Here is a 115,343-nt window from a genome sequence, read left to right as displayed (position 1 = left end):
TCGGCCTGCTGCGCGAGGACGGGCTTCCCGAGGACCCGTGGCTGCGGGTGCACGTCAGGGCGGGCGGTGTCGTCGTGAGGGTCGCGCCGGCCTCGATGACGGTCAGCGGGACGCTGTCCCAGTGGCGGCGCTGGACGGGGCTCCCCTTCGACCGGGACGGCGCCGTCGAGGTACCCGGCGCGCTGGTTCCGGTGCACTGCGACACCGCGCACGACCACGCCGTGTACGTCGAGCCCAACGTCTGGGTCCGCCACGCCACGCGGCACCGTTAGCCGAGTGCCCGGTCCAGGTTGAAGGCGGCGCTGATCAGGGCCAGGTGCGTGAACGCCTGCGGGAAGTTGCCGCGCAGTTCGCCGGCGCGGTCGATCTCCTCGGCGTACAGGCCGAGGTGGTTGCCGTACGTGAGCATCTTCTCGAAGGCCAGGCGCGCCTCGTCCATGCGCCCGGCGCGGCTGAGGGCCTCGACGTACCAGAAGGAGCAGATGGAGAAGGTTCCCTCGTCGCCGGGCAGGCCGTCCGGGCTCGCCACAGGGTCGTAGCGGTAGACCAGGGAGTCGGAGACCAGGTCCTTGCCGAGGGCGTCGAGCGTCGAGAGCCACTTGGGATCGGTCGGCGAGATGAACTTGGACAGCGGCATCATCAGCACCGACGCGTCCAGCACGTCCTCGCCCTCGCTCTGGGTGAACGCGCCGCGCGCCTGCGACCAGCCGTTCCTCATGATCCGCCGGTAGATGGCGTCGCGGGCGCCGTACCAGCGCTCGCGGTTGGCGGGCAGGCCGCGGTGGTTCGCCATGCGGATGCCGCGCTCGATCGCCACCCAGCACATCACACGGGAGTAGAGGAAGTTCTTGCGGCCGCCGCGGGTCTCCCAGATGCCCTCGTCGGGCTGGTCCCAGTTGTCGCAGACCCAGTCCACGAGTTCGCAGACGGTGTCCCAGTGGCTGCTGGAGATCGGCTTGCCCCACTTGTCGTAGAGGTAGAGCGAGTCGATGAGCTCGCCGTAGATGTCCAGCTGCAGCTGGTGGACGGCGTTGTTGCCCACCCGGACCGGCGCGGAACCCGCGTACCCCTCCAGGTGGTCCAGCTCCCGTTCGGGCAGCTCGGAACGGCCGTCGATGCCGTACATGATCTGCAGCGGGCCGCCGGTGCAGCGCGGTCCCCCCATGCAGATGCGGTCCGACAGGAAGTTCATGAAGGCCTCGGCCTCGTCGGTGAAGCCCAGCCTGAGCAGCGCGTAGACGCAGAAGGCGGCGTCGCGGATCCAGACGTACCGGTAGTCCCAGTTGCGCTCGCCGCCGATGCGCTCGGGGAGGCTGGTGGTGGGCGCGGCGATGATGGCGCCGGTCGGCGCGTAGGTGAGGAGCTTCAGGGTCAGCGCGGACCGGTGCACCATCTCGCGCCAGCGGCCCCGGTACTTCGACTGGGAGAGCCAGTGCCGCCAGTAGCGCACGGTCTTCTCGAACTGGTCCTCCGCCTCGGTCAGCGGGCAGCCGCGCGGGCCGACACCGTCGCCGACCTGGTCCAGGGCGAAGACGGCGGCCTCGCCCTCGGAGAGCTTGAACTGGGCCCACACGTCCCGGCCGTCGTTCTCCAGCGGCACCGAACAGGTCAGGGCGATGGTCTGGGCCGGGGTGGCGAAGAGCGCCTGCATCCCGTTCATGTGCACGGTGTGCGGCACGGTGCCGTAGTCGAACCGCGGGGCCACCCGCATCCGGAACGGCAGCACGCCCCGTACGCAGACCACGCGGCGGATCAGCCGGTGCCGGTCGGCCTCGTGGGACTCGTCGACGACCGGCATGAAGTCCTGCACCTCGCCCATGCCGTCCTCGGCGAAGAACCGGGTGATCAGCACATTGGTGTCGGGGAAGTAAAACTGCTTGGTGCGCGCGGGCACGTCCGCGGCCAGCTCGAAGCTGCCGCCCCGGTCGGCGTCGAGGATCGAGGCGAAGATGCTGGGGGCGTCGAAGCGCCCGGAGCAGTACCAGTCGATGGTGCCGTTCGTGCCGACCAGCGCCGCGCTGCGCAGGTCGCCGATGAGCCCGTGGGCGGCGATCGGCAGGTACCGGCCGTCGGCCGGTGCGAAATCGGACCGGAGGGCTTCGGCTGTCACGGTGGCCTCCTCACGCGCCGGGAAACGGCAAAAGCCACCATTCAGACTAACCCTCCATGTCCTCCTTCTTCTCGGTCAGGACGGTGCCGCCCGCCGGGCCTACGCCTCCCCGGCCTCTGCCTTCTCCGGTCCGGCGGGCCGCTCGCCGACGTATTCGAGGACGGAACGGGCCTCGGCGAGCCGCTGCGCGGCGACCTCGGCGTCCCCTCCCTCGCCCCCTCCCTCGCCCCCGCTCTCGCCCTGTCCCGCGTACTGGGCGATCACGGCCCGGGCCCGCTCCGCGGCCGCGGCGTGCCGTCCCAGGTCGGCCTCGAGCCAGGCGGCCATGAGCTGGGCCGCGCTGCGCGCGGGACCCGGGTCGAAGAGCGTGATCGCGCGTTCGGCGCAGGCCAGACCCTCCTCGTACGCGGCGCGGGCCGAGCCGTCCGTGTCGTCCTCGCCGGGCTCGCCCGGGCAGGAGCGGACGATCAGTTCGCCGGTCTGCCGGTGGGTCCCCGCCAGTTCGGCGCGCAGGTGGGTCGCGGCCGCCCCGTCTCCGGCCGTCGTCGCCGCGGACAGTGCCTTTTCGGCGACCGCGGCGGCCTCGGCCATCGCGGCACGGCCCTCGGCGAGGCCGCCCCGGCCGTCGTGGAGGGAGAGCCAGGCCCGGGCGCGCAGGGTGCGCACGAGCGGGACGGGACGCTCCATGGCGCGCCAGAGCTCACCGGCGCGGCTGTACGCCTGTGCGGCCTCGCCGGCCAGGCCGGCCCGTTCCAGGGAGTCGGCGGCGAGGTTCGCCAGGACGGCGTGGTCCTGCTGCTCCTCCCAGTCCTGCGCGATCTCCGCGGCGAGCAGGAACTGCTCGGCCGCGGCGCGCGGCTCGTCCAGGTCGCGCAGTGCCTCGCCCAGCCACCAGCGCGCCTGGACGACCCGCCCGTCGTGGTGGGCGCGCACCAGGTCGGGCAGGGCGGTCTCCAGGACGGTGGCGGACTCCGCGGCCCTGCCCTCGCGCAGCAGCGCCCCGCCGAGGACGAGCCGCGCCCAGGCGCCGAGCTCCTCCGACATGTCGCCCTCGTCGGCCCAGTGGGCGCCCTCCAGGGCGTGGTCGGCGGCCTCGGCGTCGGCGCCGCGGGCAGCGAGTGCGGCGGCCAGCACGGTGTGCAGGTGGGCGCGGTGCACCGGGCCCAGGGCGGCGGCGCCGTGCTCCAGCGCGGCACGGGCGGACTCCTCCGCGGTGGTGTGGTCGTCCCGCTGGAGGGAGAGGTCGGCGAGCAGCGCCTCGGGTTCGGCGGCGTACCAGGGGGTCGCGGCCTCGTGGTGGAGGCGGGCGGCCCGCGCGAAGAGCCCGGCGGAGGCCGCGGAGTCGCCGCGTGCGGCGGTGTGACGGGCCTGCAGCGTGATCGCGTCGGCGAGCCGGCCCGCCATCCGTTCCTCGTCGCGGTGCTCCTCGGCGAAGGCGATGATCCGCAGCAGTTCCGCCTCGTCCCCGGTGCCGGGCGGCGTGAGGTCGAGCCTGGCCAGCCAGGCGCCGGTCAGCTGGCGGGCGGTGGCCCGGCCGGCGCCGTGCAGCTCCCCCAGCGCGTCGACGGCGGCGTCGAGCGCGGCGAGGGCCCGGCCGGTCCGCTCCGCGACGGCCGCCGCGTACGCGGCGCGGACGCGGCAGGCGGCGGCCTCGCCCGGCTTCCCGGCCGCCTCGAACAGTTCGGCGGCGGTCTCGAGGAGCGGTACGGCGGTGCCGGGGTCGGTGAAGGCGGCGATGCCGGCGTGGTCGGCGATCTCGGCGCGGTCCAGGTCGCCCAGGGCGGCGCCGGTGCGTTCCGCGGCGCGGCCCGCGGCGGCCCAGGCGGGGCCCGCGTCGGGGTGCTGGGCGTCGCTCAGCGCGCGGGCCTCGGCCAGCAGCGCGCCGACGTCCTCGGAGTCCGCGGGCACGGCGGCCGCCGCGGGCGCGGGCCGCGGAGGTGCGGCGGGCGCGGTCAGGCGCTGCCGGGCCCGGACGCCCAGCGGGAGCCGCTCCACGAGGGGCCCGGCGGCGAGGCGCTCGCGCAGGCGGCGGCTGACGGCGTCGTTGCCGTTGCGGGCGTCGAAGCGCGCGGAGACGGCCGCGGCCTCGCGCTCGGCGTGGACGAGCAGCGCGCGGGCGGTCCAGTCGGTGCCGGCGGGCCCGGGGACGCTCCGGTCGCCATGGCCGAGGGCGACGAGGCGGCGCATCAGCAGACCGCTGACGGCCAGGTGGTCCATGAGCGTGTCGGGGTCGCCGGTGTCGGTGAAGTACGCGGGGTGCTCGGCGAGGATCTCCAGGGCGCGTGCCTCGTTGCCGGTCAGGGCGCAGAACTCGACGTGGCAGGAGACCGCGCCGCGCATGCTCTCCATCGGCCGCACCAGGCGGTAGCCGCGCAGATGGTGGGCGCGTGCCTCGTCGAGCCGGCCGAGCCGGACCAGCGGCAGCAGCGAGGACGCCAGCACGTTGTGCGGTTCGTGGGCGCAGGTGTACTGCCCGGAGAGGACGGGCTCCCAGGCGCGCAGCGCCTCCTCGTCGCGGCCGCGGTCGACCTGCCAGCTGCCCTGGCCGTGGAGTTCGCAGGCGTGGCAGTCGGCCATGGCGTCGCGGTCGGCGGCCAGCCACGCGGCGTGGGCGGCCTCGGCGCGGGCGGTGTCGCCGAGGTGCCGGGCGATGCGGAACTCGCCCTGGCGGACGGCGCGTTCGGAGTGGCCCGCGAGGCGGTAGCGGTGCTCCATCTCGCGCTGCCACTTCTCGATGGAGGCGAGCGGCACGTCGGGCTGGTCGAGCATGCCGCTGGCCACCCACTTGAAGATCCAGTGCAGGTGGTGGGTGTTCGCGCCGTCGAACTCCCCGGGCCGCTCGTCCCACATGCGCAGCAGACGGGCGAAGGGCACGAAGAACTTGTCCTTCTCGCTGCTGTACGCGTAGGCGCCGGCGAGGTTGAACAGGGCGTCGACGAGGAGCGGGGTGTCCCCGGTGGCCTCGGCCTCGGCGACGAGCCGCTCGGCACCGGCGTTGCGGGCGCGGCCCTCGGGCTCGTCGCGGTTGTGGTGGAGGGCGCGGCGTATGGTCTCGGCCGCCGGATCCTGGGTGCTCATCGGCCGTCCTCCTGTTCGGCGTCGCCGGGCTTCCCCGCGGGGCCGTCCGCGGTCTGCGCCGCCCACTGCAGCAGACCGAGGAAGGCGCGGTTGAGGAGCGCGGAGTCGGCGGGGCGCAGCGGGCGCTGGGCCATCAGCAGGGCCTGGCCGTACAGCGCCTCGGCGGCGGTGCCGACGAGTTCGGGGTCGGTGAAGCCGCTGATCCGCCGGACCAACGGGTTGAGGTGGTTCAGCACGAGCCGGGCGCGCGGGGTGCCGCCGCGCAGCGAGCCGAGGATGCCCGCCCACAGCTCGTCGGCCTGCTCCTCCTCCTCGGCGCGGGCGCGTTCGTGGCGGGCGGCCCGGTCGTCCAGGTGGAGCGCGGGGACGGTGACCGGGTGGAAGGTGCGCAGCGACACGTCGCAGCCGAGCGGGTCGAGCCTGGCGCGGGCCGCGGCGAGGAAGCCGGACAGGGCGAGTTCCTCGGCGGGGTCGACGGCGTCGAGGTGCGCGGTGACGGTGTCCGCGTCGAGTTCGGCGACAGCGGTGCCGGGACGCACGGTCGGCAGCAGCTCGACCAGGTCGGCGTCGTAGGTGTAGCCGCCGTTGACGACCCCGATGCCCTGCGCGGAGGCGATGGCCGCGACCTGGCGGTACTCCTCGACGGTGCGGGTGAAGTGGACGACCCGGTGGCGGCGGGCGAACTCCTCGAGCGACAGCTGCCCGTCGGTGGTCTCGAACGGCAGCCAGGGCAGCATCGTGCGGAGCATCCCGGCGTCGTGCCGGGCGAGCGACTTGACGCCGAGGTGGTGGACGGCGAGGAACTGGGCGAGCCGTTCCCGGTCGCCCGCGGCGAGTTCGGTCAGCCAGCCGCGGATGCGTTCGCCGAGCGCCTCGCGGACGGCGGCGAGCGTCTCGTCGGCGTACAGGCTCTCCCGGGACGCGGTGGGGCGCAGGCTGTCGGTGTCGATCACGCAGCGGACGAAGAAGGCCCATTCCGGCAGGAGTTCGTCGGCCCGGTCGGTCAGCAGCATGCCCTTGAGGTGGACGCGGTGCCCGGCGCGCTGGGCGGGGCTGACCGCGGCGGGCAGGACGTAGCCGACGCCGCGCACGCCCGCGAGGGGGACGTCGAGGTCGATGACGTCGAGCGGGGTGAAGCCGAACTGCTCGTGGCAGTGCCGGGCGAGCGCGACCCGGCGGGCGGCCTGACCGGGGTGCGGGCGCTCCCAGACCGGCGGGCGCTCGGTGACGTGCGTGTCGCCGACCCGCACGTCGTACGGCAGCAGGGAGCCGAAGTCCTTGGCGAGGGCGAGCACGCGCTCCTCGGCGAGCCACTCCGCGGCGCCCGGCCGGGCGGTCAGGTACACGGTCGTACCGGGCTCCGGGTGGTCCTGCGCGGGCAGCGTGCGGACGGTGTACGAGCCGTCGTCCCGGGCGGTCCACTCGACGGGCGGGGCGTCCGGGGTGCGGGCGGAACGGCTGACGACGCGGATCTGCTCGGCGACGACGAAGCAGGCGAGCAGCCCGATGCCGAACTGGCCGAGGAACTCCGAGCGGGCGCTCTCCAGGCCGTCGCGCTTGGAGCTGCGGCCGATGGTGGCCAGCAGGTCGTGCACGTCGGACTCGGTGAGGCCGACGCCGGTGTCCTCGACGCGCAGCCGGCCGCCCTCGGCGTGCAGCCGCACCCGGGCGGGGGCGTCGGGCTGTTCGGCCCGGCGGGCGGTGATCGCGTCGACGCCGTTCTGCAGCAGCTCCCGCAGGTAGACCTTGGGGCTGGAGTAGAGGTGGTGGGAGAGGAGGTCCACCAGGCCACGCAGGTCGACCTGGAAGGCGTGCGGTGTCTGATCTGCAGTCATGGTGGGGGCGCCGGTGCGTTCCGGGGAGGGGGAACGGGGCGCGGGTAGGGCGATCGGGTGATCGCGGCCGCCGGATTGCGGAACATCGTATGGCGGCGGAGCCCGCGGTGACCAGGGGGTTTCGTCGTGCGGGGCGGCCGGTGGGGAGTGCGTGGGCGGGCGGGCGCCGCCGTACGGCGCGGTGCGGTTGTTCACTGGGCGTTCGGATCGACGGCACACGGCGCGAGTAGGAACGGGGGCGGACGCATTTTCGGCGTACGCGGTGCGGTACTTGGGAGGTCAGGATGGCGGACGGATCCGGGAGCACGGTCGGGCGGCGCTCGGTGCTGAGGGGCGGGCTCGCGGCCTCCGGGGCGCTGCTGGTGCCGGCGGTTGCCGCGCCCGCGCTCGCCCTGTCGGGGAGGCCGGCGGCGACGTCGGGTGTGCAGACCGGCGATGTGACGGCGTCGGGCGGTCTGGTGTGGGTGCGCGCGGACCGGCCGGCGCGGATGGTGGTGGAGACCTCGGCGACCGAGTCGTTCCGCCACACCCGGCGCTTCCACGGCCCGGTGGTCGGCCCCGGCACCGACTTCACCGGGGTGACCCGGCTGCACGGCCTGCCGGCGGGCGAACAGGTCCACTACCGGGTGCTGCTGGCCGACCCCGACGACCCGCGCCGCACCGGCGCACCGGTCACGGGCACCTTCCGTACGGCGCCCGACGGGCGGCGCGGCGGGGTGCGCTTCGTGTGGTCGGGCGACCTGGCCGGGCAGGGCTGGGGCATCAACCCCGACATCGGCGGCTACCGCATCTTCGACGCCATGGGCGCGGTGGACCCTGACTTCTTCCTGTGCAGCGGCGACAACATCTACGCCGACGGCCCGATCGCGGCGACCCAGGCGCTCCCCGACGGCAGCACCTACCGCAACATCACCACAGCGGAGAAGTCCAAGGTCGCCGAGACCCTGGCCGAGTTCCGCGGCAACTTCCGTTACAACCTGCTCGACGAGAACCTGGGGCGCTTCAACGCCCGGGTGCCGTCGGTCATCCAGTGGGACGACCACGAGGTCCGCAACAACTGGTACCCGGGCGAGGTGATCGCCGCCTCGGACCCGCGCTACACCGAGAAGAGCGTGGACGTCCTCGCGACCCGGGCGCGGCGGGCGTTCGCGGAGTACTTCCCCATCTCCTCGCTGCGCCCGGACGGCGCCGGCCGGGTGTACCGGGTGGTGCGCCAGGGCCCCCTGCTGGACGTCTTCGTCCTCGACATGCGCACGTACCGCAACGCCAACTCCCCCGACGACCAGGCCCACGACGCGCAGGGCATCCTCGGCCGGGAGCAGCTGGAGTGGCTGAAGCGTGAGCTGTCGCGCTCGCGCGCGGTGTGGAAGGTGATCGCCGCGGACATGCCGCTCGGGCTGGTGGTGCCCGACACCACGGAGGGGAAGCCGAACATCGAGGCCGTGGCGCAGGGCGACCCGGGCGCGCCCCTCGGCCGTGAGCTGCAGATCGCCGAGCTGCTGCGGTTCGTCAAGCACCGCAGGATCACGGGCACGGTGTGGCTGACCGCCGACGTCCACCACACCTCGGCGCAGCACTACCAGCCCTCGCGCGCGGCGTTCACGGACTTCGCGCCGTTCTGGGAGTTCGTGTCCGGCCCGCTGAACGCGGGTGCCTTCCCGGCGAGCGCGCTGGACGCCACCTTCGGGCCGGAGCGGGTCTTCGTGAAGGCGCCGACGGCCTCGAACGTCTCGCCCGCCGAGGGCTACCAGTTCTTCGGGCAGGTCGACATCGACGGCCACTCCGGCGACATGACGGTGCGGCTGCGCGAGCAGGACGGCACGGTGCTGTTCACGAAGGTGCTCCGGGCGGGGCTGGTCGGGCAGTAGCCACGGGCCCAGGCCTACTACTACGGCGCCCAACGTGACGGATCGGCATGGCTGGTGGCCGAGGGTGGCGATGTCGTGCGGCGCTACTGCGAGAAGGGCGCCGGCGAGGACGAACTGCTGACCCTCGGGGAGCCCCTGCCCTACGAGCGGGCCCGCCGAGTGGAGCTGGGGCTGTCGCCGGAGTGGGACGCGGCCGAGGAGAGTGAGGAGGACGAGCGGGAGTGGAGTTCGGCCGCCTTCGACATGGCACCCGAGATCGCCGACACGTTCGGCCCCAGCCCCTTGAGCATCACACCGGAAACCCCGGCGCGCGGTGCCGGGGTGCTCGCCCTGACGCCGCACGGAGTGGCATGTGGCGTCGCACCGGGCCCGGACGATGCGGGCGTACGCGGCGCGGAGGCGAGGGCGCACTCCGGCACCGACGGGCGGTCCCGGAGGGCTTAGCATGTGCAAATCGACCGGGCAATACGGCGATTTCGAGACCTCGTGGGGCGGCCGGGGCGGGTGCCCCGCGGCGTCCCGACGGACTGGGAGGACGGCGCCGTGACGGGTGGTTTCAGCTACGAGCCGGTCGGGGTGACCCGGACCGGCGGGCCCACCCCGCCGGGGTTCCACCACCTGCACGAGCGGATCCGGATCGGCGAGGGTCCCGAGGTGCTGGCCGCGGCCGGGCGGGCGTTGACGGGGTGGCGGATGCACCGGGCGGCCGGACTGCGGGTGCCGGCCGGCACCCCGGACGCGGCGCCGGGGGTGCGGGTGCCCCTGCGGATCGGCCCGCTGCGCGCGCCCTGCGAGGTGGTGTGGGCGGAACACGGACCGGATCGCGTGGGGTTCGCGTACGGGACCCTCCCCGGTCACCCGGAGCGCGGGGAGGAGGCGTTCGTGGTGAGCCTCGCGCCGGACGGGTCCGTGTGGCTTGATGTCACGGCCTTCAGTGGACCGGGGGCGTGGTACGTGGGTCTACTGGGCCCCCTGGGACGCGTCACTCAGCGTGGCATCGCGCGCCGCTACGGCCGGTGCCTGCGCCGGTTGTCGCAGGATGGAATTGTTGAAAGGGGGAGTTAAGCGACATGGAACACGCTTTACCCGTCGGTCACAACGCGTTCGTGATCACGCAACACCCGTTCGGCATGGTGTTCGCATGCGAGAACTGACTTCCGCCACGACCGCCTCCGCCGCCACCGCGCGGCGGCGGTTCCACCGGCGCCGCGACGTCGTCGAACTCGCCGCGCTCCTGGTGGCCGTCGCCTCCGCCGACCTCGTCGCCGACCGCGTCGGGCACACCCCCGGCCTCCCCGCCCTGCTGTGCCTGTCGGCCGCCGCGCTCGCCGCGACCGCCGGCTTCCGCACATGGCGGGCACGCCATCTCGGTCATGCGCCCCCTCCCCCCGGGGGCCACGAGGGGAACCGTGCGGCGGAGCCGGGGGAAGGCTCCGCCGCCCACGGACCCGACGCCGGGACCGCGTTGTGGCGGGTGCGCACCACCGTGCACGACACTCCGGGCAGCCTCGCCGCACTCTGCGCGGCGCTGGCCGGACGGGGCGTGGACATCCTCACCCTCCAGACGCACCCGCTGACCGAGGGCACCGTGGACGAGTTCCTGGTCCGCGCCCCGGCCGCACTCGCGCCGGGCGACCTGACGCGGACCGTGGCCGACGGGGGCGGCCGGGACACCTGGATCGAGCGGGCCGACGCCCACGATCTCGTCGACACCCCGACCCGGATGCTCGGCCTCGCCACCCGCACCGCCATGGACGCAGCCGAACTGCCTCTGGCCTTACGGCAGTTGTTCGGACGTTGCACGATAAGGTCCACTCCGCCCGGCACGGCCGGCCCCGATCCGGCCGAGGACTCCCTGGAGGACACGATCATGCGGCTGCGCGATCCGGCCGGAGGCACCATCACCGTGGAACGCGCCTGTCTCCCGTTCACCCCGACCGAGTTCGCCCGGGCCCGCGCGCTCGTCGAGCTCGACGCACAGCTGGGCGCCAGGGTCCCGGACGGCCGGGCCGTCCTCACCCTGCCCGAGGGCAACGAGATCACCGTCCGCCGGGCGGGCCCCGAGGACCTCGAGGCCGCCCGTGAACTCCACGACCGCTGCTCCAAAGCGACCCTGACCCGCCGTTACCACGGCCCCGTCGCGGACGTGGACCGCTATCTGACCCATCTGCTCAGCCCCCGCTTCGGCCGGACGCTCGCCGTGCAGACGGTCTCCGGCCGGCTCGTCGCCCTCGGCCACCTGCTGTGGGACGGCGACGAGACCGAGGTCGCCCTGCTGGTCGAGGACGCCTGGCAGCACCGCGGCATCGGCCTGGAGCTGCTGCGCCGTCTGGCCGCCCAGGCCGTCGACGCCGGGTGCGAGAGCGTGTACGCGGTGACCCGGGCGACCAACACCGCGATGGTGGCGACGATGCGCCGCCTGGGTCTGCCGCTGGACTACCAGGTCGAGGACGGCACGCTGGTCATCACCGCGACGCTGTCACCGGCCGACGCGAGCGCTCGGCTGCGCTGAGCGCGATGTCCAGGTCCTCCCACAGGTCCTCGACGTCCTCGAGTCCGACCGACAGCCGCAGCAGCCGGTCGCTGACGCCCGAGTTGTGGCGGTCGCCCTCGTCGACGATGCGGTGGCTGATCGAGGCCGGGTGCTGGATGAGGGTGTCGACGCTCCCGAGGCTGACCGCCGGGGTGATCAGCCGGACCCCGGCGATCACCTCGTGCGGATCGCCCTGGACCTCGAACGCGACCATGGCGCCGCCGATCCGCGGGTAGTGCACCTTCGCCACCCGCGGGTCGGCGGACAGCCGCTCGGCCAGCGCCGCCGCCGTCGCCGAGGCGGACGTCACCCGGACCGGCAGCGTGGACAGCCCGCGCAGCAGCAGGTAGCCCGCCAGCGGGTGCAGCACCCCGCCGGTGGCGAAGCGCACCTTGCGCAGCACTCGGGCGAACTCCTCGTCGCAGGCGATGACTCCGCCGAGGACGTCGCCGTGGCCGCCCAGGTACTTGGTGGCGCTGTGCAGCACGATTCGGGCGCCGCTCTCCAGGGGGCGCTGCAGGACGGGCGTGGCGAAGGTGTTGTCGACGACCAGCGGCACCTCGCCGCAGGAGTGCGCGACGGCCCGCAGGTCGACCTCGGCCAGCGTCGGGTTGGCGGGGGTCTCCACGATCACCAGGCCGGTGTCGGGGCGGATGGCGTCCGCGATTCCGGCCGGGTCGGTCCAGGTCACCTCGGTGCCGATCAGGCCACCGGTCAGGAGGTGGTCGCTGCAGCCGTACAGCGGGCGGACGGCCACCACGTGGCGCAGCCCCATGGAGGCGCGGGCCAGCAGGGTGGCGGTGAGGGCGGCCATGCCGCTGGCGAAGGCCACCGCGGACTCGGCGCCCTCCAGCCGGGCCAGCGCGGTCTCGAAGCGGGCGACGGTGGGGTTGTCCAGCCGGGAGTAGACCGGCGGGCCGGTCAGCGCGGCGCCCGTCACGGCGAAGTCGTCCAGGCGGGCGGCCTCGGCGCGGCTGTCCCGTGAGGGGTAGGTGGTGGACAGGTCCAGGGGAACGGCGTGCAGGCCGAGGTCCGCGAGGTCTTCGCGGCCGGCGTGCACGGCCTCGGTGGCGAGGGCGCGGGTGGGCGCCGATGCTGTCGTGTCCATGGCCCGATGCTGAACAGCTACCGGTCCGTAGTGGGAGAAGCCCGTGTTAACTTCGGCCGATGTCCGATTCTGTGCTTCTGGATCCGGTCGACCTCGAGATTCTGCGTCTCCTGCAGAACGACGCACGGACGACCTACAAGGACCTCGCCGCGGCAGTCGGCGTGGCCCCGTCCACCTGCCTGGACCGGGTCGGCCGGCTGCGCCGCACGGGGGTGATCCTCGGCCACGAGCTGCGGGTCGACCCGGCCCGGCTCGGGCGGCCGCTGGAGGCACTGCTGGCGGTGCAGGTGCGGCCGCACCGCCGCGAGCTGATCGGCCCCTTCGTGGAACGGGTGCGGGCGCTGCCGGAGTCGCGGGCGCTGTTCCACCTCACCGGGCCCGACGACTATCTCGTCCACGTGGCCGTCGCGAGCACCGGCGACCTCCAGCGGCTGGTCGTCGACGAGTTCACCTCCCAGCCCGAAGTCGCCCGCGTGGAGACCCGGTTGATCTTCCAGCACTGGGACTGCGGCCCGCTGCTCCCGCCCACGTCAGCAATATGATCGTCAATGGTGATGACGGAGCGGGCCGCTCCGTACCAGGATGTGACCATGCCCGACACCACCGGCAGCGCGCTGCCCCGCCGGATCGCCGACGCGTACGTCGACGCGGTCACCGAACTCGATCCCATCACCGCCACCTACCTGGGGGTGCGGACCGGCCAGGACCGGCTCCCCGACTTCAGCCCCGCCGGCCTGGAGGCCCAGGCCGAGCTCGCCCGCCGCACCCTGGCCGACATCGACGCGGCCGAGGTGCCGGACGACGACGAGCGCCGCTGCGCGCGCCTGCTGCGCGAGCGGCTCACCGCCGAGCTGGCCGTGCACGAGGCCGGTGAGGGTCTGCGGGCCGTGAGCAACCTGCACTCCCCCGTCCACTCGGTGCGCGGTGTGTTCATGCTGATGCCGACCGGGACCGACGAGGACTGGGCCGCCGTCGCCGCCCGGCTGCGCGCGGTCCCGCAGGCCCTGGCGGGCTACCGGGCCTCGCTGGAGGAGGGTGTCGCCCGCAAGCTGCCGGCCGGGCCGCGCCAGGTCGCCACGGTCGTCGAACAGCTCGGCGAGTGGCTGGGCGAGGGCGCGGACGCGAGCTGGTTCGCGCAGTTCGTGAAGGAGGGTCCCGAGGCCCTGCGGTCCGAGCTCGACGGCGGCGCCGCCGAGGCCACCGCGGCCGTCGCGGGCCTGCGGGACTGGCTGCGCGACACCTACGCCCCGGCCGTCGAGGGCACGTCCGACGCCGTCGGCCGCGAGCGGTACGCCCGCTGGGCCCGCTACTGGACGGGCTCCGACCTCGACCTGGACGAGGCGTACGCGTGGGGCTGGGAGGAGTTCCGGCGCATCGAGGCCGAGATGCGCGTCGAGGCGGAGAAGGTGCTGCCCGGAGCCACCCCGATGGAGGCCCTGGCGCACCTGGACGAGGCCGGCGAGGCCATCGAGGGCGTCGACGCGGTCCGCGAGTGGCTCCAGGGGGTGATGGACGAGGCCATGGCGGCACTCGACGGCACCCACTTCGACCTGGCCGAGCCCGTCAAGCGCGTCGAGTCCCGCATCGCCCCGCCCGGCAGCGCCGCCGCGCCGTACTACACCTCGCCCTCGCTGGACTTCTCCCGCCCGGGCCGCACCTGGCTGCCCACCCTGGGCCGTGAGCGGTTCCCCGTCTGGGACCTGGTCAGCACCTGGTACCACGAGGGCGTCCCCGGCCACCACCTGCAGCTCGCGCAGTGGGCGTACGTCGCGGACCGGCTCAGCCGCTACCAGGCCACGCTCGGCCAGGTCAGCGCCAACGCGGAGGGCTGGGCCCTGTACGCCGAGCGCCTCATGGACGAGCTCGGCTTCCTGACGGACGCGGGCCGCCGGCTCGGCTACCTCAACGCGCAGATGCTGCGGGCCACCCGCGTCATCCTGGACATCGGCATGCACCTGGAGCTGGAGATCCCGCAGGACAGCCCGTACCGCCCGGGCGAGACCTGGACGCCGGAGCTGGGACGCGAGTTCTTCGGGCGCTTCAACGGCCTCAGCGACGCCATGCTCGACAGCGAGATCATCCGCTACCTCGGCATGCCGGGCCAGGCCATCGGCTACAAGCTGGGCGAGCGCGCCTGGCTCGCCGGGCGCGAGGCCGCCCGCAAGGCGCACGGCGACTCCTTCGACCCGAAGGCCTGGCACATGGCCGCGCTGTCGCAGGGCTCTCTGGGCCTGGACGACCTCGTCGACGAGCTCTCGAAGCTCTAGCGGTCACCCGTCCTCCCGCGGGCCCCGCCCGGGGCCCGCTGGAGGACGCCGTGCGCGCCGCCTCCGGCCTCCTGCAGGAGCTGTTCCGGCACGGCGCCCGGCAATGCCGCCGCCATGGCTTCCAGGCGATCGCCACCGACGTCCGGAACGGTCCAGTCGTCGCCCTGCACGCGCGAGGAAAAGCGAGCTCCACGTGGTGGGCGAGGTCGGAGAACCATGTCCACCGCCCGTCGGTGAGCAGGTGCAACCCGCCGATCACGGCTCCCTGAGGGCCGAGCGCGTCGGGTGTGGCCGTGCGCGTCATGAGAACGGCCACGCCGCTGCGGAGGTGGCGGACCGGCTCGCGTCCGTGCGAAGCCTCATGGGCGCGCACGGCGTCCCGGAGGAAGGGGCATCCGGCGTCCCGTACTCCAGCTCTCTGAAGACGCCGACAGAAGGGAAGGGGAATCTCTCGTGCCTCACCTCACGGAACACAGGGCACCGGCTGCGCACGTCCCGGCGGCGGGGACCCGCGGGGGCGGCCCGGGCGGGGTGGATAGGGTGAGGTGCATGGGGGTGTTGCACGGATGATCCCGAACGCTTCACGGGAAGACGGACGGCTCGTGCTGGCGCACGGCCGGCTGACTCTGCGGGAGCAACTCCCGGAGGAGGCGGCGCAGCTGGCCGACGGCAAGCAGGCCGGGCTGGCGTGGGTCGACGGCGGGCCGGGCGAGGGCACGATCATCGCGGCCGGGATGATGACGATCGCGGCGGCCGCCGGGGTGTACGCCCCGGGATGGGGGCTGTTCGTGATCCAGCGGTCGGACGACGGCCTCGCGCTCGGCGGTATCGGCTTCCACGGGCCGCCCTCCGCCGTCGACGGCCAGGTGGAGATCGGCTACGACCTGTCGGAGTCCGCGCGCGGCGTGGGCTGGGCGACGGACGCGGTGCTGGTGCTGTCACGGTGGGCACTGAGCCGCGCCGAGGTGCGCACGGTGCTGGCGACCACCGACCCCGGCAACCGCGCCTCGCAACGGGTGCTGGAGCGGGCCGGCTTCGGGCGCATCGCGGACCGGGACGCCCAGTGGGCGTACGAGTTGGGGCCGGTCGGCCGGGGTGTGACGGTGTAATTCGCTGTCGCGGCACCCGCCGGTTCCGCCACCATCGGGGCAGTGAACACCGTGCCCCCGTCTTGGGCCCTCTTCCTCGCACCCCGCGTCACCACCACCGGCCACGCGCCGGCCGGGGCCCGGGGCTGCTGGCGGCCGACGAGGACCGGCTGCCCGGCTGCCCGGCTGCCGTTCGAACTCGTCGGGCGGGACGTCCGGTTCACGGCCATGGCGGAGGCCCGCGCGCTGCGCCGGCCCGCCTTCGTGAAGCCGCCGAACGACAAGAGCCTCCCGGCCGGGGTGTACCCCGACGGCAGCGGCCTGCCCGACCCGGACGCGGTGGACGACGACGCTCCCGTGCTGATCGGCGACATCGTGGCGTTCGCCGTCGAGTACCGGCTGTTCCTGCTGGACGGCGAGGTGGTGACGGCATCCGCTGCGCGACCGGCGGCGGCCTGGACGTGGCGCCGCTCGGCGGTGACCCGCCGGCGGCCGAGGTACGGGACTTCGCCGGACGGCTCTTCGCGCCCGGAGTGCCGGGGCTGCCCGGCGCGATCGTGGTCGACGTCGGCCGGACCGGGGACGGCTGGGCGGTGGTCGAGGCCAACGCGGCCTGGGCGAGCGGCGATTACGCCTGCGACGCCGAAGCCGCGCCGGACGTCGTCCTGCGGGCGGCGGCGCCGCTCGACGGATTCGGGCCGCGGGATCTCCGGTTCCCGCCGCCGGCCGTCTCCGTCGTCCGCCGAGGCCGCGGCGCGGCGGCCTCAGCAGCCGCAGTCGTGCGCGTCCACGGGCGCGGTCAGCGGGTCGGCGGGGCGCCGCTCGGTGCCGTCGGCCGTCTCGTGGGCGAAGCCCTCGCGGATCCAGTACTCCATGCCGCCGAGCATCTCCTTGACCTGGTAGCCGGCGCTCGCCAGGGCGTGTGCGGCACGGGTCGCGCCGTTGCAGCCGGGGCCCCAGCAGTACACGACGACGGGCACGCCGCGGTCGAGGAGGGCCGCGGCGAGCCGCGGGACGTCCGCGGTGGGCAGGTGGACGGCGCCGGGGACGTGGCCCTGCTCCCAGGCCTGGGTGGAGCGGGAGTCGACGAGGGCGAAGCCGGGCCCGGCGCCGGTCTCCGCCGCCGCGGCGAGGGCGGCCGCGACATCGGACACATCGGCGTGGAAGGCGAGGCTCGCGGCGAAGTACGCGGCGGCGTCGGCCGGCGCGGCGGGCGGCACACGCAGCACGGGGTTGTCGACCGGGGCGGAGGTGGTGGTGGCGGTCTGTGTCGTCATGGCGGCAAATCTATGAGCGCCGGCCGTCCGTCTGAAGGGCCGTTCCCCGGCGTCCGCCTTGCCCGGCCGGGGAAATCCCTGGTAGCCAGGGGGCATGACCGTGGAATCCCTCGACGCCACCGACTGGCGCATCCTGGACGCCCTGCAGCGCGACGGCCGGGCCAGCTACGCCGAGCTGGCGCGTGCCGTGTCGATGTCCCCGAGCGCCGTGACCGAGCGGGTCCGGCGGCTGGAGGAGGCGGGGGTGATCACGGCGTACACGGCCGTGGTGGACCTGGAGCGGACCGGCCGCCCGATCCTGGCGTTCGTCCGGCTGCGCTACCCGCACGGCAACTACAAGCCGTTCCACGATCTGCTGGAGTCGACCCCGGAGATCCTGGAGGCCCACCATGTGACGGGCGACGACTGCTTCGTGCTGAAGGTCACCGCCCGTTCGATGCGCCACCTGGAGGAGATCACCGGACGCGTCTCGGGCCTGGGTTCGGTGACGACGAGCGTCGTCTACTCCTCACCGCTCCCCCGCCGTGCGGTGGCGGAGGGCTGACCCGCGCTGCCCCTTGACGACCTGCAACTGGGCGGGGACGCGCTGCCGGAGCTCGGCGACGTGGCTGACGATGCCGACGGCGCGGTCGCGTTCGCGCAGCCCGTCGAGGACGTCCAGCACCTCGTCGAGGGTCTGCTCGTCGAGGCTGCCGAAGCCCTCGTCGACGAAGAGCGTGTCGAGGCGGGCGCCGCCCGCCTCGTCCGTGACGACGTCGGCGAGACCGAGGGCGAGGGCCAGGGAGGCGAAGAAGGTCTCGCCGCCGGAGAGCGTGGCGGTGTCGCGCTCGGTGCCCGTCCAGGAGTCCACGACCATCAGTCCCAGGCCCGACTTGACGTTGCGTGAGGCGCGGGCGTCGGTGTGGACGAGGGTGTAGCGCCCGGAGGACATGCGGTGCAGCCGGACGCTGGCCGCGGCCGCGACCTGTTCCAGCCGGGCGGCGAGCACATAGGTCTCCAGCTCCATGCGCAGCGTGTTCTCCCCGGCGCCGGTCGCGAGGTCGGCGAGCCGCCGCAGCCGCGCGTACTCCTCACGGGCCGGGGCGAGCGCCCTGGTGCCGCGCAGTGCCTCCGCCCGCAGCCGGTCGAGGGCCTCGCGGGCGGTGTGCGCGGCGGACTGCCGGGCGGTGACCCCGCGCAGCCGCACGGTCGCGGTCTCGACGGCCCGGCGGGCCGCGTCGGGGTCGGCCGGAGGCAGCGCGGCGGCCTCGGCCAGTTCCAGGGCGGTGAGTTCGGCGGTGACCGCGGCCTCCTCGCGGCGCCACTCCTCCGCGCGCTGCCGCAGCCGCCGCAGTTCCGTCTCGGGCAGTACGGCGTCGGCCGCCGCCTCGGGCGTGGGGAAGCCGGCCTTGTAGGCGGCGTCGGCCAGGTCGGAGTCCGCCTCCTTCAGCGCGCGGGCGGACTCCTGGGCCGCGCGGGCCGCCCCTGCCGCGGCCGCCGCGAGCCTGGCGTCCGCCGTGAGCCGGGCGCGGCGCTCGGCGACGGTGGCGTGGGCGCCGCGGGCGCGGGCCAGCCGGGCGGTGAGTTCGGCGGCCTCCCGGTCGAGGAGTTCCCGGCGGGTGGTGAGGGAGGCGAGCCGGCTCTCGGCCTCGCTGCGGTCGGCGGTGCGCCGGGCGTGCTCCGCGAGGGCCCGGTCGAGCGCCTGGCGCGCCTCGGGCGCTCCCGCGGCGCTGCGCACGGCGGCCTGGTACTCCTCCTCCAGCGCGGCGTGCGCGGCGACGAGTTCGGCCGCCGGCGCCGGTCCCGCGGCGGCGAGGGCCGCGTCGCGGGCGGCGGCAAGATGTGCGACCTGCTCCTGCGCGGCGTCCCGTGCGCCGGCGGCCCGCTGCTGGGCCTCCTGCGCGGCCTCCTCGTCGGCGCGGCCCACCTGGCGGGCGGCGGGGCGGGCCGGGTGGGGGTGCTCGGTGGCACCGCAGACCAGGCAGCCCTCGCCGGGGCTGAGCTGTGCGGCCAGTTCGGCGGCCATGCCGCTTATGCGGGCCTCGCGCACGTCCTGCCAGTGGTCGCGGGCGTCGGCGGCCGCGTCGCGTGCCGCGCGCAGCCGGTCCTGCGCGGCGAGCAGCGCGGTGGCGTGGGTGTCGCGTTCACGGGCGGCGTCGAGGCGGCGGCGGGCCCGGTCGAGGGCGCCGGAGAGCTCGGCGGCGCGGGTGGCGGCTGACTGGGCGGCGTCCACGGCGCGTTCACGGCCGAGGCGTTCGGTCTCCCAGCCGTCGAGCCAGGCGGCGGTGTCTGCGGTCAGCCGTTCGTCCTCGGCGGCCTCGCGCTCCACGCGCCCGCGGTCGTGGGCCAGTTCCGCGGCACGCTGCTCTTCCCGGTCGGCGTCGGCGAGGCCGCCCAGCTCCTCGCGGAGCCGGTTCTCGTACTCGGCGAGCTGTTCGGCGCCTGCCTCGTACTGCTCGGCGGGCAGGCCCGCGCGGGCGGCGCGCTCCTCGGCGGCCGCGCGTGCCTGCCGGCCGGCGGCGCGCTCGCGCAGCTCCAGGGCGGGCGCCACGGTGGCGCCCCGCTCCGCCGTCCCCAGCAGCTCCTGTTCGCGGGCGCGGGCTTCGCGCTCGCCCGCCATGTCGTGGGCTCGGCGTTCGGCCGCGGCGTGGCGGCGCTGCCGTACGGCGAGTTCGCGTACCGCCTCGGCCTCGCGCTGGGCCCGCTCGTGCGCGCCCTCCGCGGCGGCGACCGCCAGGTCGGCGATGTCGGCGCGTTCGCGGGCGGTGGTGGCCAGGACGGCCGCCCAGCGCAGGATGTGCGCGGCCAGTTCCGGGTCGCCGGCGGCGGCGCCCTCGGGCAACGGCCCGGCGAGGGCCTCGGGGTCGTCTCCGGCGGCCTGGCCCATGCGCTCGGCGAGCCGCAGCAGTTCGCCGTCCCCGGCGGCGACCCGCTGCTCGGCGGCCCGCCGCTCGGCCCGCAGCCACTCCTCGACGGCCTTGAAGCGGCGGGTGTCGAAGAGCTTGCCGAGCAGGGCGGCCCGCTCGGTGGCGGTGGCCCGCAGGAACGTCGCGAACTCGCCCTGCGGCAGCAGCACGACCTGGCAGAACTGCTCCCGGCTCATGCCGATGAGCTGCCTGAGCTCCTCGCCCGCCTCCTGGTGGGACTTGCTGAGCGCCCGCCACTGCCCCGCGGTGTGCTCGCGCAGCAGGGTGACGGCCTTCTCCATCGTCCAGCCGCTGCCGCGCTTCTTGGGGCGCGGCTGCTCGGGCCGGCGGGTGATCTCCAGCCGCCGGCCGCCCACGGTCAGGTCGAGCACGACCTCGGTGAGCGTGTCCTCCCCGGCGTGGTCGCTGCGCAGCCGGTTGCCCTGCCGGCTGCCGGGGACGCCGCCGTACAGGGCGAAGCACACCCCGTCGAGGACGGAGGTCTTGCCGGCGCCGGTCGCGCCGTGCAGCAGGAACAGCCCGGCCGCGGACAGCTCGTCGAAGTCCACGGTGTGGCTGCCGGCGAACGGCCCGAAGGCGGTCAGGGTCAGGCGGTGCAGGCGCATCAGTCGGTCTCCGCCCGTGCGGCATCACTGCGGACCGCGTCGAACGCGTCGCGCAGGACGCCCCGCTCCGCGGTGTCGGGGCCCGTGCCGCGCACGTGGGTCACGAAGTCCTCGGCGATCTGCCGGTCGGAGCGGCCGCGCAGGCGCTGTGCGTACGAGGCGTGGGGGCCGGCGTCGGTCCGCTCCGGCTCGAAGGCCAGCGCGAGCGCGTGCGGGAACCGCTTGCGCAGGCGGGCCATGGGCTCGTGCGGGCGGTGCGGGTCGGTGAGGGTGGCCTCGACCCAGGAACCCTCGTGCCGTGCGTGCGCCGGGTCCTCCAGCAGTTCCTCGAGGCGGCCGCGGATCCGGGCGAGCGGCCGGGGCACGGGGCAGTCGACCCGCTCGGCGGCCACGGAGCCGTCGGCGCCGAGGTCGACCAGCCACATGCTCTTGCGGTGGTCGGCCTCGGAGAAGGAGTACGCGAGAGGGGAGCCGGAGTAGCGCACGCGGTCGGAGATCGTCTGGCAGCCGTGGAGGTGGCCGAGGGCCACGTAGTCGACGCCGTCGAAGACGTCCGCTGGCACGGCCGCCACGCCGCCGACCGTGATGTCCCGCTCGCTGTCGCTGGGCGCGCCGCCCGCGACGAACGCGTGCGCCAGCACGACCGAGCGGGTGCCCGCGGGGCGGGCGGCCAGGTCGGCGCGGACCCGCGTCATGGCGGCGCTCAGCACCTCGGTGTGCCCGGCCCGGTCGAGGGTGAACTCCTCACGCACCAGGGTCGGTTCGAGGTAGGGCAGCCCGTAGAGGGCGACCGGCCCGTGCTCGTCGGCGAGGACGACCGGCGCCGCGCAGCCGGCCGGGTCGGTCCGCAGGTGGATCCCGGCGCGGTCGATGAGGCCGGAGGCCACCCCCAGCCGGCGGGCGGAGTCGTGGTTGCCGGAGATCATCACCGTGGGCACGCCGAGGGCGGCGAGCCGGTGCAGCGCGTCGTCGAAGAGCTCGACGGCGGGCAGCGAGGGCAGCGCGCGGTCGTAGACGTCACCGGCGACGAGGACGGCGTCGACGCGCTCCGCCCCTGCCGTCGCCACCAGGTGGTCGATGAACGCCGCCTGGGCGTCGAGGAGTCCGACCCGGTGGAAGGACCGCCCCAGATGCCAGTCGGAGGTGTGCAGCAACCTCACCGCGGCTCTCCCGCCCGCATGTTCTCTTCCTCCGCCTCACGTTCCGCATGCCCCGCGCGGGCCCCGGTGTCCCCACCGGTCCCGTGCGCTCCGAGAGCAGGCTATCGGCCACCACTGTCAGCGCGTCGCGGGAGTCCGAACTCGGGCAAGGTCGGTCAAGCCGTGTCCCCGCCCACCCGTACGATGACCGCCATGACGGCGAGCGACTCCGGCAGACGACTGATCGACGGCCGCTTCGAGCTGCTGGAACGGCTGGGCGGCGGCGGCATGGGCCTGGTGTGGCGGGCCCGGGACACCGCTCTGCACCGCGAGGTCGCCCTGAAGGAAGTACGCCCGCCCGACCCGGACTTGGCCGATTCCGACCCCGAGGTGGCGGCCAAACTGCGCGAGCGCGTGCTGCGCGAGGCCCGCGCGCTGGCCCGGGCGCACCACCCCAACGTCGCGATGATCCACCACATCGTGGACAGAACGGACCTCCCGCACCCCTGGCTCGTGATGGAGCTGGTGACCGGCGGCTCCCTCCAGGACCGGCTGGCCCGCGGGCCGCTGACCCCGCCGGAGGCGGCCGCGGTCGGCCGCGGCGTCCTGGCGGGGCTGCGCGCCGCGCACGCGGTCGGCGTCCACCACCGCGACGTGAAGCCCGCGAACGTGCTGCTGCGGCCCGACATGACTCCGGTGCTCACCGACTTCGGCATCGCCACGCTCCGCGACTCGACGCGGCTGACGACCACCGGCGGCCTGATCGGCTCGCCCGAGTACATCGCCCCCGAGCGCATCCGCGGCGAGGAGGGCAACCCCGCCTCCGACCTGTGGTCGCTCGGCATGCTGCTGTACGTCGCGGTGGAGGGCGTCCACCCGCTGCGCCGCGAGACCGGCATCGCCACGCTCGTCGCCGTCCTCGACGAGCCCCTGCCGCCCCCGGTGCGGTCGGGGCCGCTGGCCCCGGTGCTCACCGCCCTGCTCGTGCGGGACGCCGCCGCGCGGCCCGGCGCCGAAGAGCTCGACCGGATGCTCGCCGACGTGGAGCGCGCGGAGCCCGCGACTGTGCTCCCCCCACCTGTGCCGGCCGCGCCTGCGCTCCCCGCGCCCGGGCCCGTCGACGCGGCGCCCGCCGGATTCGGGCCCGCCCCGGCGTCGTACCGGCCCATGGCGCCCCACCCGTACCACCCGCCGCAGTCCGCGACCCGGTCGGCCCCGCTCCCCGCGACCCCCCGAGCGGGGCGGGCCGGCCGGGTCCTGGCCGCCGCCACGGCGGTCGCGGCGGTGGGTGTCGCGGGCGTCCTGCTGTGGACCCTTCTCCCGCGGCTCCACGGCGACGGGGACGCCGGCGCCGCGGGGAAGGGCGACACGGGCACACCGAAGGGCACGCGATCCTCCGGTGCCCCGAGCACGGCGGCGCCGAAGAACCTGCTCTCGGTGGCCGGGGGCCGCTCGATGGCGGACGTCGTCAAGTCGGTCTCGGGCGGCACCAAGGTGGTCGAGCTGACCCTCTACGAGGACTACGCGAGCTTCAGGGCGCCCAAGAAGACGAACAAGACCGTCTTCGACAGCTACGCGTACCGCGACGGCGGCAAGCCCGAGGAAGGGATCATCAAGGGCACCATCGACGCCGACGACACGGTCGTCGACCTCACGACCGTCGACTGGGACGCGCTGCCGGCCCTGATGAGCCGTGCCGACAAGGAGTGCAAGGTCAAGCATCCGCAGGCCGCGTACGCGATCGTGAAGCCCGACATCATCAGCAAGAAGCCGTCCATGTACTACTACCGGACCGACGAGTACCGCACCTGCTTCATCGAGGCCACCGTCAAGGGCAAGATCACCGACGTCATGGCCGGGGACTGACCTCCCGGACGGCGAACCGCGGCGTGTACGGTCGACCTGCCGCCGTCGGGCCCCGGCCCCGGTCAGACGTCCACGAAGGCGCTGCCCGACACCTCCACACCCGCGGTACCCGCGGACGCGTCGGCGAGCCAGGCCCGGAAGGCGGCCAGTTCCTCCTGCGGCACGCCCAGTTCGATGCGTACCTCCGCAGCGCCGTAGGCGACGCCGCGCACGGCGCGGCCGGCGGCGCGCAGGTCGTTCTCGATGCGCCCGGCCCGCTGGTGGTCCGCGACGACGGTGACCAGCGCGAGCTTCTGCCGCTGCACCGTGCCGACCTCGTCGAGGGCCGCCGAGACGGCGCCCCCGTAGGCGCGGACCAGGCCCCCCGCGCCGAGCTGGACGCCGCCGTAGTAGCGGGTGACGACGGCGATGACGTCCCGGACCTCGCGGCGCAGCAGCACCTGCAGCATGGGGGTGCCCGCGGTGCCGCCCGGTTCCCCGTCGTCGCTCGCCCTGTGGATCCGGCCCTCGGCGCCGAGCACGTACGCGTAGCAGTTGTGCGTCGCCCCGGCGTGCTCCTTGCGGACGCGGGCGAGGAACTCCTGCGCCGCCTCCTCGCCGGACACCGGCGCCAGCGCGCACAGGAACCGCGAGCGCTTGATCTCGCTCTCGTGGACGTGCTCACGCCCGATCGTCAGATACCGCTCCACCACCCCGCCACCTTACGGGAACAGTCAGGTGCGTCCTCTGGTTGACTGCTGCGGATCGGAATGAGGGAGGACGACGTGCACGCAGACGACACGGCGGTTCGGGAGATCCTGACCGGCCTCGGGGACACCTGGGCCGTGGTGGGGCTGTCCAACAACGCCTCACGGGCGGCGTACGGCGTCGCCGCGGTGCTGCAGCGCCACGGCAAGCGCGTGGTGCCGGTGCACCCCAAGGCCGAGACCGTGCACGGCGAGCAGGGCTACGCCTCGCTCGCCGACATCCCGTTCCCGGTCGACGTGGTGGACGTCTTCGTCAACTCCGACCTGGCCGGCCCCGTCGCGGACGAGGCCGTCGCGATCGGCGCGAAGGCGGTCTGGTACCAGCTCGGCGTGATCGACGAGCACGCGTACCAGCGCACCCGGGACGCGGGGCTGCTCATGGTCATGGACCGCTGCCCCGCGATCGAGATCCCCCGGCTCGGGTAGACCCCCGCCGGGTCGGACGGCGGTGCCGTGCTCCCGTCGCCGGGGAGGAACTCCGGGCCGGAGTGGCTCGCGGGCTCGTCGCGTCAGTACGCGAACGCGCCGGAAATCCGCTGCGAACGGCCCGATCCCCTGTTGTAGCGTGCGCGCATGCCCGGTCCCGTACGCCCTGCCCGACCCGATGACGCCGCCGAGTTGGTGCGGCTGCGGCGGCTGATGTTCCTGGCCATGAGCGGACGGGACGAGCCGGGCCCCTGGGAGGCGGCGGCCCGGGAGCGGGCGCGCGAGCAGCTCGCCGGGGGCGGTGCGCGGTGGCTGGGGGCGTTCGTGGTGGACGGCGATCCGGCGGTCGCGGACGGCCCGCACCTGGCGGCGTGCGCGGTGGGCCGGATCGAGGAGCGGCTGCCCGCTCCGGGGCACCCGGCGGGCCGGTTCGGCTTCGTCTTCAACGTCTGCACCGACACCCGCTACCGCGGCCTGGGGTACGCCCGGGCGACGACGAAGGCCCTGCTCGCGTGGTTCGCGGAGCAGGGCGTGACCCGCGTCGATCTGCACGCGACCCCGGAGGCCGAGCCGCTGTACCGCAGCCTGGGCTTCGTCGAGCACTCGATCCCGCTGTCGCTGGACCTGTCGCGGCGGCCGGGCGGCGGCCCCGTCAGTGGGCGGGCGGCTCCGCGATGAGGGCCGTGCCGACCCGGTGGAAGCCGAGCCGGGCGTAGATCCGGGCGACGTCCTCGTCGCCGGCCGAGAGGAACACCGTGGTCAGCCCGCGTTCGCGGGCGTCGGCGACGAGCACGCCGGTGACCGCGAGGGCCAGACCGCGCCGGCGGGCGACGGGCAGGGTGCCGACGCCGACGATCTCGCAGACCTCGCCCACGGGGTTGTACTGGCCCGCGCACAGCGCGGTGCCGCCCTCGACGGCGGCGGCGTGGACGGTGAGCCCGGCCCGCACGCGTGCCTCCGCCGTCGCGACGAGACCAGGGGCGGCGTGCAGCGGGAGCGCGGCGGCGAGTTCCGCCCGGCCGGCGGTGCCGATGGCGGTGCCGGGCTGCGCGAAGGCCAGGTGCGGCACGGTGAGCGCGGTGGGCAGCGCCGGGTCGCCGGGCCCGAGCAGCCGTACGCCGACGTCCGCGGGGAGTTCCGGCGGCAGAGGCAGCGGGGCGAGCGGATCGAGGACCATCAGGGGGTGCTCGTGCACGGCGAGGCCGGACGCCTGCGCCGCATCCCGGAGCCCGGGGCTGGTCTCCGCGATCCACTCGAAGCACTCGGGCACGCCCAGCTCCCGCTGGCGGGCCCGGACCCGGTCCACGTCGGCCCGGCCGACGGGGCCGCCGTCGCCGTCCAGCGCCGGGCGGGCGTAGAAGGGCCAGCCGACGCCCTCGCGCACGAAGAGGGTGAGCGGGCCGTGCTCCTCGGCGCGCGCGCCCGCCCGGGGCACGGCGTCGTAGTAGCGCTCCAGGCGGTCCAGCAGTTCCGTCACGCGGGGAGTCCCAGCCCTTCCAGCAGTTCCACACCGGGCAGCGACGCCAGCGCCTTGCCGGGCACGAGCAGCTTGCCGCGCCGCCGGCCGCTGCCGATGATCACGTAAGGGGTGTCCGCGACCGACGCGTCCACCAGCAGCGGCCAGGCGGCGGGCAGCCCGATCGGGGTGATGCCGCCGTACTCCATGCCGCTCTCGCCCACGGCGGTGTCCATCGGCGCGAACGAGGCCTTGCGGACGCCGAGATGACGCCGCACGAGGCCGTTCACGTCGGCCCGCGTGGTGGCGAGGACGACGCAGGCGGCGAGCGTCACCTCCCCGCCGCGCTTGCCCGCGACGACCACGCAGTTCGCGGACTGCTCCAGGGCGACCCCGTACGTCTCGGTGAAGACCGCGGTGTCGGCCTTCTCGGGGTCGGTGTCGACCAGCAGCAGTTCCTCGACCGGCAGCTGCCCGCTCCACGCCGTCAGTGCGGCGGCGACGGGGGCCGGCAGCAGGTCGAGCCGTTCCACGGCGGGGTGGACGTCGGTGAAGGTGCCGATGGGTGCGCGCATGACCGGCACGCTAACAAATCCCGGGAGCCCGCGGCGCGTCGTCTCGCACGGCGAGTGCGGGGGCGGAGGTGGTCGGCGTCGTCCCCTCGCGGCGACGCTGCGCTGCCGCGGCCTCGCAGCGCACGCCCCCGACCGCGGTCGGGGGCCCTTCCGGTGAGCTCGGGGTGGATTGCCGTGCGGGCACCGCGGCGGAGGTCGTGAACGGCCTCGTGCGCCGCGCCGCACGGAGCTTGTGGCGGGGCGGAAGGACGTCTCGATGCGCCGGCCCGTCCGCTCGGCGAAGGCCTCTGTCGGCGGCCTGTTGCCCGGGTTGCACTCCGCCGTGCCGTTTCGGCAACCTGGGCGTGTGGGAGCCACGAGGAAAGACGTGCTGGACGCTGTCGGGCCCCGGCTGCGCGAGCTGCGGCGCCGGCGCGGCATGACCCTGGCCGAGCTGGCCGAGCGCACGGGGATCAACGAGAGCACCCTGTCCCGTCTCGAGGGCGGCGGGCGCAAGCCGACCCTGGAGCTGCTGCTGACCCTGGCGGAGGTCCACGCGGTCCCGCTGGACGAGCTCGTCGGCGCGCCCCGCACCGGCGATCCCCGTATCCACCTGCGGCCGGTCACCCGCGACGGTCTGACGTACGTGCCGCTGAGCAGACCCGGCGGGATCCAGGCGCACAAGCTGCTGATCCCGCCGCACCCGGGCACGGAGCCCGAGTTGAAGACCCACGAGGGCTTCGAATGGGTCTACGTCCTCGCCGGCCGGCTGCTGCTCCTCCTCGGCGACCGGCGCGTGGTCCTGAAGCCGGGCGAGGCCGCGGAGTTCGACACCCACGTCCCGCACTGGCTCGGCCCCGACGGCGAGCATCCCGTCGAGCTGCTCGTCCTGTTCGGGCGGCAGGGCGAGCGGGCCCATCTGCGGACCCGCACCGCCTGAGACCGGCGCGACCGCAGGTCACGTCCCCGGCAGCGGGTCCACCCCGTGCGCCCGCGTACCGAGCACGCGCCGCGTCACCTCGGCCTCCATCCGCCCGCCGAACACCTCGGCGTCACCGGCCCGGCGGGACCGGGCCGCAGCGCGGGCGTCGTCCGCCAGCAGGTCCATGACGATGGCCGCCGCCGCGGTCGTCCCGGCCGCCGCGGCCGCCGGGACGCCCGCCATCAGGTCGCCGACGTTCCCCGCGGCCCACACGCCGTCGACGCCGGTGAAGCCGGAGGCGTCCACCGTGAGCTGTTCCCCGAAGCCCGCCGGATGCTCCCGCACGGCCAGGCCGAGGCCGCCGAGGAAGGACGCCCGGGCCGTGAAGCGCGGGGCGACCGCGAGCACGCGGACGGGCACCGTGTACCCGGAGGCGAGGCGCACCCCCGCAAGCCGACCGGCGTCGTCGGTCTCCAGGCCGCTCACGGCGCCCTCCACGACGCCGACGCCCAGTCCGGCGAGCTGTTCCCACTGATCGGACGTCAGATCCGTGCCGGGCTGCGGGAACAGCGTCACGTCCTCGGACAACTGCCGGAACAGCAGGGCCTGGTGGAAACTGCCCAGCACCCCGACCGCGGTGTCCCGAACCTCCCAGCCGTGGCAGAACACGCAGTGCACCACGTCCCTGCCCCATCGCTCCGCCAGGCCCGGCACGTCCGGCAGTTCGTCGACCAGGCCGGAGGCCACCAGGACCCGCCGGGCCGCCGTCCGGCGTCCGTCCGCGCACTCGACCACGAAACGGCCGCCGTCGCGGTGGATCGCCGTGACGCGTCCGGCGACGACGCGGCCGCCGTAGGAGGCGACCTCCTCCCGCCCCCTACGCAGCAGTTCCAGGGGGGCGATGCCGTCGCGTCCCAGCAGTCCGTGTGCCGCGGCGGCGGGGGCGTTGCGGGGCTCGCCCGCGTCGATCACCAGCACCGGCCGCCGTACCCGTGCCAGGGTCAGCGCGCCGGACAGTCCGGCGGCGCCTCCCCCGACGACCACCACGTCCCACACGCCGCCCGGTGCCTCGATGCTGTGCCCGCCGATGTCGCTGTCGTTCTCGTCCATGGCGGCACGATCACTCCGGCCGCCGGCGGGAGGCAACGTTCCATGCCGTTTCGGCAAGAGGCGCCGCGCACGCCGGTCAGGCCTCGGAGGCGAGCTTCTCCTCCAGCCCCGCGAGGAGTTCGGGCTCCAGCCCCGCGAGCGCGGCCAGCTGCTGATGGGTCGCCCCGGCGGGAACGGGACGCGGCGCGGGCGTCCGCAGCGGCGGCTCCCATCCCCGCTCGGGCGTCCAGCGCCGGACGACCCGGGCCGGCGCGCCCGCCACCACCGAGTGGTCGGGGACCTCGCCCCGCACGATGGCACCGGCCGCGACGACGACGTTCCGCCCGATCCGGGCCCCCGGCAGGATCACCGCGCCCGCGCCGAGCCAGCTCCCCGAGCCGATCTCGACGGGCGCCGAGCGCGGCCACTGGCGGCCGATGGGCTCGTGCGGGTCGTCGTAGGAGTGGTTGTCGCTGGTGACGTACACGTACGGCCCGCAGTAGACGTCGTCGCCGAAGACGACCGGCCGGGAGGCGATGACGTGGCTGCCGCGGCCGAGGACGACGCCGTTGCCGAGCCGGACGACGGGGTCGGGGCCGAGGTCGAGGCCGGGCATCATCCCGGCGGTCAGGGTGACCTGTTCGCCGATGATGCAGCACTCGCCGAGGTGGATCCACCGCTCGCCGAAGATCGTGCCCTGCGGGAACGCCAGCCGGGTGCCGGCGCCGATCCGGCCGAAGCGCAGCGGGCCGGGGCGGTCCGCGGAGACGGAACCCGCGTTCTGGACCCACCGCCAGCCGCGGTGCACCAGTCGCGAGACGGCGCGGCGGCGCCAGGCCGCCACGGAGGAGAACAGGTTCTCGTTTTTCGGCACGCGCCCACCGTACCGAGGGGGCGGGGGCGCGGCCGGGCGATCAGATGTGATGTGCGCCGCGTTCCGTCCACGCGACCGCGACCCGCGCGGCCAGGCGGACGTTGCCGCGGACGGCGGCGAGGTTCGCCTCCAGGCTGGCGCCGCCGGTGTGCTCCACGAGGTGCCCGAGGAGGAACGGCGTGACGGCCTGCCCGGTGACACCCTCGCGTTCGGCGGCGGCCAGCGCCTCCGCGAGGACCCGGTCGTGCAGGGCCGGGTCGAGTTGCTCGTGCTCCGGCACGGGGTTGGCGAGGATCACCGCGGACGGCGGGCCGTCGAGGTCGTCCTGGGCGGCCATGACGCAGGCGGCCTCGTCGGGCGTGCGTACCGTCCAGTCCACGGGCTGCCCGGAGCCGCTGAGGTAGAAGCCGGGGAACTCCGCCGTCCCGTAGCCCACCACGGTGACGCCGAGGGTCTCCAGGCGCTGCAGGGTGGCGGGCACGTCGAGGATCGACTTCACCCCGGCGCAGACGACGGTGATCCGCGTCCCGGCCAGCAGCCTCAGGTCGGCGGATTCGTCCTGCTCGTCGGTCCATCCGCGGTGCACGCCGCCCAGTCCGCCGGTGGCGAAGACCCGCAGCCCGGCACGGGCGGCGAGGTAGGCGGTGGCAGAGACGGTGGTGGCGCCGCTCGCCCCGGTGGCGACCGCGACGGGCAGGTCGCGGTGGCCGAGCTTGCGCATCCCCTCGTCGCCGGCGATGCGCTCCAGGCCCTTGCGGTCGAGCCCGATGTGGGGCACGCCGTCCAGCACCGCGATGGTCGCGGGCACGGCGCCGGCCTCGCGCACGGCCGCCTCCAACTCCAGCGCCACCGCGTGGTTGCGGGGGCGGGGCAGGCCGTGGGAGATGATCGTCGACTCGAGGGCGACGATCGGGGCTCCCGTTTCCAGCGCGATGATCACGTCATCGGAGAACTTCAGCACGATCTACGCGCTACCCGCCACGCGATCGGCGCAATCACCGGACTACGGTGATCCCCATGACGGAGAGAGCCTTGATCGCGGACGTCGCCGGACGCACGCCCCGGGTGGACCCCGCCGCCTTCACCGCGCCGACCTCGGTGGTGCTGGGCGACGTGGCGATGGCGGCCGGCGCGAGCGCCTGGTACCACGCGGTGCTGCGCGGCGACTGCGAGTCGATCAGCGTCGGCGAGGGCAGCAACATCCAGGACAACTCCACGGTGCACGCCGATCCCGGGTTCCCGGCGGTGATCGGCGCGGGCGTCACGGTGGGCCACAACGCGGTGCTGCACGGCTGCGTCGTCGAGGACGACGTGCTGGTCGGCATGGGCGCCACCGTCCTCAACGGCGCGCACATCGGCTCGGGCTCGCTCGTCGCGGCGGGCGCGCTCGTCCCCCAGGGCATGCGGGTGCCCCCGGGGTCGCTGGTGGCGGGCGTACCGGCGAAGGTGCGCCGCGAGCTCACCGCGGAGGAGCGCGAGATGGTGCGGATCAACGCCGAGCACTACGTCCGGCTGGCCGACGCCCACCGGGCGGCCTTCGCCCGGGACTGACCGCCCCGGGCCCGGCCGCTCAGTCGGCGGTCGCCGCCACGGCGTCCGCCTCGGGCGCGGCGGCCTCGTGGGCCTTCGCCGCGGCCTTGGCCCGGCGGCGTACGACGAGGAACGAGCCGAGGCCGATCAGCACGGCGGCCACCAGGCCGAGCCAGGAGAAGCGCTTGAGCCACGGCTCGGCGACGATGCCCACGTAGTAGATGACGGCGGTGGTGCCGCCCGCCCACACGATGCCGCCGAGGACGTTGGCGGTGAGGAACTTCCAGTACGGCATCTTCAGCACGCCCGACAGCGGGCCGGCGAAGATCCGCAGCAGCGCCACGAAGCGCCCGAAGAACACCGCCCACATGCCCCAGCGCGTGAACGACGCCTCGGCGGTCGCGATGTGCGCCGCCGAGAAGTGCTTGGGGAAGCGCCGGCCCAGCCGGTCCAGCAGGGGCCGGCCGCCGCGGCGGCCGATGGCGTAGCCGATCGAGTCGCCCACGATCGCGCCGACCGACGCGCAGACGCCGACCACCCAGGGGTCCACGTGCCCCTGGGAGGCGAGCAGCGCCGAACTGACGAGGATGATCTCGCCCGGCAGCGGGACGCCCAGGCTCTCCAGGCCGATCACGAGGCCCACCAGCAGGTAGACGCTGACCGGCGGGATCGTGCCGAGCCACTCCTGGACGTGCAAGGCCGCTTCCTCCCCCTAGGGCGGTCGGATGTGAGGACGCGCGCACATGCGCGCGTCGTTGCAGCGTAGCCGACGTGCGGCCCTGCCTGTCGCCGTCGCCCGGGGCCGGGGCCGGGCCGGCCGCTCAGGCGTGTGCCGGGACGAGCACCCCGGCCGCGAGCACGGCCGGCACTCGCGGCCGCAGGATCGTCCGCGAAGACCGTTCCGCCCGCAGGCCCCTCTGCCGGCGGAGGAGCACCAGGGCCCGGATGCCGGCGAACACACCGCAGAATCCGACGATCACGTATGACATGCGCGGCGCTCCAGACCGTCGAGGTGTTCCGCGAGTACGTCGACCACGCGGGGGGCGGGCCCCACGTGGACAGGCCCTTGACGTCCGGGCGCGTAGAGCCTGAACCGTCCGTCCGTTTCGAAGATCACCGACGCCAGGACCTCGGAACTGAAGGCGTGCGGCATGAACAGGAAGTTGTGTCCCAGGCCCGGGAAGAATCTGCTGACCACCGGATGCCGCGCGGCCGGTTCCACGACTTCCCGGTACAGCTCCGAGGCGTCACGGCGGACGATCCGCCACTGCGTCTCCAGCGGGTCACCCCGTTCGTAGGCCAGTTGCAGCTCGGAGAACCTCACGAACGGCCACCTCGCGGCCATCTCCTCCAGCCCGGTCCCCGTGACCCAGGCAACCGCCGCCTGGGCGACCCGATGCCTGTCCGGTGTGGCACCGTGTGCCCATTCCCAGGCGTCGCGACGGAAGCTGAGGATGTAGGTGTCCACGCCGGGGAGCACGGACACCGACGAGCGGCCGCCACGCATGATCGCGACGGCCGCCTCGGGCTCCCCTTCCCGGGACGTGAACGCCTGTGGCGCGTCCGCACCGAACTCGGCGTTCAGCGCCGCGACAAGCTCGTTTCCGTTGTGTGCGGAGCGACGTGGCGGCTCCGGCCTCACTTGCAACCGCCGCGATCGCCGCCGTACAGGGGCGCGCGCGATCCGGGACTGCCGAGGTACCGGTTGCTCATGTGCCCCCCTGTTCTGCTGTTACGTGCGTAAACGTAATGGGAGAGGCGGAGGTCGTGAAGGGTTCACCAGGGATTCGCCATACACCCCGGCGGCCCGGAACGCGTCAATGCGTCAGCTGTTGGGGCGGAGCGTCCAGACGATGGTCATCTCGCCCGTCACGGCACCGTCCTCGCGCTGGATGGCGACGGTGACGGGGAACTCCGGGCGCTCGCCCCTGTCGAGTTCGGCGATGACGTCGGCCGCGGGGCGGCCGAGCCGGGCGGTGGCGGTGACCGGGCCCATGGCGAGCTTCCTGTAGCCGATCTCGGCGCGGACGGCGAGGGGTACGGCCCGGGAGAGCCGGTCGGCGAAGGCCGCGAGGACGACGGCGCCGCTGGCGGTCTCGGCGAGGGTGAACATCGCGCCGGCGTGGGGGCCGCCGACGTGGTTGTGGTAGGCGGGCTGGTCGGGGAGGCGGACCACGGCGTGTTCTGCGGTGGTCTCCAGGAACTCGATGCTGAGGGTGGCGGCCATCGGCACGGTGGCCGCCATGAGCTCGCCTATCTGCGGCTGGTTCTCGGGCATGGGCCGGATGTTACCAGCAAGTAATCAACGCTTCCGTGGAACCGCGGCGGCTCAACCCCTAGTGTTTCGAGCCATGTGGCCAGGACAGCAGGAACCGGGGGGACCGCAGTACCCGCAGCAGCCCCCGCAGAACCAGCCCCCGTGGGGGCACCCGCAGCAGCCCTCCCCCTACCAGCCGCAGCAGCACCCCGCCTACCAGCAGCCTCCGCAGATGTGGGGGCCGCCGCCCGGGCCGGGTGGGCCGCCGAAGCCGCCCGGGGGCCGGCGGGGCGCGGTGATCGCGGTGTCGGTGGTGGCCGCGGTCGCGGTGATCGCCGCCGGCGTGCTGGTCGCCGTGAAACTCACCGGGGACGACAAGGGCCCGCAGGCCGGCCCGTCCACCGGCGGCTCGCCGGTCGCCTCCTCGAGCACGCCGGAAACGACCGCCCCCACGCCCTCCGCCACCGCCGGCGAGGAGGGCCCCGGCCCGGACGACGCCCGTGGCAACCCGGGCGAGGACACGATCAAGCCCGTGGTGCCCGGCTGGCAGACCGTCGTGCGCAGCGACATGGGCGTCGCCTACGACATCCCGAAGGCCTGGACGGCCAAACCCCAGGGCCTGCTCATCGGCTACGAGTGGGACAAGAACCGGGTCGTCACCGGTGGCGCGGCCGTCCTCGACGAGAAGTGGTGCGGCACCGACGAACGCGGGCTGGCCGGTGTGAAGGGCGGCAAGGGCGCCAAGAGCCTGAAGACCGAGGCCGTCAACGAGGCCTACAACTGGGCGTACGCCAAGTACAACAAGGAGGGCCGTACCAAGCTCACCGAGGCCGCGCCCCGCGCCTACACCAACGCCCAGGGCGTGCGCGGCTGGATCGCCTCCACGCGCGCGACCGGGATGGAGGGGAAGTGCGCGGCCGACGGCACCTCGTACAGCTTCACCTTCCTCGGCAAGGACAAGGAGGTCCGTTCCTGGCTGTTGATCGTGGACAGCGGCTACGCGGGCGCGACCGACGCCGGGACTGTGGCGAAGGTGCGCGACAGCGTCCGGCTGGTCGGCTGAGGCCGTAGCTCTGGCCGCGACCCCGGCCGTGACCCCGGCCCCCGGGCTCGCCCCGGCCACCGGCCGGAAATCGGTTTGCCAAAGACCGGGCGAGCGACGATAGTCCCCGGGTGAAACGCGACGTCTCGCACCGGCTGCACTTCCCGGACTGGGCCAGCCGCAACTTCCGGCTCCTCGCCGCCTCCGCCTTCGTGACCGGGCTCGGCGCCTCGGGCGCCGTCGTCGCGTCGGCGTTCGCCGTACTGCAGGCGGGCGGCGGCGGTACGGAGATCGGACTGGTGGCCGCCGCGCGGACGGTCCCGCTGGTCGTCTTCCTGCTCATCGGCGGCGCGGTCGCGGACCGGCTGCCGCGGCACCGGGTCATGGTCGCGGCCAACTGCCTCAACACCGTCTCGCAGGGCCTGTTCGCGGTCCTGGTGCTGACCGGCCGGGCCGAGATCTGGCACATGGCGGTGCTCTCCGCACTGGGCGGCACCGGGCAGGCCTTCTTCGCCCCCGCCAACGAGGGCATGCTGCTGTCGACCGTCGACTCCGCTCACGCGGCCCGCGCCTTCGCGGTGTTCCGGCTCGGCGTCAACGGGGCGAACGTCGGCGGTGCCGCGCTCGCCGGGGCCCTGGTCGCCCTCGCGGGACCCGGCTGGGTGCTGGCGGTGGACGCGGCGTGCTTCGCGGTGGCGGCGGGACTCCGCTCGCTGCTGCGGGTGTCCCCGGCGGCGCTGCGCGACCGGGCGGAACGCCGCGGCGGTGGTCTGCTGGGCGATCTGCGCGACGGCTGGCGGGAGTTCGCCTCGCGGCGCTGGCTGTGGGGCATCGTGGTGCAGTTCTCCGTGGTCAACGCCGTGATCACGGCCGCCGACGCGGTGTACGGGCCGCTCGTCGCCCGCGAGCACCTCGGTGGAGCCGGGCCGTGGGGCGCCGCCCTGGCCGCCTTCGGCGCCGGGAACCTGCTGGGCGGGCTGCTGATGCTCCGCTGGCGGCCGCGCCGCATCCTGCTCGCCGGGGTGCTCTGCGTCTTCCCGTTCTCGCTGCCCGCCGCCGCGCTGGCGCTGGCGGTCCCGGTGCCGCTGCTGGCCTGCGCGATGCTGGTGGCGGGCATGTCGATCGAGGTGTTCGGCGTGGCCTGGATGATGGCGCTGCACCAGGAGATCCCCGAGGACAAGCTCTCCCGCGTCGCGGCCTACGACTGGTTCGGCTCGGTCTCCATGATGCCGATCGGCACGGCCCTGGCCGGCCCGGCCGCGGACGCCTTCGGCCTGTACGGGGCGCTGTGGGGCTGCGCGGGGCTGACGGTGCTGCTGACCGGCGCGGTGCTCACCGTGCCCGAGGTGCGGCGGCTGAGGCGCGTGGACGACCGCGGGGGCGGCCGGACGGTCGCCCAGGGCGGTCAGCCGACACCGAAGGAGCCGTCGGGCGGGATCGGCGAGGGCACCGCGTCCCTGTCGTAGACCGGCCGCGCACCCCGTCCGAACACCTCCAGCGCGTCGCCGTCCACCACCCGTGCGGGGAAGACGTCCGACGCGGTGCGCCGGGCGATCCGGTCCACGGGCAGCGGGGCGCGGCTCGCGGCCAGCACGGCGTTGCCGAAGCGGCGGCCCCGCAGCACGCCAGGCTCGGCGATCAGGCACACCTGGCCGAACAGCTCGCGCAGGCCCGCGATCTGCGGCCGCAGGAAGTCGAAGGGCGCCGAGTCCGCGAGGTTCGCCAGGTACAGGCCGCCGGGGCGCAGCACACGGGCCGCCTCGGTGACGAACTCGTGCGAGGTCAGGTGCGCCGGCACCCGCGAACCGCCGAACACGTCCGCCACGAGGGCGTCCGCCGACGCGTCCGGGGCGCCCTCCAGCCAGGCGCGGGCGTCGTCGGTCGTGATCGCCACGCCGTCCCCGCCGCGTCCGAGCGGGAGCCGCGTGGCCACCAGCGCCGCGAGCGCCCGGTCCGCCTCCACGACCCGCTGCCGCGAACCGGGCCGGGTCGCGGCGGTGTAGCGGGGCAGTGTCAGGGCACCGCCGCCCAGGTGGACGACGTCCAGCGGCGCGCCCTCGGGCGCGGCCTCGTCCAGCACGTAGGCGAGCCGCCGGACGTACTCGAACTCCAGGTGGGTGGGGTCGTCGAGGTCCACGTACGACTGTGGGGCCCCGTCGACCGTGAGCAGCCAGCCCCCGGGCCGGTCCACGTCGGGCAGCAGCCTGGCCGCGCCGAAGTCCACGTCCTGGGTCACGGGTATGCGTCCGTCGTCCTCCACGCGGTGATTCTCCCAGCACACGCGGGGGCCCGGGGGCGGAACCCCCGGACCCCCGCGCTCGGGCGGCCCGGCTCAGCAGGCCCGGCTCAGCGGGCCCGGCTCACTCGGCGAGCGCCGTCACCGTACCCGCGCCGACGGTGCGGCCGCCCTCGCGGATCGCGAAGCCGAGCCCCGGCTCCAGCGGCACCGCCCGGCCCAGCTCGACCGTCATCTCGACGGTCGCCCCCGGCAGGGCCGCCCCCGCCCCGCCCAGGTCCACGTCGCCGACGACGTCGGCGGTGCGGACGTAGAACTGCGGCCGGTAGCCGCTGGCGATCCCGGTGCGCCGCCCGCCCTCGGCGGCCGGCAGGAGGTAGACCCGCGCCCGGAACCGGCGGCTCGGCGTGACGCTGCCCGGCGCGGCCACCACGTGGCCCCGGCGGACGACGTCCCGGGCCACGCCGCGCAGCAGCAGCGCCACGTTGTCACCGGCCTGGGCCTCCTCCATCGGCTTGCCGAAGGTCTCCAGACCGGTCACCACGCTCGCCGTGTCCGCGCCGAGCACCTCCACGCGGTCGCCGACCCGGACCGTGCCCCGCTCCACGGCGCCGGTGACGACCGTGCCGCGCCCGGTGATGGTCAGCACATTCTCCACGGGCAGCAGGAACGGGGCGTCGGTGTAGCGGTGCGGCATCGGCACGTGGGTGTCGACCGCGTCGAGCAGCGCCTCGATCGCCGCCGTCCACCGCGGGTCGCCCTCCAGCGCCCGCAGCCCCGACACCCGTACGACGGGCAGCGTCTCGCCCGGGTAGCCCTGGGCGGACAGCAGCTCGCGCACCTCCAGCTCGACCAGGTCGGTGAGCTCGGGGTCGCCGGCGTCGGCCTTGTTGAGCGCCACGACGATGTGCTCGACCCCGACCTGGCGGGCGAGCAGCACGTGCTCGGCGGTCTGCGGCATGACACCGTCGAGGGCCGAGACGACGAGGATCGTCCCGTCGAGCTGGGCCGCGCCCGTGATCATGTTCTTCACGTAGTCGGCGTGTCCCGGCATGTCGACGTGCGCGTAGTGCCGGGTGTCCGTCTCGTACTCGACGTGCGCGATGGTGATCGTGATCCCCCGCGCGGCCTCCTCCGGGGCCTTGTCGATCCGGTCGAAGGGCACGAACGCGGCGGAGCCGCGGGCGCTGAGCACCTTGGTGATGGCTGCGGTCAGCGTGGTCTTGCCGTGGTCGACGTGACCCATGGTCCCGATGTTGAGGTGCGGCTTGGTGCGCACGTACGCCTGCTTGGGCATGCTGCTTCCTCGGTAAGTCGATTCATCGCCTCGCGTGCGGGACCCCTGGACCGCGCCGACCCTCCCCCTGCGGGGTCCGCCGGACTGTCCGGGAAGGGTCAGATTCGGGCGCCGCCGAACGCGTTGGCCGAGAAAGCCGGTGCCGGGGCAGCCTGCAGCGCGTCCGCGACTGCGGACGTATCTGCGCTGAGGGCGTACCGGAACATGCCGTCGATCATCGGGCACACCGCGGCCGTTGGTCGAACGATTTTCCGGCGGGCCGCGCTCCGGCCCCGTGAGCCAGTACTACGACCTCGGTGACGAGACCCTCCGGAACCCGTCCAACGGCGTGTCCGCGATGTTCCTGCGCCACCTGGCGCTGACCGAGGGCGAGTTGGGCCTGCCCTCCGGCATCGGCCCCATGGAGAACGACGAGGCGAAGATCGACCCGGTGGTCCTCGGCAGGTTCGTCGACGCCCTGCTCGCCCGGTACCGGAACACCCGGCACGGCGTCATGCGGGCGCTGGGCGAGGGGTTCACGGCGACCGCGCCGGTGCTCGCCGGGCACCCGGCGTGGACGCCGACTGGTCGGCCCCGGCGCCGGAGGGGGCACTCAGGGACGTCCAGGTGCCCTGGCAGGAGGACGACCCGTGGGACGTCGCGCTGCGGGAGAAGGCACGCGAGGTGTCCCGCTTCATGCCCCGCTGACGCGGGCGAGGACGTAGACGCGCCGGGTCTCCGCCTCCTGCGGGTGAGGGGCCCGCTCCATCCTCGCCTCGATCACGAACCCGGCCCCGGCCAGCGCCCCGGAGACCGTCGCGGCGTCGTGGAAGTGGAAGTCGACGTCGACCTCGTGCCCCCACCACTGCGTCACCCGACGGGTCTCCTCCCCGGTGTGGAAGGCCACGAGCGCCCGGCCGGAGGGCCGCAGCACCCGCCGCATCTCGCCGAAGGCGGCCCCCAGTTCCCCCGGCGTCAGGTGGATCACCGAGTACAGGGCGACGACCGCCCCGAACTCGCCGTCCGCCGCCGGGAGACACAGCAGGTCGCCCTCGCGGAACTGCGTCCCGGGGTGCTCGCGGCGGGCGAGCGCGACCATCCCCGGCGACAGGTCGATCCCCACGGCCCGCACGCCGCGCGCCGCGAGCCACGCCGTGACGTGGCCGGGGCCGCAGCCCAGGTCCGCCACCGGCGCGCCGTCGGCGGCCTGTTCGGCGAGGGCGGCCAGCAGGGCCCGGTCCAGGGGCTTGTGGGCCAGCTCGTCGCCGATGCGCTCTTGGTACTCCTCGGCCACGGTGTCGTAGCTGCGGCGCAGACGGCCGCGCCCGCCGGTCCCGTTCACAGGTGCTTGCCCGCCTCCCGTACCGACAGCGGCGACAGCCGCGCCCCCGCCTCCGCGAGGAACGCCCGAACGGCGCCGGGATCGGTGCGGGCGTACTCGCGCAGCGCCCAGCCGATCGCCTTGCGGACGAAGAAGTCCCTGTGGTCCGCCTGCCGCAGGCAGTAGCGGAACAGCCGCCGGGGGTCGGTGTCCGCCTTGTACGTCAACTGGTGCAGCAGCGCGGTGCGGGCGAGCCAGAGGTCCTCGTCCTCGATCCACTCGTCCATCGCGCCCACCAGGGCGGGGTCGGCGGCGACGAGCCGTCCGACGACGTGCGCGGCGAGCAGGTCGACGGTGTCCCACCACGGCTCGGTCGTGATCAGGTGCCGGGCCGTGGCGAGGAAGTCCGAGGAGCAGCGCCCCACGTGGCGGCGCAGATAGTCCACGGCGAAGTAGCGGTACTCCCGTTCGGGGAGCTCCCAGCAACGCAGGCCGACGGCCGTGCAGTCGGCCTCGTCCGGGCGAGGTGTGCCGGTGAGCACGGCGCGGGACAGGGTACGCCGGGCGGGCGTGGCGATGCCGAGGAACGGGAACGCGTCCCGCATGTACGCCGCCGCCGAGGCGGCCCGCACCGGGTCGGCGGCGGCGGCGTACGCCGAGGTCAGGCGCGGCAGCACGAGGTCCGCGAGGGCGCTGTCCGGCACGACCGGGGCGGGAGGGGCCATGGCCCCACGGTACGCGGCGGCACCGGAGCGACATCCTCCTCCGCTAGGCTCGCGGGATGTCCGAGGTCACCACCCTCTCGCGCCCGCGCCCGGCGTCGTGGGCCCGGCTGGCGCTGCTGGTCGTCCTCCTGTCCGGGGCCGCCGCCTCGGTGCTGCTCTGGGAGCCGCAGCGGCTGCTCGCGCACGGCTGGCCCGCCCAACTCACGGGCGCAGCCGCCGTGGTGCTCTTCGCCGCGGGCTACGGGCTCTGCGCCCTCGCCTTCGTGCCGCGCCCGCTGCTCAACGTCGGCGCCGGGGCGCTCTTCGGCGCCCAGGCCGGACTGCCCGCGGCCCTCGCCGGCACGGTGCTCGGCGCCGGTCTCGCCTTCGTGCTGGGCCGCATCCTCGGGCGGGACGCGCTGCGACCGCTGCTGCGCGGACGGGTGCTGCTCGCCGCGGACCGCCAGCTCAGCGAGCACGGTTTCCGCACGATGCTGGCGATGCGGCTCTTCCCCGGCGTGCCCTTCGCGGCGGCCAACTACAGCGCGGCGCTCTCACGGATGCGCCTCGCGCCCTTCCTGCTGGCCACGGCGCTGGGCAGTGTGCCGAACACGGGGGCCTACGTCATCGCCGGCAGCCGCGCCACGACGCCGACGTCACCGGTCTTCCTCCTCGCGATGGGTTTCATCGCCGTCACCGGCCTCGCCGCCGTCGTCGTCGCCGCCCGCACCCGCCGCAAGCGGTGACCTCTGCTGGGAGGTTCCGCCTCCCAGCAGGGAGGGAGCCGGTCGTGGCACCGGTGCCGCCTCCCGGCCCATGATCGGCACGCGGACTCCGGCGCGGGGCACTCCGGCGCGGGCCGGCACCCGGCCGGACGGGTCCCCGCACATCCGTCGTCGCCGAGGAGTTGCGCTGTGCACCGGACGTTCTTCATCACCGCCGTCGGCAGCGGCCTGGGCCGCGCCTTCGCCCAGGAGGCGCTGGCCGCCGGGCACCGGGTGATCGGCACCGTCCGCAGGCCGGACCAGGTCGCCGAGTTCGAGGCCCTCGCCCCCGGCCGCGCCACCGGCAGGGTCCTGGACGTCACCGACGAGGACGCCGTCGTCGCGGTGGTCGACGAGGCCGAGCGGAACGCCGGCCCCATCGAGGTGCTGATCAGCAATGCCGGCTACGGCCTGGAGGGGACCGTCGAGGAGTCCTCCATGGACGACCTGCGGCGCCAGTTCGACGTCAACGTCTTCGGCAGCGTCGCGGTCATCAAGGCGGTGCTGCCCCACATGCGCCGGCGCCGCGGCGGCCACATCTTCTCGGTGTCGTCCATGGCGGGCCTGACCGCGCTGCCCGGAGTCGCCTTCTACGGGGCGAGCAAGTTCGCCATGGAGGGCGTCACCGCGTCGCTGGCCCAGGAGGTCGCGGGCTTCGGCATCCACGTCACCTCGCTGGCGCTCGGCTCGTTCCGTACCGACTGGGCCGGCCGCTCGATGGTCCGGGCGCCGCGCACCGTACCCGACTACGACGCCCTCTTCGACCCGATCCGTGCCGCCCGCCGGGCCAGGAGCGGCAGGCAGACCGGCGACCCGGCCCTCGCCGCCCGGGCCGTGCTCCGGGTCCTGGAGTCCGACGCGCCGCCCGTCCACCTCGTGCTCGGTACCGACGCGCTGCGCCTGGTCGAGCAGGGGCAGCGGCGACTGGCGGGCGACCTCGCCGCGTGGACCGACGTGACGGCGTCCACCGACTTCCCGGCGGACGCGTGACCCGGTGCGCCGCCGCCGGGCTCCCGAGCCTGTTCCATGGCCTTCGCGCACCGCGAGCCGGCCTTTCCCCGGAATAGCAACACGGCGCCGGTCTTCCTTTCCACGAGATTGTCCGGCAGTTACGGTACGGGCGCGCCGGGCCCGCCGCCGAAGGTGAGCGCGACGTGTTTCCGCACCCGTTATCCGGGGGCGGGGCCGCGGCTCCCGGGCCACCGGAATTCGGGTCCGGACGAAAGGAGCGATGGAATTCCCGAATCCAGCCGCGGGCAGCGTGCTTTCCCATTCCGAAGAACGATGCGCACCGGACGTCCCTATACTTTGGTATAGAGGTCCGCCGAGGTGGCCCGTATTTTTGTCGCGAGCCGGGAAGGGCGCTTACGGTTGCGTGCGTGATCGATGTGAGACGGGCCCTGCACGGGCACCCGGTGCTCGCGGACGCGGGCGTGGTGGTCGGCGCCGCCGCACTGACGGTCGTCGTCATGCGGGCCGAGCTGTGGGGCGCGCACGTCTACCCGCGACTGTCCAGCGGCGCGTTCCTCAGTCCGCTGATGCCGACCCTGTGGGCGGTCCGGGGAGCGGTGTTCCCCCTGCTGGCCTGTGTGTCCCTGTTCTGGCGCAGACGGCACCCGGTGGCCCTGGCCCTGGCCCTCGTGGCGTCGGCGGTCGTCTGGCCCGTGGTCGTTCCGCTGCTGGTGGCGCTGTTCACCGTGGCCGCCACCTGCCCCCTGCGGACCACCCTCAGGGTCACCGGCGTGGCGCTGCTGCCGGTACCGGCGCAGCTCGTGCTCGCCCCGTACTCCGGGCCCCTCACCTCCGCGGAGACCGTGTCCGCCGTGGCGTCCGTGAGCGGCGCCGTCGGCTGGGGTCTGTACGTGTCCGGGGTGCGGGAACGGGCGGCGCGGGCGGAGCGGGAGGCGGATCTGAAGGCCGAGCAGGCCCGCCAGCACGCCCGGGAGGAGATCGCCCGCGAGATGCACGACGTGCTGGCCCACCGGCTGACCCTGCTCAGCGTGCACGCGGGCGCGCTGGAGTTCCATCCCACCGCCTCACCCGCCCAGATCGCCGAGGCCGCCGGTGTGATCCGGCAGAGCGCCGGCCAGGCCCTGGAGGACCTCCAGGACGTGCTGCGCGTCCTGCGCACCCCCACGGTCCACGCGCACGCCGAGCCCCCGCAGCCCGCGGTGGCCGACCTGGACCGGCTGGTCGAGGAGTCCCGCGCGGCCGGCGCCACTGTGGAGGTGCACCGGGACACGGAGGACCTGACGACCATGGACCCCGCCACGAGCCGGGCCGCGTACCGCATCCTGCAGGAAGCCCTCACCAACCACCGCAAGCACGCGCCGGACGGCCCGCTGCGGCTGTCGCTGACCGGCGGGGCACGGGACGGGCTGACCATCACGGCGGGCAACCCGGTGCGGCAGGACCGCCCCGAGCGTCCCGAAGGCGCCGGCCAGGGGCTGGTCGGAATGAACGAGAGGGCGGCCCTGGCCGGGGGCAGCATGCGCCGCACCCTCACACCCACCGACTTCGCCCTGGAGATCTGGCTGCCATGGAGCAGGTGACCCGTGTCCTGATCGTGGACGACGACCCCCTGGTGCGGTCCGGCCTGCGCATGATGCTGTCCGGCGCGGAGGACATCGAGGTGGTCGCCGAGGCGGCGGACGGCACGGAGGTCCTGCCGCTGGTCGAGGCGCACCGTCCCGACCTCGTGCTGATGGACATCCGGATGCCGCGGATGGACGGTCTGAGGGCCACCGCCGAACTACGGCGCGGGCCGCGGCCGCCCGAGGTGCTGATCCTGACCACGTTCACCACGGACGGCTACGTCCTGGAGGCGTTGCGGGCCGGGGCGGCGGGCTACGTCCTCAAGCACACGCCCCCGTCCCAGATCGTCGCCGCGGTGCGGAACGTCGTGGCGGGCGAACCCGTCCTGTCGCCGGCCGCCGTCAAGCAGCTCATCGGCGCCGTGACCGGCGGCGGCGAGGAAGCGGCGGGCGCGCGCCCCGACGACCGGGGCGAGGCGGAGCGGCTGCTCGGCCTCCTGGGGGGCCGGGAGCGGGAGGTGGCGCTCGCTGTGGCACTGGGCAGGACCAACGCCGAGATCTCGGCGTCGCTCTACATGAGCGTCCCCACGGTGAAGGCGCACGTCTCGCACATCCTGACCAAGCTCGACCTGAACAACCGGGTCCAGATCGCGCTGGCGGTGTACCGGGCGGGCCTGGTCTGACGGCGGATCAGTCCGCCTGCCGCAGGCCCGCGACGAGGAGGCCGACCAGGAGGCGTGCGTCGTAGCGGGGGTCGCTGTCCGCGCCGATGCAGAGGTTCCCGACACCGCGCATGAGCGCGTACGCCTCCACGTCGGAGCGGATCTCCCCGGAGGCGGCTGCGGCGTCCAGCAGTTCGGCGCACACGGGCAGGAGGCGGTCGAGGAAGTAGGCGTGCAGCGCCTCGAAGCCGGCGTTGTCGGACTGCAGCACGGCGGCGAGCCCGTGCTTGGTCACCAGGAAGTCGACGAAGAGGTCGATCCACCGCGCCAGCGCGGTGTGCGGGGTCGCGCCGCCCGCCAGCAGCGCGGGGCCGGCCTCGGCGCAGGCGTCGACCTGGTGCCGGTAGACGGCGATGATCAGATCCGCCCGGGTCGGGAAGTGGCGGTAGATCGTGCCCGTCCCGACGCCGGCGCGGGCCGCGATGTCGCGCACCGGGGCCTCCACGCCAGACGCGACGAAGGCCGCCGCGGCGGCCTCGAGCAGGCTCTCCTCGTTGCGCCGGGCGTCCGCCCGCCTTGACCGCTCTGCCACCGTGCCGCTCCTTCCACGATCCGTCCTTGCGAAACGGAACCTCGTTCCGTATCGTTAACGGAACAAGGTTCCGTTTCCTCATGATGCCAGGGCGCACGCCCCGGGACCAAGTCGTGCGCGCTTGTGCCGCGCAGTGCCACCACACCCCACCCGCAAGGGAGAACACCGTCATGCAGTACCGCACCCTCGGCCGCACCGGCGTGCAGGTCGGTTCCCTCGCGCTCGGCGCGATGAACTTCGGCAGCATCGGGCGCACCACCCAGGACGAGGCCACCGCCCTCGTCGACGCCGCCCTCGAGGCCGGCATCAACGTCATCGACACCGCGGACATGTACGGCGCCGGCGAGTCGGAGGAGATGGTCGGCAAGGCCCTCGCCGGCCGCCGCGACGACGTCGTGCTGGCCACGAAGGCCGCCATGCCGATGGGCGACGGGCGCAACCACCGCGGCGCTTCACGCCGTTGGCTGGTCAGGGCGCTGGAGGACAGCCTGCGCCGGCTCGGCGTCGACCACGTCGACCTCTACCAGATCCACCGGTGGGACCCGGCGACCGGCGACGAGGAGACCCTGTCGGCCCTGACCGACCTGCAACGCGCGGGCAAGATCCGCTACTTCGGCTCCTCCACCTTCCCCGCGTACCGGATCGTGCAGGCCCAGTGGGCCGCCCGCGAGCACCACCTGGGCCGGTACGTCACCGAACAGCCCGGCTACTCCATCCTGCAGCGCGGCGCCGAGACCCATGTGCTGCCGGTGACCGAGGAGTACGGCCTCGGCGTGCTGGCGTGGAGCCCCCTGGCCTCGGGCTGGCTGTCCGGCGCGATCCGCGAGGGCCGGGAGATCACCACCAGCCGCTCCGCGTTCATGCCGGAACGCTTCGACACCGCCCTCCCCGCCAACCGGGCGAGGCTCGACGCCGTGGAACGGCTGGCCGCCGTCGCCGCCGAGGCCGGCCTGACCATGGTCCAGCTCGCCCTCGGCTTCGTGACGGCGCACCCCGCCGTGACCGCCGCGATCATCGGCCCCCGCACACCGGACCACCTGCGGGCGCACCTCGCCGCCGCGGACACCGTGCTGACCGCCGACGTGCTGGACGCGATCGACGCGATCGTCGCCCCCGGCCTCGACCTCGCCCCGCACGAGAAGTTCGACACCCCGCCGGCCCTGCTCGACCCGTCCCTCCGCCGCCGGCACCGCGCCTGACGCCCACCGGCCCGGGCCGGCGCACCGGACAGGACGGCCGGCCCGGTGCGCCGGCCCGGTGCGCCGGTCAGCCCTGGGTGACGCCGGGCCAGTCGGCGTAGCGGATGCGGGAGATCTCCAGGACCTCGCCGGTCGTGCCCCACTCGTCCTTGCCGAGGCGGGCCAGCGGGCGGAGCCTGCGGACGTCGGGATGGCCCTCGACCATCGCGGCCTCGGAGACTGCGGCGTGGACGACGCGGCCGAAGACCACGGTCGAGTCGCCGAGGGTGACCGTGCTGTGGAGTTCGCACTCCAGGGCGACGGGCGAGGCGGCGACGCGGGGCGGCTTGACCGCGCGGCTGGGCTCACGGGCGATGCCGACCGCGTCGAACTCGCTGACGCCGCGCGGGAAGTCGGTGCCGGTGGCGTTGATCTGCTCGAAGAGGTGCTCGGGCGCGAGGTTGACCACGAACTGCCGGGTCTCCTCGATGTTGCGCAGCGAGTCCTTCCGCCCCACCGAGGTGAACTGCACGACCGGCGGGCTGACGCACGCGACGGTGAAGAAGGAGTGCGGTGCGAGGTTGGCCGTCCCCGCCTCGCTGAGCGTCGAGACCCAGGCGATGGGGCGCGGGACGACCACCGAGGTCAGGAGCTTGTAGAACGGGGTCCGGCCCATGGCCTCGGGATCGAAGTCGATACGCATGGCGCCCAGTATCCCCCTCGGCGGGTGCAGATCATGTCCGATCTCTCCGCCCTGGCCAAACGCGAGGTTCCGATGAGAGTGCCTGGTACCGGAAGGCAGGACTCACCGGATTCGACCACTCCATGTCCACGTCACACGAGCGGGACGAAATACACATTCCGCCGCAGGCACGCAGCGGCCGCATCACCCTGAACCTCAACAACGAACTGGCCGCTTACCTCCCCAAGCGACCGGTTGCCTGTCTGCGGACATCCTCCGACCGTATCGAAGCCGGAGTCGACCGCCAGGAGGAAGACGCCAAGGACACTCGGCCACGGCTGCGCTGGGGATCGTTCGCAGAGGCCTAAAAGGAGATCGACACCTCGGCGTCCAAGAAACGCAAGGTCGTGCGCGCCAACGGGACGATCGACTGGGTGGTCACCCTCCGAACTTCCGAGAACTCCTCAGTGATCTGGCAGCCGGCGTCATCGACGGAGTGATCTTCTACGACCTGGACCGCCTGGTTCGTCAGCCGCGGGATCTGCAAGACCTCGTCGACATCGTCGAGTACGTCAAGCGCCCGGTGATCGGTGCCACCGGCGGCCGCATGAACCTCATCAACGACAGCGGCCGACACATGGCTCGGATGTTGTGTGTGATGGCGCTGAAATCCGCCCCTGGTCACCCGAATGGACCTCGCCACCGCCCAGGACGGCAGGATCCGGGGCCGCATCGCCTACGGATGGATCCGCAAGGGCCCTACAAGGGCAAAACCCTCCCCGCAGAAGCGGAGTTTGTCACCGCGCTCTGCGACGACTTCCTCAGCGGGCGAGTCCGCCTACAGCCTCGCCAAGAAACTCAACGACAGCAAAGTCATGCCACCTGCCGCAGCACGATGGTCGGCCACCATGGTCCGCGAGATGCTCCGCAACCCGCGCCATGCCGGCATGGTCTCCTACGGCGGACGCCACCGGGTCGACCCTGTCCCGCGTCAAGTAACTGGCAGGTTTTCGGGTTCGGGAAAGTTGGGGACGAGAGGGTCGGCGGCGCCGGTGTGGACGTCGTGGGGGCGGTTCCAGGCGAGTGCCTCGTGGGGCCGGACCGTGTTGTATTCGAGCCGGTAGTCCTCGGCGTGGCGGACCAGGTCGAGGGCGTCGGGTATCTCCTCCAGGAACAGCTTCTCGTACTTCAGCGAGCCGAAGCCGCGCTCGCGTGACCCGTTCTGCCCCGGCGTGCGGACCCGGGTGCGGACGTGCCGTAGCTCGGGGCGGGTGGCGATGAACGCCTCGAACCGGAACGAGCGGAACGGTCCGCCGTTGTCGGTGACGATCGTGACCAGCGGTTGCACCGCGCCGTCGGCGTCCCGTGGGGCAAGCTGTGCCAGCGGCCTGCCGGCCAGCCGCGCAGCTTCTGCCAGGGCGAGCTCGACGGCGGCGATCGCGTCGTGCTGGTTCGCGGTGGGCGAGATGTGCCATCCCAGTTCGTACTTCGACCAGTAGTCCCGGCAGCCTGCAAGCCGCCAGGTCCCGCTCGCAGCGGTCTCGAACTCGGAGAAGTCCAGCTGCCAGACCTGGTTCGGGCCGATCGGCTCGGTGTCGAAGGCGGCCTTGCGGCGGGCAGCGAGCTGCCGTCTTTCTCGCTGGTAGTTCGCCTCCAGTAGCAGGCCCTCGTCCCGTAGTAGCCGTAGCACGGTGGCCTGCGAGACCCGATGGCCGTCCCATCGGCACATCGCCCACACCTTGCGATGCCCCCACGCCGGATGCGCGAGCGCGTGCCGACGGGCGGTGTCGCGGACCTGCTCGCAGGCCGGACGCGGCCACGCCCCCCGCGGCTCGGCATCGCGGCGGGCACGGCCTGATGGCGGCGCCAGGTCCGCTCGGGCACGCCGATCAGACGGCAGAACCTCGCGGTCGGCATGCCCGCATCGACGCGGATCACCTCGAGGTCCTCGAAGGGCCCGGCCGGCCCTCCGCGGACTTCTTCCACACCCGCAACTCGACCGCGGCCTCGCCCAGCGCCTGCGTCAAGTCGGCGACTTGGGCCTCGAGCTGCTGTTCACGGCTGCTCGGGCCGGACCTCCCCGCCGCCAGCCCGGCCCGGCCGGACTCCAGGAACTGGCGCTTCCAGTTCCCGACCGACTGCTCGGACACCTTCGCCCGCCGCGCGGCCTCGGCAACGGTCATCTCACCGGCCAGGATCGACAGCACGATCCGGACCTTCTCCTCCGGCGGCACCGCCGGCGGTCTCACCATGATCGATCAGACTCCTTCACGGGACAGGACCCGCAAGAAACGAGCCCTGCCACAAAGTCTGACGCGCGACAACCCCACCCTCGACTAGGAGTTGTCCGGGCGATCGTGTTCGGAGCCAGATGACTAGGGCTGCTGCGGTGGCTGTGCCGAGGTACACGTACCAGCGTTTGTCGTAGCGGGTAGCCACGGCCCGGTGTTGGTCGGGTAGCCGGGTCACGTTGCCGTGGCCCGGCCCCCTCAGAACCGGACGTGCCTGTTTCCAGGCATCACGGCTCAAGCAAGCCCGGAGGCTTCACAGGTTCTGCTGTTCTCCGAACGCTGTCGCCTGCGTGGTGCTGGCGATGGCATTCCGAGTGGACGAGTCGAAGGTTCTTGCTCTCATCAGAGCCGCCATGTCGCCGGTAGGTGAAGTGGTGTTTGTGCAACCGCTTCTTCATCGCGTCGAACCATTCGATCCACTCGCGTGGACTGTCGGGCTCGTATTCCGCGCCGACGATGAGCGCTTGACGACACAGCGGGCAGATTCCCTTCTGGCGGGCTGCCAGGGTAAGGCTGATCTTGTCCATCGGTGGCGGTGTGCGCGTTTGGCGGCGTTGACTCCAGTAATCACGGAGTTCAGGGTCGTCAGGTGACGATTTACCCCTGACCAACTGGTGCCGTCTGATGTTGGTCCATGCGAACTTGGGGAGGTGTGCCCCTGTGGCGCGGTCCCCGAAAACCCAGTTGTTCATCTTGGACCGGTTGAGCCTGCCGAAGTACTTGTTCACGATCCAATGCTTCGACTTCTTCGGGTGGGTGCGCTTAGCCCACTTGTAGGTGAGCGTCCACACATAGCTGTCCAGTGCCGAGAATGTGCGACTGGACACCACCGTCCGGTAATACGCGGACCAGCCCCTGACGACAGGGGAGAGTCGACGCAGTACGACTGTGATGCTCTGTCCGAGCAGGGCCTGCATCTCAGATCTCAGTCGGTTCCGGACTCTCTTGACCGCGTCCTTGCTGGGCGTGATGATCAGGTTGTCGCCATGGCGGCGGATGTTGAACCCCAGGAAATCGAACCCATCCGAAAGATGGAGGATCCGTGTCTTCTCTTCATTGAAGCGAAGTCCTCGGGGTTGCAACCATTCGGCCAGACGCGACCTGACGGTCTCCGCTTCCTCCTTGCTCGTGCAGAACACGGCAAAGTCATCGGCGTAACGCACCAGGATCGGAGTTCCTTTCGCAGCCCACATGACTTTTCCTTTGCGGGTGGCGAATCGGACTCCTGCGGTTTCCTCCATTCCGTGCAGAGCAATGTTGAGCAACAAAGGACTGATCACACCGCCCTGAGGGGTTCCCTCATCGGTCCGGGTGAAGCGTCCGTTGTCGACCACGCCAGCCTTCAGCCACTGCCGGATCAATTCCCTGGCTGGGAATTGCCCGACGGCGTCGAGCAGGTGGGGATGGTCGATGCGGTCGAACGCGGCAGCCAGGTCGGCGTCCAGTACCCACTGGCGCTTGGCGGCCTTGCCCTTCGCGGTGCTGAAGATCGCCTGGATGGCGTCGTGGCAGCCGCGGCCCGGCCTGAATCCGTAAGAACGTGATTCGAACCGGGCTTCCCACTCTGGTTCCAGCGCGTTTTTCACTCGTGCTTGGATCACCCTGTCACGCATGACGGGGATGCCAAGTGGTCGTTGCTTTCCGTTGCTCTTCGGGATGTAGACCCGCTTGACGGGCCTGGCTCGCCAGGGCTGTGTCTGGCCGTCGATTTCAACTGCCATTCGTGCTCTCGCCTGGGGAGTGAGGGCACGTTCCCTGTCGATGCCAGCCGTTTTGCGGCCCCTGCTCTGCTGTGTCACCCGCTTCACGCTCACTAGCGTGTTGCTGCGGCTTCTCAGCATGAGCTTTTGCAGATTGCGGACCTTCTTAAGGTCCCCTGCCTGTGTCGCTTTGAAGATCCTCTGTCTCAGACGCCGTACGTTCTCCTCGGCTCCGGCCCAGTCGATGCTGTGCCAGTCGAGACGTCCGTCCTGGGGTCCGTTCGCTATGGAAGGCCCAGCAGGCTTGGATAACTCCAACTGTAAGTTCCTCCTCGCGTCTAACTTGTCCGCCAGGTTCTGACTCTTTACTCGGGATACTACAAAGGCTCACCTGGTCCACGTGGGCACCCTTTCAGGTCGGGTCACCAGGACCCGTATCCGGCGAGTTATAGCAAGAGGCGTGAAGGTCGCCTCCGAGTTTCCTCTGATCTTTCGATCTACCGGCATTCGCTTCTTGGACCATCCTGTTCCCGCTGGAGAGTTGGGCCTCCCTCGCGGTTGGCTTACCGGGCTGTGACCCGGACTCCATCGGGGTTTCCACGTTCCACACACGTAAGTTGCGACTGGGGTGGGTGCCCCCTCTATCCCGGAACCGGCGGTGTCCTCCTTCCGGTCTCAAATCTCCGGAAGTCGCCTGACGCCTCTCAGCGTCGGGTTCTGTAGCTGCTGACTGCAGACCACCAGGCAGCTTCAACCTTACGAGACATCAACGGGGGTTCACGCGGTTCACCCGTCCAGCCCTTCCCTCGCCTGTTGTTACCCGGTGGTCGGGGAACTCTTGGGCTTGAACGCTCAGCTTCACACCCCGCCGTTACCGACGACGCACGTGAGCGCGGGAACGGATACGGACACTAATCCGGGGTCAGCACATCTCTCCTTCCTTCGGCCTTCCCACTTAACGTGTGCGACTTCGTGTCGCACCTTGAGCCGGTTGATCGCTCGTTCGATGATGTTGCGCTTCCTCTACCGATCTTCGTCGAAGCCTGGTGGCCTTCCGCCGCGTGAGCCTTTGGGCGGTGAGTGCGACCAGGTGCGGGAGCGGGAACGTGGTGCGAGCGCGGCTGCCGGGGCGGCGGTGCCAGTGCCGAGAGCCAGTCCTCCGCGTCAGTGTGGAAGAGGGACGCGTAGCGGTCGGTGACGTAGACGTCGTTGCGATAGAGGTAGTTCGCCGTTCGTGGGTGTTGCAGGCCTGGCAGACAGGAGCACGGGCGCAGCCGTGCTCGTGGCAGCGGTCGATCACACTGGCGGGGGCTTCCTGGCAGACGGCGCACCTCCACCCGGACACTTTGAGTGATCCGGGCTTCTTGCTGAGCGTCGAGTAGAGACGGCCTTCCAACTCCCTGGTGTACGGGCGCAGCGGTTTGGTGCTGCATCCATGCCAACCGGGTGCGGTAAGCCAGATTCGTGATGAACTCCTCGCCATGCCCGAGCGGCTCCAAGACACTTGGGACAAGCCCCGCAGATACCACAAATCAAGCAGACGCAGAGCTGCGAACGGGTCAAAATGGGTCTTCATGAGTCTTGCGAGTGTGTGTAAGGTCCTCTTGTTGCGTAGGGGGACTGCGCAAGCAATGTGGGGGAAGTGTGCGCATGGTGACGCGCCATATCAGCTTGAGACAGTGGCGACTCGGGAAGGCTCGACGTACGGCATCGGCGACAGTGCGCCGCCTTCGTCACATGCCGTTCACAGCACCCCGCCAACTCCGACCCACTTGTCAGTGCCCTTGCTTAGGTTCGTCTGGCATGGCTCAGCACTCGGCATCCAGGACACCATTACTTCAGGCAGTCCGCGGGAAACACCGGCATCACTTCCTACCAGGTACGACGAGGGGCACTGGCAGAGGAGTGTTCCAGCGAGGGCGAAGTCGGCAATCCAGCCCTCCACCGCTTCGATACCGGGCATTCACCCTCAACTCTGCGCACCCTGTGCATGGCCGAAGGTCGATCGCGTGCTCCTGAATCGAATTTTCCGATCCCGCCGTCGACCGGCTGCCGCCGGCACGCATGTAGGAGTGAGGAAGAAGCTACGATCGCCGTCTCGATTCGCTTCTCGACACTCTCAGTGACCCAACGGCTCGGCCCGAAGTCACCATGCTGCAGTCCTCACAACTGGTTGAATCGGCCGCCTTCACCTCGCCCCGTTCGGCGGTGAAGATGTACTGAGAGGGCCCGCCGAGCCCTTCGCCCCCAAGTTCGTTGTCGTCTGATAGACCTTCCAGCCTCCGAGAGCAGTCAGATCACGTCCGCGGGACCGATGTCTCGGAAATGAGGAGTGTACCCCCGTGACGTTCATTAAAGACTCCTGGACTGCAGACGCACTCCTCGCGCAAGAGGTGGCGGATCGGTTCGACAGCGCCATCGCCGCCTACAAAGTGAACCCGAACCTCATCTCTGAGCATGCGAACCACGAGGAGTCCATCCGCGTGGGAGCTTACGCAACCCGAACGCTCCTCGAACTGGTCCAGAACGCTGCTGACGCCATGTCCGGGGCCAGTGGTAACCCGGGGATGGCTGCCGGTCGAGTCGAGATCATCCTCGACACCGACAGCGAAACGCTCTACTGTGCCAATGCCGGTCGTCCGTTCTCGAAGAACGGGATCACTGCGGTCACCCACGCACATCTGAGCGGCAAACGCGGTGACGAGATCGGCCGCTTCGGCCTCGGCTTCAAGTCCTCCCTGGCCGTCTCGGACGCTCCTCAGGTGTTCAGCCGGACAGTTTCGTTCGAGTTCAACTCACCGACCGCACAGGGCGCTCTTGCCGACATCCGGCTCTCGAGGCGCTACCCCATCCTCCGCACACCCACCCTCGTCGATCCGGCCGCCGCCTTCAACGACGACCCAATTCTCGCCGACCTTGCCGAGTGGGCCGCCACCGTCGTGAGGCTCCCCCGTGTTTCCAACCTCAAGAGGCTGCGCCAGGGGATCAAGGACTTCTCATCTGAGTTCCTCCTCTTCGTGACAGCAGTTCGTGAGGTGAAGCTCAAGGTCATGGGCTCGGAGCCGTTCGAGACGACCTATGTCTCACGTGACCTCGGTGACGGCATATACAAGATCGAGGAGCCGAGCGGCGACGGCGACGAGTGGATCGTCGAGCATCGCATGCATGCCCCCTCCGCCGAGGCCCGTCAGCAGGTCGGGGAGGCCGTCTCGCGAGCGGAGGTCAAGGTCACCGTCGCGATCCCCAGGCGCCAGGCCAGGCAGCGCATCGGGCAGTTCTGGTCCTACTTCCCGCTCCAGGATCAGACCTCGGCCTCAGCCCTCTTCAACGCCCCGTGGAGCGTCGACGACAACAGAACAACGCTTCTCGAGAACGACTACAACCGGGAGATCCTCGGGACGCTCGCCAAGATGTTCGTCAGCATGCTGTCGCGGGTGACGACACCCACCGACCCTGCTGCGCACCTCGACTACATGCCCGCGCGAGGCAGGGAGGTGCTCTCGTTCGGGGACGGGCTTCTCTGCTTCCACGTGCCGCGGATGGCCGGAAGCCTCCCGCTGGTTCCCGACGCAACCAGCGAGCTGAAGCACGCCACCGAACTGCGCCCGCTCGACTTCAGCATCCAAGTCGACCACAGCATCCACCAAGCTTGGATCGCTTCCCCGAACACCGGGGACAATGTGCCGCACTGGCACTGCTACAGGTCAAGTCAGCGGTTTACCCGTCTGCGGCAGCTGTTCGTGGCGTCGGTGAACCCGGACCTCATCGATGGTAACGACAGGGATATGTCACGCTCCCTGGACGCCGTACCCAAACGAGGACTACTGTCCTGGCTCCGCGAATGGGCTGCCGGAGCGGATACGGTGTCTGCTGCGAACGCATTGCAATTCGTGCTGAACAATCGGAGGCTCCCTGGTGTCGACGGGGCCAAGGTCATCCCGACAACCGCCGGGCTGCGCGCGATTGCGGACCACAACGTCGTCTTCCTGAACCAGGAGGACGGGGCCGAGATCGAGGAGGCAGTCTTCGTCTCGCGCGGCTTCCTTGGTCAGCCGGGCGTGGAAAAGGGACTGCGACAGGCCGGATTCCGTGATCTCAGCCCCGTCGCAATTCTCAACGCCCGCCTTGCCCGCCTCTCGCCCACGGCCGGCGACGACGAGCTCTCCAAGCTCTGGGATGCCGTCCTCGGTCTTCCGATTCCTGAAGCGGTGAAGGTGCTGACGAGTCGCTCCAGCGCGGTCAAGGTCCCGACTTGTGACGGCGGATGGGCCTTGCCTCACAAGGTCTTCGACCTCGACGTCCCCCTGGGGGACAAGTATGTTGCGCGCACGTTGGACCGCCGGCGCTGCCTGCCTGAGGTGGCACACCGACTCGGCGTCGTCCACGCCGTCGTCAGAAACTACTCCATCGAGGACGAGCCTTGCATGGACCAATATCGGCAATGGGTCCTGTCGGAGCTGAACGCGCAGCTCGGTGTCGGCGACCGTCCGATCGAGCGCATCGCCTTCAGCCCGGACAAGGGTCCGGGCCCGTTCTCCGTACTGTTCATACTGCGCGATGCGGAGGCACCCGCGCAGGTGCGCGAGAAGTGGACGGTCAAGCTGCTCGAAGCCGGACCCACTGCCTGGACCTGCGAGGATCTCGACACGGACGCGGCCTACACCGTGAGGTCGCCTGCGCACTGGGCAGCGGAAGAAGCCGGTCTGTTGAAGTCGACCCGTGGATACCGTGCACCGGCGCACGTGGTTGCTCCTTCGCTCATCAGGTACCGCGAGCTGCTTCCGCTGTTCAACGGTTCACGACAGGTCGTCGATGCGCTGGAGCTTCCGGACGAACTCAGCCTGGTACCTGATTCGTTGCTCAGGGAGTCACTCGAGGCAAAGCTGTTCGCTCCGGCCACCGACGACGCTGTACTCGTCGAATTCGTCCTGACGGCATGCCGCGTCGCCTACGTGGGCCTTCGGCCCACGAGCATTCCGGCACGCGTTGGACGTACGGTGGAGCCGCGATCCCCCTCGGCGGTCTACGTCGCAGTCTCGGAGGAGCAGGCCAAGCTGCTCGCGTCTCGCCAGCGACCGCATCTGAGAGCGACTGAGGAACAGTCAGCCGAGCTTGTCGGTTCCGTGGGGTGCCGTCGTTTCGAGGACAGCTTCGCATTCTCCATGGTCATCGAAGGCGCTCAGGAGGACGAACAAGTGCTCGATGTCTTCACCGGGCTGCGCAGCACATACGTCGCCGACAGACTGGTCAACGCCACGATCACTCGCGCGGTGGAGGTGATAAAGCGGGTGACCGCCGAGGACGGTGTCGAAGATCGACCGCTTCCTTGGTACCTCGACGGTATGAGGCTGACGGTGCGACGCGAGTTCGATGAGCGCCGGCTCCTTGGCATCGTCAATGAGGCCCTCAACCTGGAGTTTACGAAGGCCGAGCTCGAGGACGTACGGAAGACCGGGCTCGATCACCGGCTCGAGGCGCTTCGGCAGAGGGCCCAGGCCACCCACACGGATGCCGAGCGACTTGATGTCTATTTCGGCCCGGACGACCTGCGCGATGCCCTGCCCAAGGGCCTCTGGCCTGCGCTCGAAGCACAAGGGCTGGTCAACGACGACACGTCCGTATCTGAGCTCTTCCTCAGGGTTTACGGCTCGGACTCGATCAAGTTGCTCGCCGATCTGTTCCGCCAGGAACAATTCCCCGATGTCCCGACCACGTGGGCGGGAGGAGCGACAACCATCTCCTGGTTGCGCAAGATGGGTTTCCCCGCTCAGTACGCCGGCCGGCGCACCGTGCACCAGGAAGATGAGTTCGTCGTCCCTGGTGCCGTGAAGCTCAACCCCCTGCACTCATTCCAGAAGAGGATCAGCGCGCAACTGCGGGATGTGCTGATCACACGGGACGAGAACGGCCGCCATCGCAAGGCGATGGTGGAGCTGCCGACCGGAGCCGGCAAGACGCGTGTCGCGGCGGAAACCGTGCTCAGGCTCTTCATGGAGGGAGGGCTTCGTGGTCCCGTCCTGTGGATCGCCCAGTCACTCGAGCTCTGCGAGCAGGCCGTCCAGACGTGGAGCACAGTGTGGCGCGGACTCGGGGACGAACGACCGTTGACAATCGGGCGTCTTTGGGAGCGCAACATCGTGCACGAGCCTGACACTGAGTTCAGCGTTATCATCGCGACGGATGCCAAGCTCGACGCCATTCTCCACAGTCCGGAATACGAGTGGCTCAGCCACGCGTCGACGGTCATCGTCGACGAGGGGCACCGTGCGGGTGACTCCGAGCTCTACACGCGCATTCTCGGTTGGCTCGGCGTGGCCGGCCGAGGCTGGGGACGCCCTCTGGTCGGGCTCTCGGCAACGCCCTTCAAGGGAAGGTCCAGCTCGGCAACCGAAGCCCTTGTGAGCCGGTTCGGCCGCCACAAGCTCAAGGCCTTCAACGGGAATGCCTACCGGGAGCTCGCCGAGATCGAGGTTCTGGCACGGGTCCAGCACGAGGTGCTCCCCGGCATCAAGGTCTCGCTGAAGCCGGCTGAGATCGACGAGGCGCGGAAGCAGCGCAGGATCAGCCCGAGCGTCCTGGAGCGCATCGGCCGCAACCAGGCACGAATGTCGACCCTGGTCAACCACATCATGAAGTTGGATGCGACCTGGCCCGTCCTGGTCTTCACTCCCAACGTGCTATCGGCACAGGTGCTTGCCGCGACGCTGCGGTACCGCGGCATCGAGGCCGCAGCAGTGAGCGGACAGACCGGTCGGCAGGAGCGTCGTGACATCATCACGCGTTTCAAGAGCAACGAGATCCGCGTCCTCACCAACTGCGACCTGTTGATCCAGGGCTTTGACGCCCCGGGTGTCCGGGCGCTCTACATAGCGCGTCCGACATTCAGCCCGAACGCCTACATCCAGATGGCTGGACGCGGCCTGCGCGGCCCGGCCAACGGCGGGAAGCCCGAGTGCCTCATCGTGGACATGGAGGACAACTTCGGGGACGGGGACGTCACCGACCTGCTCGGATACCGCGAGTACGAGGACCTCTGGAAGGAGCAGGGCGCGTGATCCTCGTTCCCGACCTGGCAGACATCGAGAAGACCGCGGGCAGCGCAGCCGAACGCAGGATCGCCCAGCTTCTGCGCGACGTGCACGACGACCCCGACGCGGTTGCCTTCCACTCGGTGAAGTTGCGCTCCCACGCCTACAAGCAGCAGGCGGAGGCCGACTTCGTCGTCCTGTGGAAGAGGGTCGTGATCGTCGTCGAGGCCAAGGGGGGAGGAGTCCGGAAGTACGAGGGCGTGTGGTACAGCGTCGACCGGCGCAACGACTGGCACAAGCTGGCCGGTTCCCCCATGGAGCAGGCAAGGTCTGCCATGTATGCGCTGCGGGACATTCTCCACGAGGAGGGCGTCGGCTGGTTCGCCCACGAGGCTGTCGTCATCACTCCGGACATCGACAGCCCTCCGCACTCGGTCGAGTGGCAGCCGGCCCACTGGCTGGGGAAAGACGACATGACCACGGCCGGTCTGACCGCCGCGCTGGACGCGATCGCGGCCTCCGCACGGAAGCCACCGGTGGGGCAGAAACTGGCCCGGGTCGAGGACCTGCGGGCCCGCCTGTTCGGGGAGTTCACCCGCATGCCCGCGATCGACGCGCAGCGTGGCGCTGTGATCGAGGAGCAGAACCGTGCCACCACCGGCCAGGCCAGGGTCCTGGCCGCGCTGGCCCGCAACCCGCGGATGATGGTGTCCGGCGGCGCCGGTACGGGCAAGTCGCTCGTCCTCGCCGAGGCGGCGAAACAGGAGGCGGATCAGGGCAGGTCCGTCCTGATCACCTTCCGGTCCCCGAGGCTCGTGGAGTTCTTCGCTCCCCGGGTACCGAACCGTCCCTTGGACGTGATCCCGTTCGGGGAACTGAGAGAGGGCAAGACCTACGACATCGTCTTCGTGGACGAGGCCCAGGACCTGATGATCCCTGAAACCATGGACACCCTCGATGCGGTCATCGCCGGCGGTCGCACCTCCGGCCGATGGCGGATGTTCCTGGACAAGAACAACCAGTCTCATGTCGACGGCGCCTTCGACGACGACACCTTCCAGATCGTCGAATCCGAGGCGCTCTCGGTGGATCTGGACCTGAACGTACGGAACACGCGTGCCATGGTCCACATGGTGAAGGAGTACCTCGGCGCGGACCTCGGCGACCCGGGCATCGTCCACGGCGAGAAGGTCACCTGGCACTCGTCCGACGGCCCCGCCGGCATCCACGCGGCGGAGTCCGTGGCACGCCGGCTCGTCGCCGACGGTGTCCGGCCGGAGAGCATCTGGATCATCAGTGTGACATCTCTCGACGACGCCCGTAGGACGACCGACGGGTTCGTCGTGACCAGCCCCAAGTCCGCGAAGGGCCTGGAGGCGGAGCACGTCGTCGTCTGCGACTTGCCCGCGTCGTTCGGCATCGCCGAGAGTGCGGCGCTCTACGTCGCCGTGACACGCGCCCGTGTCTCGCTGCACATCGTGGTTTCCAAGGAGGACCGACGGCAGCTCCAGCACCTCGCTCGGAAGCAGTTGGAGGGAAAGTGAAATTGACCAGGGCGCAGGCGCTCGCGCTGGAGCATCTTCGCAAGGCATACGTCGGACCCGATGGCGACGACGATGAGGTACTCCTCAATCTGCCCGATCGCCAGTATGCAGTGGGCATGCTGTTCCCGAGCGGATCCCGGGTGACGAGCCCCGATGGCTCCGACTCGGAGACGGACGTCTCGGCCGACGTGTCCTCCGGAGACGTGGAGGAGGACGAGGCCGGTGTGCCTCTCGCGGAGGACTGGCGCCCGTCGTCGGTGGGCGTCTCCTTCGTCACGGACAGGTCCACTGTCTCCGTCGCGTTCTCCGGAGGGACGTACGAGCGGGTCGCTGGGGACGGCCCTCCGCGATGGCGGCGGCACCCGTTCTCGTTCGAGGGATTCGAGCTCTCCCCGAAGCAGCCCCCGCATGAACTGACCGCGGGGGACGTGAGGCTCGAGATCGGCGCGAGGTGGCGCGCCTACGGCGACGACCACTTGGTGACCGTGCACGCACGTGTGCTCTCGGAATCGACGGGTGATGATCGGCTCGACATCGAGCGGACGCTCTTTCAGGTCAAGCTGGTGGTGACGCCCGCACAAGGCGGACAGATCCTCGAGTACGACTTCGCGAGGTCCTTCACTGTGGACGAGGAGTCAGCGGAGCTGCGTCTTCGTTACCGGGACCGGAAGGTGTACGCGGTGGGCCACGGCATGGCTGCCGACTGGAAACTCAACGACGGGAGATGCAGCACTGTCTCCCTCGCCCCTGTCCCGGCGTTCGTCGTCCCCGCGGTGGAGACAACGGGCTTCGAGGCCGATTCCGACGCGGCCAAGGCGCTCCGGCTCGAGAACCTGGCGCGCATCGACACCGCGCCGGACGAAGTCGTGCCGATGCTAGATGTGTTCGTCCGGGCCTTCTCAGAGTGGGTATCGGCGCAGGAGGCCCGAGTCGATTGCTTCGGGGACGACGCCGACGTGGCGCGAGCCATCACGAACCGCGCCCGCACCGCTGTGGAGCGCATGGAAGCCGGCGTCGCCCTGCTGCGGGACACCCGTCGGCAACAGCTGAGGGTTGCGTTCGCGCTCGGCATGTCGGCCATGCGCCTGCAGCTGCTACAGACCGCGCTCAAGCGCGGTGCCGACCCGGACCGAGTGGAGGAGCCACAGTGGCGTCCCTTTCAGCTCGGCTTCCTTCTTGTGTCACTGGCGTCCACAGTGAACGAGGAGCACCCGGAGCGGGAGCTTGTCGACCTCATCTGGTTCCCCACCGGCGGCGGCAAGACGGAGGCGTATCTAGGCCTGGCGGCGATCGAGATCTTCCGCCGTCGGATCATGCACGGTATCGCCGGCGCCGGTACCGCGGTGATCACGCGCTACACCCTCCGGCTTCTTACGGCGCAGCAGTTCCAGCGGGCCGCCTCACTCATCTGCGCCATGGAACTGCTGCGGAAGGACGATCCGCGGGCAAGGGCCATGGCCAGGTTCTCCATCGGTCTCTGGGTCGGCAATGAGGTCACTCCGGGTTCAAGAGCGGAGGCGAAAGCCGCGCTCCAGCGCCTGCACAAGGCAGCCAGGCCCGAGGAGACGAATCAGTTCCAGGTCGAGAGCTGCCCGTGGTGCGGGGCGGCTCTGGTCCCCGCGTCGAGGTCCCACGACCCAAAGCAGTACGGTTTCCGGCTTGACGGCAACGACATCGTCATCCACTGCACCAGCGCGGACTGCCGGTTCCATGACGAGCTTCCTCTGGCCGTCGTCGACGACGTCCTCTACGAAGAGCCTCCGACGATCCTGCTCGCCACCGTCGACAAGTTCGCCCGTCTCCAGTTCAAGCCGGAGGCAGGCCGGCTGTTGGGCCTCAACACGATGTACCGTCAACCTTCAATGATCATCCAGGATGAGCTGCACCTGCTGTCGGGGCCGCTCGGCACGACCGTCGCGGTCTTCGACGCCGTCATCCAGATGCTTCTGAGCAAGGGCGGCACCACTCCCAAGATCATCGCCTCCACGGCGACGATCCGTGCCTCGGCGGAGCAGGTCCGAGGACTCTACGGACGTGAGGTCGCGCTCTATCCCCCCGCGGGGCTCGACGGCGATCGGACCTTCTTCTCGCGCCCTGTCCAGAGCGGCGAGGGCCGCCTCTATGTCGGGCTGATGCCGCAGTCCGTCTCGCAGGTCTCCGCGGTCATTGCCGCGACCGCGCCCTTGATCGAGATCCCTGCGGTGCTGGCCAGGGACACTGACTCCGGCGCCACGCGCGACTCGTACTGGACCACGGTGATGTACCACAACAGTCTCCGCGAGCTCGGCCGCAGCGGAACGCTGGTGGTCGACGACGTCAACGGGCGTCTCGAACCCCGTGCGGATCGACTGGCCCTGCCGCTCCGACGCGTACGCGCCGGTCGGGTCCTGGAACTCACCAGTCGCCGAGGGCCCGAGGAACTACCCAACGATCTGCGGGAACTCGGGCGGAGCGCCGACCACACCGACGAGGCCGTCGATGTCGTCCTCTCGTCGAACATGCTGTCGGTCGGCATCGACATCCCCCGCCTGGCACTCATGCTGATGGTCGGCCAGCCCAAGACGACCGCCGAATACATCCAGGCCACCAGCCGGGTGGGCCGTGGCCGGAACAACGGCATTGTGACGACGTTGTTCAGGTCGAACCGAGCCCGCGACCGGTCGCACTTCGAGACCTTCAAGGGGTACCACGAGGCGCTCTACCGCGACGTCGAGCCGACGAGCGTCACCCCCTGGTCCCTGGCGTCGCGCGACCGGTCACTGGCCGGTGCCCTCGTGGCGCTGATGCGGCACACATTCCCCGCGCTCGCAGAACACGACTCGGCATCGACTCTCGACCTCGAGGACGACCGGATGCACGGCGCGATCGAGCGACTCATCAAAACCTTCGTCGACCTGGTGAGTCGCTCGGAGCACATCGAGGCTGAGGAGACGCAGGCGCAGGTGTGGCTGCTACTCAATGACTGGGATCGCCGCGCGAGACTCGCACGCGAATCCGACTCAGCCCTGATGTACCGCCGTCGGAAGGTCGACGAGGATGCTCTGCTGAAACAGTTCGGGCAGCAAGGGGAAGGTTGGTTCGTCGCCGACTCGATGCGGTCCGTCGAGCCCAACGTCGCTGTCCAGATACGTGAGCCCTTCGAAGGAGGCGATCGTGGAACGAATCCTGCATGACCTGCGTCTCTCGGAGACGATCACACCGTTCGGTGTGGGAGCCATCGTCGACGTGCTCGGGGAGTCGTTGATCGCGCCCGACAGCTCCTGGTGGGACCGCAAGTCGGCCCCCGAGGTCAGTTGCGAACGCCTCCTCGCACGGCTGGGCGCGGGCGTCCTGCGTCAAGCGCCGTCCCACTCGGGACGTGCGGCCAAGGAGACCGCCCATCTGCTCTACTGGCGGTTCCCGACGTGGCGGTTCTGCGAGCGGTGCACGAAGCTCTCGCAGCTCACCAGCAGGAACAAGGGACGCTGGAGCAACCACTGCGACTGCGGCGGTGCACTCGTGCCGATGCGGTACGTGGCCGTGTGCGAGAAAGGCAGCCACATCCAGGACATTCCCTGGTTCATGTGGGCTCACCGCGGGCGCGACGCCGGCGTGACGGAATCGGTGCGCCACTGCCGTGCCTACAAGGAATTGCGGTTCGTCCGATCGTCCCAGCACGGGGAAGGCCTGGCCTCGCTCCGGGTCGAGTGCAACGGGTGCAAGCGCTCGCGTCCCCTCTCCGATCTCGTCGGGGGTGAGTCGCTCCACCGCGACGGCATTCGTTGCGGAGGGACCCAACCATGGGAGGAGCCCAAGCCCGGCAACGTGTGCGAACACAAGCTGATCGCCGTTCAGCGCGGCGCTACGGGCAATTACATCGCCGAACGCCTCTCCGCACTCGATATTCCCGAGGAGCGCCCTCAGTCGGTGGAGACTGCGGATCGCATCCGGAGCCACATCTACTTCGAGAAGGTCGTAGCGGACAACGGTGGCCCGCAGGCCGAGATGGTCGCCGAATGGATCGCGAACGAGGTCGGAGGGACCGCGGAGGAGGTCCTCAACCTCGCGGCCGGTGGCATCGACGACTCCCCGGAAAGCCCGCTTCTCAACCTGAAGGACGGCGAGTGGGCAGCTTTCGTCAAGAAGCTCGAGGGTGACAGGGACCACTGCGTCGGCGACTTCGTCGTCGACGGATGGGCGGTTCCCTCCGACTCGGCCTGGCCGACGGAGCTGACCAGCCGACTCGTCGGCGTGGGTCAGGTGCGCCGCGTCCGTGAGGTCAGGGCGCTCCGTGGCTTCCGACGCCACAGCGCCGAGGCCGCGTTGATCACTGCAGACCTCGGACCCGACCGCAGGCGCAAGCCTGTCTACCCGGCCATCGAGATGTTCGGCGAAGGGATCTTCCTGCGGTTCGACGAGGACCGGATCTCCGAGTGGGAAGATCTGCCCGATGTCCGGGCACGGGCGGAAATCCTGATCGGACGGCGCGAGGCGAGCGAGTGGGCCCACCGCCTGGACGTGCCCGAGCCGCGCTTCATCGCCTTGCACACGCTGGCCCACCTCCTCATTCGCAGGCTCGCGTTCGCGAGTGGCTACGCATCCGCATCCCTGCAGGAGCGCATCTACGCCAACTCGGACCGTCCGGACCGCACAGCTGGAATCCTGATCTACACAGCTGCCGGGGACGCACAGGGGACACTCGGTGGGCTCGTCCGCCTGGGCGCCCCCGACAAGCTCTTCCCTCTACTGCTGGCCGCCCTGAGTGACGCCGATGTCTGCTCCAACGACCCGGTGTGCATCGAGAGCGACCGCCAGGGCGTGGCTCAGCTCAATCTGTCGGCGTGCCACGGATGTGCCCTGGTCAGCGAGACATCATGCGAGACGGGCAACCGCCTGTTGGACCGCCAGCTCGTTCTGGGTGGAGGTGGCGTGACCGGGCTGCTTGATCACGTACTCGATGAAGTCCGGAGCACGAAAGGTTCACGTCACCCCATCCGGAAGCCGATCCAGCCGAGCAGGTTGCATTTCGCGAAAGATCGTCAGGAATAGCGTGATCCGTGTCCCAGCGCCCAAGTGGTTGTCACCCCAGCAAGCCAGCCGACAGGGTGAAAGGACGTGTGTTTGCAATGCTCGGCGACGTCACACCGCCACGAACTGCGCGGGCCTGACGTCGATACGGTCGTCGCGCCGACCGCGCCGGGGCGACTCGGACCGGATCATGCTCAGCTGTCGGGCCGCGGAGCCGGAACCGGGCCGTGATGCTCACGGTCGGCGAACTGGCCTTCGCCCGCCGCAAGAGGTGCTGGTTCGCTTCGACCGGACCGGGACCACCGTGATCGACCGCGGCAGCCCGGAGCGCCGCCGAGCGGGTACAGCGGCGCGCCGAGGGTTCACGGCGGTACCGGCCCGGGTCGGCGTCGGCGCCTTCGGACAGGGGGCGGACGGCAGGGTCATCGGCCTCGCCGTGCCGCGCAAGACCGGCCGGACCGCGGTCAAGACCGTATGGCGTCCCCGTGGTCGGCGGTGTCGCGTACGAAGTGGATCCGATTTTCTATCACCCACTCCGATGGACGATCTCCGTGATCCGCTGGACCGGGCCCTGACGGCCGGCGAGGTCGGTGATGACGTATCCGTCTCACGTGTCCGCGTGCCGGTCTTGGTCAGGCTTCACCGCGCAGGTCTCCAGCCGGACGTGGCCCCGGGCTGCGGTCGGTGGTACGTCGCTTGGACTTCGCCCCAGTGCAGTTGAGCAGGATGCGGGGCCTGTCGGATAACTACTCCGCCTCGTACGACTGCCAGGTCAGAGGGCGCTTCAAAGCACTCTCCAGCGCTGCATCGAGGCCCAGCGCGGCAGCAAGGATGTGCATGCCGAAGCGCGGCGGAACCGCGTTGCCGATCTGCTGCGCGATGACGCTGCGCGCGCCGGGGGCTTTCGCGTCGTCGCCGTTGCGGCGACGCCACGGGTAGTCCGCCGGGAACGTCTGCAATTGCCCCAGCTCGTGCAAGTCGAACTCGCCGAGCTTGTGGTCACCCCAGACCAGTTTGTTCCGCGAACCCTTGCCGGTGACCGTGGCCGAGGGCTGATCGTGACGCCGCCGCCCCCTGGCCCTTGGATCTCCGCCCGTGCCGTAGTTGGAGACCACCTCGTACGGGGCTCGGCGCGCCAGCACCATCTCCATCGTGACCGGTTCCTTGAGCCCCGTTTTGCCTGCGTCACGGGTGGTGCTTCTGCTGTAGTGCCGGTGGGTGGGCTTGGGCAACTTCGGTTCCTCTTGCAACAGTGCGCCCGGCCCGGCCCAGCGCGCAATCAGGATTGCCCTGCGGCGCGTCTGCGGCACGCCAAACTCTTCTGTGCGCAGCACTTTGGGATCTGCGACCTTGTACCCTTTGCCCTCGAGAATGCCCGCGAACACCTTCCAGACCGGCAGTACGGCCGGAACCTGCTCGAGGACGATTGCCTGGTAGGGCTGGGTGGTCTCTCTGAGTAGCGCCTCGAGTGCCCAACGCAAGGGCTCAAGCACCAGACCGGTGCGCTCGTCGCTGAGGTGCTTCAGCTCCTCGCCGATGGATGCGAAGTCCTCCACGATCTTGACCTCGGCGTACCGCTCGGCGAACTTCGACACCTCGTTCAATGCGGCGCGACCCTCGCCGTTGCCGGCCACCGTGAAGGTCTGGCAGGGCGGGCCTCCGACGAGTACGTTCGCGTCGGAATAGTGGTTCGGCCCGAATTTCCGCACGTCTCCGCGTTCTGTGGGCAGATCGGCGGCGAGGCGAGTGGTGCACGCGTCCTCGTCCCATTCGATCCCCTCGACGACCTCTACGCCCAGGTTTCGAGCGGCCACGTCAAATCCGCCCGGGCCGGCAAAGAGATCGACGATCTTGAAGGTGTCGGACACGCGCATTCCTTGCGGGACGAGGAAGGAGGGGGCAGGTCGGTGTCCTCGCTGCTCCCCAGGTCAGGGGCGTTGAACGGCCCCCATGGTAGCCGGCCGGGTGGCTGATGATGCCAATGTTCAGGCCACGGGAAGCATTCGGGGTCGGGGAGCTGCTACATGCGCAGCGCCGCTGCGATCGCCTGGCCGACTGCTGTGGCCAGGGGCGGGGGCATTGCGTGACCGACCTGACGGTACCTGGAGGTCTTGCCTCCGAAGAATCTCCAGTCCTCCGGGATCGCCTGGATCAGCGCGGCTTGGTCGACGGTGAGCTTGGGGTATCCGTCGGCAGGAAAGCCCATGCCCGGCGGGGTGTCGCCCAGGCTGTTGCCGTTCACACCAAGGGCGGCCCAGGCCTTCTTGCTGCCGGTGGGACCGAGGTCAGCCCCACCTCGCCGGTCGGAGCCTCCGACGAGGGCAGGGGCGATACGGTCCGCGCCCTTGATCCAGCGTTCTGCACCCGTCCAACCGTTGGCAGACATGGAAGGGCCGAGGACCTGGCCGACGGTCGGAGGCGCTGGCTCTTGCGGCTCGGGCCAGAAGAAGCCGGGGAAGTAGGGGTCCCGGAGAGCGACGAGGAAGCCGCTCTTGCGGTTCTGGGGTACGCCGAAGTCTGCCGCGTTCAGGATCTTCCAGGCCGAGCGGAAGCCCCCTTCCCGGAGCTCGGCCTCGATCCATGACCGGTCGGCGTCGAAGCCTGGGCTCTCGACAAGGTCCGGGACATTCTCCAGCAGTACGGCCTTGGGCTTGATGTCGCGCGCCAAGGCTATCGCGGCTCTGAGGATCCTGCGCTCGTCCGTGTCCTCGGCCCGAGCGACGGTCGCCATGGAGTTCACACGTGGGAGCCCGGCGCTGAGAAGGTCGACGCCGATCGTCTCCGGACGCATGTCGGGCCGGAACTGCACGACGTCCATGCAGACGACATCCCATCCCGGACGGTTGAGGTCGATGGTGAAGCAGGCATCGGCCTTGCTGTCGATGAGCAGTACCGGGTCGAAGCCGGCCCGCTCGAGCCCCAGGGCCTGTGCTCCTGCGCCGGCGCAGATCTCGAGCGATGTGTACCGCCGCGCGTCGAGTGGTGGTGCGGCTGGAGAAACCCGGCGGGTAGGTGGCTCGGCCTCCTGTCGCGCGGATCTCGACGTCCCGCGGGGAGCAGCAGTGCGGTTCGCTCCGTGCCCGGACGTGGCCTCCTCGTTTGGGCCGGCTACGGCAGCGAGGCGTTGAGCATCGACGGATTCCTGGGCGACCGCGCGCAGTTCATCGTCCAGAGCGTCCTCCTCGATGCCGTCGAAGAGCACGAAGGGGGCGAGCCGGAGCAGTCGTTTGAGGAAGTCACGGAGGGCCTCGCGTTCGTTGAGCCCGGTGAGGTCGAGATCCTTCCAGACGCGGAGGATGGCCCGGACAAGATGAGGGCTGCCGCCGAGGGCGGCTCGCCGGGCGTAGATCTGGTCGAAGGCAGCCTCGCCGAGAATCTTGAGGGCACCGTAGGGCTCGTCGTCGTCGGAGGACCGTACGAGCTGGGCACGCCACCACAGCCGGCCGAAGACGTGGCGGGTGAGGTCGGTACCGAGTACGCGGTCCCTGGGCGGTTGGGGATAGCGCCAGAAGGCGACGTCCGGGAGGAGGACGAGTGCGAGGAAGGCCCAGACGTCTCGGGATGCGGCCTCGGCCGGCACCATACCCGTCTCGGCGTGCAGGAAGGCGGCGACCTGGAGGTCGAACTCGGCGTTGTGGGCGCGGTCGAAGTCCTCGGGAAATCCCGCACGCCCGGCAAGATCGACAACGCCGGCGCGCAGTTCCCGGAGCTGCTCGGCGGAAATCCGGTCCCCGCCGGTGGCCACGTAGACCGCCGATTCGTGGGACACGGCGATTCGACCGGCAAGCTCGGCCAGGGCCAGGTGTCGGTACTCCTCGAAGAGCGGTCTGGCCTGCTCGGCGAGCAGCCGAGGGTAGAGGAAGCTCATCAGGACACCTCGAAGATCTTGACCGCCGCCTGGAGATCGGAGGCGAACAGAGCGGGTGACGTGCGTTGGCGCAGGCGGATGTCGTTGATCGACTGTCCCGGGAACAGCTGATGGAAGAGGCCCAGCAGGGTGGCGCCCAGTGAACCGTCAGGGAAGTCGGCGTCCTCGGTGAAGTCGTCGTGGCCGAGGGCGTGTTCGATCATGATCCGGGCGGCGTCCGCGTACACCGCAGAAAGCACGAGTCGGTCGATCGGGCGGGGCTTGGCCGCGTTCTCGAATGCGGTGGCGGTGACCGAGTTCCGCTCATTGACGAGCAGCAGCAAGGACCCCATGGTGGCACTGTCCAGGCCGCCGCTGATCTGCAGGTGCCAGGCCGCGTGGTCGGGGAAGGACGTCCGGGCGAAGTCGATCACAGCCATGGGGAACTGGGGTGCGTCCCCCTGGAGGCGCAGCGACTCCCGGTCGCTCCACAGCACGGAGCCGGCCAGACGGGGTGAGGAGGGGCGGGCGTCGTGGCGGCGCTCGGCCAGGACCAGAGCGGTGTCGAGGAGGAGGAGACCGCCCAGGTCGGCTCCGCGCAGCAGGACGTCGATTTCCGTGCTGATCGTGCCGCCGTCTGTCAAGCGTTCGTGGTTCGTCGGTCCGCCGAGGTTGGATCCGGTGGCCGTCCAGACGACGGCGACGGCGAGTGCCGCATCCGCGGGGAGGCCGGACTGTGCGCGGGCTCGATCAAGGTCGACTCTGATGGTCCTGCGCAGATGCAGGTCCATGTGGTAGTCCCAGTCCGGCAAGGCATCGGGCATGGCGACCTCGCCGTCCTCCGTCACGAGGAACCACGGCTCGGCGGCGACGACGTCCTCGCTCGGGGTGCGGTACGGAAGTACGCGCCGGGTCACTGGCTCCTCACCGCCTCGACCGTGATATCGATCTCAGTCATCGTGTCCGGTGCCGGGCGTACGAGGGCACGCCAGAGGGAGTCCCCACCCTCGATCTCGCACGGCTCGGTCGTGCGGAGGTCACCGGCTTCGTGCTGCCAGCCGACGAGAACGGGCATGCTCGCACCCTTGGGTGGGTCCGTCTCGCGGCCGTTGACACCGGGGAGTGTCACGGCGAGATCGATCCGGACCTGCTGGAGTCCGGGGACGGGGAGTCGGAATTCTTGGACGAGTACCGTGTCGTCGTCCCGATCCTCGTAGTACGGCTCTCCGACGTACTGGACACGCGGCCGTCGGCGTGCCGTGACAGCGGCACCGTTGGTCGGGACGTCGACGGACGCATGCTGGTCGGCGGTGGAATCACCGGGCCCGACCGCTTCGGCACCTGCGGACCAATGGGTACCGGGTGCCTCGTTCGGCGTGGGCCGGCCCGAGCCGGCGCCGCGTGCGCTCTCCTGCTCCTCGTCAGGATCCAGCGGAAGGGCACGCACGGTAGTGCTGCCGGGCTTGGCGTAGGCGGTTGCCCCACCGATTCCCCAGGCTCCGCCCACGAGCCCGGAGAAGAGGGTGCTGGCCGCGCCGAGCGCTACGTGGCTGGCTCCGGGGCGGGCGACACCCCCCAGCGAGAGCAGGCCTTGCAGCGCCTCGTCGATACGCCGGAATGTCGTGTGCACGAAGGTGCTCTCCGGCCGGTCGAGTGACTGCGGGTGCCAGGCGTCGTGCGTGGGCGGCTCGGCCTGGGCGTAGATCTCGTCCATGGTCTCGTCCGCGCGGAAGACTCCGGCGTAGCCCTGGCTGGCGCTCGGGGGCTTCGGGCCGGGCCGGTAGGTGACGACGAGCTCCGCAGGGCGCATGAGGCACACGTGATGAACGAGGTCCTCGATGTCGATCACCCGCGAGGCGCGGGTGGGTTCCAGGGGCGGCATGATCCGCTTGACCAGTCCGAGGCGACCGAGATGGCGCTTCGGCTTCAAGCAACGGAGGTCGCTGCCGGCCGGGCCGGTCATCGTCTCGTAGGCCGCGACGAACATGTTGAGCGGCCGGGTCTCCCTCGGGTCCGGCACGTGGTGTTCAACGCCGTCACAGGTGACGGTGAAACGCATAGTGGGAGGCTTGCCGTCAGTGGAGATCATCTTGGGCCAGAGGTGCCAGGCGATGGTCTCGGCCAGGTAGTCGGCTGCCGCGGCGGGCTCGAGTTCGTCCAGGTTCGGGTCGACGACAAGGATCCTCGTCCCCGTCTCGTCGGCTCCGAAGGGCCTGAGTCCCAGGCGGCGCGCGGTGGTCTCCGCCGGCCGGCCGACCAAGGGTTCAACGACGTTGCCGGAGGTGTCGCCCCACCAGTGGCGGCCGGTGTAGCGGCGATCTCCATGCGGCGCAGCGGCAACGTAGCTCTTCCAGAGGGTGCAGCCGATGAGCCGGGTCTCGTAGCCGCCCCGCGGCGTCCTGCAGCGGGAGTGCACGAGGATCGTTCCGGTCCTGGACAGAAGGTAGAAGATGCCCTTGCCGAAGCCGTAGGTACCGCCACCCAGCGCGGCGTCGCGCGGTTCTCCGATGTTGCGGATGAAGGACACGAAGTCGCGATCCGGGCCGACGGCGTTGTCCGCGCGGGTGGGCCCTCCGAGTCCTCGGGTGCCGCGGTCAGCGATGGCCAGGACCCGGACCGGGCCTCGCTTGAGCGTCTCGCGCAGCGGGAATTGCTCCGGCCCCGCGGGTGCGCCCTCGATGAGGAGTTCGCGCCATGCGGCGGCATGTGCGGGGCCGACCGTCCACATGTCCAGGCGGTAGTCGACCGGGCCCGGGGATGGCGTGAGTCGGGCGTCCCAGCTGTTCTGGGCGGACTCGCGTACCAGGATGGTGAGCAGATCGAGCTCGGGGCGTCCGAGCTGATTGCGGATGCCCTCGGCCGCGCTCGCGCCTTCCGGCGGATAGGGCTGGGAGAACCAGCCGGGCTCCGTCACACGTACTCCTGGATCATGCCGTCGATCATCTGGGAAATCTGGTCGAGGGGAAGGGGGGCGGGGACCTCGCCGGACAGGTCGATGGTGTACTGAACGTCCAATACCGACACCGGGACACCGGCCGCGGTCAGGGCCCGGGCTGTGAGCCCGGGGAAGTCGGCCTCGACGGCGTACCACCTCTCCTCGGCGATCGCGAACCGCACCTCCTGGTAGTGGTCGGCATCGGCAGGGTGGTAGCCGGCCAGCGCGAGCAGGTCGAGCAGCGCGCTCTCGTCGTCGCAGAGCCGAAGTGCCTCTCCGACCGCCTCCGTGAAAGTGGTGCCAACACCGTTCGCACCGGTGCGTTCCAGGCGGAACCAGGCCAGGCAGAGCGCTCCGTGCTCCGGTGCCTCGAGTTGGTCGAGGCCGTGGATCCGTGGCCTTCGCCCTTCACTGCTGGTGCTCGTCTTCACCTCGACGGCACTCGTCCCCCCCAGGAAGTCGTGGCGGTAGCCATCGGGTCCGTACCAGATCAGGTGGGCACTCGGATCCTTACGGAGAAGTCGATTGAGTACCGTCAGCTCGCCGAAGAGTCCTGCCAGTTCGTCGGGTCCCAGTGGCTTGCCCTGTGTTCGGAACAGGGCCTTCCACCGATCGAGCACACGGTAGAGCGCCTTGACGGGGTTGTCGGGCAACTCCCCAACCGCGCCAAGCACATCAATGCACAACTCCGTGAACAGGTCGTCGACGTCGTGCCGCAGGCAGGCCAGGTCGGCGTAGGTCTGGTAGGTCTTGGCGTCCTCCAGGGGACGCTTGCGCAAGCGGAGCACTGGTCCGTCCAGACCCTGGCGGACCTTGCGGTGGACGGGTATCGGAAGGAGGACGTGACGGTATCCCTCGTGGTCAACGGCCAACACCAGCGGCCCGCTGTCGACGGCGACGGGCAGGTGACAAACCCGCAGGCGTCGTTCCCCTGTGGCTGCCTCGGCCTCCAGCGCTCTCCACTGTTCCTCGACGAGACTGCGCAGCTCGTCGTCGTTCATGCGTCCTCGTCGTCGAGGAGGCTGTAGTCCTCGTCCTCGATCCGAACCCTGGACAGGTCGGCGGAGATGTAGCTCTCGACCGTGCTGTCCCCGTGCCACGGTTCGGGGAAGACCATGCCCACGCCGATGACGTGCTCCTCTGCATTCAGAGGTGCACGCAGCTTCTTCGCGGGGGCCGGCTCGGAGACCTTGTCGATCGGGTAGAGGACCAGCAGGCCGGTGTCGGGGAGCTGCTTCCGACGCTCGTCCATGATGCCTTTCTCGGTCAGGTTGCCCACATCGCCGGTCAGGTCTACAGCGGCGTCCCGACGGCTCATCAGGGTCTTGATGTCGGCGAGGTCCAGGGTGGGGTTGGGGAGCTCGAGGCGGGCACGGTTGTTCCGGCCGACGGACACTCCGGGGGCGAAGGTGAAGTCGTCCACCTTAGGGTTGCCGACGATGGCGACGTTCCATCGGCGCAGCGATTCGGCTTCGGTGACTCGCTTGCGGATGTACTCAATAATCAAGTTCGCGTCGTTCTCGGGTGACTTCTCGTGGAACTTGTAGCTCGACAGGAAGTCGATCACGATGTCGTGCGGCACGTCACGGAAGACGTATCGACCCTCGGCCGCCCGTTCCTCCGCCTTGACCGCGTTCGCGACAGCGGACGCGACCAGATTGCGTGCGGCGGTGATGTTGTCGCTCAGCCAATCGGCGTTCGTGTGGAAGTAGTGGGTTTGGACTCGCTTGCCGCCGTAGGACGAGGCCGCCACGACCGCGTCGCGCATCTTGGCGGCAGCGGTCACGCGCAAAGCCGGGTGCGTGCGCAGACGGACGGCGAAGGTCAGCGGGGTCTCGGACTCCGTCATGTAGATCTCGATGTCCCGACGCATCTCGGTCTCGACCGTCGCCAGGTGCCGGAACCACTCGGTCAACTCGTCGGTCATCCAGATCCGCGGCAGGTCGGCGTAATTGTTACGGAAGCCGAACCAACGCCCCATCTGCAGCAGCGTGTCGTACGCCGATACGGAGCGGACGAAATAGCTGACCGACAGACCTTCGAGGGTCAGTCCTCGCGAAAGAGTGTTGCCGCCCACGGCAATGGCCACGACCGGGCCGTTCTCGTAGTCGAGGCGGTCCTCGCTGCTGGAGTTGTCCATGATGATGCGGCAGCTGTCGAGCACCCCGCGCAACTCGGACAGCAGCTCCTCGAACTGCACCTTCCTCTCGCCGAAGTCTCCGGCCGGCACGCACCCGGTCTCCTCGTCCCACAAATCGCGCAGCCGCGATAGGAAGTCGGCGTCCGCCGAGGACAAAGACCGCGTGGACCGGTCGCGCAGATGTTCCAGGGGTCTCTTGAAGCTGTTGTGCACCGCGGTGTTGACGCTGGTGTGGATCAGCATCGTGTTGTGCGGGTTGCCCGTTCCGCGTACCCGTCGGGCAGCGGTGACCAGCCAGAAGTACTCGACCGCCCGGCGCAGGGTGTCGGTGATGACAGGTTCGAAGCCTTCGACGTCGGCCCTGGTCTCGGGGCGCACGGCCGACACGTCGGCCTCGGGTACCGACCGGATCATGTCGTAACCGTCGTCGACCTGCTCCGGGTCCTCGCCGTCGAGGGCATAGCGGCCGAAGAGGACCTCGGTGCCGAAGTGCCCTGCAGGTTTGGGAAGATTGACGACGAAGTCCTTGGGATACAGATCCTGCGCGCTTGGGTCGATCAGCAGGTTCGCGAACGGGGAAGCCGTGTATCCGACATAGGCGGACCTCGGCAGGTGGCTCATGATCTCGAGGATGAGCGGGTTGATCGACTTCGTCGCCACAGTGGCCTGGTCGGCCTCGTCGTCAATGATCAGTGCGGGGCAGTCCTGGAGATGGTCCGACGCCTTCTCGAGCCAGCCGGCCAGCTTGCGCAACACCGTCGCGTTCTTCTTCACCACGCACAGCACGTGCATCCGGTTGCTACGACCGAAGTACGAAGCCGGATTCTCCTGCGGTGTGAAGTCCCTGTCGAGTCCGGTGAGCTGGAACCACCGCGAGGGGTTGGGTTCCACGAGCTGCTGAGCAAGTCGGGCCTGGGTCTGGCGCCTGAGCCCGTTGTGAATTCCCGCCAGAACGATGAACAGCTTGTAGCCGCGGTCGGCCGCCTTGGCCATGACCGAGGTGAAGTTGGTCGTCTTGCCCGATTGGACGTAGCCAACAACGAGGCCACGCGTGGAAAACGCCTTCTCCTTCGGGTGGTTCAGCAGCGAGACGACGCGAGTGGAGGAGTCGTCGAGACTCCGGATCGACGGCTCCTCGGGCCAGCCGTCCTTGCGCAGCAGATCCACGATCGCGGGCCAGCACTTGTCCTTGGCCTGCGGCCCCGTGTACCAGGTGTCGCGGCCGTCCAGAACAACGGCGTGCGGCTCCTCGAGCTCCCTGACCCGGATCACCTGCCGCTCGTGCTGCTCCCGGATCCGTTCCACGATGTCCGCGCTGATACCCAACTGCTCCAGCCGCTTGACCGCCTCCGAAGGGGAGAACGCGTCCAGAAGCGCCTTGAACGTGTCGTACATTCCGTCGAGATCATCGGTCATGGCAGTCGACCGCTCCCCGCTTCCACTCGATGCACACGGTCGGGCCATCGAGGGCTCCCCACCGCGGAGCACGACTCACGGGTGGCACGGGCACCCCCAGGCACCAACCACGCGTCGCCTTGCCAACCCCCACACATTAACTGTCACGCTCGGCGCATGAACAGAAAACGGTCACGATCTGCTTTCGCGTGCTCCGCCGGGGCATCTCGGCCCGACACCGTACAGGTCAGCACTGATCGGATCGCCTCGCCCGCACCTCGGCGGCGATCCGCTGCGCGATCCCCTCGGGCGCCTCGTGCTCCCAAAACCTAAGTACCGTCCAGCCCTCCGAAACCAGGTGTTCCGTCGTCTCACGGTCACGGGCGACGTTGCGGTCGAGCTTGGTGCGCCACCACTCCGCGTTTGCTCGAGGATGCGTCGCGTGGTCGGGGCAGCCGTGCCAAAAACAACCGTCGAGGAACACGGCGATCCTCGACCTGCTGAACAGGATGTCCACCGTCCGACGGGGCATACCGGGCACGGGGACGTGCACGCGGTACCTCAGCCCGCTGCTGTGCAGCAGGCGACGTACGGCCAGCTCCTGCGCGGTATCGCGGGATGCCTGGCGACTCATGCGCGCGGCAACGGAGGCCGATGATGCGACTGGCGGCATACAACCAGTCTTGCGCACTCGCAGGTGCTCGGAATGCGGCGCCGATCGGATCGCGGAGGCCTGTCGCGCTCTTCCGGCGGGCAGCGACCCCCCGTCGCCCGGTGGGCGACTGACAGTGACTGGGTGGGACGTGCCCCGGCGTCGGTCGGGGACAGCAGCGGCAACCCGCATTGGGGCTGTGGGAGACTCTACGAGTGTCCCGAACCCCCGTAGAGCTGACCATCGACGCCGACGGGCGCGTCTCGCTCCCTCTCGGACTTCTCGCCGAGGCCGGACTTGACCCCGGGAGCCGCATCCTCGCCTACAGTGAGGGCGACGGACGCTTGGTACTCCGCCGTGAGGAGGACGCGCTGCGCGATCTGTTGGAGCGAGGCACCCTGTAGGGCCTCGCGGGTACCCGACAGCCGGTGCTTTGAATGCTGTTCCAGCAGAGCAGCAACACCCAGAGTGGAAGCATCAACCGCTCGACTTCGAAGGTTCCCCTTGATTCGGACACCGCCACGCCTGCGGCGCCCATACCTCGGCCGCATCGGGACGCTCCACCCCCGTGATGGTGGAGCGTCCCGATGCGGCGCTCGTTCAGCTCGCGGGTCGGTCAGGGCTTCGATTCGGTGTACTGCAACTGGTGCTTTTGCCACACATACTGGTAGATCACCCGCGCACCATACGGTGACCAGGACACACCTGCCGCGAAACCAGACATACCCCATCCCCCTGAACTCCACGGCTCAGGGGCAGATCCGGTGGTATGCGACTCCCTCGGGGACATAGCGGCGCCATTCCTGTTCGGTAAGGGACCGGCCCGCGATGGTGCAGGCCTTTTCGGTGAGGGTGGCGGGGTCGCTGAAGACGTCGGTGTCCCACAGGCGTACGGTCCCGTCGTCACTGCTGGTCGTAAGGGTCTTCCCGTCCGGGGCAAAGAGGGCCGAGCGCAGGACGCCGGTGTGGCCCGTGAGTAGGGCCAGTTGCCCGTGGGTTTCTAGGTCCCACAGGCGTACCGTCCGGTCGTTGCCGGTAGTTGCCACGGTCTTGCCGTCCGGGCTGACGACGGCCGACCAGACGATGCCGGTGTGGCCGCTGAGGGTGGCGAGGCGGCGGTGGGTGCGTACGTCCCACAGTCTCGCCGCGGCGTCCCGGCCGCTGCTGGCGAGTGTTTTGCCGTCCGGGGTGAAGGCCACCGACTGTGCAGCGTCGGTGTGCCCCGCGATCGTTGCCATGCGGCGGCGACGCTGCACGTCCCACAGTCGCAATTTGCCGTCCCAGCCCGCCGTTACCAGAGTGCTGCTGTCCGGGCTGAAGGCTACGGAGCTGACCATTTTGGTGACCGCATCAAGGGTGCCGAGGCGGCCGTGGGTCCGTGCGTCCCACAGCTGTACGGACGAGGACTGGAAGGCGCCAGTCACGAAGATCCTGCCGTTCGGGCTGAAGGTCATCCAGCCGGCCCCGCCAGCGAAGGACGCCAATCTCCGATGGGTCCGCACACTCCACAGGCGGGTCGTCCCGTCGATGTAACTGCTTGTGGCGAGGGTTTGGCCGTCAGGGCTGAAGTGGACGGACTGCACAGGGCTGCGGTGGCCGTTGAAGGAGGCGAGGCGGCGGTGGGTGCGTGCGTCCCACAGCAGGACCGCCGGATCGTCGTTGCTGCTCGCGGCGATGAACCGGCCATCCGGGCTGAACCGGACCGTGTTCACCTCGCCGATGTGCCCGCTCAGGCGGCCCAGCGTACGCTGCGTACGGGCGTCGTACAGGTGCACAGTTCCGTCGCTGCCCCCGGTCGCGAGCACTTTCCCGTTCGGACTGTAGGCCGCCGGGCTTGTCGAGCCGCGTGGACCGGCGAAGGTGGCGCGTGGCCGCCCGGCCCGCATGTCCCACAGCCGGACCGTGGCGTCCCCGGACCCGCTGGCCAGCGTCGCGCCGTCCGGGCTGAACTCGAGTGCGTCCACGAACCCGGTATGGCTGCTCAGCACGGTCAGGGCCGTACGCTCCCGCACGTCCCACAGCCATACGGAACGGTCCTGGCTTCCGCTCGCCAGGGTCCGGCCGTCCGGGCTGAAGGCCAGGGCGAACACGGTACCCCTGTGTCCGGTGAGCGTGGTCAGTAAGCGGTGCCTGCGCACGTCCCACACGCGCGTCGTGGAGTCGCTCGCGCCCGTGGCCAGCGTGTCGCCGTCCGGGCTGAACGCCAGCGACGTGACCTGACCCATGTGGCCCTTCAGCGTGGCGGTGCGGCGCTTCGCCCGTACGTCCCAGAGCTGTACCTCGGACTCGGTGACGTCGCTGGTGCCGTGGCCGAAGACAGTGACGGCAAGGGTCCCGCCATCCGGGCTCAATTCGAGGAGGTGGATATAGACGCCGTCGTCGCTGCGGTGAACCTGTAATTCGTCGACCTTGTGATGGGTTCGGACATCCCAGAACAGGACCCTGCCCTTTTGACCGCCGGTGACGATCGTGTCTCCGTCCCGGCTGAAGACCGCCGGGCTCCCGACGCCCGTCAAGGTAGCGGTCTGCTTTCGTGTGTGGACGTTCCACAGTCGTGCCTTCGAGCCGTCATGGCTGGTGAAGAGAGTCCTGCCGTCGGGGCTGAACGCCGCCGTGTGCACCTGGCTGCTGCGGCCGTCAAGTGACGCAAGCTGCCGGCGCCCTGCCATGTCCCACAGCCGTGCTGTGCCGTCGTTTCCACTGGTCACGAGGGTCTTGCCGTCCGGGCTGAAGGCGACCGACTCCACCTCTCTCGTGTGCCCGGTGAGAGTGGCCCGCAGAGGCGAGGACACCGTGGACAGAAGCTGGGCGCGGGTCTCCGGAGTCGGGGTAATGCGCTGAGCGGCGAGGGCGAGGCGAGCCGCCAGGGCCGGGTCGGCGTTCGCCTGTTGCCGGCTCTGATACGTCAGGCTGCGAGTGGCGGCCAGGGCCCGCTGCTCGGTGCTGCTGTTCCGGGCGTTGAGGGTGGCCAGGCCAGCCGCAACGAGAACGAGTGCGGTGAGCACGGCGAAGCCCGCGATGACCAGGCGGCGCCGACGCTGGACCTGGGCACTGACCTCGACGAACTCGGTCTCATCGGTGGGAATTTCGCTGACACGTACGCTGATCCACCGTCGCGCTTCCTTGACCTGCTTCCTGCCGAGGGCCAGTTGGGGCGGGCGGCTCTGCTCCTGCCACGCCCGCAGGGAACGGCGCAGCCCCTCCTGCCAGCTGCGGAACTCCCGGTTCTCCTCGACCCAGCATTGCAGTCGCAGCCACTGCTCCACCAGGGCCTGGTGCGCGAGCTCAGCGGTGTCCTGCCCGGTCGGGCGGCGCGTCACCACAACCAACCGCGTGCTGGCCAGCCGGTGGATCAACGCCCAGTCGCCAGCGGAGAACTGGGCGCGGGCGGCGACCCGGCGGGTGTCCGGGCCGCGCTCCCCGGCGTCCAGCTGCTCGCCGGGCCGTACGAGCTGGATGAAGATCCGCTCCAGCGCCTGTTGCTCGGCCTTGTCTGCCCAGTCCCACAGACTGTGCTCCGCTTCTCCCGCCAGGGCCCCGTCCACGCCGCCGAGCTCCTGATACGCGGTGGCGGTCAGCCACCCGCGTTCCTGGCGCTCCCACAGTCGGCTCAGGGCGTACTCCAGCATCGGCAGCGCGGCCGGACCGGGTGGGGTGTCCCGCAGCAACTGGTCGACCAGGCCGTCGGCGAACCGGACCCCCGCATGCCCCTCCAGCGGACACGTGATCGCCTCTCGCAGCTGCGTCTGCGTCATCGGCTGTACCACCACGGAGGTGGCGTCCCATGCCGTACGGAGGTGGGGGAGCTGCTCGATCTGCTGGAGGAAGTCGATCCTGGTGACGACCACGGCTTGGGCGGGACGGCTGCCGTCCGTGCGGCGAGCCGTCAGAACGCCGAGTAGAGCGTCCAGCCGACGGGCAGTGTCGAGCGCGTCCGCAAGTAGCGTTTCGAACTGGTCGGCCACCAGCACCAGCCGGGACCGTCCGCCGTGGCGGGCCAGTGTCTGCTCCACGGCGGTACGGACGCCCTGCTCGTCGGTGAGCTGCCGGGCCAACGCCAACCAGCGGTCGCGCCAACCCGCCTGCATGATGTCCGCGCCTCCCGCCGAGGCCAGGGCCCAGGCCAACAGCTCCTCGGCGGTGAGGCGCAGCCCGTGGGGCAAGCGGGCGATGACGTACCGGTCGCTGTCGAGGTGCCCGAGCAGGCCGGCGCCGACCAGGGAGGACTTGCCGACGCCGGAGGCGCCGAACACGGGCAGGACGGGGACCTGCTGCTCGAGGAGTTCGATCAGCTGCTGCGTCTCGTTCGTACGGCCGTAGAAGACGGCGAGGTCGTGCTCGGTGAACGGCAACAGTTCGCGGTACGGGCTGTCCGCCAGCAGCCTTACGCGCAGCTCGGGCCACTCCCGGGTGAGGGACTCCACGGTGAGGGCATAGCCGGTCCGACGCCGTTGGTCCCCCTCGACGGCGACGACGATGCCGATGACACCGCCATACTCCTCGTCCCACACCGGCGCCCCGCTGAAACCGGCTGCCAGCGGGAACGGTGCCTCTTCGTCGCAGGTCAGCTGCCACCATCCGGTACCCTCACGGCCCTCGACGATGCCGCGGGTCCAGATCCCGGCGTCCTTGCTGCCGCCTCGTCCCGGGAACTTCGGGAAGCCGAAAGCACGCCAACGGTGCCCAGCCAGGCCCTCCGCCTCCACAATCCGCAGGGGTACGGCACCGGGCGGGGGCTCGCCGCTCAGCTGCAGGACGGCGACATCGCCGCTGCTGTCACCGGCCACAGGCACGCTGAAGTGCACAAAGGCGGCAGTCTTGGGACGCCCGGGCAGCAGCGGGAAGTCGAGGGTGACCGGAAGGCGGTCTGGCAACGGTTCGTCGTCCGGCAGGCCTGCGGTGGAGGCGACAACGTGGGCGCACGTGAGCAGCAGCCGGTCGGGGATCAGGAACGCCACCCCGACCGGACGACCGCCGTGCAGCACCCGCGCCATGCCGCCCTCCCACGCGGAGTCCGGGTCGCCTGCCGGTGTCACCTGCCGCCCTCGGGGCGGCTCCACTCCAGCTCCAGCTTGATGTGCGCTTCCCCGGATCCCTTCGCCACGACCAGGCCCGCCTCCGCTGTCACCCGCAGTCCGAACTCCGCACGGACGTGATCAGGACTGCGTGGCAGGTCCGCCAGCCGAGCCAGCATCGTCGCGGCCACCCGCTGTACCCGGGCCATGCCCGACTCGAACGTGTCGGTGGATGTCTCGAAGAGCTCGTCGCCGCGACTCGCCCGGATCACTCCGGAACCCTGCTCGTCGGACAACTCGACGACGAAGACCTCACCGTCCTCGAAGGGGACACTCAGGTACACGCGACGACCTCTCTGCAGCTCCGTCAAGTCACTTGCGAAAGTCAGAAATTGAGCGGATCTTCCCGGCCTGTCATGGTAGCTGCGATCTCCGGCTGCGGCCCCCTTCCGGGTTGGTCCCGAGGAGCGGGGGAGATGGCGGGTGCCCCAGCCCCACCCCCCGTGTGCATGTGAAACAGTCCAGCCGGCCTCAGCTGCACGATCCGTGCGGCGCCGTACCACTGCGGGCGGCAGGAGGGCGTCGGGCATTGTCGAGAACTGCAGCCTGTTCCCGCAGTCATTGCATTCCGTCGTCCTGGGTAGTGATCCGGGAGACGGCGAGAGTGAAGCTTCTCCTTGATCGTGGACACCTGGAGACTGGGATCTTAAGGTTCCAGAAGATGTAGCACCGGGTGGGATGCAAGCGCCAGCGAGCATCCACCCCCGGTTGACCTCCCACAACTGGCTAGGGAGGTCCGCAAGCCCATCGCCTTGTCGACTCTCACCCGGTCGTTGACGACGGCGTGGGCGCGGACGAGTGCGTCAAGCCACTGCGGCCGGTGGGAGCTCGACGATGCCCTACATGTGTCGGACGGTGGCGATGACCGGGTACTTCCAGCCGGTCTTGTTCTCCAGGTCTGTCAGCTTCTTCTGGTGCCGCCAGCCGGGGCGGACCCGGCGCAGCGGCAGCCGCATCCCGTCGGGCCAGCCTGGCCGGGTGTTCAAGCCTGTCAGCTCCGCGACGCCGTGGTTGTCGTGGACGCTGCTGTCCTGCTTCAGAGCCGCCTCCCACGCCTTGGCGGGCAGCTGGGCGATCACTTTCTCGTCGTCCTCGGCAATCGTCCAGGCCACCACGTAGCGCGCGGTGTTGAGGCTTCCTGCGTTCCAGCAGGTCATGGGTGGCGCCCGCCGCCGCATCACGGTTCCATGCCGACCTCGCTGATCAAGGCCTGGCTGACGAGGCCGCCTCTGTCGTCCCGGGAACTCTGGAGCGCACATCCTCGGCTTCCGCCGGGGCATTCGCCCTTAACGCCAGACTTTAGGCGATGGGGCGCGGGACGACCACCGAGGTCAGGAGCTTGTAGAACGGGGTCCGGCCCATGGCCTCGGGATCGAAGTCGATACGCATGGCGCCCAGTATCCCGGTCGCCGCCGGCGCCCGGTCACCAGGACACCTCGCGGATGGTCGCCTTGCTCTGCGGGGTGGTGGTGGCGACGATCTCGGAGCGGTGCCGGTCGCCGGAGAACGTCACCGTCAGCTGCTGCGCCCCGTCGCGCCGGGTGGAGACGGTGAACCCGCTGGCGGGCACGGCGGAGACGAGGCAGACGGCGTCCGCTCCGAAGCGCACCGCGGCCTGGCCGCCCTGGGACTGCAGGGTGTGGACCCCGGCGCCGCCGGTCCCGCAGTCGACGGGCGTGGCGGACGGACGGGGGGTGCGGGCGGGCGGCGCGGTGGTGGCCGGCCGGACCGGGGTCCGGGTGGGCCGGCGGACGGTGGTGGGGGTGGCTGCGGGTGTGGGGGTGCGTTTCGCGGCGGGGGACGCCGGTGCGGAGCGCGAGGGAGACGGCTTCGCGGCGGACGGGGCGGCGGTGGCGAGCGCGCTCTCGGGGACGTCCCGCGCGACGGGCGGCGTCGGGCGCGTCGAGCCCACCACGAAGCCCACGGTGAGCATGACCGCGGTCACGCTGACCGCGGTGCACGAGAGCCATATGACGACGTAGCGCAGGTACCGGGGCACCCCGCCATCTTTCCCGACCGGCTACTGTCCCTCCACATGGCATCCGTACTCCTGGTCGAGGACGACCCCGCGATACGCGCGAGGGAGACGGCTTCGCGGCGGACGGGGCGGCGGTGGCGAGCGCGCTCTCGGGGACGTCCCGCGCGACGGGCGGCGTCGGGCGCGTCGAGCCCACCACGAAGCCCACGGTGAGCATGACCGCGGTCACGCTGACCGCGGTGCACGAGAGCCATATGACGACGTAGCGCAGGTACCGGGGCACCCCGCCATCTTTCCCGACCGGCTACTGTCCCTCCACATGGCATCCGTACTCCTGGTCGAGGACGACCCCGCGATACGCGCGAGGCTGGTCGAGGTGCTGACCGCGCACGGCCACATGGTGCACAGCTCGGCCTACGGTTTCGAGGCGTTGCGGCAGGCCGCGCAGCGTCCACCGGACGCCGTGGTGCTCGACCTCGGGCTGCCGGACCTGGACGGGGTGGACGTGCTGCGGATGCTGCGCGGCATCTCGCGGGTCCCGGTCCTCGTCACCACCGCTCGCGACGACGACAGCGAGGTGATCCGGCTGCTGAACGCGGGTGCCGACGATTACCTGGTGAAGCCGTTCTCCGGGGGCCAGTTGGTGGCCCGGCTGACGGCGGTGCTGCGCCGTTCGGCGATGGCGCCCGCGCAGCCGCAGGGTCCGGCGGCCCCGGAGGGCGCGACCGGCGCGCTTCGGGTGGGCGGTCTGCTGATCGACGTACCGGCCCGGGTGGCGTACCACGACGGGCGGGAACTGCGGCTGACGCGCCGCGAGTTCGACCTGCTCGTCTATCTGGCGGAGCACGTGGACCGCGTGGTGGCGCGCAGCCGCATCCTCGCGGACGTGTGGCAGCAGGCCTATGTGGAGGACCAGACGATCGACGTCCATCTGTCGGCGCTGCGCCGCAAGCTGGGCGAGCGGGCCTCGCAGCCGCGCTACCTGCACACCGTCCGGGGCGTCGGCATCAAGCTGGTGACGCCGCGATGAGACGCGCCCTGGCCGGGGTCGCGCTGGCGGTGACGTCGATGGTGGCGCTGTCCTTCCTGATCCCGCTGGCACTGCTGGTGCAGTCCGAGGCCCGTACGCGGGCGACCACGGTCGCCGAGCAGCGGGCCGCGGCGCTGGCGCCGGTGCTCGCCCTCACCACCCGTCCCGCTGACGTCCAGCAGGCGGTGGCCGGGCTGGACTCGGGGGACCACCTGAGCGTGCGGCTGCCCGACGGGCAGCTGGTCGGGACGGTGCACGCCTCCCAGGAGGCCCTGGACCGGGCGGCCGACGGGCGCCGGACCATGGCCTCGGACACCTCCGCCGGCTGGGTCTACCTCCAGCCGGTGATCCTGGCCCGGGACCGGGTGGCGGTGGTGGAGGCGTTCGTCCCCCGCGCCGACCTGGACCGCGGGGTGAAGGCGTCCTGGGCGATGATGGCCCTGCTGGCGCTGGGTCTGGTGGCGGGGTCGGTGCTGGTCGCGGACCGGCTGGGCGCGCGCGTGGTGCGCGCCTCCAAGGGCCTGTCCCGCGCGTCGCGCTCGCTGGGCGCCGGGGAGCTCGGCATCCGGGTCGAGCCCGCCGGGCCGCCGGAACTGCAGGAGGCCGGGACGGCCTTCAACACGATGGCCGACCGGGTCGTCGAACTGCTCGCCATGGAACGGGAGCTGGTCGCGGACCTCTCGCACCGCCTGCGGACCCCGCTGACCCGTTTGCAGCTGGAGGCCGAACGGATCGCCGCGGAGGTCCCCGGATACCGGGGTGAGGACCTGGAGGCCGCGATCGCGCACCTGGAGAGGGAGCTGGACTCGATCATCGACGCGGCCCGCACACCGCTGTCGGCCTCGCCCGAACGCCCGGGCCGCGCGCAGGAGTGCGACGCGTCGGCCGTGGTGCGCGGCCGGGTCGAGTTCTGGTCCGTCCTGGCGGCTCAGCAGGGACGGGAGTGCCGCCTCGAGGCCGCCGCGGAGGCGACCGCGGTCCCGCTCGGCGAGGACGACCTCGCCGCGGTCGTCGACGCGTTGATCGGCAACGTGTTCCGGCACACCCCGCAGGGCACGGCGCTGGCGGTGACGGTGGAGCGGACCGACCGGACGGTGCTGCTCACCGTGGACGACGCGGGGCCGGGGATCGGCGATCCGGACACCGCCCGGGCCCGCGGGGTGAGCGTCGGCGGCTCCACCGGCCTCGGTCTGGACATCGTGCAGCGGGCGGCGGCCGCCGGCGACGGGGGCATGGAGATCACCAGGGGCCCGCTGGGCGGCGCGAGGGTGCGGGTGACGCTCGGGCTCGCCGGCGGGCCGCCTGTGGGGGGAAGGAAAGCGGCCCGACGCGCGAGGCGTCACCCGCACCCGGCCTGAGGCCGACCGGCCGCCCCAGCTGACCGGCCGGTCGGCTGTTCAGCGGGGCGTGCCGAAGTCCTGGGTCCACCAGGGACCGTTGGACGACGTGTTCACGCCGACTCCGATCTGCTCGAAGTTGCAGTTGAGGATGTTCGCCCGGTGTCCCTCGCTGTTCATCCAGGCGTCCATCACGGCGGCGGCGGTCCGCTGGCCCACGGCTATGTTCTCGCCGAGGGCCGACCACGGGTACCCGGCCGCCTCGACGCGCCCGGCCATGGTGGACCCGTCGGGCCCGGTGTGGGAGAGCACGCCCGAGCGGGCCATCACGTCCGTGTAGTCCTGGGCGGCCTCGGTGAGGCGCTCCTCGAGCGTCACCGGACGGCATCCGGCCGAGGCCCGTTCCTCGTTGACCAGCCGGACGATCTGCTCGACCACCGAATCCTCGCCGTCGTCGGACCGCGGGGGCTGCGCGGCGATCGTCGTCCTGGCCGGTGACGGGGTCACCGTGCGCGTGGGCGTGGCGGAGGGCCGGGGCGTGCGGGTGTGCCGAGAGGTCGGCTTGCGCCGCTCCGGGGTGGCGGACGCGCTGGGGCTCGCGCTCGTCGGGCTCGGGCTCGCGGTCTCCGGGCGCGCGTCGGACGCCACGGGGTCGTCGCTCTCCCGGTCGCCGGCCGCCAGCGAGGCCTTGTCCTTGCCGGCGTTGTTCCCGAACTGCGCACCGGCCCCGACCAGGGCGCCCGCGGCGACCGTCGCCACCGCGGCGGCCAGCGGCCAGGACCGCGCCGAGGGGGCGCGGCGGGCGCGGGGTCGTTTCCTGTGGGAACTCATGCGCGGGGTACCTCCGGACGACGGGAACTCCACCGGGCACGTCCGAACGTGACGTGCCGGGCACTGTGACCCTAGGCGCCCCGGGCGGAGAACTCCCCGGTCGGGAGCGGATCTTCAAGAACACATAAGGCTGCGCTCAGGTACGACCGCGGTTCCACCGGCCCTTTCCGTCCGGGGTGTGGGAACCGTCACACAGGCCCGCGATGGGTGTCAGCACCCATACCGGCCCGGTTCGCCCGGATGAAAGGATGAGGATCCACAGGGGGCGAAACGGACAAGGAACCGGGCGGCTGCGCGCCGTCCGTGAAGGGAATCGAGCTGTGCCTGCTCCGCGGATGAGCACGACACCATTGCCGGGCATCGGTGTCCGGTACGACCTCACCACGCGGGACCGGCGCCATCTGTCGGTGGTCGCCCACCGCGACGGTTCTCGGACGGTGAACGTGTACCGCGCCGACGACCCGGACGCGTGCGCGCAGTCGCTGCGGCTGACCGGGCCCGAGGCGATGTCGCTGATCGACGCGCTGATGCCGACGCACCACAGCCCGAACCTGCTGCACACCACCGACCTCGGCCTGGTCGCCGAGCGGATCGAACTGCCCGTCACCTCGCACTGGAACGGCCGCCTGCTCGGCGAGACGCGGATGCGCACGGACACCGGCGCCTCCATCGTCGCCGTGCTGCGCAGGGCCGACGCGATCCCCTCCCCCGCACCGGACTTCCGCCTGTCGGGCGGCGACACGCTGATCGTGATCGGCACCCGCGAGGGTGTCGAGGCCGCCGCCGCGATACTCGGGCGGGAGTGACCCCTTGCACTCCGCGGTCTTCCTCATCGAATTCGGCGCCATCATCCTCGGTCTCGGCCTGCTCGGCAGATTCGCCGGACGGTTGCGCTTCTCCCCCATCCCCCTGTATCTGCTGGCCGGTCTCGCCTTCGGCGAGGGCGGGATCCTGCCGCTGGGCACCAGCGAGGAGTTCGTGGCGATCGGCGCCGAGATCGGCGTCATCCTGCTGCTGTTGATGCTCGGCCTGGAGTACACCGCCAGCGACCTGATCGGGAACCTGAAGACGCAGTATCCGTCGGGCCTGGTCGACCTCGCCCTCAACGCCCTGCCCGGCGCGGCGGCGGCGCTGCTGCTCGGCTGGGGCCCGGTGGCCGCGGTGGTGCTGGCGGGTGTGACGTGGATCTCCTCGTCCGGGGTCATCGCCAAGGTGCTGGGCGACCTCGGACGGCTCGGCAACCGCGAGACGCCGGTCATCCTGAGCATCCTGGTCCTGGAGGACCTGGCGATGGCGGTGTACCTGCCGATCCTCACCGCCCTGCTGGCCGGGGTCGGCTGGGCGGCGGGCAGCGTGACGCTGGCCGTGGCGCTGGGCGCCGCGGGCCTGGTGCTGCTGCTCGCGGTCCGCTTCGGGCGGGTCATCTCGCGCTTCGTCTCCAGCGACGACCCGGAGAAGCTGCTGCTCGTCGTGCTGGGCCTGACGCTGCTGGTGGCGGGTATCGCCCAGCAGCTGCAGGTGTCGGCGGCGGTCGGCGCGTTCCTGGTCGGCATCGCGCTGTCCGGGGAGGTCGCCGAGGGCGCGCACTCGCTGCTGAGCCCGCTGCGGGACCTGTTCGCGGCCGTGTTCTTCGTCTTCTTCGGTCTGCACACCGACCCGGCCAGCATCCCGCCGGTCCTGCTGCCGGCGCTGGCGCTGGCGGTCGTCACCGCCCTGACGAAGATCGCCACCGGTTACTGGGCGGCCCGCCGTGCCGGGGTCGCGGTACGCGGCAGGTGGCGGGCGGGCGGGGCCCTCGTCGCACGCGGCGAGTTCTCCATCGTCATCGCGGGGCTCGGGGTCACGGCGGGCATCGAGCCCGCGCTGGGCCCGCTGGCCACGGCGTACGTCCTGCTCCTCGTGGTCTTCGGCCCGCTGACGGCCCGCTACACCGAGCCGCTGGCGCGCGCCCTGACCCGGCGCCGCGCCCCGATGCGCAAGAGCGGAGCCGAGCTGGAGCGGACCCCGTCCACCGTCGCCGGGGACTGACCCGGCCCCGCGGCGGGCACCCGTTGCCGCGCGTCACCCGGAGAGGAGGCCCTGGGCCGTGTCGCTGTTCTGGCGGATCTTCCTGCTCAACGCCGTCGTGCTGATGCTGGCGACGATGCTGCTGCTGGGGCCGGTCACGGTCTCCTCTCCCGTCCTGCCCGCCGAAGCGGCGGTGGTCGTGGCGGGCCTGGTCGCGATGCTGGTCGCCAACGCCGTGCTGCTCCGGGTCGGGCTGGCGCCGCTGCGCCGGCTGACCCGGGCCATGGCGGCGGCGGACCTGCTGCGGCCGGGGAGCCGGCCGGCGGCCACCGGGCACGGCGAGATCACCGAGCTCATCACGACGTTCAACACCATGCTCGACCGGCTGGAGAGCGAGCAGGCCGCCGGCAGCGCCCGCGTGCTGTCCGGTCAGGAGGCCGAGCGCCAGCGCATCGCCCAGGAACTCCACGACGAGGTCGGGCAGACGCTCACCGCCGTGCTGCTCCAGCTCAAGCACGTCAGCGAACTGGCGCCCGGCCCGCTGCGCGAGGAGCTGCACCAGGTCCGCGAGACCACCCGCGGGAGCCTGGAGGAGATCCGCCGCATCGCGCGCCGGCTGCGGCCCGGGGTCCTGGAGGAACTCGGACTGCACAGCGCACTGCGGGCGCTGACCGCCGAGTTCACCTCGCCGGCACTGGCCGTGGGGCTCCGCCTCGACCCCGGTCTGCCCGCCCTGGACGAGCAGACCGAGCTGGTCCTGTACCGGGTCGCGCAGGAGGGCCTGACCAACACCGCGCGCCACGCGGGCGCGGGCCGGGTGGACCTCCGGCTGGAACGCACCGCCGGCGGTGCGCGCCTGACCGTCCGCGACGACGGCAAGGGCCTGGGCGCAGCGCCGGAGGGCGCCGGGATCCGGGGGATGCGCGAACGCGCCCTGCTGGTCTCGGCGCGGCTCACGCTCGGTCCGGGACCCGGCGGCGGCACCGAGGTACGACTCGACGTCCCCGTGCGCGAGGAGGACCGCTGACCGTGCCCGAGGCGGCGAAGACCCGGATCCTGCTCGCCGACGACCACGCGCTGGTGCGCCGCGGCGTGCGGATGATCCTCGACGACGAACCGGACCTGACCGTCGTCGCGGAGGCCGGGGACGGCGCCGAGGCCATCGAGCGGGCCCGCGCCCACGAACTCGACCTGGCCGTCCTCGACATCGCCATGCCCCGCCTCACCGGGCTCCAGGCGGCCCGCGAACTGTCCCGGCTGCGGCCCCGGCTGCGCATCCTCATGCTGACGATGCACGACAACGAGCAGTTCTTCTTCGAGGCCCTGCGCGCCGGGGCCAGCGGCTACGTCCCGAAGTCCGTCGCCGACCGCGATCTGGTGGAGGCCTGCCGGGCAGCGGTGCGCGACGAGCCGTTCATCTACCCGGGCGCGGTCACCGCGCTGGTGCGCAACCTCCTGGAACGCGCCCGGCAGGGCGAGCCGCTGCCCGCGCGGGCCGTCACCGACCGGGAGGAGGAGATCCTCAAACTGGTCGCCGAGGGCCACACCTCCAAGGAGATCGGGGACATCCTCTTCATCAGCGCCAAGACGGTCGAGCGCCACCAACATCCTCCAGAAGCTGGGCCTGCGCGACCGGCTGGAACTCACCCGGTACGCGATCCGGGCCGGGCTGATCGAACCGTGAGCGGAGGAACGATGGGCGGCTGGGGCAGCGGCAACTTCGACGAGGACACGGCGGCGGACCACCTGTCGCTGGTCACCGGGCGGCTGGTCCGCGAGGTCGAGGACGCCGTGGCCGGCGCCCCGGGGACGCTGGAGCCCGACGAGTACTGGGGCGTGGCCGTGCCCTGCAACGTGGAACTGCTGCACCTGATCGCCTCCCGGGGCTGGGCGGGCGCGGTGCTCCCCGCCGCGGCGAGGGTCCGGGAGTGGAAGGCGGCCTTCCTCGCCGCATGGGACGGGGCGATCGACGGCCCGGACCCCTCGCCGGAGTACCGCGCGCAGCGGCGGAAGGTCCTCGTCGCCACCTTCGACGCGCTGGCGGAACTCGCCGAGCGCAGGGCGTAGGCGTGACCGGGCGCGCTCGGTCGCGGACCGGCGCGGGAAGGGTCGCGTCAGGCGGCCTCCCGCGCGGGCGCCGCGGTTTCGCCGTCGTGGGGCGCGGACGGTGCCGGGCGGTGGGGCAGCGTCAGAAGTGCCGTGCCGACGGCGAAGGCCAGCGCCGGCAGGGTGGGGAAACGGCCGTCGGGGGCGAGGCCGTACACCGACCAGTAGGCGAGGGCCGTGACGCAGCAGGCGAGGCCCGTCCACAGGAGGGCGGGGCGGTCGTGGCGGGCGCCGGGCGGCGGGGCCGCGGCGCCGGACAGGCGGGCCAGCGCGCGTTCGAGCGGGCGCAGTACGGCCAGCACGCCCGCCAGGAGCACCGCGAGCACCAGCAGCCAGGGCACGCGGAACGCCCACCACGCGGCGCTGCCGAGGGGGGCGTCGGGGGCGAGGCCGGCCAGGTAGAACACGGCGGCGAGCAGCACGGGCAGCATGTGCCACAGGTACAGGGTCATGCTCGCGCCGCCCAGGAACCCGACGGCCCGCCCCACGCGTGCGCCCCGCAGGGCCCGCCGGGCGACGGGCGCGGCCAGCAGGCAACCGCCGGCCTGGGCCACCACCCAGGCCAGCATGGCCGGCGACGGGGGGTCGGTGTTGCCGACGGTCTCCCCGGTGACCCTGATCAGGCTCACCGGGTACGGCCCGAGGGTGATCAGCGCCGTGAAGGCCAGCGCGCCGCCGACCGCCATCCCCGCGGCGAGCGGGAGCGTCAACTGCCCTTCGCGCCAGCAGAACCCGAGCTGGTACGCCACGCCCCAGACCAGCACGTAGTCGACCGGCCCGATGGAGGCGGGGGCGCCCGCCGTCACCAGCGTGCCCGCCGCCACCGCGACCGCGCCCATGGCCGCCGGGACCCACAGCCCCCAGCGCCGGTGTGCCGCGTGCAGCACCGGGGTCAGGGCGCTGAGCAGCAGATAGACCGGGAGGAACCAGAACTGCATGGCCATCGCCCATCCCGCGAGCCGGAGCGTGCTCCGGTCCACGCCGGCCGCCGAGCAGATCCCGACGGCGAGCAGCACCAGCCCGCAGTAGGCGGCCGCGGGCAGCAGCAGGCGCAGGGCCCGTCGCGCCAGCCAGGGCGCCGCCGTGCCACCGGCCGCCCGGGTGCGGGCCCAGGAGCCGCCCGCGGCATGGCCGCCGGCGAGGAAGAACAGCGGCATGATCTGGAAGCCCAGGGTCAGCCACTGCGTCCAGGGGATCTCCGCCAGGAGTTCGGGCGCCACGATCCCGCCGCCCGGCTCACGGACGAGGGCGGTGATCAGCCAGTGGCCGAGCACGACCATGCAGATCGCCAGGGCGCGCAGGAAGTCGACGTACGGGTCTCGCTCCATGCCGGGTCATGCTGCCCGACCCCGGCGCGTGGCGCCGCGATCGGCGGCGGCCGCAACCGATTCGTGCCCGCGGCGCAACCTGACCGCGGTACATCGCTTGCAGGACCCACGCGTCGTGGCGAGGCCGGCCGGCCGGTCGCGAGGAGAGGAAGGCGCGGATGACGGGCAAGGAGCAACGGGACGAGTCCCTGTGGCGGTTGGCGGATCTGGTGACGCCGATGGCGCTGCGCACCGCGGCGACGCTCAAGGTGGCGGACCATCTGGTGGAAGGTCCCCGTACCGCCACCGAGCTGGCGCAGGAGACGGGGGCGGAGTCGGGCGCGCTGGACCGCCTGCTGCGGCACCTCGCCGGTGCCGGGGTGGTCACCCGGGACGGCGGCGGGCGTTACGCGCTGACGGCGCGGGGCGAGAAGCTGAGGTCGGGCCATCCGGGCGGGCTGCGGGAGTGGCTGGACACCGAGGGCGGCCTCGGCCGGGCGGAGCTGGCCTTCGTGCAGCTGCCGCACAGCGTGCGCACGGGCACGGCCGCCTTCCCCCGCCAGTACGGCCGCGGGTTCTGGGAGGACCTGGCGGCCGACGAGGAGCGGACCCGCTCGTACGACCGGGCGATGGGGGCCGACGTCGCCGAGTGGGCGACCGCGCTGGTCCCGGCGTACGACTGGGGCGCGCTCGGGCACGTGGTCGACGTGGGCGGCGGCGACGGGACGCTGCTGGCGGCGCTACTCACCGCCTTCCCCGGGCTGCGCGGCACCGTGCTGGACCAGCCCGCCACGGCCGGCGCGGCCCGCGCGACGCTGGCGGCGGCCGGACTCGACGAGCGCGGTGACGCGGTCGGGGGCAGCTTCTTCGACGCGCTGCCCAAGGGGGCCGGCGGCTACCTGCTCTGCGCGATCCTGCACGACTGGGACGACGACGCGGCACGGACCGTGCTGCGCCGTTGCGCCGAGGCCGCCGGGGAGCAGGGCCGGGTGCTCGTCGTGGAGAAGGTGGGCGCCGACCAGGAGTCGACGGTGGCCGCGATGGACCTGCGCATGCTGGTGTACTTCGGCGGCCGGGAGCGCGGGGTGGCCGCGCTGACCGCGCTCGGCGCGGACGCCGGGCTGCGGGTGTCCTCGGTGCGCACGGCGGGGGACATCGGGATCGTGGAGTTCACGGCCGCCTGACCTCCGGCGGCGGCCGCGGCACTCCCCGTCTTCCCGCTGAGCCCCGGAAGGGGCGTGGGGGCGCTCACCGCAACGTCGGCACGGCGCCGCCCTCCGCCCGGGTCACCTCGACGCCGGGGAGACCGCGGCTCCACGGACCGGTGATCCGGACGAGGACGGCCGCGTCAGGCGGCGTGGGGCCGAGGCCGACGGCGTAATGGGCGGAACGGAAGGGGGCCGGACGCGGACGCCGCCCGTGGTACGGCTCACCCGCAGTCTCGCGCCCATCGGCGCCCGGACGCGGGCCGCGGAAGGGAGCGTGGGGGCGCTCACCGCAACGTCGGCACGGCGCCGCCCTCCGCCCGGGTCACCTCGACCCCGGGGAGACCGCGGCTCCACGGACCGGTGATCCGGACGAGGGCGGCCGCGTCAGGCGGCGTGGGGCCGAGCCCGATGGCGTAGTGGGCGGAACGGGCGGTGGTACGGAAGGGGCGGGGCCAGGCGTGGACACCGCCGGTGCCGGCGTCCTCCAGCGCGGTGAGCAGCGCGCGGACGCGGCCCCGGACCCGGCCGAGGGTGGCGTCGAGCTCCGCCTCCGTCGCCCCGCGGACGGCCAGTACCGCCCAGGCCGCGTGGCGGCGGTGGAGCGGGGGCGGGGCGGCCGGCGCGGGCCGGGGGCCGGCACCGGTGCCGGCCGCGGACTCCAGCAGTTCCCAGGCGCGGTAGAGCTCCTGGGCGAGCAGGTCGCGTCCGTCCGGGCCGACCTGCGCGGTGCACGGGCGGACGGGCTCGGTGGGGGTGGCGATGGAGACCGCCGGGCCCGACTGCCCTGCGGCACCGACCGGTTGACGCCAGTCCCAGGCGGCCCAGGTGGCGAAGAAGTGCCGGAGCAGTGCGGCGCCGGCCAGGCCGGGGGCGTCGTGGACGGTGCGGGCGGCGAGCAGCGCCCAGGCCAGTCCGGGCAGGCCGCCGAAGGGCGCGGAGTCCAGGCCGCGCGCCCGGGCCCAGGCCTTCACGTCGCGGGCGAGGCCCGCGAAGCGGTCGTGGTCACCGGCGAGTTCGAGGACCGCGTCGGCGTCACTGACGGCGCTCAGCGCCACGGCGGCGGCCTCGCCGAGTCCGGCGCGGCGGGCCACGGCCTCGGCGGGGTCGAGGCCGCCGGTGCCGACGACCACGAGGTCGACGTCGAGCGCGCCGACGCGGAAGCGCAGTCCCGGCACGCGGGCTCCGGTCACCTCCCGTACGCGGGTGGCCTCCGGCAGCGCGGCCGTCACCCTGGCCGTGACCTCGGCCATGTCGGCGGTGCCGGGGAGCGCCGCGACGAGGTCGAGGTCGGCGCCGGGCAGCGCGCAGCCCATACGGCGGGACCCGGCGAGGTGGACCACGCCGTCGCCCAGGGCGTCGGCGACGCGCCGCTCGGTCTCCTCGGCGTGCGGCAGGTCGTCGGGGGTGCCGGGGCTGTCGGGGCCGTCGGTGTCGGCCGTGTCGGGCACCCAGTGCAGCACCCCCGTGCCGAGTGCGACCGTGGCCCGGACGCGCATCGGTTCGTCCCCGCGCCGGGAGAGCAGGACGAGTTCGCCGACCTGTGCCGTGCTCCCGCGCAGCCGGGCCGCGCAGTCGGCGGCCACCCGCAGCGGATCCCGGGTGCGGCCGAGCGACAGATGCGGTGTGAAGCCCTCGGCGCGGCTCCGGCAGCGGGGGAAGCGGCGGGCGAGGGCGTGCTGGAGGACCGCCCAGGAGGTGCCGCCGCCGGCCGCCGGGTCGAGCCAGACGGTGGCGTCCTCGCGGTGCCCGAAGGTGTGCACCCCGTCGAGGCGGGCGGTGAAGGGCTGGACGGCGGCCGCGGCCTCGGACAGCAGGGGCGCGGCGCTCTCGAACGCGGACTCCGGCACGAAGCCGAAGAGCAGGTTGACGTGCGGCGGCCAGCGGTGGATCTGCGGATCGTGGTCGCGGCGGACCGCCTGGACGGCGGGCCACAGCTCGTCCGGTGGCAGCCAGGCCACGGCGGTGCGGGCGGTGGGCGGCAGGTCCATGACGTCTTCGGCCTCGTCCTCCGCGCCCGCCGTGAGGGCGAGGGTGACCTCCACGGCGTAGTGGTCGGAGATGTACAGGCCGTCCTCCGCCGGGGTGTCGCCGCGCAGCCGGGCACCCGTGACGCGGGGTCCGCCGTCGCGCAGCAGGACGCGGTCGAGCCGGGAGACGCGGCCGCTGAGCGAGGAGACCGCCGCCAGCGGATTGACCGACGGGTCGAAGGTGGGGGTGCGGTCGTCCGGGCCGTGCGCCTCGGTCCACGCGTCGCGCAGGCCGAGGGCGAGCGCCGGCCCGTCGCCGCCGTCGTTGAAGTCGCCGAGCAGCAGCAGATCTCCCTCGACGCCGGCCAGTCCCTCGGCCAGCCGGGCGAGTTCGGCCTGCCTTCGGGCCGGGCCGTCGTCGGAGTGGTCGCTGCTGAGGTGCGTGGCGGCGACCACCAGCGGTCCGGCGGACGTGTCGACGGTGATCGCGGCGACGGCCTTGTGCGGTCCGAGGGCGTGCTGAGCGGCCTCCCGGACGGGCAGCCGGCTGAGCAGCAGGACCCCGGTGTCGTCGGTGTCGCGTCCGGCCGGGTCGGTGCCGAGGGTGTAGCGGGCGCGCACCCAGTCGGCCCGCAGCAGCATGTCGAGCAGCGCGGGCTCGACCTCCTGGAGGGCGATGACGTCGGCGTCCGCCTCCTCCAGTGCGCGCAGCAGCAGGGGGCGGCGGCGGGCGGTGCCGATCCGGTGGCTGTCGTACCGGTCCCACAGGGTGTTCCAGGTCAGGACGCGCAGCCGGCCGCCGTCCGCCGTCCCCGCGCGGCCGGTCGTCGCCCGCCCGGCGGGCCGCCAGGCGTGTCCGTCGTCGTCCCAGGCGTGCGGGACGCGGGCCGTGAAGAACGGCGGGCGCAGCAGGCGGGGGTCGCGGACCCGCCCGGCGCCTGTGGCGTCGATGCGGTCGGTGCCGGTGGCCCGGTCCCAGACGAGTTCTCCGTCCGCCTCGACGAACAGCACGCGGTGCCAGGGGATGTCACCGCCCGGCACGAAGGCGGGCAGCGGGATCCGCTTGGGCGCGGCGCCGCGCTGGTGCACGCCGATCACGAAGCGCGCCGGGTCGAACCGGGCGTCCCAGCGGACCCGGTGGTAGATCTCCTCGCTGGTGCGCATGTCACGCCTCCTGTCCGCTCGCGGTGCCGCCGAGCGAGCCGTCGGTGTCGCCGACGGCGCCGTCCGCGCCGGCGTACCAGGTGCGGTGGGCCTCGCCGGGGTACGGCGGGGCGAACCGGCGGGCCTGCGCGGTCAGTACGGCCGGCGGCACCGGGTGGGCGCGCCCGGCGTTGCGCCGGGCCAGCTCCTCCTCGTCGACCAGGGTCACCACGTGCGTGGTCAGGGCGTCGCGGCGGCGGGCCACCGCGTGCACCAGGGAGCGCTGGTGCGGGGTGAGGGACGTCGCGTCCCACACCACCGTCGCACGCCCGGTCAGGGCGGTGTCGAGCCGGCGCAGTCCCTCGCGCAGGACGTCGGCGTTGGCGCGCTGGTCGGCGCGGGAACCGCGGGCGAGGCGCAGGTCGTCGAGGGCGATGCGGACGGCGCCGCCGGGCAGGGTGCCGGCGAAGGTGCTCTTGCCGCTGCCCGCGGGTCCCGTCAGGTGGATCAGGCGGGGGAACTCCCCGGTACGCCACCGCCAGGTCGCTGCCTCGGCCTCCTCCGCGCCGCCGATGCGCCCCGCGGCGTACGCCGCTCGTGCCTCGGCCCAGCAGCGATCGGCGGCCTCGGGGTCGAGCCCGGCGAGGGCCGCGCGCAGTCCGTGGCGCAGCGGGCCGAGCGGGTCGGGGCCGAGCAGGCCGGCCTCCTCGGCGTGCCGCGCCGACCACTCGGTCTGCTCCCTGGCCTCGCCGTCGGGCGCCGCCGCGGCCGCCACGGCGTGCAGGACGCCGAGGTCCGCGGCGAGCGCCATGCGGGCGAGACCGGCCGCCCGGTCCTCGTCGGGGTACGGGCGGTGCAGCGCCGGGTGGAGTCCGGCCAGGTCGGCCACGCGCCGGGCCTGCGGCATGCCGAGCGGTCCGGCGAGGCCGGCCGCCAGGCGGGCGCGGGGGATGTCGTGCAGCAGGGCGGCGAGGACCCCGGCGAGGCGGGCGTCACCGGTGCGGCGAAGGACGTCCAGCCGGGCGGAGACGTCGGCGGCGCGGTCGGCTGACCCGGAGCCGGTGACGGCGAGGCCCACCGCGGCGGCGAGCGCTCCGGCGTCGGGAGCCGCGCCGGAGCGTACCGCCCACAGCGGGGCGGCGGGGCCCAGCCCGTTCTCGACGACGGGGGCGTGCATCCAGTGGGTGCCGGTCGTCACATGGCCGGTCCGCACCCACTTGGCGACGTGGCGGCCGAACTCCTCGTAGGGGAAGCCGTCGACGGTGCGGACGACGTAGCCCTCCTGGCGTGAGGTGTCCGGGCGCAGGGCGCGCAGCGCGCCTTCGTCGTACGTACCGCGCCACAGCACGGGCGGCACCGGGATCCCGAGCCCCCGCAGGAAGCGGACCGTGCGGTCCCAGTCCAGGCACCGGTGGCCGTCCCAGACGGAGAAGCCGTAGAACCAGCTGTCCAGGTCCTCGTAGGCGAGGGAGTGCCGGGCGTGCAGGTTCTCCCCGCACACCCGCAGGCCGGGCGGGAGGAGCGGGCCGATCCGCCCCTGGAGGGCCTTGACCCATGCCCGGGAGGGGTGGTGGGCCGAGTCGAGCGACCGGGCGTGCATCGCGTCCCGGTAGAGGGTGGTGTTCTCGCCGTCGAGTTTCTCGGTGACGACGACCTCGCGGCCCCGCAGCGCCCCGGGGTTCCCGGCGCGTATGTCGTCCGGCGTGGCCCCGGGCGACCAGGGCAGGTGCGGTGTGCGTGGATAGTGCGTGCGCATGGTGCCGGATTCCCCCGTGACGACGTGGTGCGCGCTCACTGTAGGAGCGCGGGAGCCCGCCGGGCCACCGATTAACCGAGGCGCGCCACCGGGGAGCAATGAATTCCGGGAAAACGAACGGTTAATGTGCGGCATCTCAATTCCCGATACACATAAGCCAATTAATTGGGTGCTACGTTCTGCCCGTGAACGATTCCGGCTTCCTCACGCTCAACAGGCTGCTCCCCCTGCCGACACGTCGCCGAACCCTCCGGCCGGCACTGTGGGGCGGGGCGGTCACGGCCCTCGCGCTGCTCTGCTATTCGGCGATCACCTCGGGCATGAACGGGGACCTCCGGTACGTCCTGGCCTGCCTGCGCAGCGCGAAGGGCGGGGGATTCTCGGCGTCGGACACCTTCGTGCACCGGCCGCTCTTCTACCGCTGGTTCGTCGCCGGTCTCGACTCGCTCACCTTCGGATCGACCGCGACCCGCGAGATGATCATCCGCATCGCTGCCGTGCTGCTCTGCGTGGCGACCGGTCTGGCCCTGCGCACGGCGCTGGCCCGGCGGCTCCCGCTGCGCGACGCGACGCTCACCGCCGCCGTGGTGGCGCTGGCACTGGCCTTCGCGCCGAAGATCGACTTCCTGCAGCCCGAGTGGACCGCGACCCTCCTGTCGGTCCTGGCGATCGCAGCCGCCCTCGGCATCGAACGGCCGTGGCCGGCGGCGGCCGTGGCGGCACTGCCACTGGGCCTGGCGGTCATGATGAAGTACTCCACCGCGGCCACCGCCCTGATGGCACTGCTGCTGCTCTTCGCCGTCGACCGGATGCGCGCGGTGCGGCTCGGCCTCGTCACGGGCGTCTCCTCACTGGTGCTCTTCGGGATCAGCGCACTGGCCGGCTCCCGGGAGCTGCAGTGGGCCAAGGACATGCCGAAGATCAACCAGGGCGCCCTCACCCGCAAGGGACTCGACCCCTCCTTCCTGCTCGACAAGTCCGCGTCCTTCCTGGTGGACCGGGCCTACCTCAGCCCCGTCGTCGCGCTGCTGCCGGCGGCGCTGCTGCTGTTGCTGTCCCGCCGGCAGGACCGCCGCCGGCGCGCCGAACTGGCCGCGCTGGCCGTCACGATCGTCCTCGTGTGCCTGGCCGCCGTCGCGGTGCAGGGCAACTGGTTCGGCTACCACGCCGCCTCCCTGCCGGTGGGCGCGGCCGCGCTGTGGGGTCTCGCGGTCGCCGGCTGGTACCGCGCGCACGGCAGGCCGCCGCTGTTCTTCACCGCGGTCACGGCGGTCTACGCGGCCTTCGTACCGTTCGCCGAGCAGTCCCCGCACGCCGTGCAGGGCGTCACCGCCGGCTGGGTGGCCGCCCTGGTCGCACTGCTCGCCGCCACGGCCGACCTGCTGCTCGCCCGCAGGACCGCCGTACGCCCGGCCCGCCCCGGCCGGTTCGCGGCCGCCGCCGTCGCACTCTCGGCGGTCGTCGGGGTCTTCTGCCTGGCCGCCGCGATCTGGCCCGGCTCGCCGCAGCTGATGAACGCCGGCCACGTCGTCTACGGGAACGCCGGCTTCGCCTCGCGGTCCGACCAGACCGCGGTGGAGGCCGCCGAGGTCAACCGGCAGATCCCGCACGGCGCGCCGGTCCTCTACCTCGCCTTCGGCGACGTGGCGTACTTCGTGGACCACCCGACGCCGTGCCGCTACCCCGTCCCGACGTTCCTGCAGCGCACCAAGTACCTGCCGGACGTCAACAAACTGCCGTCCTACAAGGAGAACCTCCGCTGCCTCACGGAGGACCCGGCCCCCTACGCGGTCCTGCAGCGCTCCTGGTTCCAGCTCGGCAACGTCGACAAGGCCCTGGCGGCCACCGTCGAGGCCACCTACGACTGCCCGCCCCTGACCGGCAACCCCCGCACCCCGGTCGTCTGCCGGCGCCGCTAGCCACGCACCCGCCCGGGAGGGGGCGGCACGTTACCGGGGCCGCAAAATGCGTGGTGGGGGCGGGGGTGGGGCGGAATGATGGGCGGGTGACGTTCCTGGAGGTCGCCTGCGACGAGTCGGGCTCGGACGGCGAGAACCTGATCGGCGGGAACACGGACGTCTTCGCGCACGCGGGCGTGTGCGTCGCGGGCGACGCGGCGGCGCGGGCGCTGCGGGAGGTGCGCGAGCGGATCCGCTCCCCCGCCGAGGAGTACAAGGCGAACCATCTGCTGCGCGAGAAGCACCGGGCGGTGCTGGAGTGGTTCCTGGGGCCGGCGGGGCCGCTCGGCGGCGGCGCCTCGGTGCACCTCGTCGACAAGGCGTGGTTCGTGGTCGTGGCGGTCGTCGACGTGCTGGCCCCGGGGCCGTCCGCGGCGGCGCGGGCGGCCGTGCTCTACCGCGAGGGACCCCGCACCGTGGACGCGGAGCGGTGGCGCGCGTTCCTCCGGGCCGCCAACGAGCTGGCTCGGACCAGGAACCACGAGGCGGGGCCGGCGCCCGTCGACCCGTTCTACCGGGCACTGGAGACGCTGGGTCCGGCGGACGGCGGTGACGGCGCACTGGCCGGCGTGGTCGAGGTGCTGCGGCGGACCAGGCCGCGGGCGGAGGCGTTCCGCGCGCGGCTCGCGGCGGCGCCGGAGGCCGTGGATCCGCTGGACCCGCTCTTCCCCGCGCTGGAGCGGACGATAGCGCGCTGGAGCGGGGGCGGGGTACGGGTGCACGTCGTGCACGACCGGCAGAACTCGCTCACCGAGGAGCGGATCGCGCGGCTCGGGGCCTCCCTGGCGCCGGAACTGCGGCCGGCGGGGCTGCGGCTGGCCGAGTCGCGCCGCGACCCGCGGATCCAGCTCGCCGACTTCCTCGCGGGTGTCGCGCGGAAGCTGGCCTCGGACGAGCTGGCGGGACGCGGCGACCCGGTGCTGACCGGACTGCTGCGCCGCTACGTGGACCCGCTCTCGGTGTGGGGCGACGACGGCAGCTGGTCGCGGCTCGGGCCCGGGCCCGGGCCCTGCCCGGCCGGGCCCCTGCCGCCCTCGCCTCAGCTCGCGCCGATGAGCTTCGTGACGCGGTGCGCCAGCGCGATGGAGTAGCTCTGCCCTCGGTCCTGCGGGTAGATCTGCGCCATCGTGGCGAGCGTGACCCGGCTCATGTGGGTGCGGTGCCCCGGGATGAGCGAGCGGTACTCGGGGGTCACGACCGGCTGGGCGAAGGGGGCACGGGAGAAGTGCCACTCCTGGATCCACGAGCGCTCGAAGTCCGGGTTGAGCCGCTGCAGGTACGGGATGTAGCGGTCCAGCACCTCCGCGGGGTCGGTGGTGAACCGCCAGTCGTCCCGCGGCACGTAGTTGCCGACGTAGAGGAGGTGGCGGCCGCCGTACTCCTCGCGGTCGACCATCCGCGTGTGCTCCACGACGGCCAGGAACGGGAAGTCCGGGTCGTTGATGTTGAGCCAGTAGTACGGGATCACGCTGCGGTCGAGCTCGAGCACGAAGCAGGTGGCGCCGAGGTACTGGTTGCGCCACACGGTGTCGTCGGAGGGGACGTCCGCGGCCTTGGCGAAGACCGGCTGCGGGACGGTGACGACCAGCTGGTCGAAGGCGTAGGACGCGCCGTCGCCGGTGGTCACCGTGACCTGCTCGGCACCCTCGGGCTGGCGGATGGTCTCCACCTTCTTGCCGAACTCGACCTTGCCGCCGCGGGCGGCGACAGCGTCGCGCAGCGCCGCGTACACACGCTCGAAGCCACCGTGCACATAACCGAGTTCGAAGGTGCGGCAGTGCACGCGGGCCCACAGCCACGCCATGGAGACCTCGTCGGCGCGGTCGCCGAACTTGCCGCGCAGCAGCGGCTCCCAGATGGTCTCGGTGGCCTTGCGGCCGGCCCGGCGGCGCAGCCAGTCCAGGGCGGTGAGGTCGTTGTAGCGCTCACCGCTGCGGACGGCCTTGAGCAGCGCGGAGGAGGCCCCGAAGCGCACGCCGTCGACCAGCGAGAAGGAGGGGAAGCGCAGCATCTCCAGCGGGGTGCTGAAGGGGTGCAGTTCGCCGTCCCGGTAGACGCCGGTGGTGGGCTTGTGGAAGCGCAGGTCGTCGCCGAGGCCGAGCTCCTCGATGAGCTCGATGATGTCCCGGTCGCTGCGGAAGATGTGGTGGTAGTACCGCTCCAGCGGGACGCCGCCGATGGGGATCGACGCCGCGAGCCCGCCCAGCTCGTCGGCCGCCTCGAGCACCGTGACCTGGTGTCCGGCCTTGACCGCGTCGTAGGCGGCGGTCAGGCCGGTGGCGCCGGCACCGATGATGCCGAGATTCATCCGAAACTCCACTTTCTGTTGAGCACGAACTGGGTGGCCAGCACCAGGGGCAGCGAGCCCGCCTTGACGATGTTCGCGTCGATGCCCAGCCCGCTGGTGAAGATCTGGAACAGCACGTAGGTCAGGGCGATGCCGGTGAGGCCGACCGCGTAGAAACGCAGGAAGCGCACGAACAACCGGTCCCGCTTGTCGAACGTGAAGATCGCGTTGAGCACGAAGTTGTTGGTGATGCCCAGGCTCGTGCTGATGATGTTGGCGACCTGCTCGTCGAGGCCGAGCACGTTGAAGAGCAGCAGGAAGGCCACGAGGTCGAGGACGACGCCGCTGCCGCCGACCAGCGCGTAGCGGATCAGCTGCCGCAGGTCCGCCCGCCGGTCGGGACGTGCCGGAGCCGGGGCCACGGTGTCCGCGTCGCCGACCGCCTCAGTCGCCGTCATGCCGCAGGACCTCGCGGACGATGTACAGCGGCCGGTTCTGCGCCTCGCTGTAGATGCGTCCTATGTAGCTGCCGAGCACCCCGATGGCGAGCATCTGGGTGCCGCCGAGGAACAAGGTGACGACCATGAGCATGGTCCAGCCGGACACCGTGATGTCGGGCCGGAAGACCTTCATGCCCAGCGCGTACACGATGCCGGCGAGGGAGAGGGCGAGCACGACGAAGCCCAGCCGGCTGATCAGCCGCAGCGGGACGGTGGAGAAGCTCGTGACGCCGTCGATGGCGAGGCGGGCCATCTTCCGCAGCGGGTACTTGGTCTCCCCCGCGAAGCGCTCGTCGCGGTCGAACTGGACCTCGGTCTGCCGGAACCCCATCGAGGCGACCATGCCGCGCACGAAGCGGCTGCGCTCCCGGAAGCGGCGCAGCTCGTCGGCCGCCCGCCGGTCCAGGAGCCGGAAGTCGCCGGTGTCGAGCGGGATGTCCACCTCGGCCCAGCTGCGCAGGATGCGGTAGAACGCGTGCGCGGTGGTGCGCTTGAAGATCGTGTCACGGCGCGTACGGCGGCGCGCGTGGACGATCTCCGCACCGGCGCGCCAGGCGTCGACCAGCTCCAGGCTGATCCTCGGCGGGTCCTGGAGGTCGGTGTCCATGATGATGACGGCGTCGCCCTTGGCCTCGTCCAGGCCGGCGGTGATGGCGATCTGATGGCCGTAGTTCCGGGCGAAGTCGACCACCCGCACCCGGGGGTCGTTCCTCGCCAGGTCCCTGAGGATGGACAGGGAGCCGTCGGCGGACCCGTCGTTGACGTACACGATCTCGTAGCGGAATTCCGGCCGTCCGGCGAGGGCCTTGGCCAGCTCCTCGTGGAAATGGCGGATGCCGTCCTGCTCGTTGTACACGGGCAGGATGTACGAGATCAGTGCCGTTCCGCCCGATTCCGGCGCCGGCTGCGGGATCACGGCGGTCGCGGATTCAGCGGTCTGCGTCGTCACCGTCGGTCCTCCGCACCGCGCACTGCGCACACATGGGGATTCTCAAACATTTGTCGAACCTATGGACCGACTCTTAATCGAAGGCGAACAAAGGCTTTCCGAAGCGACGCGGCGAGTTGACGGCAGAGCGGCACTCAGGTCACGGAATCGCCAGTTCCGGCAGGTGGTGAGGGCGTCGTGGGACGCGTGGCGCCGTATCCGTCGGCGGGTGCCGTGGTCGGCGCCGCCACAGGAAGGCGGCCTCGCCGCAGGACCGGCCAGGCGAAGACGTATTCGCGACCCCCGCCGCGGAAGTTCACCGGGGTCGCGCGGTCGCGCCCCTCCTCGGACCGAGCCGTGGACGTCATGGGCGCGGCGCGCGCCGGGCGGTGCGGGGTCTCGTCGACGCGCAGCCGGGTGACCGCGCCCAGGAGCGTCGCGCCCCCCGCAGCAACGGCGGCCGGGACCGCCGGTGCGCAGGACGCACGCGTCGGGGGCGGTCCCGCCGTCGTCGATCAGGGGCGCGGGGACAGGCTAGGACTTGCGCGGTACGCACCGCAGTGCCAGGGCGGCGGCGGTGAGGTAGGCGAGGGCGCCGGCGGCCATGGACAGACGCAGGCCCGTGCCGTCGTCGGCGGCGGTGGCGAGGAGGGTGCCGCCGAGGGCCACGCCGGCGGCGCTGCCGATCTGGCGGGCGGTGTTGAACAGGGCCGAGGCGGTGCCGGAGCAGCCGGGTGGTGCGGCCGCCATCACGGTGGTGGTCGTGCCGGTGAGGGCGAAGGAGGTGCCGAAGCCCGCGGCCATCATGGGGGCGACGAGCAGCGGGTAGGCCGGGTCGGGGCCCGCCGCGGCCCAGCCGGCGAGTCCGAGTGCGCCCAGCACCATGCCGCTGACGACGAGCGGGCGGTCCCCGGTCCTGCGGGCCAGCCGCCCGGACAGGACGGAGGCGAACATCGTCGTCGCCACGGCCGGGAAGAGGGCGAGGCCGGTGCCCAGCGCGCTGTAGCCGCGCTGGTGCTGGAAGGAGAGGCTGGCGGTGAACACCATGCCGTAGAAGGCGAAGTTGAACAGCAGCCCGGTCAGCGAGCCGCCGCCGACCGCCCGGGAGCGCAGCATGCGCGGCGGGATCGCGGGTGAGCGGGCCAGCCGCTCGCGCACCGCGAACGCCGCCGCGGCGAGGAAGGCCAGGCCGGCGCCGGCGAGGACCGCCGGATCGGTCCACCCGCGCCGCCCGGCCTCGTTGAGCACGGCGGTCAGCAGGGCGACCGCGGCCACGACCGCGCACTGCGCGGGCCAGTCCAGGGCCCGGTCGGCACGCCGGGGCGAGGGCGCGACGTGCCGCAGCGTCAGCACCAGGCAGGCGACGCCGACGGGGAGGTTGACCAGGAAGACCCACCGCCAGCCCACCGTGGACACGAGCAGCCCGCCGAGCAGCGGCCCCGCGGAGGCCGCGATGCCGGCCATCGAGCCCCACAGCCCGACGGCCCGCGAGCGCGCGGCGGGGAGCGGGTAGGCCTGCTGGAGCAGCGCCAGGGAGCCGGGCACGATCAGTGCGGCGCCGAGTCCTTCGGCCAGCCGCGCGGCGACCAGGGCCGGGGCGTCCCGTGCGAGCGCGCACGCCGCGGAGGACACGGTGAACACGGCCACGCCGGTGCAGAAGACCCGGCGGTTGCCGAGCCGGTCGCCGAGCGCCCCGCCGGTGAGCAGCAGGCCGGCGAACACCATCGTGTACCCGTCGGTGATCCACTGGATCCCGGTGAGGGAGGCCGACAGCTCACGGCCCACCACGGGCACCGCGACGTTGATGACGGTCACGTCCAGGATGACCATGAAGTAGCCGGCGCACACCGCGAGCAGCGGCGCCCGCGACCACGGCCCGGCGCCGGGGCCCGGCGCGGCGGCGGGCGCGGGCCCGTCACCGCCGGCCGCCTCCGCGAACGGCACGTCCTCGACCTCATCCCGTACACAGGGGCTCAGTACCGGATGTCACAGTAAGGGCTGGTAAGTCCGCATCACAGGACCGGACGGCGCGTGCTGCGCGCGGCTCAGCCCGGCTCGTCGGTACGGCGGCGCAACAGGTAGGTGTCCATGATCCAGCCCTTGCGCTCCCGGGCCTCGGCACGGGCGCGGAGGATGCGCTCCGAGGTCTCGGCGAGCGGGCCGGAGACGAGGATCTCGTCCTCGGTGCCGAGGTAGGCGCCGTAGTGGATGTCGAGGCCCTCGGGGTCGATCGCGGCGAAGGCGGCGCGGCCGTCGAGCATCACGACCACGTCGTCGGCGTCCGCGGGGAAGCCCTCGGCGAGGCGGCGGCCGGTGGTGATCTGCAGCGGGCGGCCGACCCGGGTGAGGGTGAGGCGGTGGCGGGCGGCGAGGGCGGCGACGCTGCTGATGCCGGGGACGACCTCGTGGGTGAAGGAGCCGGGCCGGCGGGCGAGCACCTCCTCCACGACGGCGATCACGCTGTCGTAGAGGGAGGGGTCGCCCCAGACCAGGAAGGCGCCGGTCTCGCCGGGGCCGAGGTGGGTGTCGAGGAGGCCCGCCACCAGGTCGGCGCGGCGGCGGCGCCAGTCCTCGACGGCCTCCGCGTAGCCGGGTGCGCCGCGGTCGCGCTCGGCGTCGGGGACCTCGACGAGGCGGTGGCCGGGGCGGGCGTGCTCGTCGAGCATCCGGCGGCGCAGGCGGATCAGGTCCTGGCGTTCCTCGGGTTTGCCGAGGACGAGGAAGACATCCGTACGGCCGATCGCCTTGACCGCCTGAAGGGTGAGGTGTTCGGGATCGCCCGCGCCGATGCCGATGACGAGGATGTGTCGCATGCGGTGATTGTGCCCTGCGGTGCGTCCGTGACGGCCACCGCGGCAACTGTTCCCGGGAGGCCCTGTGAGGTCCCTCACGCTGGATTGGGTGGTTACGGTGCGACTTAGTAGCCGGCACCCACGCGGCATATAAGCTCTATCCGGAACGGAATGGGACATTATTCGCACTGGGGGGCGACGGTATCCGATCCGTACGGCGTCATGGGCCGCTCCCGGGGCGGGGAAAGCGATCTGAGGGCCCATCAGGTCTCGTCCGGGACAGGGACGCGATGGCGCGGCACGCTCACCCGCCGGGCGCAAGAGCCGTCGCGGCTACGAGTCCGCGTAGTACCGATCTTTCATTGCCCGATGTTCGGGACGGTCCACACAATGGCCGGGCCCGCCAGCCGTCATGGCGGCTCGGGCGGGTCGTGAACACGCACACCGAACCCTCGAGTGAGGTCACGCAATGACGAAGCACCGCCGGACGATGCGCTTCCGGAAGACAACGGTCGCAGCCCTCGCCGTCGCCGCCGTGGGTGTGCCCTCGGTGGCCATGGCCTGCGTCGGCGGCCAGCAGGGCCCGCGGTACGACGGGTCCCAGGCGCAGGGCCAGGGCCAAAGCCAGGGCCAGAGCCGCTGGAACCACGGCTCATGGGGCGGATCCTGGAACGGGTCCGCGAACGGCTCCTCCGACGGGACGTGGATGAAGGGCGGCCAGTGGGGCGGGAAGCCGTCCTGGGCTCCCTCCGCCGCACCCTCGGCCCCCGCCTCCCCGCCGTCGTCGGCGCCCTCTTCGGCACCCTCTTCGGCACCCTCTTCGGCACCGTCCGCCGCGCCGGCCGCCCCGGCCGCGGGTTCGGGCGCCACGCTGACGGGAGCCTCGGCCACCGTGCTCGACCTGGTGAACCAGGAGCGGGCCAAGGCCGGCTGCACGGCCCTGAAGGTCAACGCCAAGCTGAACGAGGCCGCGCAGGACCACAGCAAGGACATGGCCTCGCACAAGAACATGTCGCACACCGGCTCCGACGGTTCGTCACCCGCCGACCGCATCTCCTCGGTGGGCTACAACTGGAGCAGCTACGGCGAGAACGTGGCCTACGGCTACTCCTCCGCCTCCAGCGTGATGAGCGCCTGGATGGCCAGCCCCGGTCACAAGCGGAACATACTGGACTGCTCCTTCAAGGAAATAGGGATCGCGCTGGCGCAGCCCGGCAACTACTGGACGCAGGACTTCGGCGCCGCGCGCTGAAGCAGGACGCCGTGAGGCCCGGCCGCCCCCGTGGCGGCCGGACCTCACGGCGTGCGTGCGGTGGGATCAGCGCAGGCCGCGGCCGAGCGCGTTGATCAGCTCACCGTCGGCGGTGTCGCCGCTCAGCTCCCAGAAGAAGGCGCCGCCGAGTCCCTGCGACTTCACCCAGGCCGCCTTGCCGCGGAGGGTGAGCGGGGTGTCGTAACTCCACCACTCGTCGCCGCAGCGGGCGTACGCGGTGCCGGCGACCGTCCGCGTGGCCGGGCAGCGGGTCTTGAGCACCTTGTAGTCCTCGCTGCCCGCCTCCCAGGTGCCGGGAGCGGGGCCGGTGGCGTCGCCGCCGGGGGCCGTCCGCGTCACACCGGTCCAGCCGCGGCCGTAGAAGCCGAGGCCGAGCAGGAGCTTGCGGGCCGGGATGCCGAGGCTGCGCAGCTTGTGGACGGTCGCCGCCGCGTTGGCGCCCTTCGCCGGGATGCCACGGTAGGACGTGAGCGGCGAGTGGGGGGCGGTCGGGCCGGTGGCGGACCAGGTGCCGAAGTAGTCGTAGGTCATGGGGTTGTACCAGTCGACGTACTTCGCCGCGCCCGCGTAGTCGGCGGCGTCGATCTTGCCGCCGTCCGAGGCGTCGGCGGTGATGGCGGCGGTGACCAGGTTCTTCTTGCCGAAGCGGTGGCGAACGGCGGCCATCAGGTCCTTGTACGCGCTCGGGCCGCTGGTGTCGCAGGACATGCCGCAGGCGTTGGGGTACTCCCAGTCGAGGTCGATGCCGTCGAAGACGTCGGCCCAGCGCGGGTCCTCGACCACGTCGTAGCAGGAGTCGGCGAAGGCCTTCGGGTCGGCCGCGGCCTGGGTGAAGCCCGGCGACCAGGTCCAGCCGCCGAAGCTCCAGAGGATCTTGAGGTGCGGGTACTTCTTCTTCAGCTTGCGCAGCTGGTTGAAGTTGCCGTGCAGCGCGCCTTCCTCGGTGCCGTCGGCGACGCCGTCGACGCTGCCGGCCGCGTCGTAGGGCCTCTGGTAGTCCGCCCAGGGGTCGCCGACGGCGCACTTTCCGTCCGTCACGTTGCCGAAGGCGTAGTTGATGTGGGTGAGCCGGGAGGCGGCGCCCGAGGTGACGATGTTCTTGACGTGGTAGTCGCGGGCGTACACGCCCCAGTCGATGAAGTAGCCGACGACTTTCGACGTGGCTCCCGCGGTGTGCGGGGCGTGGTGGCCGTGGGACGCCGCCGCGGGAGCCGGCTGGGCCACGGCGGGGCCGGTGACCAGGCTCGCGGTGAGCAGCGCGGTGCCGGCGGCGACGAGGCCGACCATGGCTCTGCGGAACCGTGATCCCTGCTGTCTGGGCATGGAGTCACCTCTGGTGAGGAAGCGGTCGTGAGCGCGCGTGGGGGTGCGGGGACACCCTAGAAGGACTAGACCAATGAGGTCAATGGTCTGCACCAATGCGGAAGTCCCCGCTCCCCGCGCGCCGGTGACCGTCCGTCAGATCGGCTGCAGCGTCCAGGACCAGCGGTGGGTGCCCGGTCCCACCCGGTACGCCGGCAGGGTGTCGGGGCCGCAGGAGGCGGTGCCGACTCCGCGGTGGGCGGCGTCCAGGTTGACCACGCACGTGGCACGCGGCACGAGTTCGTCGTGGTGGGCGGCGGCCGTGAGCTCCGCGGCGCGGTAACGGGTGACGCTCACCTGGCGCGGCACGTCCAGGTGGACGGCGATCCCCGGCCCGGCCGCGGCCCCGGTGAGCGTGAAGCGGCGCACGTCGTGCCGCCCGCCGCTCTCCTGCGGCCTCAGGTACGGCGTGAACAGCGCGTCCACGGCCGCCCTGTGGACCCCCACGGTCGCACCCGCGCACCGGTCGGGGTACGTCTCGCCGGGGCCCCGCCCGAACCATTCCAGGGTGTCGAGCCCCGCCACGGTCTCGAAGACGGTGCCGACCCGCGGCAGGTCGGTCAGCGCATCCGGCAGCACCGCGGTCTCGTCGACGAGCAGCCCCCCGTTCGGCAGCGGCGTGAGGACCTGCTCGTGGCCGACGGTGCCCGCGCCGTCCGTCGCGTACGCCGAGCGCACCACCACGCTCGCGCCCTCCCTGCCGACCGACACCAGGGTGCGTTCCAGAGCGTGCAGACCCCAGGCGCGCCAGCGAGCGGCGATGCCGCCCCACTCGTCGTTGTCTGTGGGGGCCCGCCACAGCGTCAGCACGGGCGGGGCGGTGAGCAGCGGATGCCGGAGCAGTCCGGCGTCGTCGAGTTCCACGGCCCCGGCCCCGTCCGCGGCGAGCACGGCGCCTGCCCGGGTGAGCAGGTCCCGGTGGTCCTCGGCGAGCACCACCTGCGGGGCGCACACGAGCGTGCCGCGCGGCGCCCACAGCAGGTCCCGCGCCGTCGTGACGCGCAGCGTCAGGTGCGAGTCGCCGTGCGGCAGCAGGCTGGTGGGCAGCGGCACCACCGCGCTCTCCCCGGGCGCGAGGTCCGGGAGCCGGGCGGGGGCGGTGCCGGAGTCGCCGATGTGCCACCGCGCGCTCAGCCACGCCAGGCCGGCGAAGTGCTGCCGGTTGGTGATCCGCGCCTCGCGGCGGTCGGGGGTGAGCTCCAGCCGCAGCGGGGCGGCGATCTCGCGGTGCTCGGCCATCGCGGGCTTGGGCGTCCGGTCGGGCAGGACCAGTCCGTCGGCGCAGAAGGCGCCGTCGTGCGGCGTGTCGCCGAAGTCCCCGCCGTACGCCCAGCGGTAGCCGGGGGCGGTCACCCCGTCGGCGTACGCGTCGGCGGGGGCGTCGGGCCCGGCCGGGCGGCCGGCCCCCTCCCCGGTGAGCCGCTGGAGGATGCCGTGGTCCCGGAACTCCCAGACGAAGCCGCCCTGCAGGCCCGGGGTGGACTCGATGGCCCGCCAGTACTCGGCCAGGGAGCCGTTGCTGTTGCCCATGGCGTGGGAGTACTCGCACAGGATCAGCGGCTTGGAGTGCGGACCGGACGTGATCTCCTCGATGGAGGCGTACATCGGGCAGATGATGTCGCTCGCGGACTGTGCCTCCTCCCACGCGTCCTTGACCGCGCCCTCGTACTGCACGGGCCGGGTCGGGTCGGTGCGCCGCAGCCAGCCCGCGGCGGCGTCGTGGTTGGCCCCGTAGTCGCTCTCGTTGCCCAGCGACCAGACGACGACACTGGGGTGGTTGCGGTCGCGCAGCACCATCCGGGCCACCCGGTCGGTGAACGCCCCCAGGTAGCGCGGGTCGTCGGCCAGCTCGTGGGCGTGGTCGTGGGTCTCGATGCCGGCCTCGTCCACGACGTACAGGCCGAGTTCGTCGGCGAGGGAGAGCAGGGCCGGGTCGGGCGGGTAGTGCGCGGTGCGCACCGCGTTGAAGCCGTGCCGCTTCAGCAGGCACAGGTCGGCCCGCATCTCCTCGGCGCCGACCACCCGCCCGGTCAGGGGGTGGAAGTCGTGCCGGTTGACCCCGCGGAAGTAGACCCGGACGCCGTTGACCAGCAGGTCGGCCCCGGAGATCTCCACACTGCGGAAGCCGACGCGGTGGCGCGACTCGTCGGCGACGCTGCCGTCCGCCCGGTGCAACCGCACGGTCAGGTCGTACAGATGCGGCGTCTCGGCGGTCCACGGCCGCACACCGGGCACCGCGGCCCGGATGCGGGCCTCGCCCAGGAAGTCCGAGACGCGCTCGCTCGCGACGTTGGCCCGCGCGAAGGCCTCGTCGGCGGGGAGCCGCAGGATGCCGTCCGGGGTGCACAGCAGTCCGGACACGCTCCATCCCGCCGGGAGGACGCCCTCCCCGCTGCGCACCCGGACCGCGACGTCGAGGGTGCCGCCGGGCACGGCCGTGATCCCCACGTCCGCCAGGTGGAGCGCGTCGGTGGCGTAGAGGTGGACGGAGCGGGTGATGCCACCGTGCCACCACTGGTCCTGGTCCTCCAGGAACGTCGCGTCGGACCACTTGACGACCGTCAGGCGCACGGTGTTGCGCTCCCCCGGGCGCACCGCGTGCGTGACGTCGAACTCCGAGGCGAGGTGGGAGTCCTTGCCCACCCCGACGGCGGTGCCGTTGACGTGCGCGATCAGCACGCTCTCGGCGGCCCCGACGTGGAGCACGACCCGCCGCCCCGCCCAGCCGGCGGGTACGTCGGCCTCCCGCTCGTACACCCCGGTCGGGTTGCGTCCGGCCGGCGGTGAGGGCGGCAGGTCGGGGAAGGGCATCGTCACGTTGGTGTAGTGCGGCAGATCGCGCACGCCGTGAATGTCCTCGAAGTCCTGGACGGTCCAGCAGCCGGGCACGTCCGTCTCCGCCCAGCGGTCGGCGAGCGGGGTGCGCGGGGTGGGCAGCAGCTGGAAGCGCCAGCGCCCGTCCAGCGGTACGCGCGGCGCGTCGGGGCGGACGACGGCGTGCATGGGCAGCCGGCGCCATCCGGTCAGTTCGGGGGCGTCCCACGGGTCGATCGGAACGGCGGGCTCGGCGCTTGCGGGGCGGCGGTCCTGCATGGGGGTTCCCTCCCGGGAGCGGTCGGTTCGCGGTGGGGCGCGGTGACGGCGGGCCGCGTGGGGGACGAGGACCGGGGCGGCGTCGCCGGGGGTGGCCCGGCGGCCGCGGGTCGGGGCCCGCGATGCGGCGCGATCGGCGCCGGGAGGACGAAGTCCGCTGCGACGGCACGGGGTGGCGGCCGGGCGGTGCGTCGTCCGGGGCGGGCGTGGTGCGCGCGCCCCGGACGGCCCGGAACGGTCGGTCGGCGGCCGGTGGCCGGTGGCCGGACCGTTCCGGGCGGTGGGGCGGCTACGCGCGCGGCGTGAGACGCAGGGTGAGGATCTGGAACGGCCGCAGGGACACCCGGATCCCTCCGTCGGGCCCGAGCTGCGCGCTCTCCCCCTCCAGCGGGCGTTCCAGCAGGTCGGTCACCTGTACCCGCTCCACCGGGAACGAGGCGCGCAGGGTGGTCGCGGCGCGCCCGCCGAGCGACTCGTACAGCCGCACGACCACGTCGCCGGACCGGTCGTCGGCGAGCTTGACCGCCTCGATCGCGGCCCGCGTACCGTCGAGGGTCACCAGGGGCGCGGCCGGCCCCGCGCCCGCCGCCCCGGCGGTGACGCGCAGCGGCAGGTTGAGCTCGTAGCCGCCCGCCACGGCGTCCTCCACGGCCGCGCCGGGCAGCAGCGCGTACGTCATGCGGTGCGTGCCCTGGTCGGCGTGCGGGTCGGGCACGCGGGGCGCCCGGACGAGGCTGAGCCGCAGCGTCGTGGTGGTGCCGCCGTCCTCGCGGGAAGCGCGGGTGACGTCGTGGCCGTAGGTCGAGTCGTTGAGCACGGCCACGCCGTACCCGGGCTCCGCGACGTGCACCCAGCGGTGGCAGAAGACCTCGAACCGGGCCGCGTCCCAGCTGGTGTTGGTGTGCGTGGGCCGGAAGACGTGCCCGAACTGGATCTCGGCGGCGCTCCGGTCGGCGTGCACGTCCAGCGGGAAGGCCGCCTTGAGGATCTTCTCGCTCTCGTGCCAGTCGATCTCCGTCTCGAAGTCGATCCGCGGGCTGCCCGCGCGCAGCCGTACGATCTGCGCGAGGCGGGAGCCCCCGAAGGACCTCTCGACGCGGATGGCGCCCACGAGCGGGCCCTCCTCCACGACGGTGATCGCGTCCGCGGACGTCAGGTCGGTGTACTGCCGCCGGTAGTGCCGGTCGATGTCCCAGGCGTCCCACTGGTTGGGCAGGTCGGTGTGGAGCCGCAGCAGGTTGCCGCGCGCGCCGGGGGCCAGCACCTCGCGGCCCGCGGTCAGATCGAACACCGAGGCGAGCAGCCCGTCGTCGTCGAGTTCGACGCGGACCAGCCCGTTGTCCAGGACACGGCCGGTGACGGTCACCCTGCCGGCAGGCTCACCCGCCACGACCGGCCCCGCCCCGGAGGCGGGCAGCTCGGCGAAGACCGCCACCCGGCCGTCGGCGAGCGGCTGGCCTTCGGCTCCGTCCGGCGCCGCCGGTACGGCGACGACCTCCGCCCGGGGCCGGGGTGAGGTGTTGAACACCCACGGCGCCGACGGCCCGTTGCCGGGGTCGCCGGCCACCACCGCGGCGGCGCCGGCGGTGATCGCCTCCAGCTCCTCCTTCAGGCCGGCGTAGGTCGCCTCGGCCTCGCGGTGCACCCAGGCGATGGAGGAGCCGGGCAGGATGTCGTGGAACTGGTGGAGCAGGACCGTCTTCCACAGCCGGTCGAGGTCCTCGTACGGGTACGCGTACGAGGGGTCGCGCAGCGCGGCCGTGGCGGCCCACAGCTCGGCCTCGCGCAGCAGGTGCTCGCCGCGCCGGTTGCCGGACTTGGTGCGGGCCTGGCTGGTGTACGTGGCTCGGTGCAGCTCCAGGTAGAGCTCGCCGGACCACACCGGGGCGTCCTCGTACTCCGCCCGGGCCTCGCGGAAGAAGGTGTCCGGGTCCTGGACGACGACCTTGGCCGAGCCTTCCAGGTCGCGCAGGCGCCGGGCCTTCTCCAGCATCTCGCGGGTGGGGCCGCCCCCGCCGTCGCCGTGGCCGAAGGGGACCAGGGAACGCGTGCCGCCGCCCTTGTCGGCGTAGTTGCGCACGGCGTGGGCCATCTCCTCGCCGGAGAACACAGCGTTGTAGGTGTCGACGGGCGGGAAGTGCGTGAAGATGCGGGTGCCGTCGATGCCCTCCCACCAGAAGGTGTGGTGCGGCATCTTGTTCGTCTGGTTCCACGAGATCTTCTGCGTGAGGAACCACTCCATCCCGGCCAGCCTGGCGATCTGCGGGTAGGCGCCGGTGTAGCCGAAGGAGTCGGGCAGCCACACCCCCCGGCACTCGACGCCGAACTCCTCGGCGAAGAAGCGCTTGCCGTGGATCAGCTGGCGGGCCATCGCCTCGCCGCCCGGCAGGTTGCCGTCGGCCTCCACCCACATGCCGCCGACCGGCACCCAGTTGCCGGTTTTCGCCGCCTCCTGCATGCGGCGGTACACCTCGGGATTGCGCTCCTTGACCCAGGCGTACTGCTGGGCCTGCGAGCAGGCGAAGACCAGCTCCGGGTAGTCGGCGGCGAGCGCGGTGACGTTGGAGAAGGTGCGGGCGGTCTTGCGCTTGGTCTCACGCAGCGGCCACAGCCACGCGCTGTCGATGTGGGCGTGGCCGACCGCGGACAGCGTGTGGGCGCTGGCGTGGGCGGGCCGGGACAGCGCCCCGGCGAGTTCCGCGCGGGCCGCGGCGGCGGTGCCGGCGACGTCCGCGATGTCGAGGGCGTCGAGCATCCGCTCCAGGGCGCGCAGCAGTTCGTGGCGGCGCGGCTCGGCCGTGGACAGCTCGCGCATCAGCTCGCCCGCGACCTCGATGTCGAGGACGAGGTGCCACACGTCCTCGTCGAGGACGGCGAGGTCCGCGCGGGCCATCGTGTACAGCGGTTCCGCGGGCGCGGTGAGCCGGTCGCCGAGCGGGGTCGGAAGGAAGCCCTTGGCCAGGATGTCGGGGTTGGCGGCCGCCTCCAGCAGCAGTTCCACCGGTTCGCCGCCGGCCGCGGGGTTCGCGACGGGCACGTACTGGTTGCGCGGCTCGATGCCCTTGACCGGGGTGCCGGACGCGTCGTGCACCAGGGCCTCGGCCTGGCCGCCGGGCCAGTCGCCGATGAAGCCGAGGTCGAAGACGGCCTCGACGCGCCGGCCGGCCCATTCCGCGGGGACGGTGCCCAGGGCACGTATCCAGCTGGTCGACCAGGGGGTGCCCCAGCGGTCGCCGACCGCGAAGGGCTCGTACCCGGCGGCCAGCGCCTCGCCCACCGGCACCGGTTCGCCCTCCACGTGCCACGCGGTGAGCGTCAGCGGCACCGACGCGGCGTACACCGCGGGGCGGATGCGCTGTTCGAGGACGCGGTCGAGGCGCGCCTCGACCTGCTTGCGGTCGTCGTGCATGGGTGCTGGTCCCCTCAGTCCCGGAGGTAGGCGAGGTCGGGTACGTGCTTGCGGTAGCCGTCGAGCAGACGCTGGGCGACGGCGACGGAGTCGACGAGCGGGTGCAGCGCGAACGCGCGCAGCGCGGCGGCGCGCTCGCCGGTGGTGGCGGCCAGGATGACGTCGCGCTCGACGGCTTTGACGGAGGTGACCAGGCCGACGGCGTGGCCGGGCAGCGGATCGCCGACGATCGGGCGGGCGCCGTTGGCGTCCACGTGGCAGGGCACCTCCACGACGGCCTCGGCGTCGAGCGGCTCCAGGGCGCGGCGGTTGCGGACGTTGAGGATCAGCGTGGTGCGCTCGTCGAGGGCGATGGCCCGCATCAGGGCGAGGGCGACCTTCTCGTAGCCGCCGGACTCCAGGTCGCACGAGTCGCGTTCGCCGGCTCCCGCGGCCTCCCGTACGTCGGCGCCGTAGGTCGTCTCGCGCTCCAGGCGGGTGGCGTCCCAGGCCGCGAAGGGCTCGGTGCCCGGGGCGCGCATCGTCTCGTAGAAGCGCTGCTGCTGCTCCAGGAGGAAGGCGCCGCGGGTGTGCTCGGCGTCGCGCGCGGCGGCCACGGTCTCGCGGTTGGAGTAGTAGTAGTTCAGGTACTCGTTGGGCACCGAGCCGAGGGTGCGCAGCCAGTCGGCGCCGAAGAGCTTGCCCTCCTCGAAGGAGGTGAGCGCCGCCTCGTCGGCCAGCAGCCGCGGGAGCAGGTCGACGCCGTCCACGCGCACCGCCCGCAGCCAGCCGAGGTGGTTCAGGCCCGCGTAGTCGAACCAGGCGCGGCCGGCGTCGACGCCCAGGGCGCGCGCCACCCTCCTGCCGAGGCCGACGGGCGAGTCGCAGATGCCGATGACGCGGTCGCCGAGGTGGTGGGACATGGCCTCGGTGACCATGCCGGCGGGGTTGGT

At 72.0% G+C, this 115,343-nt stretch carries 89 protein-coding genes and 7 pseudogenes (2 of these 96 cut by a window edge); 44 read left to right on the top strand and 52 right to left on the bottom strand.

The genetic code is table 11. The features are described from left to right. Positions 1–272, top strand: partial view of an N-acetyltransferase gene (locus tag OIE69_RS34295; protein ID WP_326578429.1) — the 3' portion only. The gene continues 490 nt to the left of window position 1, outside the view; 272 of the gene's 762 nt are visible here — the last part of the coding sequence; its start codon lies beyond the left edge, outside the window; it ends in the stop codon at positions 270–272. Here OIE69_RS34295 and OIE69_RS34290 read toward each other — a convergent pair. From OIE69_RS34290 to OIE69_RS34280, 3 genes are all read right to left on the bottom strand, one after another. Next, positions 269–2,110 (bottom strand): glycoside hydrolase family 15 protein, encoded by a 1,842-nt coding sequence (locus OIE69_RS34290; RefSeq protein ID WP_326578427.1) that lies wholly within the window; start codon positions 2,108–2,110, stop codon positions 269–271. The two genes, OIE69_RS34295 and OIE69_RS34290, sit on opposite strands and share 4 nt — an antisense overlap. 99 nt (positions 2,111–2,209) lie before the next feature. Further along, complete coding sequence (locus OIE69_RS34285; protein ID WP_326578425.1) at positions 2,210–5,188, bottom strand: tetratricopeptide repeat protein; 2,979 nt, start codon at positions 5,186–5,188, stop codon at positions 2,210–2,212. Continuing rightward, positions 5,185–7,023 (bottom strand): HSP90 family protein, encoded by a 1,839-nt coding sequence (locus OIE69_RS34280; RefSeq protein WP_326578423.1) that lies wholly within the window; start codon positions 7,021–7,023, stop codon positions 5,185–5,187. The genes OIE69_RS34285 and OIE69_RS34280 overlap by 4 nt, the downstream gene beginning before the upstream one ends. Positions 7,024–7,307: 284 nt before the next feature. Here OIE69_RS34280 and OIE69_RS34275 point away from each other — a divergent pair, with 284 nt between their 5' ends. From OIE69_RS34275 to OIE69_RS34260, 4 genes are all read left to right on the top strand, one after another. Then, a complete protein-coding gene (locus tag OIE69_RS34275) occupies positions 7,308–8,891 on the top strand; it encodes an alkaline phosphatase D family protein (RefSeq protein ID WP_326578421.1) in 1,584 nt (527 codons plus the stop codon). Positions 8,892–8,945: 54 nt separating this feature from the next. Further along, entirely contained in the window at positions 8,946–9,335 is a 390-nt protein-coding gene (locus OIE69_RS34270) for a hypothetical protein (protein WP_326578419.1), read from the top strand. Positions 9,336–9,434: 99 nt separating this feature from the next. Beyond that, positions 9,435–9,956, top strand: coding sequence for a DUF1990 family protein (locus OIE69_RS34265; protein WP_326578417.1), 522 nt, complete (start codon positions 9,435–9,437; stop codon positions 9,954–9,956). 76 nt (positions 9,957–10,032) lie between these two features. Next, the gene (locus OIE69_RS34260; RefSeq protein WP_326578415.1) at positions 10,033–11,403 is read left to right on the top strand and encodes a GNAT family N-acetyltransferase; all 1,371 of its coding nucleotides are present in this window, start codon (positions 10,033–10,035) and stop codon (positions 11,401–11,403) included. Here the strand turns inward: OIE69_RS34260 and OIE69_RS34255 are convergent. Then, on the bottom strand, positions 11,357–12,532 hold the full coding sequence (locus OIE69_RS34255) for a trans-sulfuration enzyme family protein (protein WP_326578413.1): 1,176 nt from the start codon (positions 12,530–12,532) through the stop codon (positions 11,357–11,359). The two genes, OIE69_RS34260 and OIE69_RS34255, sit on opposite strands and share 47 nt — an antisense overlap. A gap of 59 nt (positions 12,533–12,591) precedes the next feature. On the opposite strand from OIE69_RS34255, the gene OIE69_RS34250 reads away from it, so the two are divergent. From OIE69_RS34250 to OIE69_RS34230, 5 genes and pseudogenes are all read left to right on the top strand, one after another. Continuing rightward, positions 12,592–13,074, top strand: a complete 483-nt coding sequence (locus tag OIE69_RS34250; protein ID WP_326578411.1) for an Lrp/AsnC family transcriptional regulator — start codon at positions 12,592–12,594, stop codon at positions 13,072–13,074. Between the two features lie 48 nt (positions 13,075–13,122). After that, positions 13,123–14,799, top strand: a complete 1,677-nt coding sequence (locus tag OIE69_RS34245) for a DUF885 domain-containing protein (protein ID WP_326578409.1) — start codon at positions 13,123–13,125, stop codon at positions 14,797–14,799. A gap of 566 nt (positions 14,800–15,365) precedes the next feature. Continuing rightward, on the top strand, positions 15,366–15,908 hold the full coding sequence (locus OIE69_RS34240; RefSeq protein ID WP_326578407.1) for a GNAT family N-acetyltransferase: 543 nt from the start codon (positions 15,366–15,368) through the stop codon (positions 15,906–15,908). Between the two features lie 207 nt (positions 15,909–16,115). Beyond that, positions 16,116–16,265: pseudogene (locus OIE69_RS34235) on the top strand (ATP-grasp domain-containing protein); the annotation flags it as partial. An 83-nt stretch (positions 16,266–16,348) separates the two neighbouring features. Continuing rightward, a pseudogene (locus tag OIE69_RS34230) lies at positions 16,349–16,486 on the top strand (ATP-grasp domain-containing protein); the annotation flags it as partial. Between the two features lie 165 nt (positions 16,487–16,651). On the opposite strand, the gene OIE69_RS34225 reads toward OIE69_RS34230, so the two are convergent. Then, entirely contained in the window at positions 16,652–17,164 is a 513-nt protein-coding gene (locus OIE69_RS34225; RefSeq protein WP_326578405.1) for a rhodanese-like domain-containing protein, read from the bottom strand. A 94-nt stretch (positions 17,165–17,258) separates the two neighbouring features. On the opposite strand from OIE69_RS34225, the gene OIE69_RS34220 reads away from it, so the two are divergent. Next, positions 17,259–17,708: an Lrp/AsnC family transcriptional regulator gene (locus tag OIE69_RS34220; protein ID WP_326578403.1), complete on the top strand. Its 450-nt coding sequence runs from the start codon at positions 17,259–17,261 to the stop codon at positions 17,706–17,708. On the opposite strand, the gene OIE69_RS34215 is transcribed toward OIE69_RS34220, so the two are convergent. Together OIE69_RS34215 and OIE69_RS34210 are read right to left on the bottom strand one after the other, a co-directional pair. Next, entirely contained in the window at positions 17,673–20,675 is a 3,003-nt protein-coding gene (locus OIE69_RS34215; protein WP_326578401.1) for an SMC family ATPase, read from the bottom strand. The two genes, OIE69_RS34220 and OIE69_RS34215, sit on opposite strands and share 36 nt — an antisense overlap. Then, positions 20,675–21,835, bottom strand: a complete 1,161-nt coding sequence (locus tag OIE69_RS34210; protein WP_326578400.1) for an exonuclease SbcCD subunit D — start codon at positions 21,833–21,835, stop codon at positions 20,675–20,677. Before OIE69_RS34210 ends, OIE69_RS34215 begins: the two co-directional genes overlap by 1 nt. Positions 21,836–22,027: 192 nt before the next feature. On the opposite strand from OIE69_RS34210, the gene OIE69_RS34205 reads away from it, so the two are divergent. Beyond that, positions 22,028–23,680: a serine/threonine-protein kinase gene (locus OIE69_RS34205; RefSeq protein ID WP_326578399.1), complete on the top strand. Its 1,653-nt coding sequence runs from the start codon at positions 22,028–22,030 to the stop codon at positions 23,678–23,680. Between the two features lie 62 nt (positions 23,681–23,742). Here the strand turns inward: OIE69_RS34205 and OIE69_RS34200 are convergent, their stop codons facing one another. Then, positions 23,743–24,372: a YigZ family protein gene (locus OIE69_RS34200; protein WP_326578397.1), complete on the bottom strand. Its 630-nt coding sequence runs from the start codon at positions 24,370–24,372 to the stop codon at positions 23,743–23,745. A gap of 57 nt (positions 24,373–24,429) precedes the next feature. On the opposite strand from OIE69_RS34200, the gene OIE69_RS34195 reads away from it, so the two are divergent. Together OIE69_RS34195 and OIE69_RS34190 are read left to right on the top strand one after the other, a co-directional pair. Continuing rightward, positions 24,430–24,852 carry a CoA-binding protein gene (locus tag OIE69_RS34195; protein WP_392567601.1) on the top strand — a complete coding sequence of 141 codons (423 nt, stop codon included), beginning with the start codon at positions 24,430–24,432 and terminating at the stop codon, positions 24,850–24,852. A 147-nt stretch (positions 24,853–24,999) separates the two neighbouring features. Next, a complete protein-coding gene (locus OIE69_RS34190) occupies positions 25,000–25,530 on the top strand; it encodes a GNAT family N-acetyltransferase (protein ID WP_326578393.1) in 531 nt (176 codons plus the stop codon). Here the strand turns inward: OIE69_RS34190 and OIE69_RS34185 are convergent. Both OIE69_RS34185 and OIE69_RS34180 read right to left on the bottom strand, forming a co-directional pair. Then, a complete protein-coding gene (locus OIE69_RS34185) occupies positions 25,505–26,329 on the bottom strand; it encodes a GNAT family N-acetyltransferase (protein WP_326578391.1) in 825 nt (274 codons plus the stop codon). The genes OIE69_RS34190 and OIE69_RS34185 overlap by 26 nt on opposite strands. Continuing rightward, positions 26,326–26,883, bottom strand: a complete 558-nt coding sequence (locus OIE69_RS34180; protein ID WP_326578389.1) for a YbaK/EbsC family protein — start codon at positions 26,881–26,883, stop codon at positions 26,326–26,328. Before OIE69_RS34180 ends, OIE69_RS34185 begins: the two co-directional genes overlap by 4 nt. Before the next feature lie 418 nt (positions 26,884–27,301). Between OIE69_RS34180 and OIE69_RS34175 the strand changes: the two genes are divergently transcribed. Then, positions 27,302–27,802, top strand: coding sequence for a helix-turn-helix domain-containing protein (locus OIE69_RS34175; RefSeq protein ID WP_392567693.1), 501 nt, complete (start codon positions 27,302–27,304; stop codon positions 27,800–27,802). Positions 27,803–27,820: 18 nt separating this feature from the next. On the opposite strand, the gene OIE69_RS34170 is transcribed toward OIE69_RS34175, so the two are convergent. The 3 genes from OIE69_RS34170 to OIE69_RS34160 all read right to left on the bottom strand — a co-directional run bounded on the left by OIE69_RS34170 (position 27,821) and on the right by OIE69_RS34160 (position 30,708). After that, complete coding sequence (locus OIE69_RS34170) at positions 27,821–28,894, bottom strand: NAD(P)/FAD-dependent oxidoreductase (RefSeq protein WP_326578385.1); 1,074 nt, start codon at positions 28,892–28,894, stop codon at positions 27,821–27,823. A 76-nt stretch (positions 28,895–28,970) separates the two neighbouring features. Beyond that, a complete protein-coding gene (locus OIE69_RS34165) occupies positions 28,971–29,747 on the bottom strand; it encodes an acyltransferase (RefSeq protein WP_326578383.1) in 777 nt (258 codons plus the stop codon). A gap of 40 nt (positions 29,748–29,787) precedes the next feature. Then, positions 29,788–30,708: a pseudouridine-5'-phosphate glycosidase gene (locus tag OIE69_RS34160; RefSeq protein WP_392567600.1), complete on the bottom strand. Its 921-nt coding sequence runs from the start codon at positions 30,706–30,708 to the stop codon at positions 29,788–29,790. 56 nt (positions 30,709–30,764) lie between these two features. Here OIE69_RS34160 and OIE69_RS34155 point away from each other — a divergent pair, with 56 nt between their 5' ends. Then, a complete protein-coding gene (locus OIE69_RS34155; protein WP_326578381.1) occupies positions 30,765–31,298 on the top strand; it encodes a gamma carbonic anhydrase family protein in 534 nt (177 codons plus the stop codon). Between the two features lie 19 nt (positions 31,299–31,317). On the opposite strand, the gene OIE69_RS34150 is transcribed toward OIE69_RS34155, so the two are convergent. From OIE69_RS34150 to OIE69_RS34135, 4 genes are all read right to left on the bottom strand, one after another. Continuing rightward, on the bottom strand, positions 31,318–31,974 hold the full coding sequence (locus tag OIE69_RS34150) for a DedA family protein (RefSeq protein ID WP_326578379.1): 657 nt from the start codon (positions 31,972–31,974) through the stop codon (positions 31,318–31,320). A 124-nt stretch (positions 31,975–32,098) separates the two neighbouring features. Next, on the bottom strand, positions 32,099–32,266 hold the full coding sequence (locus tag OIE69_RS34145; RefSeq protein ID WP_326578377.1) for a hypothetical protein: 168 nt from the start codon (positions 32,264–32,266) through the stop codon (positions 32,099–32,101). Then, positions 32,254–32,745, bottom strand: coding sequence for a hypothetical protein (locus OIE69_RS34140; protein WP_326578375.1), 492 nt, complete (start codon positions 32,743–32,745; stop codon positions 32,254–32,256). Before OIE69_RS34140 ends, OIE69_RS34145 begins: the two co-directional genes overlap by 13 nt. Positions 32,746–33,102: 357 nt before the next feature. Then, a complete protein-coding gene (locus OIE69_RS34135; RefSeq protein WP_326578373.1) occupies positions 33,103–33,555 on the bottom strand; it encodes a DUF4442 domain-containing protein in 453 nt (150 codons plus the stop codon). Positions 33,556–33,628: 73 nt separating this feature from the next. Here OIE69_RS34135 and OIE69_RS34130 point away from each other — a divergent pair, with 73 nt between their 5' ends. After that, a complete protein-coding gene (locus OIE69_RS34130) occupies positions 33,629–34,597 on the top strand; it encodes a hypothetical protein (RefSeq protein ID WP_326578371.1) in 969 nt (322 codons plus the stop codon). A 110-nt stretch (positions 34,598–34,707) separates the two neighbouring features. Beyond that, on the top strand, positions 34,708–36,042 hold the full coding sequence (locus OIE69_RS34125; RefSeq protein ID WP_326578369.1) for an MFS transporter: 1,335 nt from the start codon (positions 34,708–34,710) through the stop codon (positions 36,040–36,042). On the opposite strand, the gene OIE69_RS34120 is transcribed toward OIE69_RS34125, so the two are convergent. After that, a complete protein-coding gene (locus OIE69_RS34120) occupies positions 35,982–36,836 on the bottom strand; it encodes a spermidine synthase (protein ID WP_326578367.1) in 855 nt (284 codons plus the stop codon). The genes OIE69_RS34125 and OIE69_RS34120 overlap by 61 nt on opposite strands. Positions 36,837–36,936: 100 nt before the next feature. Then, positions 36,937–38,109, bottom strand: a complete 1,173-nt coding sequence (tuf, locus tag OIE69_RS34115) for an elongation factor Tu (RefSeq protein WP_326578365.1) — start codon at positions 38,107–38,109, stop codon at positions 36,937–36,939. A gap of 274 nt (positions 38,110–38,383) precedes the next feature. On the opposite strand from tuf, the pseudogene OIE69_RS34110 reads away from it, so the two are divergent. Both OIE69_RS34110 and OIE69_RS34105 read left to right on the top strand, forming a co-directional pair. Further along, positions 38,384–38,590 (top strand): annotated as a pseudogene (locus OIE69_RS34110) (DUF6086 family protein); the annotation flags it as partial. Positions 38,591–38,661: 71 nt separating this feature from the next. Further along, a complete protein-coding gene (locus tag OIE69_RS34105) occupies positions 38,662–38,796 on the top strand; it encodes a hypothetical protein (protein ID WP_326578363.1) in 135 nt (44 codons plus the stop codon). On the opposite strand, the gene OIE69_RS34100 is transcribed toward OIE69_RS34105, so the two are convergent. Continuing rightward, complete coding sequence (locus tag OIE69_RS34100) at positions 38,783–39,430, bottom strand: class I SAM-dependent methyltransferase (protein ID WP_326578361.1); 648 nt, start codon at positions 39,428–39,430, stop codon at positions 38,783–38,785. The genes OIE69_RS34105 and OIE69_RS34100 overlap by 14 nt on opposite strands. After that, positions 39,427–40,134, bottom strand: coding sequence for a DNA alkylation repair protein (locus OIE69_RS34095; RefSeq protein ID WP_326578359.1), 708 nt, complete (start codon positions 40,132–40,134; stop codon positions 39,427–39,429). The genes OIE69_RS34100 and OIE69_RS34095 overlap by 4 nt, the downstream gene beginning before the upstream one ends. A gap of 56 nt (positions 40,135–40,190) precedes the next feature. On the opposite strand from OIE69_RS34095, the gene OIE69_RS34090 reads away from it, so the two are divergent. The 4 genes from OIE69_RS34090 (at position 40,191) to OIE69_RS34075 (ending at position 44,094) form a co-directional block, all read left to right on the top strand. Further along, complete coding sequence (locus OIE69_RS34090; RefSeq protein ID WP_326578357.1) at positions 40,191–40,859, top strand: TVP38/TMEM64 family protein; 669 nt, start codon at positions 40,191–40,193, stop codon at positions 40,857–40,859. Positions 40,860–41,027: 168 nt separating this feature from the next. Beyond that, complete coding sequence (locus OIE69_RS34085) at positions 41,028–41,867, top strand: oxidoreductase (protein ID WP_326578355.1); 840 nt, start codon at positions 41,028–41,030, stop codon at positions 41,865–41,867. 389 nt (positions 41,868–42,256) lie between these two features. Next, entirely contained in the window at positions 42,257–43,429 is a 1,173-nt protein-coding gene (locus tag OIE69_RS34080) for a sensor histidine kinase (protein ID WP_326578354.1), read from the top strand. Beyond that, positions 43,417–44,094, top strand: a complete 678-nt coding sequence (locus OIE69_RS34075) for a response regulator transcription factor (protein WP_326578352.1) — start codon at positions 43,417–43,419, stop codon at positions 44,092–44,094. Before OIE69_RS34080 ends, OIE69_RS34075 begins: the two co-directional genes overlap by 13 nt. A gap of 7 nt (positions 44,095–44,101) precedes the next feature. Here the strand turns inward: OIE69_RS34075 and OIE69_RS34070 are convergent, their stop codons facing one another. Then, positions 44,102–44,665 (bottom strand): TetR/AcrR family transcriptional regulator, encoded by a 564-nt coding sequence (locus tag OIE69_RS34070; protein ID WP_326578350.1) that lies wholly within the window; start codon positions 44,663–44,665, stop codon positions 44,102–44,104. Between the two features lie 170 nt (positions 44,666–44,835). On the opposite strand from OIE69_RS34070, the gene OIE69_RS34065 reads away from it, so the two are divergent. Then, on the top strand, positions 44,836–45,864 hold the full coding sequence (locus OIE69_RS34065) for an aldo/keto reductase (protein WP_326578348.1): 1,029 nt from the start codon (positions 44,836–44,838) through the stop codon (positions 45,862–45,864). A 67-nt stretch (positions 45,865–45,931) separates the two neighbouring features. Here the strand turns inward: OIE69_RS34065 and OIE69_RS34060 are convergent, their stop codons facing one another. Further along, positions 45,932–46,546, bottom strand: coding sequence for a flavin reductase family protein (locus OIE69_RS34060; protein ID WP_089224593.1), 615 nt, complete (start codon positions 46,544–46,546; stop codon positions 45,932–45,934). A gap of 475 nt (positions 46,547–47,021) precedes the next feature. On the opposite strand from OIE69_RS34060, the pseudogene OIE69_RS44820 reads away from it, so the two are divergent. After that, positions 47,022–47,129, top strand: a pseudogene (locus OIE69_RS44820) (hypothetical protein); the annotation flags it as partial. A gap of 85 nt (positions 47,130–47,214) precedes the next feature. After that, positions 47,215–47,484: pseudogene (locus OIE69_RS44815) on the top strand (recombinase family protein); the annotation flags it as partial. 32 nt (positions 47,485–47,516) lie between these two features. On the opposite strand, the gene OIE69_RS34050 reads toward OIE69_RS44815, so the two are convergent. From OIE69_RS34050 to OIE69_RS34035, 4 genes are all read right to left on the bottom strand, one after another. After that, a complete protein-coding gene (locus OIE69_RS34050) occupies positions 47,517–48,254 on the bottom strand; it encodes an integrase core domain-containing protein (protein ID WP_326578343.1) in 738 nt (245 codons plus the stop codon). 205 nt (positions 48,255–48,459) lie between these two features. Further along, the gene (locus OIE69_RS34045) at positions 48,460–48,777 is read right to left on the bottom strand and encodes a helix-turn-helix domain-containing protein (protein ID WP_326578341.1); all 318 of its coding nucleotides are present in this window, start codon (positions 48,775–48,777) and stop codon (positions 48,460–48,462) included. Positions 48,778–49,043: 266 nt separating this feature from the next. Further along, positions 49,044–50,834: a group II intron reverse transcriptase/maturase gene (gene ltrA / locus OIE69_RS34040; protein WP_326578339.1), complete on the bottom strand. Its 1,791-nt coding sequence runs from the start codon at positions 50,832–50,834 to the stop codon at positions 49,044–49,046. Between the two features lie 637 nt (positions 50,835–51,471). Then, the gene (locus tag OIE69_RS34035; RefSeq protein ID WP_326581496.1) at positions 51,472–51,999 is read right to left on the bottom strand and encodes an endonuclease domain-containing protein; all 528 of its coding nucleotides are present in this window, start codon (positions 51,997–51,999) and stop codon (positions 51,472–51,474) included. Positions 52,000–52,858: 859 nt separating this feature from the next. Between OIE69_RS34035 and OIE69_RS34030 the strand changes: the two genes are divergently transcribed. Genes OIE69_RS34030 through OIE69_RS34015 form a run of 4 tightly spaced genes read left to right on the top strand, consistent with a single transcriptional unit; the run spans position 52,859 to position 64,116 of the window. Next, positions 52,859–57,571 carry a DEAD/DEAH box helicase gene (locus tag OIE69_RS34030; protein ID WP_326578337.1) on the top strand — a complete coding sequence of 1,571 codons (4,713 nt, stop codon included), beginning with the start codon at positions 52,859–52,861 and terminating at the stop codon, positions 57,569–57,571. Then, positions 57,568–59,088, top strand: a complete 1,521-nt coding sequence (locus OIE69_RS34025; RefSeq protein ID WP_326578335.1) for a nuclease-related domain-containing DEAD/DEAH box helicase — start codon at positions 57,568–57,570, stop codon at positions 59,086–59,088. The genes OIE69_RS34030 and OIE69_RS34025 overlap by 4 nt, the downstream gene beginning before the upstream one ends. Further along, on the top strand, positions 59,085–62,261 hold the full coding sequence (locus tag OIE69_RS34020) for a helicase-related protein (RefSeq protein ID WP_326578333.1): 3,177 nt from the start codon (positions 59,085–59,087) through the stop codon (positions 62,259–62,261). The genes OIE69_RS34025 and OIE69_RS34020 overlap by 4 nt, the downstream gene beginning before the upstream one ends. Then, the gene (locus OIE69_RS34015) at positions 62,242–64,116 is read left to right on the top strand and encodes a DUF1998 domain-containing protein (protein WP_326578330.1); all 1,875 of its coding nucleotides are present in this window, start codon (positions 62,242–62,244) and stop codon (positions 64,114–64,116) included. Before OIE69_RS34020 ends, OIE69_RS34015 begins: the two co-directional genes overlap by 20 nt. Before the next feature lie 725 nt (positions 64,117–64,841). Here the strand turns inward: OIE69_RS34015 and OIE69_RS34010 are convergent. From OIE69_RS34010 to OIE69_RS33980, 7 genes are all read right to left on the bottom strand, one after another. Beyond that, complete coding sequence (locus OIE69_RS34010; protein WP_326578328.1) at positions 64,842–65,963, bottom strand: DNA cytosine methyltransferase; 1,122 nt, start codon at positions 65,961–65,963, stop codon at positions 64,842–64,844. A gap of 152 nt (positions 65,964–66,115) precedes the next feature. Continuing rightward, positions 66,116–67,963, bottom strand: a complete 1,848-nt coding sequence (locus tag OIE69_RS34005) for a DNA cytosine methyltransferase (protein ID WP_326578326.1) — start codon at positions 67,961–67,963, stop codon at positions 66,116–66,118. Next, entirely contained in the window at positions 67,963–68,859 is an 897-nt protein-coding gene (locus OIE69_RS34000) for a hypothetical protein (RefSeq protein ID WP_326578325.1), read from the bottom strand. The genes OIE69_RS34005 and OIE69_RS34000 overlap by 1 nt, the downstream gene beginning before the upstream one ends. Continuing rightward, positions 68,856–70,856, bottom strand: coding sequence for a hypothetical protein (locus OIE69_RS33995; protein WP_326578324.1), 2,001 nt, complete (start codon positions 70,854–70,856; stop codon positions 68,856–68,858). Before OIE69_RS33995 ends, OIE69_RS34000 begins: the two co-directional genes overlap by 4 nt. After that, on the bottom strand, positions 70,853–71,878 hold the full coding sequence (locus OIE69_RS33990) for a PD-(D/E)XK motif protein (RefSeq protein ID WP_326578323.1): 1,026 nt from the start codon (positions 71,876–71,878) through the stop codon (positions 70,853–70,855). The genes OIE69_RS33995 and OIE69_RS33990 overlap by 4 nt, the downstream gene beginning before the upstream one ends. After that, positions 71,875–74,433: a Z1 domain-containing protein gene (locus OIE69_RS33985; protein WP_326578321.1), complete on the bottom strand. Its 2,559-nt coding sequence runs from the start codon at positions 74,431–74,433 to the stop codon at positions 71,875–71,877. The genes OIE69_RS33990 and OIE69_RS33985 overlap by 4 nt, the downstream gene beginning before the upstream one ends. Before the next feature lie 226 nt (positions 74,434–74,659). Further along, on the bottom strand, positions 74,660–75,085 hold the full coding sequence (locus OIE69_RS33980; protein WP_326578319.1) for a very short patch repair endonuclease: 426 nt from the start codon (positions 75,083–75,085) through the stop codon (positions 74,660–74,662). A gap of 194 nt (positions 75,086–75,279) precedes the next feature. On the opposite strand from OIE69_RS33980, the gene OIE69_RS33975 reads away from it, so the two are divergent. Beyond that, positions 75,280–75,468 (top strand): AbrB/MazE/SpoVT family DNA-binding domain-containing protein, encoded by a 189-nt coding sequence (locus tag OIE69_RS33975; protein ID WP_326578317.1) that lies wholly within the window; start codon positions 75,280–75,282, stop codon positions 75,466–75,468. Between the two features lie 345 nt (positions 75,469–75,813). Here the strand turns inward: OIE69_RS33975 and OIE69_RS33970 are convergent, their stop codons facing one another. From OIE69_RS33970 to OIE69_RS33950, 5 genes and pseudogenes are all read right to left on the bottom strand, one after another. Continuing rightward, on the bottom strand, positions 75,814–80,100 hold the full coding sequence (locus OIE69_RS33970) for an nSTAND1 domain-containing NTPase (protein WP_326578315.1): 4,287 nt from the start codon (positions 80,098–80,100) through the stop codon (positions 75,814–75,816). Further along, positions 80,097–80,423, bottom strand: a complete 327-nt coding sequence (locus OIE69_RS33965) for a CU044_2847 family protein (RefSeq protein WP_326578313.1) — start codon at positions 80,421–80,423, stop codon at positions 80,097–80,099. The genes OIE69_RS33970 and OIE69_RS33965 overlap by 4 nt, the downstream gene beginning before the upstream one ends. Before the next feature lie 555 nt (positions 80,424–80,978). After that, positions 80,979–81,296 carry a hypothetical protein gene (locus tag OIE69_RS33960; RefSeq protein WP_326578311.1) on the bottom strand — a complete coding sequence of 106 codons (318 nt, stop codon included), beginning with the start codon at positions 81,294–81,296 and terminating at the stop codon, positions 80,979–80,981. A 145-nt stretch (positions 81,297–81,441) separates the two neighbouring features. Further along, positions 81,442–81,528, bottom strand: a pseudogene (locus OIE69_RS33955) (flavin reductase family protein); the annotation flags it as partial. A gap of 34 nt (positions 81,529–81,562) precedes the next feature. Beyond that, positions 81,563–82,138 carry a hypothetical protein gene (locus tag OIE69_RS33950; protein WP_326578309.1) on the bottom strand — a complete coding sequence of 192 codons (576 nt, stop codon included), beginning with the start codon at positions 82,136–82,138 and terminating at the stop codon, positions 81,563–81,565. A gap of 113 nt (positions 82,139–82,251) precedes the next feature. Between OIE69_RS33950 and OIE69_RS33945 the strand changes: the two genes are divergently transcribed. From OIE69_RS33945 to OIE69_RS33935, 3 genes are read left to right on the top strand one after another with little or no spacing between them, the layout of a single operon-like run. Further along, entirely contained in the window at positions 82,252–82,383 is a 132-nt protein-coding gene (locus OIE69_RS33945) for a hypothetical protein (protein ID WP_326578307.1), read from the top strand. 53 nt (positions 82,384–82,436) lie between these two features. Beyond that, on the top strand, positions 82,437–83,147 hold the full coding sequence (locus OIE69_RS33940; RefSeq protein WP_326578305.1) for a response regulator transcription factor: 711 nt from the start codon (positions 82,437–82,439) through the stop codon (positions 83,145–83,147). Continuing rightward, a complete protein-coding gene (locus OIE69_RS33935) occupies positions 83,144–84,505 on the top strand; it encodes a sensor histidine kinase (protein WP_326578303.1) in 1,362 nt (453 codons plus the stop codon). The genes OIE69_RS33940 and OIE69_RS33935 overlap by 4 nt, the downstream gene beginning before the upstream one ends. A 39-nt stretch (positions 84,506–84,544) precedes the next feature. Here the strand turns inward: OIE69_RS33935 and OIE69_RS33930 are convergent, their stop codons facing one another. Then, positions 84,545–85,315 carry a CAP domain-containing protein gene (locus OIE69_RS33930; RefSeq protein ID WP_326578301.1) on the bottom strand — a complete coding sequence of 257 codons (771 nt, stop codon included), beginning with the start codon at positions 85,313–85,315 and terminating at the stop codon, positions 84,545–84,547. Positions 85,316–85,650: 335 nt separating this feature from the next. Here OIE69_RS33930 and OIE69_RS33925 point away from each other — a divergent pair, with 335 nt between their 5' ends. From OIE69_RS33925 to OIE69_RS33905, 5 genes and pseudogenes are all read left to right on the top strand, one after another. Continuing rightward, positions 85,651–86,121 (top strand): cation:proton antiporter regulatory subunit, encoded by a 471-nt coding sequence (locus OIE69_RS33925; protein WP_326578299.1) that lies wholly within the window; start codon positions 85,651–85,653, stop codon positions 86,119–86,121. 4 nt (positions 86,122–86,125) lie between these two features. Beyond that, positions 86,126–87,343, top strand: coding sequence for a cation:proton antiporter (locus tag OIE69_RS33920; RefSeq protein ID WP_326578297.1), 1,218 nt, complete (start codon positions 86,126–86,128; stop codon positions 87,341–87,343). Positions 87,344–87,401: 58 nt separating this feature from the next. After that, positions 87,402–88,349, top strand: coding sequence for a sensor histidine kinase (locus tag OIE69_RS33915; protein ID WP_326578295.1), 948 nt, complete (start codon positions 87,402–87,404; stop codon positions 88,347–88,349). 2 nt (positions 88,350–88,351) lie between these two features. Further along, a pseudogene (locus OIE69_RS33910) lies at positions 88,352–89,006 on the top strand (response regulator). Further along, the gene (locus OIE69_RS33905) at positions 89,003–89,389 is read left to right on the top strand and encodes a DUF4259 domain-containing protein (RefSeq protein ID WP_326578293.1); all 387 of its coding nucleotides are present in this window, start codon (positions 89,003–89,005) and stop codon (positions 89,387–89,389) included. Before OIE69_RS33910 ends, OIE69_RS33905 begins: the two are co-directional and overlap by 4 nt. A 47-nt stretch (positions 89,390–89,436) precedes the next feature. On the opposite strand, the gene OIE69_RS33900 is transcribed toward OIE69_RS33905, so the two are convergent. After that, complete coding sequence (locus OIE69_RS33900) at positions 89,437–90,756, bottom strand: acyltransferase family protein (protein WP_326578291.1); 1,320 nt, start codon at positions 90,754–90,756, stop codon at positions 89,437–89,439. A gap of 158 nt (positions 90,757–90,914) precedes the next feature. Between OIE69_RS33900 and OIE69_RS33895 the strand changes: the two genes are divergently transcribed. Then, positions 90,915–91,919 (top strand): ArsR family transcriptional regulator, encoded by a 1,005-nt coding sequence (locus tag OIE69_RS33895; RefSeq protein ID WP_326578289.1) that lies wholly within the window; start codon positions 90,915–90,917, stop codon positions 91,917–91,919. 308 nt (positions 91,920–92,227) lie between these two features. Here the strand turns inward: OIE69_RS33895 and OIE69_RS33890 are convergent, their stop codons facing one another. Further along, the gene (locus OIE69_RS33890; protein ID WP_326578287.1) at positions 92,228–95,074 is read right to left on the bottom strand and encodes a poly(A) polymerase; all 2,847 of its coding nucleotides are present in this window, start codon (positions 95,072–95,074) and stop codon (positions 92,228–92,230) included. A gap of 1 nt (position 95,075) precedes the next feature. Further along, positions 95,076–96,809: an RNA ligase family protein gene (locus OIE69_RS33885; RefSeq protein WP_326578285.1), complete on the bottom strand. Its 1,734-nt coding sequence runs from the start codon at positions 96,807–96,809 to the stop codon at positions 95,076–95,078. Between the two features lie 185 nt (positions 96,810–96,994). Between OIE69_RS33885 and OIE69_RS33880 the strand changes: the two genes are divergently transcribed. Together OIE69_RS33880 and OIE69_RS33875 are read left to right on the top strand one after the other, a co-directional pair. Continuing rightward, entirely contained in the window at positions 96,995–98,728 is a 1,734-nt protein-coding gene (locus OIE69_RS33880; protein WP_326578283.1) for a hypothetical protein, read from the top strand. A gap of 86 nt (positions 98,729–98,814) precedes the next feature. After that, complete coding sequence (locus OIE69_RS33875) at positions 98,815–99,858, top strand: hypothetical protein (RefSeq protein ID WP_326578281.1); 1,044 nt, start codon at positions 98,815–98,817, stop codon at positions 99,856–99,858. On the opposite strand, the gene OIE69_RS33870 is transcribed toward OIE69_RS33875, so the two are convergent. From OIE69_RS33870 to cobF, 5 genes are all read right to left on the bottom strand, one after another. Beyond that, the gene (locus OIE69_RS33870; protein ID WP_326578279.1) at positions 99,807–101,075 is read right to left on the bottom strand and encodes an NAD(P)/FAD-dependent oxidoreductase; all 1,269 of its coding nucleotides are present in this window, start codon (positions 101,073–101,075) and stop codon (positions 99,807–99,809) included. The two genes, OIE69_RS33875 and OIE69_RS33870, sit on opposite strands and share 52 nt — an antisense overlap. Beyond that, positions 101,072–101,512 carry a GtrA family protein gene (locus OIE69_RS33865; RefSeq protein ID WP_326578277.1) on the bottom strand — a complete coding sequence of 147 codons (441 nt, stop codon included), beginning with the start codon at positions 101,510–101,512 and terminating at the stop codon, positions 101,072–101,074. The genes OIE69_RS33870 and OIE69_RS33865 overlap by 4 nt, the downstream gene beginning before the upstream one ends. After that, positions 101,499–102,503, bottom strand: a complete 1,005-nt coding sequence (locus OIE69_RS33860; RefSeq protein WP_326578275.1) for a glycosyltransferase family 2 protein — start codon at positions 102,501–102,503, stop codon at positions 101,499–101,501. The genes OIE69_RS33865 and OIE69_RS33860 overlap by 14 nt, the downstream gene beginning before the upstream one ends. A gap of 513 nt (positions 102,504–103,016) precedes the next feature. Then, positions 103,017–104,426, bottom strand: a complete 1,410-nt coding sequence (locus OIE69_RS33855) for an MFS transporter (protein ID WP_326578273.1) — start codon at positions 104,424–104,426, stop codon at positions 103,017–103,019. A gap of 101 nt (positions 104,427–104,527) precedes the next feature. Then, positions 104,528–105,295, bottom strand: a complete 768-nt coding sequence (gene cobF, locus OIE69_RS33850) for a precorrin-6A synthase (deacetylating) (protein WP_326578271.1) — start codon at positions 105,293–105,295, stop codon at positions 104,528–104,530. Positions 105,296–105,743: 448 nt separating this feature from the next. Between cobF and OIE69_RS33845 the strand changes: the two genes are divergently transcribed. After that, positions 105,744–106,526: a CAP domain-containing protein gene (locus OIE69_RS33845; RefSeq protein WP_326578269.1), complete on the top strand. Its 783-nt coding sequence runs from the start codon at positions 105,744–105,746 to the stop codon at positions 106,524–106,526. A 66-nt stretch (positions 106,527–106,592) separates the two neighbouring features. On the opposite strand, the gene OIE69_RS33840 is transcribed toward OIE69_RS33845, so the two are convergent. The 4 genes from OIE69_RS33840 to OIE69_RS33825 all read right to left on the bottom strand — a co-directional run. Then, the gene (locus tag OIE69_RS33840) at positions 106,593–107,870 is read right to left on the bottom strand and encodes a glycoside hydrolase family 18 protein (RefSeq protein ID WP_326578267.1); all 1,278 of its coding nucleotides are present in this window, start codon (positions 107,868–107,870) and stop codon (positions 106,593–106,595) included. Positions 107,871–108,005: 135 nt separating this feature from the next. Beyond that, positions 108,006–111,002: a glycoside hydrolase family 2 TIM barrel-domain containing protein gene (locus tag OIE69_RS33835; protein ID WP_326578265.1), complete on the bottom strand. Its 2,997-nt coding sequence runs from the start codon at positions 111,000–111,002 to the stop codon at positions 108,006–108,008. Positions 111,003–111,291: 289 nt separating this feature from the next. Then, positions 111,292–114,411, bottom strand: coding sequence for an alpha-mannosidase (locus OIE69_RS33830; RefSeq protein WP_326578263.1), 3,120 nt, complete (start codon positions 114,409–114,411; stop codon positions 111,292–111,294). Positions 114,412–114,425: 14 nt separating this feature from the next. Further along, positions 114,426–115,343, bottom strand: partial view of a 6-phospho-beta-glucosidase gene (locus OIE69_RS33825; protein ID WP_326578261.1) — the 3' portion only. It continues 426 nt past the right edge of the window; 918 of the gene's 1,344 nt are visible here — the last part of the coding sequence; its start codon lies off the right edge, out of view; it ends in the stop codon at positions 114,426–114,428.

It is taken from the genome of Actinacidiphila glaucinigra (assembly GCF_035918135.1).
Taxonomy (GTDB): Bacteria; Actinomycetota; Actinomycetes; order Streptomycetales; family Streptomycetaceae; genus Actinacidiphila; species Actinacidiphila glaucinigra.
This window is presented reverse-complemented; position numbering and strand designations above follow the sequence as displayed.

What these genes read in the sequence shown, in the direction of transcription:
- OIE69_RS34285 (WP_326578425.1), bottom strand. Translation starts at nt 5,188, where the DNA reads ATGAGCACCCAGGATCCGGCGGCCGAGACCATACGCCGCGCCCTCCAC.
- OIE69_RS34280 (WP_326578423.1), bottom strand. Translation starts at nt 7,023, where the DNA reads ATGACTGCAGATCAGACACCGCACGCCTTCCAGGTCGACCTGCGTGGC.
- OIE69_RS34275 (WP_326578421.1), top strand. Translation starts at nt 7,308, where the DNA reads ATGGCGGACGGATCCGGGAGCACGGTCGGGCGGCGCTCGGTGCTGAGG.
- OIE69_RS34260 (WP_326578415.1), top strand. Translation starts at nt 10,033, where the DNA reads ATGCGAGAACTGACTTCCGCCACGACCGCCTCCGCCGCCACCGCGCGG.
- OIE69_RS34255 (WP_326578413.1), bottom strand. Translation starts at nt 12,532, where the DNA reads ATGGACACGACAGCATCGGCGCCCACCCGCGCCCTCGCCACCGAGGCC.
- OIE69_RS34250 (WP_326578411.1), top strand. Translation starts at nt 12,592, where the DNA reads ATGTCCGATTCTGTGCTTCTGGATCCGGTCGACCTCGAGATTCTGCGT.
- OIE69_RS34245 (WP_326578409.1), top strand. Translation starts at nt 13,123, where the DNA reads ATGCCCGACACCACCGGCAGCGCGCTGCCCCGCCGGATCGCCGACGCG.
- OIE69_RS34240 (WP_326578407.1), top strand. Translation starts at nt 15,366, where the DNA reads ATGATCCCGAACGCTTCACGGGAAGACGGACGGCTCGTGCTGGCGCAC.
- OIE69_RS34225 (WP_326578405.1), bottom strand. Translation starts at nt 17,164, where the DNA reads ATGACGACACAGACCGCCACCACCACCTCCGCCCCGGTCGACAACCCC.
- OIE69_RS34220 (WP_326578403.1), top strand. Translation starts at nt 17,259, where the DNA reads ATGACCGTGGAATCCCTCGACGCCACCGACTGGCGCATCCTGGACGCC.
- OIE69_RS34215 (WP_326578401.1), bottom strand. Translation starts at nt 20,675, where the DNA reads ATGCGCCTGCACCGCCTGACCCTGACCGCCTTCGGGCCGTTCGCCGGC.
- OIE69_RS34205 (WP_326578399.1), top strand. Translation starts at nt 22,028, where the DNA reads ATGACGGCGAGCGACTCCGGCAGACGACTGATCGACGGCCGCTTCGAG.
- OIE69_RS34195 (WP_392567601.1), top strand. Translation starts at nt 24,430, where the DNA reads ATGAGGGAGGACGACGTGCACGCAGACGACACGGCGGTTCGGGAGATC.
- OIE69_RS34190 (WP_326578393.1), top strand. Translation starts at nt 25,000, where the DNA reads ATGCCCGGTCCCGTACGCCCTGCCCGACCCGATGACGCCGCCGAGTTG.
- OIE69_RS34180 (WP_326578389.1), bottom strand. Translation starts at nt 26,883, where the DNA reads ATGCGCGCACCCATCGGCACCTTCACCGACGTCCACCCCGCCGTGGAA.
- OIE69_RS34175 (WP_392567693.1), top strand. Translation starts at nt 27,302, where the DNA reads ATGACCCTGGCCGAGCTGGCCGAGCGCACGGGGATCAACGAGAGCACC.
- OIE69_RS34170 (WP_326578385.1), bottom strand. Translation starts at nt 28,894, where the DNA reads ATGGACGAGAACGACAGCGACATCGGCGGGCACAGCATCGAGGCACCG.
- OIE69_RS34155 (WP_326578381.1), top strand. Translation starts at nt 30,765, where the DNA reads ATGACGGAGAGAGCCTTGATCGCGGACGTCGCCGGACGCACGCCCCGG.
- OIE69_RS34145 (WP_326578377.1), bottom strand. Translation starts at nt 32,266, where the DNA reads ATGTCATACGTGATCGTCGGATTCTGCGGTGTGTTCGCCGGCATCCGG.
- OIE69_RS34135 (WP_326578373.1), bottom strand. Translation starts at nt 33,555, where the DNA reads ATGCCCGAGAACCAGCCGCAGATAGGCGAGCTCATGGCGGCCACCGTG.
- OIE69_RS34130 (WP_326578371.1), top strand. Translation starts at nt 33,629, where the DNA reads ATGTGGCCAGGACAGCAGGAACCGGGGGGACCGCAGTACCCGCAGCAG.
- tuf (WP_326578365.1), bottom strand. Translation starts at nt 38,109, where the DNA reads ATGCCCAAGCAGGCGTACGTGCGCACCAAGCCGCACCTCAACATCGGG.
- OIE69_RS34095 (WP_326578359.1), bottom strand. Translation starts at nt 40,134, where the DNA reads ATGGCCCCTCCCGCCCCGGTCGTGCCGGACAGCGCCCTCGCGGACCTC.
- OIE69_RS34090 (WP_326578357.1), top strand. Translation starts at nt 40,191, where the DNA reads ATGTCCGAGGTCACCACCCTCTCGCGCCCGCGCCCGGCGTCGTGGGCC.
- OIE69_RS34075 (WP_326578352.1), top strand. Translation starts at nt 43,417, where the DNA reads ATGGAGCAGGTGACCCGTGTCCTGATCGTGGACGACGACCCCCTGGTG.
- OIE69_RS34065 (WP_326578348.1), top strand. Translation starts at nt 44,836, where the DNA reads ATGCAGTACCGCACCCTCGGCCGCACCGGCGTGCAGGTCGGTTCCCTC.
- OIE69_RS34060 (WP_089224593.1), bottom strand. Translation starts at nt 46,546, where the DNA reads ATGCGTATCGACTTCGATCCCGAGGCCATGGGCCGGACCCCGTTCTAC.
- OIE69_RS34050 (WP_326578343.1), bottom strand. Translation starts at nt 48,254, where the DNA reads ATGTGCCGATGGGACGGCCATCGGGTCTCGCAGGCCACCGTGCTACGG.
- OIE69_RS34045 (WP_326578341.1), bottom strand. Translation starts at nt 48,777, where the DNA reads ATGGTGAGACCGCCGGCGGTGCCGCCGGAGGAGAAGGTCCGGATCGTG.
- OIE69_RS34035 (WP_326581496.1), bottom strand. Translation starts at nt 51,999, where the DNA reads ATGGCGAGGAGTTCATCACGAATCTGGCTTACCGCACCCGGTTGGCAT.
- OIE69_RS34005 (WP_326578326.1), bottom strand. Translation starts at nt 67,963, where the DNA reads ATGAGCTTCCTCTACCCTCGGCTGCTCGCCGAGCAGGCCAGACCGCTC.
- OIE69_RS33990 (WP_326578323.1), bottom strand. Translation starts at nt 71,878, where the DNA reads ATGAACGACGACGAGCTGCGCAGTCTCGTCGAGGAACAGTGGAGAGCG.
- OIE69_RS33985 (WP_326578321.1), bottom strand. Translation starts at nt 74,433, where the DNA reads ATGACCGATGATCTCGACGGAATGTACGACACGTTCAAGGCGCTTCTG.
- OIE69_RS33980 (WP_326578319.1), bottom strand. Translation starts at nt 75,085, where the DNA reads ATGCCGCCAGTCGCATCATCGGCCTCCGTTGCCGCGCGCATGAGTCGC.
- OIE69_RS33960 (WP_326578311.1), bottom strand. Translation starts at nt 81,296, where the DNA reads ATGACCTGCTGGAACGCAGGAAGCCTCAACACCGCGCGCTACGTGGTG.
- OIE69_RS33940 (WP_326578305.1), top strand. Translation starts at nt 82,437, where the DNA reads ATGGCATCCGTACTCCTGGTCGAGGACGACCCCGCGATACGCGCGAGG.
- OIE69_RS33935 (WP_326578303.1), top strand. Translation starts at nt 83,144, where the DNA reads ATGAGACGCGCCCTGGCCGGGGTCGCGCTGGCGGTGACGTCGATGGTG.
- OIE69_RS33930 (WP_326578301.1), bottom strand. Translation starts at nt 85,315, where the DNA reads ATGAGTTCCCACAGGAAACGACCCCGCGCCCGCCGCGCCCCCTCGGCG.
- OIE69_RS33925 (WP_326578299.1), top strand. Translation starts at nt 85,651, where the DNA reads ATGAGCACGACACCATTGCCGGGCATCGGTGTCCGGTACGACCTCACC.
- OIE69_RS33900 (WP_326578291.1), bottom strand. Translation starts at nt 90,756, where the DNA reads ATGGAGCGAGACCCGTACGTCGACTTCCTGCGCGCCCTGGCGATCTGC.
- OIE69_RS33895 (WP_326578289.1), top strand. Translation starts at nt 90,915, where the DNA reads ATGACGGGCAAGGAGCAACGGGACGAGTCCCTGTGGCGGTTGGCGGAT.
- OIE69_RS33890 (WP_326578287.1), bottom strand. Translation starts at nt 95,074, where the DNA reads ATGCGCACCAGCGAGGAGATCTACCACCGGGTCCGCTGGGACGCCCGG.
- OIE69_RS33885 (WP_326578285.1), bottom strand. Translation starts at nt 96,809, where the DNA reads ATGCGCACGCACTATCCACGCACACCGCACCTGCCCTGGTCGCCCGGG.
- OIE69_RS33870 (WP_326578279.1), bottom strand. Translation starts at nt 101,075, where the DNA reads ATGAATCTCGGCATCATCGGTGCCGGCGCCACCGGCCTGACCGCCGCC.
- OIE69_RS33865 (WP_326578277.1), bottom strand. Translation starts at nt 101,512, where the DNA reads ATGACGGCGACTGAGGCGGTCGGCGACGCGGACACCGTGGCCCCGGCT.
- cobF (WP_326578271.1), bottom strand. Translation starts at nt 105,295, where the DNA reads ATGCGACACATCCTCGTCATCGGCATCGGCGCGGGCGATCCCGAACAC.
- OIE69_RS33845 (WP_326578269.1), top strand. Translation starts at nt 105,744, where the DNA reads ATGACGAAGCACCGCCGGACGATGCGCTTCCGGAAGACAACGGTCGCA.
- OIE69_RS33840 (WP_326578267.1), bottom strand. Translation starts at nt 107,870, where the DNA reads ATGCCCAGACAGCAGGGATCACGGTTCCGCAGAGCCATGGTCGGCCTC.
- OIE69_RS33835 (WP_326578265.1), bottom strand. Translation starts at nt 111,002, where the DNA reads ATGCAGGACCGCCGCCCCGCAAGCGCCGAGCCCGCCGTTCCGATCGAC.
- OIE69_RS33830 (WP_326578263.1), bottom strand. Translation starts at nt 114,411, where the DNA reads ATGCACGACGACCGCAAGCAGGTCGAGGCGCGCCTCGACCGCGTCCTC.